The 115,343-nt window shown below is 38.8% G+C and carries 106 protein-coding genes, 2 rRNA genes and 1 pseudogene (1 of these 109 running past the window's edge); 75 read left to right on the top strand and 34 right to left on the bottom strand.

Annotated features, from left to right (window positions below; all coding sequences use genetic code 11):
* The 3 genes from I8T81_RS18680 to I8T81_RS18670 form a co-directional block, all read left to right on the top strand.
* Positions 1 to 2,221 (top strand): 23S ribosomal RNA (locus I8T81_RS18680); it begins 670 nt to the left of the window's first position.
* Positions 2,222 to 2,404: 183 nt separating this feature from the next.
* Positions 2,405 to 2,519: ribosomal RNA gene (gene rrf / locus I8T81_RS18675) — 5S ribosomal RNA — on the top strand.
* Positions 2,520 to 2,672: 153 nt separating this feature from the next.
* Entirely contained in the window at positions 2,673 to 2,984 is a 312-nt protein-coding gene (locus I8T81_RS18670; protein WP_198071842.1) for an ankyrin repeat domain-containing protein, read from the top strand.
* 42 nt (positions 2,985 to 3,026) lie between these two features.
* On the opposite strand, the gene I8T81_RS18665 is transcribed toward I8T81_RS18670, so the two are convergent.
* The 5 genes from I8T81_RS18665 to ribF form a co-directional block, all read right to left on the bottom strand.
* Positions 3,027 to 3,569 carry an NADPH-dependent FMN reductase gene (locus I8T81_RS18665; protein WP_198071841.1) on the bottom strand — a complete coding sequence of 181 codons (543 nt, stop codon included), beginning with the start codon at positions 3,567 to 3,569 and terminating at the stop codon, positions 3,027 to 3,029.
* Between the two features lie 132 nt (positions 3,570 to 3,701).
* Positions 3,702 to 4,184, bottom strand: coding sequence for an FKBP-type peptidyl-prolyl cis-trans isomerase (locus I8T81_RS18660; protein WP_004884037.1), 483 nt, complete (start codon positions 4,182 to 4,184; stop codon positions 3,702 to 3,704).
* A gap of 1 nt (position 4,185) precedes the next feature.
* Positions 4,186 to 4,716, bottom strand: coding sequence for a signal peptidase II (gene lspA / locus I8T81_RS18655; protein WP_001133879.1), 531 nt, complete (start codon positions 4,714 to 4,716; stop codon positions 4,186 to 4,188).
* Positions 4,709 to 7,546: an isoleucine--tRNA ligase gene (ileS, locus tag I8T81_RS18650; RefSeq protein ID WP_198071840.1), complete on the bottom strand. Its 2,838-nt coding sequence runs from the start codon at positions 7,544 to 7,546 to the stop codon at positions 4,709 to 4,711. The genes lspA and ileS overlap by 8 nt, the downstream gene beginning before the upstream one ends.
* Positions 7,547 to 7,607: 61 nt before the next feature.
* Complete coding sequence (ribF, locus tag I8T81_RS18645) at positions 7,608 to 8,609, bottom strand: bifunctional riboflavin kinase/FAD synthetase (RefSeq protein ID WP_004706131.1); 1,002 nt, start codon at positions 8,607 to 8,609, stop codon at positions 7,608 to 7,610.
* A gap of 208 nt (positions 8,610 to 8,817) precedes the next feature.
* On the opposite strand from ribF, the gene I8T81_RS18640 reads away from it, so the two are divergent.
* On the top strand, positions 8,818 to 9,951 hold the full coding sequence (locus I8T81_RS18640) for a TDT family transporter (RefSeq protein ID WP_198071839.1): 1,134 nt from the start codon (positions 8,818 to 8,820) through the stop codon (positions 9,949 to 9,951).
* Positions 9,952 to 10,032: 81 nt separating this feature from the next.
* On the top strand, positions 10,033 to 10,599 hold the full coding sequence (locus I8T81_RS18635) for a 5'-methylthioadenosine/S-adenosylhomocysteine nucleosidase family protein (RefSeq protein ID WP_198071838.1): 567 nt from the start codon (positions 10,033 to 10,035) through the stop codon (positions 10,597 to 10,599).
* Between the two features lie 36 nt (positions 10,600 to 10,635).
* Here the strand turns inward: I8T81_RS18635 and I8T81_RS18630 are convergent, their stop codons facing one another.
* From I8T81_RS18630 to ubiG, 12 genes are all read right to left on the bottom strand, one after another.
* A complete protein-coding gene (locus tag I8T81_RS18630; protein WP_004706123.1) occupies positions 10,636 to 11,256 on the bottom strand; it encodes a TetR/AcrR family transcriptional regulator in 621 nt (206 codons plus the stop codon).
* A gap of 261 nt (positions 11,257 to 11,517) precedes the next feature.
* Complete coding sequence (locus tag I8T81_RS18625) at positions 11,518 to 12,318, bottom strand: ABC transporter ATP-binding protein (protein ID WP_004706121.1); 801 nt, start codon at positions 12,316 to 12,318, stop codon at positions 11,518 to 11,520.
* A 13-nt stretch (positions 12,319 to 12,331) separates the two neighbouring features.
* Positions 12,332 to 13,129 (bottom strand): aliphatic sulfonate ABC transporter permease SsuC, encoded by a 798-nt coding sequence (ssuC, locus tag I8T81_RS18620; protein ID WP_004706119.1) that lies wholly within the window; start codon positions 13,127 to 13,129, stop codon positions 12,332 to 12,334.
* Positions 13,126 to 14,301 (bottom strand): FMNH2-dependent alkanesulfonate monooxygenase, encoded by a 1,176-nt coding sequence (gene ssuD / locus I8T81_RS18615; protein WP_198071837.1) that lies wholly within the window; start codon positions 14,299 to 14,301, stop codon positions 13,126 to 13,128. The genes ssuC and ssuD overlap by 4 nt, the downstream gene beginning before the upstream one ends.
* A 27-nt stretch (positions 14,302 to 14,328) precedes the next feature.
* Positions 14,329 to 15,312, bottom strand: coding sequence for a sulfonate ABC transporter substrate-binding protein (locus I8T81_RS18610; protein WP_151761052.1), 984 nt, complete (start codon positions 15,310 to 15,312; stop codon positions 14,329 to 14,331).
* 71 nt (positions 15,313 to 15,383) lie between these two features.
* Positions 15,384 to 16,352: a sulfonate ABC transporter substrate-binding protein gene (locus I8T81_RS18605; protein ID WP_039249239.1), complete on the bottom strand. Its 969-nt coding sequence runs from the start codon at positions 16,350 to 16,352 to the stop codon at positions 15,384 to 15,386.
* Positions 16,353 to 16,685: 333 nt separating this feature from the next.
* Positions 16,686 to 18,041, bottom strand: a complete 1,356-nt coding sequence (gene argA / locus I8T81_RS18600; protein ID WP_019457895.1) for an amino-acid N-acetyltransferase — start codon at positions 18,039 to 18,041, stop codon at positions 16,686 to 16,688.
* A gap of 120 nt (positions 18,042 to 18,161) precedes the next feature.
* A complete protein-coding gene (locus I8T81_RS18595) occupies positions 18,162 to 18,491 on the bottom strand; it encodes an RcnB family protein (protein ID WP_019457896.1) in 330 nt (109 codons plus the stop codon).
* A 224-nt stretch (positions 18,492 to 18,715) separates the two neighbouring features.
* Positions 18,716 to 19,126, bottom strand: a complete 411-nt coding sequence (locus I8T81_RS18590) for an RcnB family protein (protein WP_039249236.1) — start codon at positions 19,124 to 19,126, stop codon at positions 18,716 to 18,718.
* A 217-nt stretch (positions 19,127 to 19,343) separates the two neighbouring features.
* A complete protein-coding gene (locus tag I8T81_RS18585) occupies positions 19,344 to 20,090 on the bottom strand; it encodes a YciK family oxidoreductase (protein WP_019457898.1) in 747 nt (248 codons plus the stop codon).
* 65 nt (positions 20,091 to 20,155) lie between these two features.
* Positions 20,156 to 20,857, bottom strand: a complete 702-nt coding sequence (locus tag I8T81_RS18580; RefSeq protein WP_077169762.1) for an HAD family hydrolase — start codon at positions 20,855 to 20,857, stop codon at positions 20,156 to 20,158.
* Positions 20,854 to 21,567, bottom strand: coding sequence for a bifunctional 2-polyprenyl-6-hydroxyphenol methylase/3-demethylubiquinol 3-O-methyltransferase UbiG (ubiG, locus tag I8T81_RS18575; protein ID WP_019457900.1), 714 nt, complete (start codon positions 21,565 to 21,567; stop codon positions 20,854 to 20,856). Before ubiG ends, I8T81_RS18580 begins: the two co-directional genes overlap by 4 nt.
* A gap of 180 nt (positions 21,568 to 21,747) precedes the next feature.
* On the opposite strand from ubiG, the gene I8T81_RS18570 reads away from it, so the two are divergent.
* Complete coding sequence (locus I8T81_RS18570) at positions 21,748 to 22,365, top strand: thiol:disulfide interchange protein DsbA/DsbL (RefSeq protein ID WP_019457901.1); 618 nt, start codon at positions 21,748 to 21,750, stop codon at positions 22,363 to 22,365.
* Positions 22,366 to 22,446: 81 nt separating this feature from the next.
* Here the strand turns inward: I8T81_RS18570 and I8T81_RS18565 are convergent, their stop codons facing one another.
* Both I8T81_RS18565 and I8T81_RS18560 read right to left on the bottom strand, forming a co-directional pair.
* Complete coding sequence (locus tag I8T81_RS18565) at positions 22,447 to 23,094, bottom strand: TetR/AcrR family transcriptional regulator (RefSeq protein ID WP_019457902.1); 648 nt, start codon at positions 23,092 to 23,094, stop codon at positions 22,447 to 22,449.
* A 138-nt stretch (positions 23,095 to 23,232) separates the two neighbouring features.
* Positions 23,233 to 23,871 (bottom strand): TetR family transcriptional regulator, encoded by a 639-nt coding sequence (locus tag I8T81_RS18560; RefSeq protein WP_198071836.1) that lies wholly within the window; start codon positions 23,869 to 23,871, stop codon positions 23,233 to 23,235.
* 173 nt (positions 23,872 to 24,044) lie between these two features.
* On the opposite strand from I8T81_RS18560, the gene I8T81_RS18555 reads away from it, so the two are divergent.
* From I8T81_RS18555 to I8T81_RS18535, 6 genes are all read left to right on the top strand, one after another.
* Complete coding sequence (locus tag I8T81_RS18555; protein WP_198071835.1) at positions 24,045 to 25,070, top strand: ferredoxin reductase; 1,026 nt, start codon at positions 24,045 to 24,047, stop codon at positions 25,068 to 25,070.
* Between the two features lie 30 nt (positions 25,071 to 25,100).
* A complete protein-coding gene (locus tag I8T81_RS18550) occupies positions 25,101 to 26,243 on the top strand; it encodes a fatty acid desaturase family protein (protein WP_198072790.1) in 1,143 nt (380 codons plus the stop codon).
* Positions 26,244 to 26,400: 157 nt separating this feature from the next.
* Positions 26,401 to 27,117, top strand: coding sequence for a ribonuclease PH (rph, locus tag I8T81_RS18545; protein WP_004706096.1), 717 nt, complete (start codon positions 26,401 to 26,403; stop codon positions 27,115 to 27,117).
* A gap of 134 nt (positions 27,118 to 27,251) precedes the next feature.
* On the top strand, positions 27,252 to 27,386 hold the full coding sequence (locus I8T81_RS19040; RefSeq protein WP_265091520.1) for a hypothetical protein: 135 nt from the start codon (positions 27,252 to 27,254) through the stop codon (positions 27,384 to 27,386).
* Between the two features lie 20 nt (positions 27,387 to 27,406).
* Positions 27,407 to 29,575: a phosphocholine-specific phospholipase C gene (locus I8T81_RS18540; RefSeq protein ID WP_198071834.1), complete on the top strand. Its 2,169-nt coding sequence runs from the start codon at positions 27,407 to 27,409 to the stop codon at positions 29,573 to 29,575.
* A gap of 408 nt (positions 29,576 to 29,983) precedes the next feature.
* The gene (locus tag I8T81_RS18535; protein WP_004706093.1) at positions 29,984 to 30,151 is read left to right on the top strand and encodes an ABZJ_00068 family colistin stress protein; all 168 of its coding nucleotides are present in this window, start codon (positions 29,984 to 29,986) and stop codon (positions 30,149 to 30,151) included.
* Here I8T81_RS18535 and nadC read toward each other — a convergent pair.
* Positions 30,148 to 30,993, bottom strand: a complete 846-nt coding sequence (gene nadC / locus I8T81_RS18530) for a carboxylating nicotinate-nucleotide diphosphorylase (protein ID WP_019457906.1) — start codon at positions 30,991 to 30,993, stop codon at positions 30,148 to 30,150. The genes I8T81_RS18535 and nadC overlap by 4 nt on opposite strands.
* Positions 30,994 to 31,164: 171 nt before the next feature.
* Between nadC and ampD the strand changes: the two genes are divergently transcribed.
* Positions 31,165 to 31,734: a 1,6-anhydro-N-acetylmuramyl-L-alanine amidase AmpD gene (gene ampD, locus I8T81_RS18525; protein WP_198071833.1), complete on the top strand. Its 570-nt coding sequence runs from the start codon at positions 31,165 to 31,167 to the stop codon at positions 31,732 to 31,734.
* A 74-nt stretch (positions 31,735 to 31,808) separates the two neighbouring features.
* The gene (gene murJ, locus I8T81_RS18520; protein ID WP_171057788.1) at positions 31,809 to 33,359 is read left to right on the top strand and encodes a murein biosynthesis integral membrane protein MurJ; all 1,551 of its coding nucleotides are present in this window, start codon (positions 31,809 to 31,811) and stop codon (positions 33,357 to 33,359) included.
* A 49-nt stretch (positions 33,360 to 33,408) separates the two neighbouring features.
* Here murJ and I8T81_RS18515 read toward each other — a convergent pair whose 3' ends face one another.
* The 5 genes from I8T81_RS18515 to I8T81_RS18495 all read right to left on the bottom strand — a co-directional run bounded on the left by I8T81_RS18515 (position 33,409) and on the right by I8T81_RS18495 (position 38,857).
* The gene (locus I8T81_RS18515) at positions 33,409 to 34,104 is read right to left on the bottom strand and encodes an FKBP-type peptidyl-prolyl cis-trans isomerase (RefSeq protein ID WP_019457909.1); all 696 of its coding nucleotides are present in this window, start codon (positions 34,102 to 34,104) and stop codon (positions 33,409 to 33,411) included.
* A gap of 48 nt (positions 34,105 to 34,152) precedes the next feature.
* Positions 34,153 to 34,875 carry an FKBP-type peptidyl-prolyl cis-trans isomerase gene (locus I8T81_RS18510; protein WP_004706085.1) on the bottom strand — a complete coding sequence of 241 codons (723 nt, stop codon included), beginning with the start codon at positions 34,873 to 34,875 and terminating at the stop codon, positions 34,153 to 34,155.
* Between the two features lie 192 nt (positions 34,876 to 35,067).
* A complete protein-coding gene (locus tag I8T81_RS18505; RefSeq protein WP_198071832.1) occupies positions 35,068 to 37,263 on the bottom strand; it encodes a polysaccharide biosynthesis tyrosine autokinase in 2,196 nt (731 codons plus the stop codon).
* 21 nt (positions 37,264 to 37,284) lie between these two features.
* On the bottom strand, positions 37,285 to 37,713 hold the full coding sequence (locus I8T81_RS18500; protein ID WP_198071831.1) for a low molecular weight protein-tyrosine-phosphatase: 429 nt from the start codon (positions 37,711 to 37,713) through the stop codon (positions 37,285 to 37,287).
* Position 37,714: 1 nt separating this feature from the next.
* Positions 37,715 to 38,857, bottom strand: a complete 1,143-nt coding sequence (locus I8T81_RS18495) for a polysaccharide biosynthesis/export family protein (RefSeq protein WP_198071830.1) — start codon at positions 38,855 to 38,857, stop codon at positions 37,715 to 37,717.
* Positions 38,858 to 39,019: 162 nt separating this feature from the next.
* Here I8T81_RS18495 and tviB point away from each other — a divergent pair, with 162 nt between their 5' ends.
* The 19 genes from tviB (at position 39,020) to I8T81_RS18400 (ending at position 59,724) form a co-directional block, all read left to right on the top strand.
* A complete protein-coding gene (gene tviB / locus I8T81_RS18490; protein ID WP_068535285.1) occupies positions 39,020 to 40,297 on the top strand; it encodes a Vi polysaccharide biosynthesis UDP-N-acetylglucosamine C-6 dehydrogenase TviB in 1,278 nt (425 codons plus the stop codon).
* 22 nt (positions 40,298 to 40,319) lie between these two features.
* Complete coding sequence (gene rfbB / locus I8T81_RS18485; protein ID WP_068535282.1) at positions 40,320 to 41,396, top strand: dTDP-glucose 4,6-dehydratase; 1,077 nt, start codon at positions 40,320 to 40,322, stop codon at positions 41,394 to 41,396.
* Positions 41,397 to 41,412: 16 nt separating this feature from the next.
* A complete protein-coding gene (rfbD, locus tag I8T81_RS18480) occupies positions 41,413 to 42,318 on the top strand; it encodes a dTDP-4-dehydrorhamnose reductase (protein ID WP_198071829.1) in 906 nt (301 codons plus the stop codon).
* Complete coding sequence (rfbA, locus tag I8T81_RS18475; protein ID WP_198071828.1) at positions 42,318 to 43,211, top strand: glucose-1-phosphate thymidylyltransferase RfbA; 894 nt, start codon at positions 42,318 to 42,320, stop codon at positions 43,209 to 43,211. Before rfbD ends, rfbA begins: the two co-directional genes overlap by 1 nt.
* Positions 43,212 to 43,268: 57 nt before the next feature.
* Positions 43,269 to 43,835 (top strand): dTDP-4-dehydrorhamnose 3,5-epimerase, encoded by a 567-nt coding sequence (gene rfbC, locus I8T81_RS18470; protein ID WP_198071827.1) that lies wholly within the window; start codon positions 43,269 to 43,271, stop codon positions 43,833 to 43,835.
* Between the two features lie 47 nt (positions 43,836 to 43,882).
* Positions 43,883 to 45,145 carry a flippase gene (locus tag I8T81_RS18465; RefSeq protein ID WP_198071826.1) on the top strand — a complete coding sequence of 421 codons (1,263 nt, stop codon included), beginning with the start codon at positions 43,883 to 43,885 and terminating at the stop codon, positions 45,143 to 45,145.
* Positions 45,142 to 46,269 (top strand): non-hydrolyzing UDP-N-acetylglucosamine 2-epimerase, encoded by a 1,128-nt coding sequence (gene wecB / locus I8T81_RS18460; RefSeq protein WP_198071825.1) that lies wholly within the window; start codon positions 45,142 to 45,144, stop codon positions 46,267 to 46,269. The genes I8T81_RS18465 and wecB overlap by 4 nt, the downstream gene beginning before the upstream one ends.
* Positions 46,263 to 47,336, top strand: coding sequence for a glycosyltransferase family protein (locus I8T81_RS18455; protein ID WP_198071824.1), 1,074 nt, complete (start codon positions 46,263 to 46,265; stop codon positions 47,334 to 47,336). The genes wecB and I8T81_RS18455 overlap by 7 nt, the downstream gene beginning before the upstream one ends.
* A 22-nt stretch (positions 47,337 to 47,358) precedes the next feature.
* On the top strand, positions 47,359 to 48,339 hold the full coding sequence (locus tag I8T81_RS18450; RefSeq protein ID WP_198071823.1) for an EpsG family protein: 981 nt from the start codon (positions 47,359 to 47,361) through the stop codon (positions 48,337 to 48,339).
* Positions 48,336 to 49,217 carry a glycosyltransferase family 2 protein gene (locus tag I8T81_RS18445; protein WP_198071822.1) on the top strand — a complete coding sequence of 294 codons (882 nt, stop codon included), beginning with the start codon at positions 48,336 to 48,338 and terminating at the stop codon, positions 49,215 to 49,217. The genes I8T81_RS18450 and I8T81_RS18445 overlap by 4 nt, the downstream gene beginning before the upstream one ends.
* Positions 49,218 to 49,364: 147 nt before the next feature.
* A complete protein-coding gene (locus I8T81_RS18440) occupies positions 49,365 to 50,078 on the top strand; it encodes a glycosyltransferase family 2 protein (RefSeq protein WP_265091519.1) in 714 nt (237 codons plus the stop codon).
* 1 nt (position 50,079) lies between these two features.
* On the top strand, positions 50,080 to 50,685 hold the full coding sequence (locus I8T81_RS18435; protein ID WP_198071820.1) for an LbetaH domain-containing protein: 606 nt from the start codon (positions 50,080 to 50,082) through the stop codon (positions 50,683 to 50,685).
* Positions 50,675 to 51,814 (top strand): NAD-dependent epimerase/dehydratase family protein, encoded by a 1,140-nt coding sequence (locus I8T81_RS18430; protein ID WP_198071819.1) that lies wholly within the window; start codon positions 50,675 to 50,677, stop codon positions 51,812 to 51,814. The genes I8T81_RS18435 and I8T81_RS18430 overlap by 11 nt, the downstream gene beginning before the upstream one ends.
* Positions 51,815 to 52,855, top strand: a complete 1,041-nt coding sequence (locus I8T81_RS18425; RefSeq protein ID WP_198071818.1) for a CgeB family protein — start codon at positions 51,815 to 51,817, stop codon at positions 52,853 to 52,855.
* A 291-nt stretch (positions 52,856 to 53,146) separates the two neighbouring features.
* Positions 53,147 to 53,761: a sugar transferase gene (locus tag I8T81_RS18420; protein WP_198071817.1), complete on the top strand. Its 615-nt coding sequence runs from the start codon at positions 53,147 to 53,149 to the stop codon at positions 53,759 to 53,761.
* A 23-nt stretch (positions 53,762 to 53,784) separates the two neighbouring features.
* Entirely contained in the window at positions 53,785 to 54,660 is an 876-nt protein-coding gene (galU, locus tag I8T81_RS18415) for a UTP--glucose-1-phosphate uridylyltransferase GalU (RefSeq protein WP_198071816.1), read from the top strand.
* A gap of 115 nt (positions 54,661 to 54,775) precedes the next feature.
* Positions 54,776 to 56,038, top strand: coding sequence for a UDP-glucose/GDP-mannose dehydrogenase family protein (locus tag I8T81_RS18410; RefSeq protein ID WP_198071815.1), 1,263 nt, complete (start codon positions 54,776 to 54,778; stop codon positions 56,036 to 56,038).
* The gene (gene pgi / locus I8T81_RS18405; RefSeq protein WP_198071814.1) at positions 56,035 to 57,705 is read left to right on the top strand and encodes a glucose-6-phosphate isomerase; all 1,671 of its coding nucleotides are present in this window, start codon (positions 56,035 to 56,037) and stop codon (positions 57,703 to 57,705) included. The genes I8T81_RS18410 and pgi overlap by 4 nt, the downstream gene beginning before the upstream one ends.
* Positions 57,706 to 58,062: 357 nt before the next feature.
* A complete protein-coding gene (locus I8T81_RS18400; protein ID WP_198072789.1) occupies positions 58,063 to 59,724 on the top strand; it encodes an LTA synthase family protein in 1,662 nt (553 codons plus the stop codon).
* Positions 59,725 to 59,751: 27 nt separating this feature from the next.
* Here the strand turns inward: I8T81_RS18400 and I8T81_RS18395 are convergent, their stop codons facing one another.
* Entirely contained in the window at positions 59,752 to 61,122 is a 1,371-nt protein-coding gene (locus tag I8T81_RS18395; protein ID WP_198071813.1) for a phosphohexomutase domain-containing protein, read from the bottom strand.
* 375 nt (positions 61,123 to 61,497) lie between these two features.
* Here I8T81_RS18395 and lldP point away from each other — a divergent pair, with 375 nt between their 5' ends.
* The 4 genes from lldP to dld all read left to right on the top strand — a co-directional run bounded on the left by lldP (position 61,498) and on the right by dld (position 67,078).
* On the top strand, positions 61,498 to 63,165 hold the full coding sequence (lldP, locus tag I8T81_RS18390) for an L-lactate permease (RefSeq protein WP_198071812.1): 1,668 nt from the start codon (positions 61,498 to 61,500) through the stop codon (positions 63,163 to 63,165).
* 37 nt (positions 63,166 to 63,202) lie between these two features.
* On the top strand, positions 63,203 to 63,937 hold the full coding sequence (gene lldR, locus I8T81_RS18385; RefSeq protein ID WP_265091530.1) for a transcriptional regulator LldR: 735 nt from the start codon (positions 63,203 to 63,205) through the stop codon (positions 63,935 to 63,937).
* Positions 63,934 to 65,079, top strand: coding sequence for an FMN-dependent L-lactate dehydrogenase LldD (gene lldD, locus I8T81_RS18380; RefSeq protein ID WP_002050500.1), 1,146 nt, complete (start codon positions 63,934 to 63,936; stop codon positions 65,077 to 65,079). The genes lldR and lldD overlap by 4 nt, the downstream gene beginning before the upstream one ends.
* Positions 65,080 to 65,371: 292 nt before the next feature.
* The gene (gene dld, locus I8T81_RS18375) at positions 65,372 to 67,078 is read left to right on the top strand and encodes a D-lactate dehydrogenase (RefSeq protein WP_198071810.1); all 1,707 of its coding nucleotides are present in this window, start codon (positions 65,372 to 65,374) and stop codon (positions 67,076 to 67,078) included.
* A 48-nt stretch (positions 67,079 to 67,126) separates the two neighbouring features.
* Here the strand turns inward: dld and I8T81_RS18370 are convergent, their stop codons facing one another.
* Entirely contained in the window at positions 67,127 to 68,341 is a 1,215-nt protein-coding gene (locus I8T81_RS18370; RefSeq protein ID WP_004706039.1) for an amino acid aminotransferase, read from the bottom strand.
* 515 nt (positions 68,342 to 68,856) lie between these two features.
* Between I8T81_RS18370 and I8T81_RS18365 the strand changes: the two genes are divergently transcribed.
* The 9 genes from I8T81_RS18365 (at position 68,857) to I8T81_RS18325 (ending at position 77,865) form a co-directional block, all read left to right on the top strand.
* A complete protein-coding gene (locus tag I8T81_RS18365; RefSeq protein ID WP_001153627.1) occupies positions 68,857 to 69,567 on the top strand; it encodes a GntR family transcriptional regulator in 711 nt (236 codons plus the stop codon).
* Positions 69,560 to 70,444 carry a methylisocitrate lyase gene (gene prpB, locus I8T81_RS18360; RefSeq protein ID WP_004706036.1) on the top strand — a complete coding sequence of 295 codons (885 nt, stop codon included), beginning with the start codon at positions 69,560 to 69,562 and terminating at the stop codon, positions 70,442 to 70,444. Before I8T81_RS18365 ends, prpB begins: the two co-directional genes overlap by 8 nt.
* Positions 70,445 to 70,510: 66 nt before the next feature.
* Complete coding sequence (prpC, locus tag I8T81_RS18355) at positions 70,511 to 71,668, top strand: bifunctional 2-methylcitrate synthase/citrate synthase (RefSeq protein ID WP_077169730.1); 1,158 nt, start codon at positions 70,511 to 70,513, stop codon at positions 71,666 to 71,668.
* Positions 71,668 to 74,274: a Fe/S-dependent 2-methylisocitrate dehydratase AcnD gene (gene acnD / locus I8T81_RS18350; protein ID WP_198071809.1), complete on the top strand. Its 2,607-nt coding sequence runs from the start codon at positions 71,668 to 71,670 to the stop codon at positions 74,272 to 74,274. Before prpC ends, acnD begins: the two co-directional genes overlap by 1 nt.
* Positions 74,275 to 74,350: 76 nt before the next feature.
* Positions 74,351 to 74,569 carry a hypothetical protein gene (locus I8T81_RS18345; RefSeq protein ID WP_198071808.1) on the top strand — a complete coding sequence of 73 codons (219 nt, stop codon included), beginning with the start codon at positions 74,351 to 74,353 and terminating at the stop codon, positions 74,567 to 74,569.
* A 79-nt stretch (positions 74,570 to 74,648) separates the two neighbouring features.
* Positions 74,649 to 75,125 (top strand): hypothetical protein, encoded by a 477-nt coding sequence (locus I8T81_RS18340; RefSeq protein WP_198071807.1) that lies wholly within the window; start codon positions 74,649 to 74,651, stop codon positions 75,123 to 75,125.
* A 647-nt stretch (positions 75,126 to 75,772) separates the two neighbouring features.
* Positions 75,773 to 76,711 (top strand): PDDEXK family nuclease, encoded by a 939-nt coding sequence (locus I8T81_RS18335; protein WP_198071806.1) that lies wholly within the window; start codon positions 75,773 to 75,775, stop codon positions 76,709 to 76,711.
* Between the two features lie 321 nt (positions 76,712 to 77,032).
* Positions 77,033 to 77,167, top strand: coding sequence for a zinc ribbon-containing protein (locus tag I8T81_RS18330; protein ID WP_001983336.1), 135 nt, complete (start codon positions 77,033 to 77,035; stop codon positions 77,165 to 77,167).
* A gap of 122 nt (positions 77,168 to 77,289) precedes the next feature.
* Complete coding sequence (locus I8T81_RS18325) at positions 77,290 to 77,865, top strand: DUF4126 domain-containing protein (RefSeq protein ID WP_198071805.1); 576 nt, start codon at positions 77,290 to 77,292, stop codon at positions 77,863 to 77,865.
* 496 nt (positions 77,866 to 78,361) lie between these two features.
* Here the strand turns inward: I8T81_RS18325 and I8T81_RS18320 are convergent, their stop codons facing one another.
* Together I8T81_RS18320 and I8T81_RS19005 are read right to left on the bottom strand one after the other, a co-directional pair.
* On the bottom strand, positions 78,362 to 78,706 hold the full coding sequence (locus tag I8T81_RS18320) for a hypothetical protein (RefSeq protein ID WP_191016091.1): 345 nt from the start codon (positions 78,704 to 78,706) through the stop codon (positions 78,362 to 78,364).
* A 192-nt stretch (positions 78,707 to 78,898) separates the two neighbouring features.
* Entirely contained in the window at positions 78,899 to 79,183 is a 285-nt protein-coding gene (locus tag I8T81_RS19005; RefSeq protein ID WP_227602144.1) for a hypothetical protein, read from the bottom strand.
* Between the two features lie 677 nt (positions 79,184 to 79,860).
* On the opposite strand from I8T81_RS19005, the gene I8T81_RS18315 reads away from it, so the two are divergent.
* From I8T81_RS18315 to I8T81_RS18275, 9 genes and pseudogenes are all read left to right on the top strand, one after another.
* On the top strand, positions 79,861 to 81,090 hold the full coding sequence (locus tag I8T81_RS18315) for a beta-ketoacyl synthase N-terminal-like domain-containing protein (protein ID WP_198071804.1): 1,230 nt from the start codon (positions 79,861 to 79,863) through the stop codon (positions 81,088 to 81,090).
* 127 nt (positions 81,091 to 81,217) lie between these two features.
* On the top strand, positions 81,218 to 81,691 hold the full coding sequence (locus tag I8T81_RS18310; protein ID WP_198071803.1) for a DUF4844 domain-containing protein: 474 nt from the start codon (positions 81,218 to 81,220) through the stop codon (positions 81,689 to 81,691).
* Positions 81,692 to 82,066: 375 nt separating this feature from the next.
* Positions 82,067 to 84,841 carry a type VI secretion system Vgr family protein gene (locus tag I8T81_RS18305; RefSeq protein WP_198071802.1) on the top strand — a complete coding sequence of 925 codons (2,775 nt, stop codon included), beginning with the start codon at positions 82,067 to 82,069 and terminating at the stop codon, positions 84,839 to 84,841.
* Positions 84,831 to 85,724: a hypothetical protein gene (locus I8T81_RS19000; RefSeq protein ID WP_227602143.1), complete on the top strand. Its 894-nt coding sequence runs from the start codon at positions 84,831 to 84,833 to the stop codon at positions 85,722 to 85,724. The genes I8T81_RS18305 and I8T81_RS19000 overlap by 11 nt, the downstream gene beginning before the upstream one ends.
* Positions 85,721 to 86,164, top strand: a complete 444-nt coding sequence (locus I8T81_RS18295; protein WP_198071801.1) for a hypothetical protein — start codon at positions 85,721 to 85,723, stop codon at positions 86,162 to 86,164. Before I8T81_RS19000 ends, I8T81_RS18295 begins: the two co-directional genes overlap by 4 nt.
* A gap of 224 nt (positions 86,165 to 86,388) precedes the next feature.
* Complete coding sequence (locus tag I8T81_RS18290; RefSeq protein WP_198071800.1) at positions 86,389 to 86,883, top strand: hypothetical protein; 495 nt, start codon at positions 86,389 to 86,391, stop codon at positions 86,881 to 86,883.
* 8 nt (positions 86,884 to 86,891) lie between these two features.
* Entirely contained in the window at positions 86,892 to 87,302 is a 411-nt protein-coding gene (locus tag I8T81_RS18285) for a hypothetical protein (RefSeq protein ID WP_198071799.1), read from the top strand.
* A complete protein-coding gene (locus I8T81_RS18280; RefSeq protein ID WP_198071798.1) occupies positions 87,256 to 87,678 on the top strand; it encodes a hypothetical protein in 423 nt (140 codons plus the stop codon). Before I8T81_RS18285 ends, I8T81_RS18280 begins: the two co-directional genes overlap by 47 nt.
* Before the next feature lie 25 nt (positions 87,679 to 87,703).
* Positions 87,704 to 88,161, top strand: a pseudogene (locus I8T81_RS18275) (hypothetical protein).
* A gap of 85 nt (positions 88,162 to 88,246) precedes the next feature.
* On the opposite strand, the gene I8T81_RS18270 reads toward I8T81_RS18275, so the two are convergent.
* Positions 88,247 to 88,948 carry an SDR family NAD(P)-dependent oxidoreductase gene (locus tag I8T81_RS18270; RefSeq protein ID WP_019457949.1) on the bottom strand — a complete coding sequence of 234 codons (702 nt, stop codon included), beginning with the start codon at positions 88,946 to 88,948 and terminating at the stop codon, positions 88,247 to 88,249.
* 314 nt (positions 88,949 to 89,262) lie between these two features.
* Here I8T81_RS18270 and I8T81_RS18265 point away from each other — a divergent pair, with 314 nt between their 5' ends.
* The 7 genes from I8T81_RS18265 to I8T81_RS18235 all read left to right on the top strand — a co-directional run bounded on the left by I8T81_RS18265 (position 89,263) and on the right by I8T81_RS18235 (position 94,708).
* Positions 89,263 to 89,847: a TetR/AcrR family transcriptional regulator gene (locus I8T81_RS18265; RefSeq protein ID WP_198071797.1), complete on the top strand. Its 585-nt coding sequence runs from the start codon at positions 89,263 to 89,265 to the stop codon at positions 89,845 to 89,847.
* Between the two features lie 197 nt (positions 89,848 to 90,044).
* Positions 90,045 to 91,244, top strand: coding sequence for an MFS transporter (locus tag I8T81_RS18260; RefSeq protein WP_198071796.1), 1,200 nt, complete (start codon positions 90,045 to 90,047; stop codon positions 91,242 to 91,244).
* A gap of 488 nt (positions 91,245 to 91,732) precedes the next feature.
* A complete protein-coding gene (locus I8T81_RS18255; protein WP_198071795.1) occupies positions 91,733 to 92,236 on the top strand; it encodes a DUF2867 domain-containing protein in 504 nt (167 codons plus the stop codon).
* A gap of 80 nt (positions 92,237 to 92,316) precedes the next feature.
* Positions 92,317 to 93,018 carry a DUF1003 domain-containing protein gene (locus I8T81_RS18250; protein ID WP_004706012.1) on the top strand — a complete coding sequence of 234 codons (702 nt, stop codon included), beginning with the start codon at positions 92,317 to 92,319 and terminating at the stop codon, positions 93,016 to 93,018.
* A 110-nt stretch (positions 93,019 to 93,128) separates the two neighbouring features.
* Positions 93,129 to 93,794 carry an RluA family pseudouridine synthase gene (locus I8T81_RS18245; RefSeq protein ID WP_174735432.1) on the top strand — a complete coding sequence of 222 codons (666 nt, stop codon included), beginning with the start codon at positions 93,129 to 93,131 and terminating at the stop codon, positions 93,792 to 93,794.
* A 127-nt stretch (positions 93,795 to 93,921) separates the two neighbouring features.
* Entirely contained in the window at positions 93,922 to 94,302 is a 381-nt protein-coding gene (locus tag I8T81_RS18240) for a ribonuclease E inhibitor RraB (RefSeq protein ID WP_198071794.1), read from the top strand.
* A gap of 25 nt (positions 94,303 to 94,327) precedes the next feature.
* Positions 94,328 to 94,708 carry a nuclear transport factor 2 family protein gene (locus tag I8T81_RS18235; RefSeq protein ID WP_198071793.1) on the top strand — a complete coding sequence of 127 codons (381 nt, stop codon included), beginning with the start codon at positions 94,328 to 94,330 and terminating at the stop codon, positions 94,706 to 94,708.
* 45 nt (positions 94,709 to 94,753) lie between these two features.
* Here the strand turns inward: I8T81_RS18235 and I8T81_RS18230 are convergent, their stop codons facing one another.
* Entirely contained in the window at positions 94,754 to 96,844 is a 2,091-nt protein-coding gene (locus tag I8T81_RS18230; RefSeq protein WP_198071792.1) for a TonB-dependent receptor, read from the bottom strand.
* Between the two features lie 74 nt (positions 96,845 to 96,918).
* Between I8T81_RS18230 and I8T81_RS18225 the strand changes: the two genes are divergently transcribed.
* Entirely contained in the window at positions 96,919 to 98,064 is a 1,146-nt protein-coding gene (locus I8T81_RS18225; RefSeq protein WP_198071791.1) for a DUF1624 domain-containing protein, read from the top strand.
* A gap of 40 nt (positions 98,065 to 98,104) precedes the next feature.
* Here I8T81_RS18225 and I8T81_RS18220 read toward each other — a convergent pair whose 3' ends face one another.
* Positions 98,105 to 98,572 carry an Lrp/AsnC ligand binding domain-containing protein gene (locus I8T81_RS18220; protein WP_001247568.1) on the bottom strand — a complete coding sequence of 156 codons (468 nt, stop codon included), beginning with the start codon at positions 98,570 to 98,572 and terminating at the stop codon, positions 98,105 to 98,107.
* 136 nt (positions 98,573 to 98,708) lie between these two features.
* On the opposite strand from I8T81_RS18220, the gene I8T81_RS18215 reads away from it, so the two are divergent.
* The 5 genes from I8T81_RS18215 to I8T81_RS18195 all read left to right on the top strand — a co-directional run bounded on the left by I8T81_RS18215 (position 98,709) and on the right by I8T81_RS18195 (position 104,873).
* On the top strand, positions 98,709 to 99,974 hold the full coding sequence (locus I8T81_RS18215; RefSeq protein ID WP_198071790.1) for a D-amino acid dehydrogenase: 1,266 nt from the start codon (positions 98,709 to 98,711) through the stop codon (positions 99,972 to 99,974).
* 20 nt (positions 99,975 to 99,994) lie between these two features.
* Positions 99,995 to 101,098 (top strand): alanine racemase, encoded by a 1,104-nt coding sequence (gene alr / locus I8T81_RS18210; protein WP_198071789.1) that lies wholly within the window; start codon positions 99,995 to 99,997, stop codon positions 101,096 to 101,098.
* 10 nt (positions 101,099 to 101,108) lie between these two features.
* Positions 101,109 to 101,468, top strand: coding sequence for a RidA family protein (locus I8T81_RS18205; protein WP_000071348.1), 360 nt, complete (start codon positions 101,109 to 101,111; stop codon positions 101,466 to 101,468).
* Between the two features lie 162 nt (positions 101,469 to 101,630).
* The gene (locus I8T81_RS18200) at positions 101,631 to 103,070 is read left to right on the top strand and encodes an amino acid permease (RefSeq protein ID WP_004705996.1); all 1,440 of its coding nucleotides are present in this window, start codon (positions 101,631 to 101,633) and stop codon (positions 103,068 to 103,070) included.
* Between the two features lie 378 nt (positions 103,071 to 103,448).
* Positions 103,449 to 104,873, top strand: a complete 1,425-nt coding sequence (locus tag I8T81_RS18195) for an amino acid permease (RefSeq protein WP_081409944.1) — start codon at positions 103,449 to 103,451, stop codon at positions 104,871 to 104,873.
* A 62-nt stretch (positions 104,874 to 104,935) separates the two neighbouring features.
* Here I8T81_RS18195 and I8T81_RS18190 read toward each other — a convergent pair whose 3' ends face one another.
* Complete coding sequence (locus tag I8T81_RS18190; protein ID WP_198071788.1) at positions 104,936 to 105,817, bottom strand: LysR family transcriptional regulator; 882 nt, start codon at positions 105,815 to 105,817, stop codon at positions 104,936 to 104,938.
* Positions 105,818 to 105,982: 165 nt separating this feature from the next.
* On the opposite strand from I8T81_RS18190, the gene I8T81_RS18185 reads away from it, so the two are divergent.
* The 7 genes from I8T81_RS18185 (at position 105,983) to I8T81_RS18155 (ending at position 114,587) form a co-directional block, all read left to right on the top strand.
* On the top strand, positions 105,983 to 107,500 hold the full coding sequence (locus tag I8T81_RS18185; RefSeq protein WP_198071787.1) for a CoA-acylating methylmalonate-semialdehyde dehydrogenase: 1,518 nt from the start codon (positions 105,983 to 105,985) through the stop codon (positions 107,498 to 107,500).
* A gap of 11 nt (positions 107,501 to 107,511) precedes the next feature.
* Positions 107,512 to 108,402 (top strand): 3-hydroxyisobutyrate dehydrogenase, encoded by an 891-nt coding sequence (gene mmsB / locus I8T81_RS18180; RefSeq protein ID WP_049065474.1) that lies wholly within the window; start codon positions 107,512 to 107,514, stop codon positions 108,400 to 108,402.
* 81 nt (positions 108,403 to 108,483) lie between these two features.
* Positions 108,484 to 110,133, top strand: coding sequence for an AMP-binding protein (locus I8T81_RS18175; protein WP_198071786.1), 1,650 nt, complete (start codon positions 108,484 to 108,486; stop codon positions 110,131 to 110,133).
* A gap of 11 nt (positions 110,134 to 110,144) precedes the next feature.
* The gene (locus tag I8T81_RS18170) at positions 110,145 to 111,272 is read left to right on the top strand and encodes an acyl-CoA dehydrogenase family protein (RefSeq protein WP_104080451.1); all 1,128 of its coding nucleotides are present in this window, start codon (positions 110,145 to 110,147) and stop codon (positions 111,270 to 111,272) included.
* Between the two features lie 21 nt (positions 111,273 to 111,293).
* Complete coding sequence (locus tag I8T81_RS18165; RefSeq protein WP_005309095.1) at positions 111,294 to 112,067, top strand: enoyl-CoA hydratase; 774 nt, start codon at positions 111,294 to 111,296, stop codon at positions 112,065 to 112,067.
* Positions 112,068 to 112,079: 12 nt separating this feature from the next.
* Positions 112,080 to 113,105 (top strand): enoyl-CoA hydratase/isomerase family protein, encoded by a 1,026-nt coding sequence (locus I8T81_RS18160; RefSeq protein ID WP_198071785.1) that lies wholly within the window; start codon positions 112,080 to 112,082, stop codon positions 113,103 to 113,105.
* Positions 113,106 to 113,225: 120 nt separating this feature from the next.
* Positions 113,226 to 114,587 carry an MFS transporter gene (locus tag I8T81_RS18155; protein WP_198071784.1) on the top strand — a complete coding sequence of 454 codons (1,362 nt, stop codon included), beginning with the start codon at positions 113,226 to 113,228 and terminating at the stop codon, positions 114,585 to 114,587.
* 142 nt (positions 114,588 to 114,729) lie between these two features.
* Here I8T81_RS18155 and abaI read toward each other — a convergent pair whose 3' ends face one another.
* On the bottom strand, positions 114,730 to 115,296 hold the full coding sequence (abaI, locus tag I8T81_RS18150) for an acyl-homoserine-lactone synthase AbaI (RefSeq protein ID WP_081401429.1): 567 nt from the start codon (positions 115,294 to 115,296) through the stop codon (positions 114,730 to 114,732).
* Positions 115,297 to 115,343: the final 47 nt, after the last annotated feature.

Here is a 115,343-nt window from a genome sequence, read left to right as displayed (position 1 = left end):
AGGCGATCTATCCATGAGCAGGTTGAAGGTTGGGTAACACTAACTGGAGGACCGAACCCACTGTCGTTGAAAAGCCAGGGGATGACTTGTGGATAGGGGTGAAAGGCTAATCAAGCCTGGTGATAGCTGGTTCTCCCCGAAAGCTATTTAGGTAGCGCCTCGGACGAATACCATAGGGGGTAGAGCACTGTTTCGGCTAGGGGGTCATCCCGACTTACCAAACCGATGCAAACTCCGAATACCTATGAGTACTATCCGGGAGACAGACTGCGGGTGCTAACGTCCGTAGTCAAGAGGAAAACAATCCAGACCGCCAGCTAAGGCCCCAAAATCATAGTTAAGTGGGAAACGATGTGGGAAGGCATAGACAGCTAGGAGGTTGGCTTAGAAGCAGCCACCCTTTAAAGAAAGCGTAATAGCTCACTAGTCGAGTCGGCCTGCGCGGAAGATGTAACGGGGCTAAAACTATGTGCCGAAGCTGCGGATTTGACATTAGTCAAGTGGTAGGGGAGCGTTCTGTAAGCCGATGAAGGTGTATTGAGAAGTATGCTGGAGGTATCAGAAGTGCGAATGCTGACGTGAGTAACGACAAAACGGGTGAAAAACCCGTTCGCCGAAAGACCAAGGGTTCCAGTCCAACGTTAATCGGGGCTGGGTGAGTCGACCCCTAAGGCGAGGCCGAAAGGCGTAGTCGATGGGAAATTGGTTAATATTCCAATACTTCTGTGTAATGCGATGAGAGGACGGAGAAGGTTAAGTCAGCCTGGCGTTGGTTGTCCAGGTGGAAGGATGTAGGTATGTATCTTAGGCAAATCCGGGGTACTCTATACTGAGATCCGATAGCAAGCTGTACTTGTACAGTGAAGTGGCTGATACCATGCTTCCAGGAAAAGTCTCTAAGCTTCAGTTACACAGGAATCGTACCCGAAACCGACACAGGTGGTCAGGTCGAGTAGACCAAGGCGCTTGAGAGAACTCTGCTGAAGGAACTAGGCAAAATGGTACCGTAACTTCGGGAGAAGGTACGCTGTTGTTGGTGATGGAACTTGCTTCCTGAGCTGATGACAGCCGCAGAAACCAGGCCGCTGCAACTGTTTATTAAAAACATAGCACTCTGCAAACACGAAAGTGGACGTATAGGGTGTGATGCCTGCCCGGTGCTGGAAGGTTAATTGATGGGGTTAGCGTAAGCGAAGCTCTTGATCGAAGCCCCAGTAAACGGCGGCCGTAACTATAACGGTCCTAAGGTAGCGAAATTCCTTGTCGGGTAAGTTCCGACCTGCACGAATGGCATAATGATGGCGGCGCTGTCTCCAGCAGAGGCTCAGTGAAATCGAAATCGCTGTGAAGATGCAGTGTACCCGCGGCTAGACGGAAAGACCCCGTGAACCTTTACTGCAGCTTGACACTGAACTTTGACCTTACTTGTGTAGGATAGGTGGGAGGCTTTGAAGTTGGAACGCTAGTTCCAATGGAGCCGTCCTTGAAATACCACCCTGGTAATGTTGAGGTTCTAACTCTGTCCCGTTATCCGGGACGAGGACCGTGTCTGGTGGGTAGTTTGACTGGGGCGGTCTCCTCCTAAAGAGTAACGGAGGAGTACGAAGGTGCGCTCAGCGTGGTCGGAAATCACGCGTAGAGTATAAAGGCAAAAGCGCGCTTAACTGCGAGACCCACAAGTCGAGCAGGTACGAAAGTAGGTCTTAGTGATCCGGTGGTTCTGTATGGAAGGGCCATCGCTCAACGGATAAAAGGTACTCTGGGGATAACAGGCTGATACCGCCCAAGAGTTCATATCGACGGCGGTGTTTGGCACCTCGATGTCGGCTCATCTCATCCTGGGGCTGAAGCAGGTCCCAAGGGTATGGCTGTTCGCCATTTAAAGAGGTACGCGAGCTGGGTTTAGAACGTCGTGAGACAGTTCGGTCCCTATCTACCGTGGGCGCTGGAAATTTGAGAGGATCTGCTCCTAGTACGAGAGGACCAGAGTGGACGAACCTCTGGTGTACCGGTTGTGACGCCAGTCGCATCGCCGGGTAGCTATGTTCGGAAGGGATAACCGCTGAAAGCATCTAAGCGGGAAGCCTACCTCAAGATAAGATTTCCCTAGGAATTTATTCCTCTAAAGAGCCGTTCGAGACTAGGACGTTGATAGGTTGGATGTGGAAGCATAGTGATATGTGAAGCTGACCAATACTAATTGCTCGTGAGGCTTGACTATACAACACCCAAGCAGTTGTATATAAAGCATCAATCGATTCATAAATCGACAAACAAACTTGATTTAGTTATTCCTCTAGATAAAATGAACAACTAAAGTCAGATTCAATCAGCCCAATCTGTAAAGATTTGGAAAACGCTTCGGCAATCAATAAGACCAAAGCAAGTATCCATAAACAGTTGTGCTGGCGACCATAGCAAGAGTGAACCACCTGATCCCTTCCCGAACTCAGAAGTGAAACCTCTTAGCGCTGATGGTAGTGTGGGGTTACCCATGTGAGAGTAAGTCATCGCCAGCTCATTATTCCAAACACCCCGGTCTCGAAAGAAACCGGGGTGTTGCTTTATGGATAATAAAAAAATAAAGATAAAAAATACCTCTAAGAGAACATTTGTACAGGTGCTCTGTTTCAGAGATATAATGAAGAAGCTTTTAATTTTGGCATGATCTCGTGAAATTTAATTCTTTCTCTCAATTACCTGAAGATAATGAAGAACTTTCTCTTCCAGAGTTGATCTATTGGGCATCTTTAGGTGATCTAGAGCAAGTAAAACAATTATTAATAGATGGAGAAGACCCTAATCAGACTGATGGTGAAGGGTATAGTGCTTTACAAGCAGCAGCTGAGAATGATCATTTAGAGATAGTGAAGCTCTTGGTAGGAAAAGGTGCGCAAGTTGCTTATAAAAGCGAATACACAGCACTACAGTTAGCAGAAATGGCTGGTAATACAGACGTAGTGAATTATTTAAAAAGTTTATAAAATTAAAAAGCCCCTTTTATTGGGAGAGGCTTTTTATTCAATTTAAGACAAATAATATTTTTGTAGCTTTTCAACAATTGATTGAAGACCTTTTACTTCAAACTCATTGGCTTCAAACTTTTCATCTTTATTGCGTTTAAAGATATCTCGTATTTCTATTACAGCATTTGGGTCAATAATACTTAAACTTGAGGTGACTTGGCGTATTTGGCTAATAGAGCGAGAGCCATTTGTTGAGCCATAGCCAATAAATGAGGCTGGTTTACCGCTCCATTCCTTACCTACATAGTCGAGTGCATTTTTTAAAGCTGGGCTGTAACCGTGGTTGTATTCTGGGCTAATAAAGATAAAAGCATCTGCTTGAGCAATTTTGTTTGCCCATTCTTGTTGTTTAGGTTGATCATAAATTCCGGTAGCGGGTGGGTGAGAGCCTGAAAACAGAGGTAAATCCCATTCTTTTAAATCGACTACTTCGGTTTGGAAATCTTTTAGACCCAATGTTGGAATCGTTGATTCTACCCAATTGGCAATTTTAATTGCTGTACGTCCTTCACGAACACTTCCCACGACAATATAGACCAGCATATATTTTTCCTAAGGATTTTTATCTTTATAACTTAATTCATTACATAGGACGTGAGAATATAGAATTTGTAAGGATTCTTATGTTATGCATAAAGATTAAATAATAAAAAAGCCCTCAATCGAGGGCTCTTTTTACATCAACTTGATGCCTTGCTGGCCAGCTGGAGTTACTTTGAATATCTCTACTTCAAAAGTAATATTTTTGCCAGCTAAAGGATGGTTGAAATCAATTTCAGTAATATCATCATTCACTGACTTCACGACACCAAATAAAGTTGCTTTTGCTTTATCTTCAAATTCGATCATGTGACCAGGAATAGGTCGTTGTTCGAATTTAACCGTATCAAAAGTTTGTATATTTTCCGGATTCCAAGGACCAAAAGCATCTTCTGGTGGAAGATGTACTGTACGTCGGTCACCTGCACGTAAGCCGAATAAGGCTTTCTCAAAACCTGGTAACAAGTTACCGTCACCAATAGTCAAGCTAACAGGTTCTTCACGGCTACGTGTATTGTCAATTTCTACGCCATTTTCAAGAGCAACAGAAAAGTGTAGGTCAACTTTAGAACCGTCAGTAATACGAATTTCTTCATTAGGTTGAATAATTTCGGTCATATTATGCATCCGAATTTTTAGGTCTTTGCTTCTCAAGGAAGAATGTATCGATGAGTAGCAAAATGGTACCTAGAGTAATGGCACTGTCCGCAATATTAAAAGCTGGAAAGTGATGATTTTGGTAATAAACATGAATGAAATCGACCACATAACCTAAAGTAATACGGTCAATTAAATTACCAAGTGCTCCACCTAAAATTAAAGCGATAGCTACAGGTAGCACCACCATTTTTTTAGGCATGCGCAGCAACCAAAATACAAAAAGTATTGAAACTAAGCCTGCCAAAGATGTGAAGAAATAGCGTTGCCATCCCCCCGCATCAGATAAAAAGCTAAAAGCTGCACCATAGTTATGTAATAGTGTCCAGTTTAAAAATGGAAGCACAGGTACAGGATCTGCATAGTTCAGATGTGTACTTGCGATCCATTTTGTCCATTGATCCAACACAATGGCAAGGACAGAAAGTCCAAGCCAAATGAGGTTGTGCGGATAAAACTGGAATAAGCCTTTTTTAGCTTGTGAATTAGGCATATTTTCTCACTTCGCCACGACCAGTGACGTTCACAATACAACGACCACATAAACCAGGATGATCGGCGTGTGTATTTACATCAGGAAGGACGTGCCAGCAACGTGCACATTTTTCACCTTCAGCTGCAGATACTTGTACACGTAAGCCTTCCATTTCAGTTGCTTCACCTTGTTCAGCAAATGGATGTACTACTACTTGCGAAGTAATAAGAACAAAACGGAGCTCATCAGCCAGTTGGTTTAAAACTGTTTGTAATGATTCATTTGCCCAAAGTTCAACTTTGGCTGAAAGATTACTACCGACAAGTTTAGCGTTACGAGCTGCTTCAATCTGTTTATTTACTGCAGATTTTACGCTAATCAATGTTTGCCAGTCTGATTCAGAAAGTAAGTTTGCTTTTGATGAAACAGGTAGGTCATACCATTCAGCTGTAAATACATACTTTTCAGTTTGTTCTGGGATAAGTGGCCAAGCTTCTTGAGCTGTGAAGCTTAGAATTGGGCTCATCCAGCGAACAAATGCTTGTACGATATGGTAAAGCGCTGTTTGTGCAGAACGACGTGCTTGTGAGTCAGCTTTAGTAGTGTATTGACGGTCTTTGATGATGTCTAGATAGAAACCACCTAAGTCATTGATACAGAAGCTTGTTAATGCACTACACACGACATGGAAGTTCATTTCTTCATATGCAGTGATAATAGTTTGTTGTACTTCATTCGCACGTTGCAAGATGTATTGATCAAGAGCGATAAGATCATCTACTGCTAAAGCATCTGTACTTGGTTTGAAACCATTTAAGTTTGCAAGCAAGAAGCGTAGCGTATTACGAATACGACGGTAGCTATCACTTACACGGCTAAAGATTTCTTTTGATGCTGCGATTTCATAGCGATAGTCGCTAGACGCTACATATAAACGTAAACCGTCAGCACCAAGTTGTTTGATGATTTCTTCAAGCGGGATATAGTTGCCTAAAGATTTCGACAATTTTCGGCCATTTTCATCCACTGTAAAACCATGTGTTAACAAGGCTTTGTATGGCGCGCGGTTATGAATTGCCATAGACGTTAATAAAGAAGATTGGAACCAGCCACGGTGTTGGTCTGAACCTTCTAAATATAAGTCAGCAGGGCTTTCTAATTCTTCACGTTGCTCAAGTACCGCATAATGTGTTGTACCAGAGTCAAACCATACATCTAGCGTATCGCGAACCGCATTGTACTGTTCAGCATCTTCACCAATGAAGTCTTTTGCATCACGGTTAAACCATGCATCGATACCTTCTTGTTCGATAAGTTTTGCAACTTCTTCGATGAGTTCCGGCGTACGAGGGTGCAATTCATTCGTATCTTTATGAACGAAGAAAGGAATTGGCACACCCCAAGTACGTTGACGTGAGATACACCAGTCTGGACGACCTTCGATCATTGATTCAATACGGTTTTTACCCCAGTTCGGTACAAACTCGATATCGTTTTCAATGGCGTTAAGCGCACCTTCACGTAAACCTTTTTGATCCATGCTGATAAACCATTGTGGTGTAGCACGGAAAATAATAGGAGTTTTATGGCGCCAGCAGTGTGGGTAGCTGTGTTTAATCGGTTGATGAGCCCATAAGCGGCCTACAGCACCTAAAGCTTCGATAATCTTTGGATTAGCTTTATAGATGTGCTCACCAGCGAAGATTGGTGCGGTTGGTAAGTAAACCCCATTACCACCCACTGGGTTTTCAACTTTAAGGTTGTATTGAAGACCTACTTTATAGTCGTCTGCACCGTGGCCAGGAGCAGTGTGTACAGCACCTGTACCGCTTGTTGCGATAACGTGTTCACCTAAAATAACCGGAACTTGGCGATCGGTAAGTAAAGGGTGTTGTAAAGTAAGGTTTTCAAGAGCTGAACCAGTAAAGTCAGCTAAAATAACTGGGTTTTCAAGCTTGTAACGCTCAATTGCAGAAGCAACTAAGTCTTTAGCAAGAATAAAGTTTTGCTTACCACGCTCAGTCGTTACTTGTACTAATTGATATTCAATTTCGGCATGCAATGCAACTGCTTGGTTCGCTGGTAATGTCCAAGGTGTTGTGGTCCAGATCACGATGTCTGTTGGGTCTTGAACATCTACATTTACACGGGCGCTTAAATCTTTTAAATCTACAACGCCAAAACCAACGTCAATTGCGTCAGATTTTTTATCTTCGTATTCAACTTCAGCTTCAGCAAGTGCTGAGCCACAGTCCATACACCAGTTCACTGGCTTTAAGCCCGGCTGGATATGACCATTTTTTTGGATCAAACCTAGAGCACGAACGATATCGGCTTCTTGTTTGTAGTTCATGGTGAGGTAAGGATTATCCCAATCACCTAAAACACCAAGACGTTTAAAGTCAGCACGCTGTAAATCAATTTGTTTTAGCGCATATTCACGGCAGAGTTTACGGAAAGTCGCTGCATCAACTTTTTCGCCTACTTTACCTACTTTTTCTTCAACTTTTAGTTCGATTGGCAAGCCATGACAGTCCCAACCCGGAACATATGGCGCATCGAAACCAGCCAAAGTACGGCTTTTGACGATGACGTCTTTGAGTACTTTGTTAACAGCGTGACCCAAGTGAATTGTACCGTTCGCATATGGAGGGCCATCATGTAAAATATATTTTTTCTTACCAATACGCGATGCACGAATCTGCTGATAAATGTTGTCGGTATACCACTCTTCTAACCATTTCACTTCACGTACTGCCAAATTTGCTTTCATTGCAAATTCAGTATCCGGCAGGTTTAGCGTGGCTTTGTAGTCCACTGCATTTTCAGTAGTTTGCTTATCGCTCATGCAAGTTGTCTTCCAGTTTAATCAGCTTGGGAGCCGACATGTTTTACAATCAAAATTCGAATTAAAAAGGAAATTGTGTCGTGTCGTTACGATATTGTCGTAATTGTTGCACGTCATTATCAATTCCTGCCTTAAGTGCCTCAAGCGAAGGGTAGTTCAATTCACCATGAAGATAGTGAAGAAAAGTCACCCGCATAAATAAGCCATACAGATTAGCAGAAACATCAGGGAAATGTACTTCTAATCTCCACTCTGGATGTTGTTGCTGAATGGCTGGGCGAGTACCGACATGACCTGCACCATAAAGGCTATTTTCATGATATCCGGCAATTCCTGGCTTTTCAGGGTCATCCTGAAGCACTTTTTGAGTTAGCGAAGTTGTTTCGCAAATGACTTCAACGCCATAAATACCATTTAAACAAGGCTTATGGCGGTTGAGACGGACATTAATCGTTGGAAAATCTAAAGTTCGTCCAATTTGGTCGCCATATTGAACTCGTCCAGTAATACTGTACGGACGGCCTAATAATTTAGCTGCTAAAGCGAGATTACCCACTTGAAGCACTTGGCGAATACGAGTTGAACTGACGCGTTCACCTTCGAGTTCAATCGTATGTAAATTTGTGACTTGAAAGCCGTAATTTCTTAAAAATTCGCTGTTGCCTTGACGGTCTTTACCGAAATGAAAGTCATCTCCTAAAACCAAAGCCTGCGCATTTAATTTGTCTTTTAATAAATCTGCGAATTCTGATGCGCTCATGCTACGGAAATGCTGGTCAAATTTGGCAACCGCAATGTAATCCACCCCAAGTTCAGCGAGGTATTCAACTTTTTCTCGTAATGAATTAATACGAGGTGGGGCATCGTAGCCTTTAAAGAACTCAAGCGGTTGTGGCTCAAAAATCATGACCAATGTTTTTAAGCCTTGTGCTGCAGCAATTTTTTTGAGTTGAGCAATCATCGCTTGGTGACCTAAATGGACACCATCAAAATTACCAATAGTTACCGCTGTTTGCGGCAACTGGAAATTGGGCGATAACGCATTAAGACGAAGCAGTTTCATGAACTTAAAATATGGCTATTTTTGCAAGGGCTATATATTGCCATAATCTCACAGATTCGTCTTGTTGTTGTGTTTTTACTCAGGTATTTTTCAATATGAATATCTTTTATATCTAAAAAACTGATGAATTAAATAAAAATAAATCAATTTTTCTTATTATTAATTTATCCTACTATAGCTTCATCCACTCTTTGACTAGAGACTCAAGATGAAAAGACCCTTTTACCAATTAAATCAAAGTAAAGATGTTATACGGCATTTTACCCCAAATTGGTTTACAGCAACTATGGGTACTGGTGTGGTGAGTATGATTTTAATTCAGCTTCCATTTGCCAAATCATTTTTATTTATGCTGGCGACGCTGTTATGGCAATTTAATATTGTTCTATTTAGTGTTTTTTCAGGTCTTTATTTATTGCGGTGGTTTCTTTTCCCTCATGAAGCGAAGCAAGTATTTAATCATCCAAATATGAGCTTGTTTTTAGGCGCTATACCGATGGGGCTCGCAACCATATTAAATGGCTTTTTAAGCTTCGGTGTCGGGCTTTATGGTGAAGTAGCAATCCATATTGCTCAAGCTTTATGGTACGTCGATGTATTTTTAGCACTCGCAATTGCGTGGATCGTGCCGTTTTGCATGTTTAGCCGTCAGAACCATCAGCTACATACCATGACTGCAATCTGGCTTTTACCTGTCGTTGCTTGTGAAGTAGCAGCAAGCTCTGCGGGCATGTTGGTTGCACACTTACCAGCAGATTTGCATAGCTTTCATTTATTAATGGCGGGCTACGTACTTTGGGGAATTTCTGTTTTACCTGCATTCGCTATTTTGACCATTTTAATGCTGCGTATGGCTTTGCATCAGTTACCGGAAAAAGAAGTCGCAATTTCTAGCTGGTTATCTTTAGGTCCAATTGGAACAGGTGCGTTAGGTCTATTGTTGCTAGGTGAACAGGCAAAAAGAGTGACGCCAAATGTAGGATTTGACCAGTTTGCCAATGTATTTCAAGCATTAGGCGTGGTAGGCAGTTTGGTACTGTTAGGCTTTGGGTTATGGTGGCTAGGTCTTGCGATATTAACAACGCTTCGTCATGCAAAAACAGGTATTCCGTTTAACTTGGGATGGTGGGGCTTAACCTTTCCACTTGGTGTGTTTATTTTGGCTTTATTTAATTTAGGGCATCAGGTTGAAGTTGTATTTTTACAGTATGTTGCAGTGGCACTTAGTGTTTTATTATTAGTGATGTGGAGCGTTGTAATGAAGAAAACCTTAGCCGGAGCCTATAGTGGGCAACTGTTCTTCTCTCCATGTTTAATCACCTTACAACAAAAAATGCAGTAATAGTGAAAAGGTGCAAAAAAGCTTTTGCACCTGATTTATACTTATTTTCTAATTTATTTAATTTTGATTTGAGCTTTTTGAATGAACAAAGATATCGCTTTAATTATGGCACTTCCTAATGAATCTAAAGGTTTATTTGAGCAAGCAGGTATTCAAGTCCATTATAGCGGTATCGGTAAAATCAACGCTGCCTTTAAAGCATTTGAAGTTATTCAAAAAACAGGCTGTAAAACTCTAATTAACTTAGGTTCGGCAGGAAGTTCATCTTTTAATCGACATGATTTGGTCGAAGTAAAAACTTTTGTGCAACGTGATATGGATGTTTCACCATTAGGGTTTGAAGTCGGTGTAACGCCGTTAGATGAGCACTTACCTGCTGAAATTCATCTTCAATCACATTTTTCTGATTTACCAAAAGGCATTTGCGGGACAGGGGACTCATTTGAAACGGGTCAGCCGAAAGTCGCTTGTGATGTGGTGGATATGGAAGGGTATGCCTTAGCCAAAGTTTGCCATAAGCTAGGTGTACGCCTAATTTCAGTCAAGTATATTACTGATGGCGCAGATGATACCGCTCATTTAGATTGGGAAGAAAATTTATTATTGGGCGCGCAAAAACTCTTGGCTCTTTATCAAAATCATTTCTAAAAAAAAGATCGGCAAATTTGCCGATCTTTTTTTGTTTTAACGAGGGATTACGCCGTAGAGCATGAGATGTACTGTATGCTCAATCGAGCGTTGGAACATACTGCGGTTTCGCAACGTTTTTCCAGTCACCATTTCCATTTGCGTGGCAAAATCGGCATAGTTTTGTGTAAGACCCCAAATATTGAGTATTAACAGTTCAGGATCGATATCTGGGGAAATTTTACCTTCTTCCTGCCATGTCTGAATAACCTTAGCTTTGCGCTTAAATAGCTTTTTCAAAGGCCCTTTCAGTATAGGTAAGATGTGGGGTGCCCCTTGGATAATTTCCAAAGCAAATAGTCGCGAAGCTTTTGGTTGGCTACGCGAAAGTTCGATTTTTTGTATTAGGTAGTGAGACAAAGCTTCGGCTGGTTCTAACTCAGCTTCTAAGGTTTGTAAGGGAGCAAGCCATTTTTGTAAAACTGTGGTCAGCACTTCCACATATAAAGACTCTTTATTTTCATAGTAATAGAAAATATTCGACTTATGCATGTCAGCGAGTTGGGCAATTTCATCCAGACTTGCACCACTGAACCCATATAGTGAAAACACATCAAGGGCGGCAGCAAGAAGCTGATTGCGCTTTTGAGTACTCTTCTTTTGTTCCATTTGCTGCATAAATTAAAAAGATAGTGCTCCCATTGTAAGGTAAATCGTTTGATTTGTGCACAGGTGTCTCACTTTTTTAGTGAAAAAACGGATAGTTATTTGAGCAATAGATATACTATTGTGCAAAAAATAGAGAGATTCACTAGTTTATTGTTATTCTTAAAAATATTTTTTTATATTCGCCCCAAAAAAGAGCAATAAATCATCAGTTTTATTGCTCGTTAATTGGACATTTTGTAGTTGAAATGGTTCTCATTACTCATCTCAGCTTTAAGTTGCTAAAACAGCATCAAGTACTTGTTGTTCAAGCTGGGCAAAAGTTATGCTCTTTTTACGCGGACGTGGCAAATTCACTTGGAAACTTTGGGCAATTTGGCCCTTATCTAATAGGATAATACGGTCGGCCAGTTGTACTGCTTCACTTACATCGTGTGTGACCAAAATGGCAGTAAAACCTTGCTCTTTCCATAAACGTTCAATCAAGCTTTGCATCTCAAGACGGGTGAGCGCGTCTAATGCACCTAACGGCTCATCTAACAGTAAAATACGTGGAGTATGAGATAATGCGCGAGCTAGCGCTGTACGCTGGCGCTGGCCACCTGAGAGCTGTGAAGGCCACTGTCCCGATTTTTCTTTTAAACCCACCTTTTCCAGTAATTCTTCTGCCAAAGCATGTTGTGATTTTGGTAGTCCAAGTTGAACGTTTTGAAGAATATTTCGCCAAGGAAGTAAGCGTGGGTCTTGGAACATAACCCGAATGTCATCGTTAGTAATGCCTTCGCGTAAATGTCGCGCAGATTTAAATTTAATTTCTCCGAAACTTGCTTTTTCAAGTTGGGCAATTAAGCGTAGTAACGTACTTTTACCGCAGCCACTACGACCAACGATCGCTAAAAATTCGCCCGGTTGAATATGCAGATTAAGATCTTCAAGAACTTTCACCTCACCATAAAACTTGTAAAGCTGTTCAATCAGAATCTCTGCACCTACGACAGGTTCTTGTGACTCTGGATGATTTTCTGGAATGAGCTCTACGTCATTCTGATTAATATTTAAATTCAGATTTGTCATATTTTAAGCTCCCTTATTTTTGATAACCAGCGTGCCAACGTAGTAAATAGCGTTCCAAAATTTGTGCTAAAACATCGGCTAACTTGCCTAATAGGGCGTAAAGAAGAATACCGACCAGAACCACATCTGTTTGCAAAAACTCTCGTGCATTCATGGTCATATAACCAATACCTGCTTGCGCTGAGATCGTTTCAGCCACAATGAGTAATACCCAAACCAAACCTAAGGCAAAACGTAGACCCACTAAAATAGAAGGCATTGCACCTGGTAGAATAATTTCTTTGTAGAGCTGCCAGCGGGAAAGCCCATAGCTTTTACCCATCTCAATCAATTGTGGGTCGACTGAACGAATTCCATGATAGGTGTTGATATAAATTGGGAAGAAAACACCGACAGCAACTAAAAACAATTTTGCTGTTTCATCAATACCAAACCACAAAATCACCAGCGGAATAAGCGCAAGAGCTGGGATATTACGAATCATCTGTAAGGTTGTATCGAGTAGGGTGGAGGCGAAACGCGAAGACCCATTGAGCAGACCTAATAGCAAGCCTAAACCACCGCCTACTAAAAGCCCAAGCAATGCACGACCAGCACTTACTTTAACGTGATGCCATAGTTCGCCACTCACCAAAAGATGCCAAAAAGCTGAAATGACAGCACTTGGAGCAGGTAAAATACGGCTTTCTAAAAGACCCGAACTTGAGGCAATTTGCCAAACAACCAATAGAACAATTGGGAAAATCCAGGGCAGCAAACGCTGCCCGATTTGTTTTGTTCCACGTGAAACAATATTTACATCTTGGCTCATGCAGACTCCTTGACGGAACTATTTTGCTTCTTCTCGTCTGGAACATAGTTGTTGGCAATAATTTCACCGAATGGACCAGTTAAATTTGGCTGAGCAAGTTTAGCGCGAGTTTCAACTGGTAATAACGGGAATACTAACTCTGCAAAACGGATAGACTCTTCAAGGTGTGGATAGCCTGAGAAAATAAAGGTGTCAATACCAAGGTCTGCATACTCCTGAATACGAGCAGCAACTGTCTCTCGGTCACCTACAAGTGCCGTACCTGCACCACCACGGACTAAACCAATACCAGCCCAAAGGTTTGGAGAGACTTCTAGCTTGTCTCGGTTGCCGCCGTGTAGCGCTGCCATCCGTTGTTGGCCTACCGAGTCCATTTGTGCAAATTTTTTCTGTGCCGCGGCAATAGTTGCATCGTCGAGATATTGAATAAGTTCGTTCGCTGCGGCCCATGCTTGTTCGTTGGTTTCACGAACAATGACATGCAAGCGAATGCCATAAGTTAATTTACGGCCTTTAGCCTCTGCTTTTGCACGAACATGCTCGATCTTTTCTTTCACGGCCGCTGGCGGTTCACCCCAAGTGAGGTAAGTGTCTACTTGCTCCGCTGCAAGGTCGACAGCGACATCTGAAGAACCGCCGAACCAAAGTGGTGGGTAAGGCTTTTGGACAGGTGGGTAAAGTAGTTTTGCATCATCTACTTGTAGGCGTTCACCGTGGAATGTAAAAGCTTCACCCGTATGTGAACGCGTCAAAATTTCACGCCAGATTTTTACATATTCGTTGGCAGTTTGATAACGCGTTGAGTGATCTTCATATAAACCGTCACCACGCAGTTCGGCTTCATCGCCACCAGTCACTAAGTTAAGTAGCACACGACCATTCGATAAGCGGTCAAATGTTGCAGCCATACGCGCAGCTAAAGCTGGTGTGGTTACCCCCGGACGTAACGCAACTAAAAACTTAAGGTGCTGAGTTGCATCAATCAGGCTCGCCGCCGTAATCCACGGGTCTTCACATGAACGGCCAGTTGGAATAAGTACACCCTCATAGCCCAAATTATCTACTGCCACAGCAATTTGCTTCATATAGGCATGGTCAACCTGACGAGCGCCTTTACTTGTACCTAAATAGCGACTATCACCGTGGGTAGGAATAAACCAGAAAATTTTCATGTGCATTACCTATATGTCTATATGAAATTACTTCGCACCCCAAACAGCTTGTTTAATGCTGATTGGTTTTGGAATGATGCCTTGTTGAGTAAAGATGTCTGCAAGCTGCTGTTGTTCAGCAATCACTTTGCTGTTAAGAGGAGCTGCTGCTGATGGACGTGGACGACGTTTAATGAATAAATCACTAGTTGCAGGTTTTAAGCCTGTACTTTGGCCAATCGCACTTGCTGTTTCTGCTTGATGGCTTTGAACCCATTTGTCAGCTTGATTAATCTGTTTGATGAGTTCAGGAACAGCTTTTGGATATTGCTTAACAAAATTTGGAGCGGCTAAATAAAAGGTATAGTTCGGGCTTAGACCTTTACCAGATGCAAGAACACGAGCTTGGTCTTCTAATTGTGCTGAAGCGTAGTAAGGGTCCCAAATTGCCCATGCATCAACGGCACCTTTTTGAAATGCTGCGCGCGCATCGGCAGGTGTGAGCCAAATTGGTGTAATGTCGCTCCATTTTAAGCCCGCTTTACGCACAGCCTGTACGAGCAAGTAATGTGAACTGGAACCTTTTTGCAATGCAATGCGTTTGCCTTTAAGGTCTTTAAGCTGGGTGAGCTGTGAGTTTTTAGGAACTAAAATTGCTGACGCCAATGGCTTAGCTGCTTCATAAGCAATGTAATATAAAGGCTTGCCCGCTGCTTGAGCATAGACTGGCGGGGTGTCTCCAGTAACGCCAACATCGAGTGAGCCAACAGCCAAGGCTTCTAAAATTTGAGGGCCAGCCGGGAACTCGTTCCAAGTGATCTTGGCATTTGGAAATTCTTGTTCAAATAGTTTTTGTTGCTTGGCAATCGCGAAGTTAATCGAGCTTTTTTGAAAACCGATACGCAGTTCTTTTACGGTTGGGTCAATTGCCCAAGCAGGTGCAGCAATCGTTAAACCTAAGACAGCGACTGCGCTAAAGCGCTTAACTAACTGAGTCCACTGACTCTTATTAAATAATGACTGATGTTGCATATAGATATCCTTGTTCCCTTAAGGCAAGGCACAGCATTTATATCGTTATTTAAGCTGTGCCAAAGCTGGGTTTATTTCAGTTTTAAAATGGCATCTTGAATGGTGAGCTTGTTTGGAATGAGCTTTTGCGCATAAAAGGCATCGGCTACATACTGTTGTTCTTGAGCGACCTTGTCAGATATTGGCTGAACACCAAAACCCATTCGCGAAATAGAAGTTTTGAGTACATCAAACTCAAGTGCCGTAGGTTTTTCGAGTAGCTTGGCCGCTTCATCTTGATGCGTGCTGACCCATTCAGTAGTCTGATTTAGCGTTTGCACAACAGTGTTGAGTACTTTGGGATTACTTTCTGCAAATTTACGATCAGCTAAGTAAAACTGATGATTGCTCACCAAGTTTTCACCTGTTGCTAAAACACGAGCCTGAATTTGATGTTCAGCTGCTGCAAAGAACGGGTCCCAAATGACCCATGCATCGACAGCGCCTTTTTCAAAAGCAGCACGTGCGTCTGATGGCGGTAAATAAACTGGTTGAATATCACTTAAGCTTAAGTTGTTGGCTTCTAGAACTTTCAATAATAGGTAGTGAACATTCGAACCCTTATTCAGTGCGACACGTTTGCCTTTTAAATCTTGAATAGAGTGAATAGGAGAGTCTTTTTGTACCAATAATGCTTCTGCTTTTGGTGCAGCCGGTTGGTTTGCAACATAGACTAAGTTTGGATTGGCTGCTTGAGCAAAAATAGGTGGTGCTTCACCTGCCTCACCCAATGAAACGCTTCCGACATTTAGACCCTCAAGTAATTGAGGACCCGCAGGAAACTCGACCCATTTCACTTGTACACCTTGGTCTTTTAGTGCTTTTTCCAAGTCACCACGAGCTTTTAAAATAGGAAGGATGCCATATTTCTGGTATCCAATATTTAGAGTTGTGGTGGTCTGTTCCTCTTTTTTGGCACAACCACCTAGCATCATCACTCCCGCAAGGCCGGCAGCAATGACTAAATATTTTGCCCATGAAGTGGAATTAAAAAGTGCCATGTGGTTTCGTGCTCCCCGAAAGAGAAAAAGAAAAATAATTGGATGAGCAGATACCCTAAAGGGATTTTTATTTCATAAAAAATAAGTATTCGGTCTTTATTTATACAAAAAAAAGCTAAAAACTTTCGGCGATAAACTTATGCAAAAAAAAGATTTATTAAACAGAATAATATTTAGAAAATGGTGTTTAAGTTTTTGTAAATAAAATGAAAAATATGGAATGAAGAAAATTTAAAGATTTAAAAAAAGTACAACCATACATTAATGGTATGTATGGTTGTACTTTTGGGACTAAGCTTATCTGAAATAAGAATATCTTAAAAAATGCAAAGACTAGGGAAGCAGTTTTTTAAACACTAAAGAATTTCTTTGATAGTTATATAGTGCCTGACGGGCATTTGGTAATTCATCAACAGTGACTTGATGGAAACCATGTTCTAAAAACCAATGAGCAGTTCGTGTTGTTAAGACAAATAATTGACGAATGCCTTGTTGTTTGGCCTTTTCTTCAAGGAATTGCAGAATTTGGCTACCACGATTTGATTTGCGATAACTTGGGTGTACTGCTACACAAGCAATTTCTGCCGAACGAGTTTCATTAAATTCAGTTGGAATTGGATAAAGAGCAGCACAAGCCAAAATCATACCGTCTCGTTCAATAACCGCAAACTGGCTAATTTCCTGCTCTAAACGTTCACGCGAACGATAAACCAAAATGCCTTCTTCTTCTAACGGGCGCAATAAATTCATTAAGCCACCCACATCTTGAATATGGGCTGTGCGAACTTCTTCATAGTGCGCATCGGTAATCATGGTACCCACACCGTCACGGGTGAAGAGTTCTTCAATGAGCGCGCCATCATAAGCATATGAAATTAAATGAACACGGTGAACACCCGATAAAGATGCCTTTTTTGCTTCTTGTAAATGTAGAGTTAGGGTGGGGCTACTGGTCTGGTATTGCTGAATATAGTAATCAAGCTGATGCGGGCTCAATTCACGCAATAATTGTCCTTCTTCATTAAGCAAACCTTGTTGTTCACCTAAAAAGATTAATTTGTCTGCTTTTAAATAGGTCGCAGTTTTCGTTGCAACTTCTTCAGCTCTTAAATTAAATACTTCACCAGTGGTTGAATAACCAGTTGGGCCCAGTAAAACAATATTATCGTTATCGAGATGACGCTCAATCGCGTCGGTATCTATGGAACGAACTTCACCCGTAAGCTGAAAATCCATTCCATCACGAATACCATAAGGTTTAGCTGTTACGAAATTACCTGATACAACATCTATTCGAGCGCCGTACATTGGAGAATTAGCCAATCCCATAGATAACAGTGCTTCAATTTCTAACCGAATAGATCCCACAGCACTCATGACACAGCCTAATGATTCGCGTGTTGTAATACGACTGTTATCATAAAAAGGTGTTTCGATACCTTTATCTTTAAGGTTTTGATTAATTTGTGGACGTGCGCCATGGACTAAAATTAAGCGGATACCAAGTGAATGCAATAAAGCAATATCATGAATAATATGTTCGAAATTAGGATCGCGGACGGCTTCACCGCCAAACATTAATACAAAAGTTTTATCGCGATGGGCATTAATATAAGGTGCTGAGTGTCGGAACCAATGTACATAATGTTGGGTGTTATTATGTGATTTCTCTAAAGACTTAGTTGGCATACCGATCTCGAATCAACAGCAAAAAGATATAAAGATGATTCTAAACAAAAAAGCTTAAAGTCGCATGTTTTAGATATAAAAACACCCAAATTAGATTTGGGTGTCTGATATTTTGTTAAATTAACGAATCACTTTAATGATTTTATGGCTTTGTTCATTTACCAGTACATAGTTACCATTCACTTTATACCATTTTTGAAAACGCCCTGGCTTGGTCAGTTTCTGGTGTGAGCGGTAGTCAACTGCATAACGTGGGTGCTGATATTCACGGGGTACAACTTGACCTGCTCGCCAGTCATTACGATGGTCGTCTTTTTTAATCACTTTAACTGTTTTTACTTCATGGTTTGGGTAATTACCATGACGATCATGGTCATTTGGAGCAGCCATTGCTGTTGTTGCGATTAAACCACTCATTGAAAGAACAATTGCTGTTGTTAGTTTTTTCATCATGAACCTCGAATGATCAATTAAATTTCGATAATTGAAGATTAGTGAATAATTAAAGATAAATCGTGAAGACTAAGAACGATAAATGTGAAAACTTTCTATGAAATAAGAAGAAATTTAGAATATATGAATTTTTATTATCTAATTGATATATAAAATAAAAAAGGATGAAGCCGATGGGCTTTATCCTTTTTTACTAACTGATGAGTGAGGAGCTATCAGTTTTATAAACCACGAATGCTAACAATACTGTTAGAGTCTGTGTCGACTAAAATATAGTCATTGTTAATTTTATACCATTGCTGGTTACGGTCTGGTTTAGGCAAGTTACTGTCTCTATAGTCGACCTTATAGCCATTGCCGCGATAATGCTGTGGCATGACATAACCTGGCTGCCAGCGATGTTGTTTTAGACGCTCAAAACCACGTTCTTCACGCATACGGCGTTCATCGCGAAAACGATCTTCATCATCGTCACGGTCATATTTGTGTCCACGATCATTCCATTCACCACGAGGCCCACCTTTAGGCCCTTTCTGGCCATGTCCTCGGTCAAATGGAGGATCAGCAAAGCTTGCCATACTAGTAGTCAGTACGGTTATGCAAAGAGTTAAGGTAGTGAACAACTTTTTCATGATGCATCCTCGTTTACATCTGATGTCTCTCATGGTGAATACTCTACGCGTAAAATGCAGAGAAACTGTGAAGATCATTTAATGCTTCAATTAAAATTACGGATAGATCCAGAGTTTTTATCAATAATAAAAAAGGCTTGTATATATCTTTTCAGGTATAGCCAAGCCAGATGTGATGATCGGCCGTAATGTATTTTAGCTTTTCATCTATAGTTATTTAATCCTGAGCATCAATACTTTGTCCATTGAGCGCCAAACTATCTTCACCCATTAAATAAAGATAAGCCGGCATAATCGACTCAGGTGTCAATAATGTTTTTGGATCTTCTTCAGGATAGGCTTTTGCACGCATTGCAGTGCGTGTTGCACCAGGGTTAATGCAGTTAAAGCGGATATTTGGATAGGTATGCTCAGCTGCAAAAATTTTACTTACAGCTTCAATCGCAACTTTAGACACTGAATACGCGCCCCAGAGTGCACGTGCTTCGCGACCTACGCCAGAGCTGGTAAATACCACAGAAGCGTTATCTGATTTTTGTAAAAGCGGGAGTAGGGCTTGAGTAAGAGCAAAAGGCGCACGTAAATTTACTGACATTACATCATCCCATACTTCTGTTGGATAATGTGCCAGTTCTACTCGATCACCTAAAATGCCGGCATTGTGCAAAATACCGTCCAGACGTCCAAATTGCTTTTCGAGAGTATTTACTAAAAAGTCATAATCACGATCAGAAGCACTCGAAAGTTGTAACGGTAAAATTGCAGGCTGAGGAGCGCCTAAACCTTCAATTTCATCATAAATTACTTCAAGTTTATTTAAGGTTCTACCATGCAAAACCACAGTTGCGCCGTGTAAAGCATAACTGAGGGCTGCAGCTCGCCCAATTCCATCACCTGCACCAGTGATTAAAATAATTCGATCTTTGAGAAGATCTGGACGAGGTTGATATTCTGAATATTTCATTGGTAAACCTCCTTCTTTTTATATTGATATAAATAACTGTTAAAAAAGCCTGTAAAACTCTTGTGTTAACCTATCATACGCTGATTTTCCTGTAGAGCAGGAAGCTTTTGACGTAACATCTCGTGTAATTCTGTCACCGTATTTACAATCGAGTCGGCTTGCCAAGCAGCTAAATCATCACGATGTTCGATAGGTAAATAACCGTATGCTGCCAAGATCGTATACATATCGGCATTGCGACCAGCATCAATATCACGTGGATGATCACCCACATAAATAATTTCATTTGCTGGTATATTTAACTGCTTTGCAGCCAAATACATTGGTTCAGGGTCTGGCTTGGTTTTAGAAACGTCTTCTGGACACACTAGAACTGCACAGCGTTCAGTCAGATTTAATTTATCTAACAATGACTCACTTAAACCACGTGGTTTATTGGTCACAATACCCCACGGAATTTGCTGAGCTTCTAACTCTTCTAAAAGTGGATACATGCCTTCAAACAGGTCTGTATCAACGACAATATTATTGCCATAAATATCTAAAAAGTTTTGTCGATGCGCCAAGAAAATTGGATTGGCTACATCCAGTTCTGGATAAACCAATTTGACCATCGCTCGTGCGCCCTCAGAAACCTGAGTACGGATGAGGTCTGCATCAACTACAGGGCGTCTTGCATCACGACACATTTGTTGAATAATACGAATAAAATCGGCAGCCGTGTCGATGAGAGTGCCGTCTAAATCAAATAAAACAGCTTTCATCATGCACCTGTATTTACTGTATGAACCATATAGTTAACATCAACATTTGGCGCTAACCAGTAATGCTTGGTAAGCGGGTTGTAGTGCAAGCCTGTCATTTCTTTTAAAGTTAAGCCTGCATTACGAATGTCATGTGCCATTTCTGAAGGGCGAATGAACTTGTGATAATCATGCGTGCCCTTTGGAAGCATGCGTAATACGTATTCAGCACCAATAATCGCAAATAAATATGACTTTGGGTTACGGTTAATGGTCGAGAAAAACACATGACCACCTGGCTTCACTAAAGCCTGACATGCTTTAACAATAGATGCTGGATCAGGAACGTGTTCCATCATTTCCATGCAAGTGACCACATCGTATTGACCTGCTTGCTCTTGAGCCAATTCTTCAACTGGAATTTGGCGATATTCAATATTTTGAACATTGTCTTGCTGAGCATGCAAACGACCTACAGCTAAAGGTGCTTCACCCATATCAATACCGAGTACATCTGCACCACGGCGAGCCATGCTTTCAGCTAAAATACCGCCACCGCAGCCAACATCAAGTACTTTTTTGCCTGCAAGACCACCAACACGTTCATCAATCCAGTTTAAACGTAATGGGTTAATTTGATGAAGTGGGCGAAATTCAGAATGTTGATCCCACCATTTGGCAGCAAGTGCTTCAAACTTTGCGATTTCTTGTAAATCAACATTCAATTGCGACATGGTGCTACCTCTAAACTTGAGTTATCTTTTTGGATGTAGTTCGCCGTTAGTGTAGCGATTATTGGGAAAAAAGCGATAAACCCAATAAAAAACTTCACAGAAGCAAAACGAATTTAGCATATTTGTTTTATATTTAGAGCATAAGCTAATGCATAACAACTTAGAGGAAAAGCTGTAGCAATGAAAAAATTGGTTTTGGGTGGTTTGAGTGCAGCAATTATGGCCGTATCGGGTAGTGCAATGGCAGCAGATTTCGTTGCTGGTAAAGACTACACCGTGATTGCCAATCCAGGCAAAGTGGAAGTACCGGGGAAAATCGAAGTACGTGAGTTCTTTTGGTATGGTTGTCCGCACTGTTTTAAACTTGAACCACATATGCAAACGTGGTTAAAACAAATTCCTAATGATGTACGTTTTGTACGTACACCAGCTGCTATGAACAAAGTATGGGAACAAGGGGCACGTACTTATTATACATCTGAGGCATTAGGTGTTCGTAAGCGCACACATTTACCATTATTCCATGCCATTCAGGTGAATGGTCAGCAGATTTTTGATCAGGCTTCTGCGGCTAAATTCTTCACGCGCTATGGTGTACCTGAAGAGAAATTTAACAGTACTTATAACTCATTTGCCGTAACTGCAAAAGTTGCTGAGTCGAATAAACTTGCTCAACAGTACCAATTAACAGGTGTTCCTGCTGTGGTCGTAAATGGTAAATATGTTGTACAGGGTGAAGATGGTAAAGTGACCCAAGTACTTAACTACTTAATTGAGAAAGAACGTAAAGCAAAATAATTTTGATTGCGTTAGAAAAAGGGCTCCATTAGGAGCCCTTTTTTAATATTTAATTACTTTCACAATCACGAAATAATTCAATTAATTTTGATGATTTTCATCTTCGATTTGGAAATTTAGTGCATCAAAATTGGTGGTTTGTGTTGGTAACGACAATGCCTGATTAATATATAAATTAATGAGTTTTTGGCGAGAACCAATTGAACGCTGATAATACGTTGAGTTTAGAAGCAGTGATGCGCCATAAGTCAGTGACCAGATATATGATAAATAATCACGAATCGACATATCGTAGTTCAATGATTTTAAATAATTTTCAGTAATATCTTTAATCGCTAAAATACGTTGCTGACGAATTTCATAAAGCTCTTCAAAGAGGTGTTTCAACTTAGACTCTGTCATGGTCAGATTTTCTTCAAGTTGATGCAATAGAATCGTTTTGCCCGGTGTGAGCAAATGATGCAGCATGTAACGGGGTGCATACTCTTTAAAGTCGGTATTATATTTTTGAGAAATTTCTAAAATTTGTTTTTCATTTTGAATAATGAGTTCAAGTAGAAGTTCATTTTTACTTCTAAAGTGCTTATAAAGCGTACCTTTTGCAATATCTAGCTCGGCCACTAATTCATCTAGAGTAATTTCCTGATTGTTTTCTAGTAACAATTTTTCTGCAACGCTTAGAATCTTTTCTTTGCGCATTAAAAACTGTGTATGACGATCAAGATTCATAGGTATTCCCACACCAGTTTGGCCTAACGAATAGTTTACTTCCTGTAAAAAAGAAAAAGACTTTTCTCGAAATTTTGAGCCTTTTTCTTTCTCTGTTTACGTATTACCACATAACCTGTTTTTTGTCATTTGCCGCTTCTATCGTTCCCAGTTCGCAATCCCTCTAAACAGTAAGCGAACTTGTGTAGATGCGTTTTCAATAAAGGCAGTTTGTTGCTGCTTGAGCTGTTCACCTTGATATTGTTTGGTGAGGTTGAGCCACGTCATTGCCCATGTAAATGACATATTAGTCAAAATGGTAGATAAGACATTTAAATCTTGAGGGTTTTGAATATGTTTAAAATTTTCGAGCTTAGTCAGATCTGTTGTTAAGTCTTCAATCAGAAATTCGATTTCTCGAGCAATCGCTGCACGAACCGTTTCTGAACCGCCCCAACGTTCAGCAATCATAAATTGCCACTGTTTAGGGCTATGATTCACTGCCTGCACAAATAGCTCAATGCTGGTTTGGGTTTTAGCGGATTTATGTTGTAAATAACTTTGTCCAAGTTGATGTAAAACGCTTTTTAAATGTAGCGCGACTTGATCGACTAGTTCTTTACCGAGTTCATCCATGTCTTGAAAATGGCGATAAAACGCTGTTGGTACCAAACCAACTTCACGTGCAACTTCACGCAAACTGATACTACTGAACGAACGCCCAGACGTACTTAAATGCAAGGCTGCATCGAGAAGTGCCTGACGACTTTGCTGTTTTCGTTCATCCCGTATCGACATTAAAAGAACCTATTTAAACCGTGAGCCAAAGTCTAACAAAAAAGAGCAAACTTTCATAAAAAAAATAGTGAACAAGTGTTGACTGAGTGAACACTTACAAATATAGTGTACATATGTTCACTATATGAACATGTGTTCACTCAAATAAATAGCCAGAAACAAAAGAGGAACGTATGAACGCAACACTTAACTATCAACCACATTGGGTTCGAGAAGATTTCGTTGATTTTGTTTTGCAAAAAATTAATGTGTCTTGGGCTTGGAAAAGGGTACTTGCAGAAGTTACCGAAGTTCAGCCACTTCATACCGATATGGTGCTGATCAAGCTTAAACCGAATCGTAATTTTAATTTCGATCAGGTTTGTGCAGGTCAAAGTATTTTACTGACTTTACTTATCGATGGCGTTTACCAACAACGTAGTTATTCAATTATTGAAGTAACCACTCAAGGTGAAATTGCTTTAGGTATTAAAGTACAAGGCTTGGTATCTCGCGCAGCTCAACTTTTACATGTGGGTGAGTGTGTTGAAATTTCACAGCCACAAGGTGAGTTCACTTTGCATCAAGGCCAGCAGCCCGCGACTTTAATTGCATCAGGAAGCGGTATTACTGCAATTTATTCACTCTTGCAGCAAGCTTTGAAACAGCAGCTTGAACAAATTCATGTGATTTATTTTAATCGTGCGGAAATTTTTCATGCTGAACTAAAAGCTTTGGCAGAGCAGTACCCACAGTTTCAGTATCATTTTTTTAATACCACCGAGCAAAAGCAGCATTTAACCGAAAGCCTGCTACAAAAGCTGGTTCCTGACTTTGCGCAGACTGCGACCTATGTGTGTGGACACCACGGCATGATGCAGCAGGCGAATGAAATTTATGCACAAAAGGATGCTCAGTCACAGCTTCATCAAGAGTATTTTCAGCCACTTCAAGTGACGGGAACTCATACCGCACAGCCTGTTATTTTCCGCCGTGCCCAACACGAGTTTTTAGCTGAAACAAATTTACTGAGCAGTGCAGAGCAAGCAGGACTACGTCCGCAACATGGCTGCCGTATGGGTGTTTGCAATAAATGCAGTTGTACCAAAGTGAGCGGGGTCACTCAAAATCTGTTAACAGGTGAAATTGAAGACCAACCGAATCGTCCAATTAAACTATGCGTGAGCCAGGCATTAAGCCCAGTCACGATTGATCTATAAAAAGAATTAAAGAGGATTAACCCTATGAATATGGCATTAGAATTTTCTACCGTTTCTAAATCTGCTCATTTAACACCTGAACAGACTGAAGAGTTTGGTCGCCGTGTTGAACAGATTCGTCAAGAAGTGATGCACAGTCTTGGTGAACAAGACGCAAAATATATCTACAAAGTGCGTAATTTTGTTCGCTATACCGAAATCGCATCGCGTGGCATGTTGATGTTTGGTGGCTGGATTCCACCTGTCTGGTTATTGGGAACAGGCTTATTAGGCATTTCTAAAATTGTAGAAAATATGGAACTTGGTCATAACGTTATGCATGGTCAGTTTGATTGGTTAAATGAACCAAGCCTGAACGGTAATACTTATGATTGGGATACCATTGCATCGGGTGATGACTGGCGTGAAACACATAACTATGTGCACCATACCTATACCAATATTGTAGGTAAAGACCATGATGTGGGTTATGGCCTTTTACGAGTAAGTGACCAACAAAAGTGGGAACCTCGCCACCTGTTCAATATTCCACTCGGTCTACAGTTAATGTTTTTCTTTGAATGGTATGTAGGTGTACAAAACTTACATCTTGAAGATGCATTAGTTTATAAAACCAAGAGCTGGAAACAGGTTTGGAAAGATTCGGCTAAATTGCGTAAAAAAGCAACGCGCCAAGTTTTAAAAGACTATGTGTTTTTCCCTGTGATCTCTGGTCCTATGTTTTTACCAGTTTTTGCAGGAAATGTCGTTGCCAATATTATTCGTAACCTCTGGTCATCTGCTGTGATCTTTAATGGTCACTTTACTGAAGATGCAGAAACGTTTGAGCCGGACAATACCGACACTGAAACTAAGGCAGAGTGGTATTTGCGCCAGATTCGTGGTTCGAGTAATTTTAGTGGCACAGAGTGGATGCACTTTATGAGTGGTAACTTAAGTCATCAAATTGAGCACCATTTATTTCCGGACATGCCAGCTAACCGCTATAAAGAAGTGGCACCGAAAATTAAGGCACTTTGCGCAGAATACGGTATTCACTACAACGAAGCGAGCTTTATGCGCCAGTTCTGGAGTGTATGGGTACGTTTAGCAAAATGCTCATTACCAAACCAAACTACTGGAAAAGTGATGCAGACATTCGAAAAGTTAAAAGCAAAATTCAAATTTGCCTAATAGAAAGCCCAATAAATAGCTCCTAAAAGGGGCTATTTTTATTTTTAAGTCATGAAAAGTGCAGACTTACATTTCAACGTAGGGAATAAACTCAACCTGTCAAAATCCTTTGCTATACTATGCCCAAGTTTGTATTTAAGAGAATTTAGGAAGGATTATGCGTATTGACCAACGTGCATTAGACCAATTACGTGAAGTGAAAATTACACGAAACTACACCCGTTATGCTGAAGGTTCTGTGCTGGTCGAATTTGGTCACACCAAAGTCCTTTGTACTGCAAGCATTGATAATTCAGTGCCACGCTTTTTAAAAGGCCAAGGCCAAGGCTGGGTAACAGCAGAGTATGGCATGTTACCGCGTTCAACACATTCTCGTTGTGACCGTGAAGCTGCTCGTGGTAAACAAACTGGTCGTACTCAAGAAATCCAACGCCTGATTGGCCGTAGCTTACGTGCGATGGTTGATTTGAAAAAGTTGGGTGAAAATACCATTACCATCGACTGCGATGTAATTCAGGCAGATGGCGGTACACGTACAGCTTCAATCACTGGTGCTGCTGTAGCATTGGTTGATGCGATGAATGTTTTACTTGCACAGAAAAAAATTAAGCATGATCCACTTAAAGGTTTGGTTGCTGCAATTTCTGTAGGTATGTATCAAGATGAAGTGCTTCTTGATCTTTGCTATGAAGAAGATTCGAACTGTCAAACTGACTTAAACGTAGTAATGACACAAGCTGGCGAGTTTATTGAAATTCAAGGTACAGCGGAAGACAAACCGTTTACCCGTGCTCAAAGCAATGCCATGTTAGAAATGGCTGAAAAAGGAATTGCCGAGCTGATTAAAAAGCAACAAGAAGCTTTAGGCTGGTAATTTCAAGTTATCTAAAAAACGCATCTTCGGATGCGTTTTTTTTATGCCTTCATCAAATCGACATAAAAACATCACTTGTCTGTCACCTTTTCACTTTATTAGTAGTTCGCATTTAAACCGTTTGGAAAAAACCAATGCGAAAATTTTCACTTTTATTAATTACATCTTTAGCGCTTATGCTCAGTGCTTGTAACGATGACAACAACTCAGATAATTCATCGCCAACACCACCACCAACCAGCAATTGCAAAATGCACTGTGCACCATAATAAAAATTAAGGATGAAAAAATGAATCGTCGCGAATTTCTTTTAAATTCTACAAAAACTATGTTTGGGACCGCTGCTCTGGCAAGTTTCCCGCTAAGTATTCAAAAAGCGCTGGCTATCGATGCCAAAGTTGAAAGTGGAACTATTCAAGATGTTAAACATATCGTGATTTTGACTCAGGAAAACCGTTCTTTTGATAATTATTTTGGAACGTTAAAAGGTGTGCGTGGTTTTGGTGACCGCTTTACCATACCAATGACAGAAAGCCGCAAAGTTTGGGAGCAATACGATGCTAAGAAAAATAAAGTACTGCCTTACCATCTCGACAGCCGTTTAGGAAATGCTCAGCGCGTTTCAGGAACGCCTCACTCATGGTCAGATGGCCAAGCTGCTTGGGATAATGGTCGAATGAGTGATTGGGTTGCTTATAAAAAGCCGCAATCTATGGGCTACTATAAAAAGCAAGAAGTTGAATATCAATTTGCCTTAGCCAACGCTTTTACCATTTGTGATGCCTATCACTGCGCTATGCATGCAGGGACTAACCCGAACCGTAAGTTTATCTGGACTGGAACGAATGGCCCGACAGGTGCAGGTGTAGCCAGTGTGGTCAACGAATTTGATGGAATTGGTTCATCAACAGAAGGTTATGAATGGACGACGTATCCTGAGCGTTTACAGCAGGCTGGCGTGACATGGAAAGTTTATCAAAACATGCCAGATAACTTTACCGATAATCCTTTAGCTGGTTTCAAGCAATATCGCCGTGCTAACGAGCAATCTGGTCAACCTGTCAGTAATGACACCCCAACATGCCCAGCATACGATGAAAAAATCGATGCAACACAGCCACTTTATAAAGGTATTGCCAATACCATGCCGGATGGTGGTTTTTTAGGAACTTTTAAAGCTGATATTGCACAAGGTAAATTACCGCAAGTGAGTTGGTTAGTTGCTCCAGCAACTTACAGTGAACATCCAGGACCATCGAGTCCAGTACAAGGAGCTTGGTATATTCAGGAAGTATTAAATGCTTTAACTGAAAATGCTGAGTTGTGGAGTCAAACCGTTTTATTGGTAAACTTCGATGAAAATGACGGTTTCTTCGATCATGTTCCTTCACCGAGTGCACCGTCTAAAGATATAAATGGCGTTGTATATGGAAAAACAACTTTAAGCGATCAGCAAGTATCTTATGAATACTTTAATCATCCAGCAGTAGCGACTTCAAAATCTCAACCTAAGCCAGATGGTCGAGTGTATGGGCCGGGTGTGCGTGTTCCTATGTATGTGATTTCACCGTGGAGCCGTGGCGGCTGGGTAAACTCTCAAGTCTTTGACCATACTTCTATTTTACAGTTTTTAGAAAAACGCTTTGGTGTACAAGAACCTAACATTAGCCCATACCGCCGCGCCGTATGTGGTGATTTAACGACAGCATTTAATTTTAAAACACCGAACCTTTTGCCTGTTGCTGAACTAGATGGCAAGAAAACCAAAGCCGAAGCCGATGCGATTCGTGTTGCTCAAGCTTTGTTGCCACAAGTTCCTGTTCCGAGCCAGCAGCAATTTCCTCAGCAGGAAATGGGAATTAGACCATCGCGTGCTTTACCTTATATTTTGCACACCAGTGCCAAAGTTGATGTAGCACAAAAGACTGTAAAGCTGATGTTCTCAAATACAGGCAAACAAGCAGCCGTTTTCCATGTGTATAACCGATTGGACCTAACGTCAATTCCACGCCGTTATATGGTTGAAGCGGGTAAACAGCTTGATGATGTGTGGAATACTATAAATGGACAGTACGATTTATGGGTACTTGGTCCAAATGGTTTCCATCGCGCGTTTAAAGGTAATTTGAGCCAAATCAATCAAACTCAAGCATTACCAGAAATTAGAGTCTGTGTGGAAGAGTGTGATGCGAATTTGTATTTAAAGGTTCGTCACGACGGCAATAAGTCAGTCAAACTTAACGTTAAAGCAAATGCTTATCTACCAAATAAAACATGGAATATAGAAACGAATAGTTCTGAAAAAGAATTAGTTTGGGATATGTCTGAATTTGGTGGTTGGTATGACTTTACGGTGACATTAGCTGATGATGCAACGTTTAGTCGCCGTTTTGCAGGACGTATAGAAACTCAAGAAGATTCAATTTCTGACCCATATATGGGTTATTTAGAGTCTTGAGTTGCTGTAATGGATGAATGATTAAGCTGACGTTTTGAGTTAATAATTTATTTTAAATTAGCTAGCACGACGGAGTCTTATCGTTTATTCATCCAGTGGAAGTAGCTAATTCGTTACTTTGGTTTCGCCCAAAGTAACCAAATGCATTTGTCATCTACAAAACCTGTTCTCTTTCTGCATATATCTGATTTATTGCAAAAACAATATATTTATAGATTTTGGGCAGGTTGTAGATGACACCTAGCACAATCTAAAGTTAGGAAATATAAAGGAAGAGAGGGTAATATCTTGTTGTGTAGAGGAATAATAAAAATAAAGACTTACCTTTTGTAACAGAATCTCCCAAGCTTGGTCATATTTATCTTTTACCTTGGAACTCTAATTTTTTAAAAGTGATGGGGAAAATTTATGCTACAAGGTTTTATTGTATTATTAGCAGTAGTTACTTTTGTTTTAATGGCTGCCGACCCACGAGATAACGGGGCACAAGCGACTCAATCAGCATGGCAAAAAACACAAGCGGCAGACATAACTAAGTCGCAGAAACAAACCAATAACGATGTGGATTTTATTTAAGCATTAAAACGCATAGATAAATCAACAGCTCTGACGTCTTTAGTCAGGACACCCATAGAAATATAGTCGACACCAGTAGTTGCCACTTCACGCAAGTTTTCAATGGTGATATTGCCAGAAGCTTCGAGTTTACAACGTCCAGCTACATGCTTTACGGCATCAATCATTTGTTGCTGACTGAAGTTGTCTAGCATAACAATGTCCGCGCCAGCCTCAAGTGCTTGGTTGAGCTCATCCCAAGTTTCAACTTCGACTTCAACTGGTTTGCCTGGTGCAATTTGGTGTGCTTTTGCAATTGCTTGAGCAATACCACCAGCTGCCATAATATGGTTTTCTTTAATTAAGAACGCATCAAACAAACCAAGACGATGGTTTTGTCCGCCGCCAATAGCAACCGCATATTTTTGTGCAATACGTAAACCCGGTAAAGTTTTACGTGTATCGAGAAGTTTTGTATTTAAACCTTCAAGATGCTGAACATATTCAGCAGTTTTTGTAGCAACAGCAGATAAAGTTTGAATAAAGTTTAAAGCAGGGCGCTCTACCGTCAGTAAGCTACGTGCAGAACCAGCAAGCTTTAAAAAGGCTTCATTTGCAGCAACACGGTCACCTTCTTGTTTTAACCAAGTCACCTGCACAGTGTTGTCATAAGCTGAGATGAGCGCATTCACCCACGGCTGTCCAGCTAAAACCATATCTTCACGGCTAATAATGGTCGCGGTTGCCTGCTCATCTTCAGGCGTGAGCATAGCGGTAATGTCACCGTCCCCAATATCTTCTTGTAATGCTTGTTGAATATTGATTTGAATTGACTGTTCAAGCAAAGACTGAGGTATGCTCATACGGTTTCCATTTTGTCGATGACCCTAAAACTTGCGATATATTAGCACCGTCGACTTTAAAAATAAGCTGTTTTATTCGTTTAATCGCGATAAACAATCGTGCTGACTACTTTGAAAAGCACATAACTGTTTTAAACTAAAACAATTGGCAAGCAATTTATTGGCACCTCAATGAAGCAAATCACACCGTATGAAGTTATAGATGGACAATTAAAAGGGGCGAGACAAGTCCCTTCTCCAAATTTTAACCAGCGTCCGACTGGTACCGAAATTCAAATGATTGTGGTTCATAATATTAGCTTGCCGCCATCTCAATTTGGAGGTGGGTATATTGAGCAGTTTTTTCAAAACAAGTTAGATTGGTCAGTTCATCCTTATTTCCAGACCATTGAGGGAATGCAGGTTTCTACGCATTTGCTGATTTTACGTAGTGGGGAAGTCCTACAGTTTGTTAACTTTAATGATCGGGCATGGCATGCAGGGCGTTCGAGTTATTTAGCTAAAGTTGAGTGCAATGATTATTCAATTGGTATTGAACTTGAAGGAAGTGATGACTTGCCTTTTGAAGAAGTACAGTACAGTGTACTAACTGATGTGGTTGCCGCTATTCGTCAAGCTTATCCAGAAATTAAAAACCATATTGCAGGACATTCAGATATTGCACCGGGCCGAAAAACCGATCCGGGACCTTATTTTAAATGGCAGCACTTTAGACAACTGTTAGCACAGAAAAAAACTTGAGTTCATTCATCATTTCACAACGAAAAGATTTTCTAGTTTCATTACAATAGCGACTTTCGAATATATAGCTGTAGGTGAGTACGATGGCATTGTGGCGATCGACTTTTATTGTCAGTGCGATGACGATGTTGTCACGGGTATTGGGTTTAGTACGAGATGTTGTACTGCTCAACGTGTTTGGTGCGGGTAAAGATTTCGATACCTTTGTCGTTGCTTTTCGTATTCCCAACTTCTTTCGAAGGTTATTTGCAGAAGGAGCTTTCTCGCAAGCCTTTATTCCAGTACTAACCGAATATAAAACAGGTCGATTACATGCTGAAGTTCAAATCCTGATTAGTCGGGTATTTGGTTGTTTGCTTATGGTCATGACTTTACTCACTTTCGTGGCTATGGTCTTAGCACCAGCAATCATCTATATGTATGCGCCTGGTTTCCATAATGACCCTGAAAAATTCGATTTAGCGGTCAGCATGTTCCGTCTGACTATTCCATATTTAATGTTTATGTCACTGACTGCTTTTGCCAGCAGCATCTTAAACAGTTATGGTTCTTTTGCTTCCCCTGCTTTTTCACCTGTATTACTTAATGTCGCAATGATTGCAGGTGCATGGTGGCTTACCCCGTATATGGCTGAGCCTATTAAAGCATTAGGATGGTCGGTTGTCGCAGCAGGTATTTTACAGTTAGCCATACAAATTCCTGAGTTATGGCGTAAAAATCTACTAATTCCACCCAAAGTTGATTTTAAACACGAGGGTGTAGAGCGTATTTTAAAATTAATGCTTCCAGCATTATTTGGTGTGTCTGTGACTCAGATTAACCTATTGTTAAATACGATTTGGGCATCTTTCATGCAAGACGGTTCGGTATCTTGGCTCTACAGTGCAGAGCGTATGACTGAGCTACCTTTAGGTTTAATCGGTGTTGCCATTGGTACAGTGATTTTACCTTCGCTTTCAGCACGCCATGCTGAGCAAGATCAGGAAAAGTTCCGCGGCATGATCGACTGGGCAGCAAGAGTTATTGTGTTGGTTGGTTTGCCAGCAAGTATCGCCTTATTTATGCTTTCTACACCGATTATTCAGGCTTTATTCCAACGTGGCGAATTTGACCTACGTGATACTCAAATGACAGCACTTGCATTGCAATGTATGAGTGCTGGTGTAATTTCTTTTATGCTCATTAAGGTGTTTGCACCAGGCTTCTATGCGCAGCAAGATACTAAAACACCAGTACGTGTAGGTTTAATGTCAGTTGCCGCAAATGCCATTTTAAACGTTGTATTTATTGGATTCTTTAAACTGATCAATTGGCATGCTGAGCATATGGCGCTTGCATTGGCATCTTCTGGCTCAGCTTTGGTAAATGCTGGTTTGCTCTACTTCTATCTACATAAGCGTAATATTTTCCGATTTGGCTCACATTGGAAAAAACTAGCTCTTCAATATGGTTTAGCAAACCTTGCTATGATTGCAGTGCTTTGGTTTGGGTTAAATTGGTATAATGGTGAACTTTCTCAATGGATCCGTATTGCTGAGGTCGCAGGTCTATGCGTAGTAGGTGTAATCGCTTACTTAATGGGCTTACTGATTACAGGTTTTAGACCAAGAGATTTAAAACATTAAAATAAAAAAGCGATCTTAAATGATCGCTTTTTTTTGATCTTAAAAAAACTTATTTTGGCAAAACTTGTAGTAATTCAATATCAAAAATTAAAGTACTATTTGGACCAATACTATCACCAGCGCCTACTTCACCATAAGCAAGTTTAGCTGGAATAAAGAAACGGGTTTTACCGCCTTCTTTCATCGTTTGTAAGCCTTCTGTCCAGCCTGTAATCACCTGATTCAACTGGAAATCGACAGGGTGATTACGTGCAATTGAACTGTCAAAGACAGTTCCGTCGAGTAAACGGCCTTCATAGTTCACTTTTACACGAGAAGTAGCTTTAGGTGTTTTACCAGAACCTTCTTTTAAAACTTGATATTGCAAACCTGATTTTGTTGTAATCACACCAGATTTCTTAGCATTTTCCGCCAGAAAAGCAGCCCCAGCTTGGGCATTTTGTTGTCCTTGCTTTTGAAATTCAACGAGCTGTTTAGCTTCTAAAGTTTTTTTATACTCATTAATCGCTTTCGCCATTTCTTCATCAGTGAGGCGTGCTGACTTGTTCTGAGCACCTTCTTGAAGACCTTGATAAAAGATATCAAGATTTAAATCTGTTAATGCATCAGTATTATTACGTCCCATTAAATAGCCATAACTATAGCTAAACTGATCTTTTGCTGGGCTTTTATTTGTTATCGGCGTGGCAGCAAGAACAGATAAGCTCATTGTTGAAGCTGCAATAACCAAACTAATTTTTTTCATGCCATTTTCCAAAAAACAGGAGAGTATAATTACTCTCCTGGATTGTTATTATTTCACTGAAATGAGTTCTACATCAAAAATCAGTGTACTGTTTGCTGGGATCCCTGGAACTTCTTGTGGACCATATGCAAGGTTTGATGGAATAAAGAAAGTCGCTTTTCCGCCTTCTTTCATAAGTTGAAGACCTTCAGTCCATCCTGGAATCACCTGATTAAGAGGGAACTCGATAGGTTGACCACGTTTATAAGAACTATCAAAAACCTGACCGTTAATTAAACGACCTTCATAATGAACTTTAACAACAGACTGAGCTGTTGGTTGCTTACCAGTACCCTCTTTAGTAATGATATATTGCAAACCTGATGCAGTAGTTTTTACTCCAGCTTTTGTTTTGTTTTCAGCAAGGAATTGTGCATCGGCAGATTCAGCAGATGTGCCAGCTTGCTCTGGTTTGTCTTGGTGCTGCATTTTTTGTTGTAACTCTTTTTCATAAGCTGCAACAGCTGCTTTTAAATCTTCTTGAGTATAAGCACTTGGCTGTTTGCTACGCGCATCATGGATCCCTTGAACAAATGCCTTTGTATCCAGTTCTGGAGGAGTTTGTTGCGCAACTTCATACCCAAGCACATAACTGATTTTTTGAATTGGAGAAGCATTTTTGTCTGCTTTACGTCCAACTTCTGTGGTCGGATGTTGAGTTGCATAATATACAGGTACAAGTGCAGCACCGCCTAAAACTACAGCGACAGCAATGGGTAAGGCTTTACTCATAAAAGGTTCCAAAAATAATCATTTTAGTCTAAAAGGCTGCTTCGATCTTAGCATGCTTCGACTTAAGCATAGAATGTTTAACAAAAAAAACGAGTGGTTTTTTATATATTTTAGTTAGTTTTAATTTGGTGAAACTTAAAAAATTAAATAAAAAACCGGATAACTTGATCCGGTTTTATGAAAACTTGAAACTTAGTCTTCTTTTTGTGCTTTATAGGCATAGGCATAGTTATAACCATAACCACCGCCACTAGAACGTTGAATGTCGTTAAGGATAAAGCCATTCACCTTAACACCAGCTTGTTCAAAACGATTAACGGTTAATTCAAGCTCTTTCATATGAGACTTGATGTAACGGGCAACAATTAAGTTTACGCCAGTATATTGCGAAATAATAATACCGTCGGTTACTGCAAGCACTGGTGGAGTATCAATAATGATATGGTCATATTGGGTCTGGAACTTTTCTAGTAAGTCTTTGAACTGAGTAGAACTCAACATTTCTGATGGATTCGTTGGACTTTTACCACGAGTAATCACATCAAGATTCGCAACTTGAGTTTTATGTAAAACTTGTGTTAAATCAGCTTGGCCACTTAGCAATTCAGAAAGACCAGGCTTCACATCAATATCAAAATATTTATGCATATAACCACGGCGCATATCAGCATCGATTAGTAATACGCGTTTATTCCCTTGTGCAAAAATAGTTGCTAGGTTAGTTGAAATAAAAGATTTACCAACTTCTGGAGAAGGACCTGCAATCATAATAATATTATTTTTTGCTGAGGTTAAAGCGAAGTGGATCGCAGTACGAATACTACGCAAACTTTCAATCGCAATATCATCACTACTCTTAACTGCTAAAATAGGAATACTCTTTTTCTTCTTCAAAATACTCATACGAGTTTCTTGAATAGGAGAGCGAGGTACAGTTGCATAAACTGGTAGATCAAGCTCAGTTTCGATTTGTGTAGAATCTTTAACTCCGCTACGCATCATATTACGTAATAAAGCAATTAATACACCAATAAATCCACCAGCAAGTATAGATAGAGCTAAGATAATTAGTTTGTTTGGTTTAATGGGTTTAACTGGTTCTACAGCAGTATCAATAATGCGGACATTGCCAATTTCACCAGCATTAGCAATTTTGAGCTGTTGATAAGAGTTAAGTAAAGATGTATACAGCTCAGTATTGACTTTAACATCACGATAGAGTTGTAAATATAAACGCTGAGTTTCAGGGAGTTGAGTTAAACGATTATTGAGATCGGCAATCTTTTTATTAATCTCGGCAATTTGCGCATCAATTTGACGGATTAGTGGATGATCATTGGTATATTTAGCAGAAAGCTCAGCTTGCTTTTGTTGTAACTCAATTTTGAGTTTTTCTAAATCAATATTTTGTTTAAGTAATAGCTCTGATTCAGCATTCACATCCACTGTTTTATACTTTTCACGGAACTGATTAAACTTAATCTCAGAATCTTCTAACTGTTTTCTAAGATCTGGTAACTGTTTCTCAAGGAAAGCCAATGTCTGTTTAGATTCTAAAGACTTTCTCTCAATATTTTGTTGATGATAAACATTTAGAACGTTATTGAGCACTTGTGAAATATGCTCTGGATCTTGACCTAAATAGCTTAATCCAATAACACCAGTCATCTTTCCTTTTTCTGCAACACCATAGATATTATTAAAATTTTTAACAGCTGTTGGAAGAGCGGCTTTAGTTAAAGTGAAACTCTGTTTTTTCAAATCACCTTGAGCATTAAGTTGGATCTGCCATAAACCTTTTTCAGTATTTAGTACATTTTTTTGGTTTAACATCCCATTAAATATAACTTGGTCTTTGTAAGTTAAAGTAAATTGATTCTGATCTTTAAACTCTAATTTTAATGGTTTATCTAGATAATATTCAGGTACGATAAGTTTTTTAACTATCAAGCTATTGTTTTGATTAGTATAAATTACAGCATCATGGTGATACTCAAGTTTACTTTTATCTTGTGAAACAAGTTTACCAATCAAACCTAATCTATTATCTTTAATTTTAATATCAAGATTAAGATTATGAATCACTTGTCCTAAAACCATTCTAGAGCGAAGAATCTCTATTTCTGGATCGGCTGGTGATTTTTGCGTTAGGCCACCACTAACTTTGGAAAGATCTCCTAGTAAAGCAGCGGATGCAGCACCTTTACTATCTTCGACTTGTACCATAGCATCTACAGCGTAGATGTCTGGGGTTATACGCAAATATAACAAGGCGCAAATTAAACTTAAGACCACGCAGCATGCTATGATTTTCCACTGTGCAATCAATGAAAAGAATAATTCTTTTAAATCGATGCTATCTTCGCTAGTTTTAGAGTTTTGGTTCATAAATTTACAACTAATATACAATTATAATTGAGTGCGCCAATCTTGCACATAGCTTTGGATGTTGCGGCAAGTCTGATCAAAAAAAGCTTGGTCATGTTGGTAAGGATCAGGAACATTTTGTCCTTGCCAATGGCCAAGTCTAAAAATTTTACCCTTAGCAAATGGCCAAGTTTGTTCAATATGCTTTTGTTGATTATTGCTCATTACCAAAATTAAATCATTTTGTTTGATCAATTCAGCGTTGAGTTGACGAGCTACATGCTGTCTCATATCAATGTTGAGCTGATCCATACAGTGAATTGCTTTATCATCTGCAGTATGTCCTACTAAAGCTGAGATACCAGCAGATGAGATATTTAATGTAGGGTGATGATCTTTTAAAAAGTATTCTGCCATTGGACTGCGGCAAATATTACCCACACAGACTACTAAGATATTTTGTAACTGCATTCTAGTTTTTACCTAATTGATCAAAGGTATAAAGTGCACTTGAGAACGGTACAATTTGGTTCATAATACGTTGCCAGCGTGTTAAACCAGTCGCATCAATATAAACAATGTCATTTTTTTGCATTTGGAATTGATTAGATAGAGCAAGGTTACCAATACTACTCAAATTAAGCTGATAGATTGTTGATCTTTTTGTTTGTAAATCTGTACGCATGACATAAATACGCGCTGCACTTGCCGAGTATGGGTTAACACCTTCACTTTCGCCCAATACATCACTTAATGTCATTCCCTGATCTCGTAATGGAATTGCGGAGCTTTTATTAGACTCACCCATGACATAAAGCTTTTGATTTTGTTTAGTATTTACATAGATCGTATCATTAGGTTGAACTAATAATTTGTGTAGAGAATAGCCTTGTTTTTCAAGTGCAACGACATTTAAGTTATAAACTTCGCCATTACGAATGAGTTGAATATCGGTATTGTCACCAGACTCTTGATTTACACCACCTGCCATACTTAAGGCTGTATAAATACTAATTGGTTGATCATCTAAAGTGTATTGTCCACTTTTCATAACCTGACCATTAACAAAATAGCGTTTGGCTTGGTATGACAAGACTCGAACTACAACATCAGGTGTTTTTAAATACTTAGCAAATTGACTTCGTAAATATTTATTGGTTTCAGCCAGTGTTTTCCCTGCAATATGAACTTGTCCTACAAGTGGTAACTGTACATTTCCTGCAGAATCAATAGGATAGCCAAATGCTTTAATATCAGTAGAGGCTCCTTGAATAGGAGGAGTAATTTCAGGATAAGCCCAAAGTTGAATAGATAAAACATCCCCGGCGCTTAAGCGGTATTGATAAAAAGGAGTATTAAATAAGGCGCTTATGTTTCCTTGAGGACGTAAAACATCAGAACTAATTTTTGGAATATTGTTTTGGGTGAGTTGAACAACAGAGACTTCTGCTCCTTGTTCTGTTTTAAAAGCACCTTGTTCAGGTAAGTCGTAAGTTTGTAAGCCTGAGGTGACTGCACATCCTGTAAACGAAAGTGAAATGGCTAAAAATAATAATGTGCTTTGATGCTTCACATTCAAACCCTTTATTGTTTGTAATCCAATGATACTTTGCATGAAGACATTGGATTGTAGTCTATAATTAACTCAAATCATACTTTATTTGCCAAGCAGTGATTGTATATTTCGAGAAAATTTTGTTTAAAGTCTGCTATATTAACGTAGTAGGTCGTGTCCATGATGTTTCCCCATTTAAAATTAAATGGTTAGGTTTTATATATGTTTCAACTTGAGCAACTAAAAATAGCAATTATCGGCTTAGGGTATGTTGGATTACCTTTAGCAGTTGAATTTGGTAAACATAAACCTACAATCGGATTTGATATAAATGAAAATCGGATATTGGAGTTAAAAAACGGACATGATCATACATTAGAAGTAACCTCAGATGAGTTGAAATACGTACAGCATTTATCGTATACAGCAAATATTGAAGATTTACAGAATTCAAACTTCTTTATTGTCACGGTACCAACACCAATTGACGATTTTAAACAACCAGATTTGACCCCTCTTATAAAAGCATCTCAAAGTATTGCGAAGGTTTTAAAAAAAGGCGATATCGTTGTTTATGAGTCAACGGTTTATCCAGGTGCGACAGAAGAGGTATGCATACCTGAATTAGAAAAATATTCAGGTTTAAAGTTTAACCAAGATTTTTTTGTAGGTTATAGCCCTGAACGTATTAATCCTGGCGATAAACAACGACGTGTCACTAATATTTTAAAAATTACATCAGGTTCAACACCGTTGGTAGCTGATTATATTGATCAAGTTTATAACTTAATCATTGAAGCAGGAACACATAAAGCGCCAACTATTAAAGTTGCTGAAGCTGCAAAAGTCATCGAAAATACACAAAGAGATGTCAATATTGCATTGATCAATGAATTAGCTCTTATTTTTAATAAAATGGGTATTGATACAGAAGATGTGCTTAAAGCAGCGGGTACAAAGTGGAATTTTTTAAATTTTAGACCAGGTTTGGTGGGTGGGCATTGTATTGGTGTTGATCCTTACTACTTAACACATAAAGCCGAGTCGATTGGTTTGCATCCTGAAATCATTTTAGCAGCTCGTCGTTTAAATGATCGTATGGGAGAATATGTTGCAACTCAATTGATCAAAGAAATGGTAAAGAAACGTATCCAAGTTGTCGGGGCACGTATATTAATTTTAGGTTTGAGTTTTAAAGAAAACTGCCCTGATATCCGGAACACCAAAATTGTAGATATGGTGAAAGCACTAAAAGAATACGATTTAGATCTTGATATCTATGATCCTTGGGTAGATAGTGCTGAAGTTGAAGCAGAGTATGGCCTAGCTCCAATTATGGAATTAAAACAAGGTCGGTATGACGCCATCATAATAGCGGTTGCACATGACCAGTTTAAAGAAATGTCTGCACAGGAACTTGTTTCCTTAGGCAAAGAAAAACATGTTTTATATGATTTAAAATATGTTTTAAACAAAGAACAAAGTGATATTCGGCTGTAAAGATTACTAACATAGGAATTTTATGAAAATTTTAGTTACAGGTGGAGCAGGTTTTATTGGTTCTGCTGTTGTTCGTCACATTATCAAAAATACTAATAATGATGTTCTTAATGTTGATAAATTGACATATGCAGGAAATTTAGAATCACTTAAAGAAGTTGACCAAAATTCAAGATATCAATTTTCTCAAACTGATATCTGCGATCGTAAAGCATTAGATGTTTTATTTAAAGATTTTCAGCCAGACTTAGTTATGCATTTAGCTGCAGAATCACACGTTGATCGATCAATTACGGGGTCTGCTGCATTTATTGAAACCAATATTATCGGAACATATCAATTATTAGAAGCTGCACGTCATTATTGGAATAATTTAAGTGACGATAAAAAAACAGCATTCCGTTTTCATCATATTTCAACCGATGAAGTATATGGTGATCTTGAAGGAACTGATGATTTATTTCATGAAACGACATCTTATGCGCCAAGTTCTCCATATTCTGCAAGTAAGGCAAGCTCAGATCATTTAGTACGTGCTTGGAATCGTACTTATGGTTTACCAGTAGTAATTACAAATTGTTCTAATAACTATGGACCATATCACTTCCCAGAAAAATTAATTCCTTTAGTGATATTAAATGCATTAAAAGGGAAAGCTTTACCAATTTATGGTAAAGGTGACCAAGTTCGTGATTGGCTATATGTTGAAGATCATGCACGTGCACTTTATAAAGTTGTTACTGAAGCTACAGTGGGTGAAACTTATAATATTGGTGGCCATAATGAACAAAAAAATATTGATGTCGTAAAATCAATTTGCCAGTTACTTGAGGAACTTGCGCCAAGTAAACCAGAGGGCGTAGACCATTATGTTGATTTAATTACGTATGTCACAGATCGTCCTGGTCATGATCTACGTTATGCAATTGATGCAACGAAAATTAAAGAAGATTTAGGTTGGGTACCAGAAGAAAGTTTTGAAACAGGCCTTCGTAAAACTGTTGAATGGTACTTAAACAACCAAGAATGGGTTGAAAACGTACAAAGCGGTGAATACAAGAACTGGGTACAACAACAATATCAGGCAAAAAAAGCCTAAATTTTGAGTGATAACCATGAAAATATTATTGCTCGGAAAAAATGGACAAGTTGGTTGGGAGTTACAACGCGCTTTGCAACCACTTGGTGAGGTGATTGCGCTTGACCGTTCTACAAGTTTAGATGGTCTAAGTGGCGATTTGGCTAATTTTGATCAAATTAAACAGACTATTGAAAAAGTCCAGCCAAATATAATTGTAAATGCTGCAGCTTATACAGCGGTTGATAAAGCTGAATCAGATCAAGAAAATGCTGATTTAATTAATCATCTCGCTGTCAAAAATCTAGCTGAACTTTGTCAAACTCATCATATTTTACTCATTCACTATTCAACAGATTATGTTTTTAATGGTGAAGGAGCAAAAGCATGGTCTGAGAGTGACTTAACGGATCCAGTAAATTTGTATGGCAATACAAAGCGTCTTGGTGAAATTGCACTTGAGCAAAGTGGCTGTGCTTTTATTAACTTCAGAACATGCTGGGTTTATGGTTCGCATGGTAATAACTTTATAAAAACGATGTTGAAATTAGCTTCAAATCGTGAGGAGCTAAGTATTATTCATGACCAGATTGGTGCGCCTACAGGGGCTGCTCTTATTGCGGATGTAACAGCACAAGCATTAAAGTATTATTCATTAATGGATGCTCAGCAACAAAAAGATTTAATAGGGCATTATCATTTGGCTGCTACTGGTGAATGCTCGTGGTTCGACTATGCACAATTTGTATTTGAGTTAGCTAAACAAAAAGGACAATTTTTAGCAATTCAAAAAGTAAATGCAATTGAAACTACTGCATATCCTACTCCAGCTAAACGACCTTTAAATTCCCGTTTAAATACAAATAAACTACAAGCAAATTTTAAAATACATCTACCGAATTGGAAGTTAGGTGTAGCACAAGTTTTAGAGGAAATTATTTAATGAGCCAAGTAAAACGTAAAGGTATTATTCTTGCTGGTGGTTCAGGAACTCGGTTATACCCAATTACAATGGGTACATCAAAACAATTATTGCCAATTTACGATAAGCCAATGATTTATTATCCATTGTCTGTTTTGATGTTAGCCGGAATTAATGAGATTTTAATTATTTCTACTCCTGAAGACTTACCTAACTATGAAAAACTTTTAGGTACTGGTGAGGAAATTGGTCTAAAACTTTCTTATAAAATTCAGCCATCTCCTGATGGTTTAGCGCAGGCATTTATACTGGGTGAAGAGTTTATAGGTGAAGATAATGTTTGCTTAATTTTAGGTGATAACATTTTCTATGGCCAAAGTTTCGGAACTCAGCTAAAACGTGCAACTGAAAAAGCGACTGGTGCAACTGTATTTGGTTATTATGTAAATGATCCAGAACGTTTTGGAGTTGTTGATTTTGATGAAAATGGAAAAGCTTTAAGTATTGAAGAAAAACCTGAACATCCAAAATCACACTATGCTGTTACGGGTCTTTATTTTTATGACAATAAAGTAGTTGATATTGCGAAAAATATTAAGCCATCACATCGAGGTGAGCTAGAAATTACCGATGTCAATAATGTTTATCTTCAACAAGAAGAGTTGAATGTTGAGTTGTTAGGTCGTGGATTCGCATGGTTAGATACAGGTACGCATGATTCACTGCTTGAAGCAAGTCAGTTTGTACAAACAGTAGAGCATCGTCAAGGTCTAAAAATCGCTTGTTTAGAAGAGATTGCATTTAATAACAGCTGGATTGATGAAAAACAACTGCTTAAACGTGCAAACTTCTTTAAAAAAACAGGATATGGTCAATATTTACTTAAATTGCATGCTGAGCATCAAAAAAAGTGATGTTCCCATAGTAACTTATAGTTGGTTGTAAATATTTCAAAATATAGAGATAAAAGAATGAATGTAATTGAAACAAAGATTAAGGGGCTTTTAATTTTAGAGCCTAAAGTTTTTGGCGATGACCGTGGCTGGTTTATGGAAAGTTTTAACCAAAAAGCTTTTGAGCAAGCGTTACAAGAACGTGGATTGGATATTCCCCAATTCGTTCAAGACAATCATTCTTTATCTCAAAAAGGTGTGTTAAGAGGATTACATTATCAGCTTAATCCATATGCTCAAGGTAAGTTGGTTCGAGTTGTACAAGGTAAGGCTTGGGATGTTGCCGTTGATATTCGCAAAAGTTCTCCAACTTTTGGTCAATGGGTTGGTGTTGAACTAACTGGGGAAAATCATAAACAATTTTGGATTCCAGCTGGATTTGCACATGGTTTTGTTGCTTTAGAAGATAATACTCAATTTTTGTATAAAACTACGAACTATTATAATAAAGAAAGTGAAGGAGCAATTGTTTGGAATGATCCATCTATCGCAGTTGATTGGCCTATAAGTAATATTGGTCAAGTTTTAGTAAGTGATAAAGATAAAGTTGCATCAAACCTAAAAGATGCAAAGTTGTTTGATTAATTAAATAATCATTAAATTTATTTATATATTCTAAAAGAGCCTGTAAATTGTTTGCTAAGTTAAATAAATTGATAGCTAACCCAGAAAATAAAAGATTTCTAGGGAACTTTATTTCACTAGCAACATTACAGGGGCTTAATTATATTTTACCATTACTTACTTTACCTTATCTTGTACGTATATTGGGTGCAGAAAAGTTTGGTACATTAGCTTTTGCAACAGCCATAATTAGTTATTTTATTGTATTAACTGATTATGGTTTTAATTTTACAGCAACTAGAGAGGTGGCAGTACATAAAGAAAATAATGAGAAGTTAAATGAGATTTTTAGTAGTGTAATGATTATTAAATTTTTTCTTTTAGTTATATCATTTGTAATACTGATAGTATTGGTTTGTTTTTTTGATAAGTTTAGTTCAGATCCAGAACTCTATTTTTTAACTTTTGGAACAGTATTAGGTCAGGTTCTATTCCCTATATGGTTTTTTCAGGGCGTAGAAAAAATGAAATATATTACAATAATTAATATAGTAACTAAAACTCTATTCGCAATAGCAATTTTTATATTTGTAAAACAAGCTTCTGATTATTATTTGGTGCCTTTATTGACTTCTTTAGGTGCAATATTGGCAGGTGGTTACTCTTTATATTTAATCTATAAAAAATTTAATATTACATTCAAAGTCCAAAATATTCATGTTGTTATCTCTTATTTGAAAGGAGGGATACATTTATTTTCAACCTCTGCACTAAGTAATTTATTGACTTCCTCAGGTACAATTATCTTATCTTTTGTATCAAATAATACTATTGTTGGTTATTACTCAGCATCCGAAAAACTTTTCAGAGCTATTGTTGGATTATTTACTCCTGTAACTCAGGCTTTATACCCAATAAGTTGCACTAAAGTTAATCAAGAGAATCTAGCAAAGACATATATTAAAAAAATATTTACTATAGTGGGTGGAATTGCATTAATACTAAGTTTAATAGTTGCTTTATTATCTAAGCCTATAGTTAGTTTAATCTATGGGATAGAGTTTATTAATTATAGCTATGTGTTGGCCATAATGATGATTTGGTTATTTTTTGGTGTAATTAATAATATTATTGGTATTCAATATCTAACCGCAATGAGGAAAGATAAAGTCTACACATATTCATTTGTAGCTGCTGCTTCAGCTACAGTTATATTGAATATTGTTCTAATTCCTCACTTTATGATTGATGGTATATTATTTTCAATGATATTTGGTGAAATCCTTTTGACATTATCTATGTTAGTACTTATTTTTAGGTTGAAATTATGAAAAAAATATTAATTGTATTTGGAACACGTCCTGAAGCCATTAAAATGGCTCCTTTAGTGAAAGAATTCCAAAAAGATATTAATAGCTTTGAAACTAAAGTTTGTGTAACCGCTCAACATAGGCAAATGTTAGATCAAGTGTTAGAAATATTTGATATAAAGCCAGATTATGATTTAAACATCATGAAACCTGGGCAAGATTTATATGATATTACTTCAAATGTACTAATTGGCATGAAATCTGTATTAGATGATTTCAAACCAGATGTTGTTTTGGTACATGGTGATACAACTACTACCTTGTCTGCTAGCTTAGCAGCTTTTTATGCAAAGATTAAAGTGGGGCATGTAGAAGCAGGCTTAAGAACAAATAATATTTATTCGCCTTGGCCAGAAGAAGGCAATAGACAGTTAACAGGTATTTTAGCCAATTATCATTTTGCTCCAACTCAACAAAGCGAAGAAAATCTCTTAAAAGAGGGAAAAAAACAGCAAGATATCTATGTTACGGGTAATACAGTTATAGATGCTTTAATGTATGTTTTACAGCAAATTGAAAATCAACCTACGCTAAAAGAAAAAATCAAATCTAAAATTTCTCAACAATATCCACTCAATGAAAAAAGAAAAATTATTTTAGTCACTGGTCATAGACGTGAAAATTTTGGTCAAGGCTTTATCAATATTTGTGAAGGGCTAAAAGAGTTAGCAAAGAACAATCCAGATATTGATATTGTTTATCCAGTACATTTAAATCCAAATGTACAAAAACCAGTAAACGAGATTCTTTCTGATTTGACGAATGTATATTTGATTGATCCACTTCAGTACGAAGAATTTATTTATATGATGAATGAGTCATATTTTATTATTACTGATAGTGGTGGCATTCAAGAAGAGGCACCTTCTTTAGGTAAGCCAGTTTTAGTTATAAGAGATACAACGGAACGACCGGAAGCAGTCATGGCTGGAACAGTTAAGCTAGTGGGGACAGATAAAAATACATTATTTAAAGAAGCACAAACATTAATTGATAATAAAATCGAATATGAGAAAATGGCTCAGTCCCATAACCCTTATGGTGATGGTAGAGCTTGTGCAAGAATAGTAAAGAATTTATGTTGAGAGCTACTAAAGAGATTGGTCAAGTGATTCTATTTTTAAGTAAGTATCCTGAATTGGATGAGGAATATAGAGATGGGTTTTACCAACGGGTAGAAAACATTGATAACTTTTTTAGTGAAGATGAAAGAATATATTTAAATGTTAGTCTTTTTAAAAACTTAAATTTTAAATCAATTCAACATAATAATCGTTTACAGGTTTCTTGTAATCTATTTTTACATTTTTTTTATATCCTTAGGGCCTTTAAAAAATCTAACCTTGTTTATATACAGTCTATTTACAATGCTTTAAATTTAATACTTTTTATTTTATTTTTTAATAAAATATATATTTTGGATTTACATGGGGTGGTGCCCGAAGAGCTTGTAATGCAAGGAAAAATTTTTAAATCAAAAATATTTAACATTGTGGAAAGAATTTTATTCAAAAAAATAGATATTGCTATTGCAGTTACTAATGCTATGGCAAATCATTTTTCTAAAAAATATAAAAATGCAAAATGTCAGTATATTATCTATGCCATTTTACCTTCTCATTTAAAAAGTAGTAATATGGAGTTAGAGTTATCTAATACGATTGAAGTAATTTATAGCGGTAATACACAAGTTTGGCAAAATGTCGATTTAATGTTGGACGTAATAAAAAATCATTTTTATGATAATATTAACTATACTATTTTGACTGGTGATTTAGTTGGGTTCCATGAGAAATTAAGTAGTCATAATATCGATCTTGATAAGATAAATTTAAAATCAGTAAGCCCATATGAGTTAGAAGAGTATTATAAGCAGAGTCATTATGGTTTTATTTTACGAGATGATATTCTGGTTAATAATGTAGCCTGCCCAACAAAAATAATTGAATATCTGAATTATGGTATTATTCCTATAGTGTTGACTGAGAATATTGGCGACTTTAAAGAGTTGGGGTATGAATTTTTAAATGTAACTAATTTTAGTAGTAATATTGCTAAGCAAAAAAGTAAAAAAAATATTGAAGTTATTGAATATATTTATAATCAAAACAATATTAATCTGAAAGAAAAAATTCTTTCTTATATTGTTTAATTTTGTTTTGAAGAGAGAGTATATGTCAAATTTTAAAGTATCAAAAAATAGCATAATTACTTTTTTTACTATTATTGTTGTTTTTTTTATTGCTCTGATAGTTTCTAATCGCGGGCCGTATGTTGATAATGATTACCAAGCATACGAAGTTATGTTTGAGAATTATTCTACATCTAGTGTTGAGCCAGTATATAAAATTATTTCAATGTTTCTAAATAGTTGGGATTTAGGTTTTTCTTCATTATTATTTCTATTCTGTTTTTTTTCTATTTTGTTAAAAATATATTCTTTTATATTAGCAAAAAAAATAAAATTAATTGGTAATGAAGGTTTTACTTACTTTATATTTTTATATTTCTTTTGTTTTTTTGCATTGTGGGATCTTACTCAAATAAGAGCCTCTTTAGCTGTATCATTTTTAATGTTATCTTTTTTTTCGTTAAAAACTTATAAGAAAGCAATATTTAAAATACTCGCTTTATTAACACATTATTCAATATCTTTTGTTCTTCTATTTGAATTGATATATTCCCTTGTTAGAAGGAATATATATTTGCACTTGCTATTTTCATTAATATTATGTGTTTGCCTATTTTATTTAGTTGGGCTCACACCTTATGTTGTTTATGATGCTTCAAGCTATTCCGAAAAATTTAACCCTATATCTTTTAAAAATTTATTTATAATTCTAACCTTTTTTGTTGTAAGGCTTCTTTTTAATCGTAAAGATGACAATAGATATTATATTGAAAAATTAAGTGCTTTATCAATAAGCTTGCTAATTATGTATTATGTATTTGGATTTAAATACCCAAGTATAGCTATTCGTGTTGCTGACTATAGTTTGTTTTTTAGTGTTCTTAGTTTGGTTTTTGTGAGAAATAATGGTGTTTTAAATATTTATAAGTATGTCTCTTTAATTGTTATGGCAATATATTTTACATATATATTTTACTTGTCTGATACGTCAATAATCCATTTGGATGAGTGGGGGGTAAAATGATAATTTTTTCAGTAATTGTGACGTTTAATCCAAGTGAAAATATATTTTTATTGGTGAGGGAGTTGGTGGAACAAAATGTTTTACCAATTATTGTGGATAATGGTTCAAAAGATTTTAATTTCTCTGATTTAATAGATAATCCTAATATTTGTTTTATAGGTCTGGATAGTAACTTAGGTATAGCAAGTGCCCAAAATATAGGAATTAAAAAAGCTTTAGATTTGGGTGCTGAATATATATTATTTTTTGATCAAGATAGTGTTATTTATGATGGCTTTGTGCGTGATATAGTTGATGATTATCAATTAATTTTAAGAAGAAATTCTAAAATTGGTGCTGTAGGGCCTCGCTTTATAGATGGTAAAAATAATTTTTATTATAAGGCTATTAGTGTCTCTAAATATGGCTTAAGAGTAAAATATAATGTTTCAGAAATTACTAAGCCATTTAATTCAATTTTGCTTATTTCTTCTGGCTCTTTAATTAGTGTTAATACACTTATGAAAGTCGGATTGATGAAAGATAAGTATTTTATTGACTATGTTGATACAGAATGGTGTATGCGAGCGGAAGCTCTGGGCTATAAAAACTATATGTCTTCGAAAGCAATTATGCGGCACACTATTGGCGACAATATTAGGCAGACTAAATATTTTACAATGCCAATACATTCTTCATTTAGACGATATTATATTATTCGTAATAGTTTTTATATGTTAAAAGAGCCCCATATACCAAATATATTTGTTTTGCATCAATTGGTTATTAATGTAATTCATCAATTTTTAATAATATATATGGTTAAAGGACGGCGATTGGAATACATGAAATCTTTTATAAATGGTTTTAAAGATGGTTTAAAGAATTTTTTTAAGTGATATTTTTAATAGAAAATATATTTAATTTTATGCTTTTTGTTGGAAATTAAATATGCTTTTTATTCGAGTTTTTGATAGTATTTTAATATATTTCATTGTCGATATATTTAATTTTTTGTCAAGCTGATTGATATAAGTTGGTTTAATGTGAGTAATAATATGATATCTGTTTGTTTAGCTACCTATAATGGTGAAAAGTATATTGTTGAACAGTTAAACTCTATTTTACCGCAATTGTCATCAACTGACGAAGTTATTATATCTGACGATTATTCTACAGATGAGACTTTATTATTAATTAAATCATTAAATGATCCAAGAATTAAAATAATAACTAATGAATTAGGTAAGGGATACACTAAAAATTTTGAAAATGCTATTAATCATTCCTCTGGTGATTATATTTTTCTTTCTGATCAAGATGACGTGTGGGTGGAAAATAAAGTTGAACTAATGATGAAATATTTATTAGATTTTGATTTGGTTGTTTCCGATGCAATCATTTCAGATTCTCATCTTAAGCCAACTTTAGGTTCTCACTTTGAATTACACAATACTAAATCTGGTTTTCTAAATAATTGGTTGAAAACTAGGTATATTGGTGCATGCATGGCATTTAGAAGAGAAATTTTTTCTAAATTATTACCATTTCCTATCCAATCAAAGTGGTGCGCTCATGATTACTGGATAGCTAATGTTGGAGAGTTCTTTTTTAAAGTGAAACTTTTAGAAACTCCTCTTATTAAATATAGACGTCATGGGAATAACGCTTCAACTGGTGGGGAGAAAAGTACCAATACGTTACTTCATAAGTTGATTGTTCGAATGTATACATTATTACAGCTAATCAAGAGAATGTAATATGAAAATACTTTATCAATATGGTTGTTGGGGTCTAATTAAACTTGCAGTTAATGTAATAAAAACAAAGCTCTTTTTCTCAGAAGCCAGATTAGTTCGCTTTCCAATTGATATTAGGAACAAAAAAAATATTGATTTTGGGTTAAATCTAACTACTGGTGTTGGATGTAGAATTGAATGTTTTCCTCAAATTAATACTAATGCCAAGCTTTTAAAGTTTGGAAAGAACGTACAATTAAATGATTATGTACATATTACTGCTGCGCAAAGTGTAGAAATTGGCAACAATGTTCTTATGGCTAGTAAAATTTATATATCTGATTGTACACATGGCAGCTATATAGGTGATGAAAATGATTCCGACCCAATGTCTTTGCCAGTAGATAGGCCCTTATCTATAAAACCAGTTAAAATTCATGACAACGTGTGGCTTGGTGAGTTTGTATCTGTTTTACCAGGTGTAACTATTGGAGAGGGATCTATCGTGGGGGCAAACTCTGTAGTTTCAAAAAGTTTACCATCTTATGTTATTGCAGTTGGTTCGCCGGCTCGGCCAATAAAGTTTTATAATTTTGAAAGTCAAAAATGGGAAAAATATGTTGATTAAAAATGTACTAATTACTGGTGGTGCTGGTTTTATTGGATCAAACTTAGCATTAAAACTTGTTTCAAAAGGATATAACGTTACTGTTTTAGATAATTTATCACAACAGATTCATGGCGATAACCCTCAGGAAACATCACCACTATTCCTAAGTATTAAAGATAAAGTAAAGTTTATCTTAGGAACAGTAACTAATAAGTCTGATTGGGAATTAGCATTAAAAAATCAAGATGCTATTATCCATTTAGCTGCAGAAACTGGTACTGGGCAGTCTATGTACGAAGTACAAAAATATGTTGATGTAAATATTAACGGCACTGCTTTAATGTTGGATTTATTAGTAAATAACTCTTATCCAGTTAAAAAAGTAATCGTAGCGTCTTCTCGCTCAATATATGGTGAAGGAAAATATATTAGTAAAGAATTAGGTGTTGTTTATCCTACCCAAAGAACCGCTGACTATATGGATCAGAAAGATTTTGAAGTCAAATATCATGGTTCATCTGAATTAGAACTTGTTGCCACAGACGAAGAGTCTAAGATTCACCCATCTTCAGTATATGGAATCACCAAGCAAAATCAGGAGCAAATGGTATTAACTGTTTGTTCAAGTATGGGTATCGCTGGCGTGGCATTTCGTTATCAAAATGTATATGGGCCTGGTCAATCACTTAAGAACCCCTATACAGGTATTTTATCTATATTCTCTACACAAATTAAAAATGGAAATAAAATTAATATTTTTGAAGATGGTAAAGAAAGCCGAGACTTTGTTTATATTGATGATGTGGTCGAAGCAACAATTCTAGGATTAGAAAAAGAAGAGGCAAATAATCAAGTATTTAATGTTGGAACAGGCATTGCAACAAGTGTTATAACCGTTGCTGATCAACTTGTTAAAAATTACAATATAGATGTGCCTATCACAATTTCAGGAAATTATCGCTTAGGAGATATTCGTCATAATTATGCTGATCTGACAAAAATTAAGAAATATTTGGGCTTTGAACCCAAAGTTTCTTTTGAAGAGGGCATAAAAGAATTTACACAATGGGTGAATACTCAAGAAATTCAAGAAGACAGATATCAAGAATCTATCAATGAAATGAAAGAAAAAGGGTTATATAAGTAAATGAAAAAACTTGAGCACCTTGCAGGTAAAAAAGTATTATTCTTTTGTGTACAAACTTTTGATTTGGAAAAAGGGATTGTTCAGCAACTGGAAAAACATGGTGCTCAAGTAACCTATTTTGATGAAAGACCTAAAAACAATAATTTTATTAAGGGTTTAATTCGTTTAAAAAGAGACTTGTTACAGCGAAAAATTAATAAATACTATAATAATATTTTAAAAAAGATTAGAAATGAAAAATTTGATTATTTATTAGTTAATCGTGGTGAAGTTGTACCTTCTTTTTTTCTTGAAAAGTTTATAGAGCTTCAACCCCAATGTGTTCGTATATTCTATACTTGGGATAGTTTTCATAATCATAGTCACGGTCTTAAAATCTTAGATTATTTTCATAAGCGATTCACTTTTGATAAAAGGGATGCAGAGAAATATGACATCGGTTTCCGACCTTTATATTTTACCGACAAATATAGAGATATATACGATAATAAAAATCAAAAAGAAATTGATGTATTATTTTTAGGTACTGCTCATTCTGATCGTTATATAATAAGTAATAAAGTAAAAGATTGGTGTGAGGAAAATAGCTTAACTACATTTAATTATTATTATATGCAAGGTAGATTAGTATATTTTTATAAAAAGTTTTTTGATAAAACATTTTACGATTTCGATTTTAGTAAGTTAAGCTTTAGAGGTCTAGTATTAGATGAAATTATTGAACTTTATGCAAAATCAAATGTTATCTTAGATATTAGTCATCCTGGTCAGTCAGGTTTAACAATGCGCACATTTGAAGCAATCGGAGCAGGGAAAAAGTTAATTACAACTAATATAAATATAAAAGAATATCCTTTTTATAATTCTGATAATATTTTTATAATCTCACGTGATAAACTTCTTCTTGAAAAAGATTTTTTCACAAGTAAATATAGGCCATTGGCAACTGAATTATACGATAAATGTTCAATTGATGGTTGGATAGAAGATATATTTTTGGGTAGTGAAAATAATTATTGGATAGATCTTAAATTTTCATAAATATTTGAGTTAGATTTAAGATTTCATGTTTAGCTTTTATAATAAGCTAAGCATGAAATTTTTTTAACATCCTTAACTGTAAAACTATATTAACAATATGAATTTAAAATGTTTTTATGTGGTTCTTTTTAGCATTCAAGTTATTGTGCGATTGTAAAAAACCATAAGTTTTTTGTTGAGTTGTAAAGAACTATTTAGAAAACCTGTTAGAATGCATGCGTATCTACTTTCACTACATTTCGTGGATAACTCAAGCTTCCGTGTACTTTACAGTAGAAATAAGAGCAAACAATGAAACGACTAATAGATATCGTTATCTCTTTGATGGCTTTGATTATTTTATCGCCAATTTTTATTTTAATCGCTTATAAAGTGAGTAAGAATTTGGGTTCTCCAATTTTCTTCCTTCAAGAACGTCCTGGCAAAAATGGTAAAATTTTTAAAATGATTAAATTTCGCTCTATGAAGGACGGAGTAGATAAAGAGGGGAATATTTTACCAGATGAAGAACGAATTACCCCTTTTGGGCAGAAATTACGTTCTACTACTTTAGACGAAATGCCTCAGCTGATTAATGTACTAAAGGGTGATATGAGTATTGTGGGGCCTCGTCCACAACTTGCTGACTTTATGGAGCATTACACACCAAGACAAATGCGTCGACATGAGGTAAGACCAGGTATGACAGGTCTTGCGCAAGTGAGCGGTCGTAATAATTTAAGTTGGGAAGAAAAATTTGAATTGGATGTTGAATATGTAGAAAAGCATAATATCTGGCTAGACTTTAAGATTATGTTGAAAACAGTTTTAGTAATACTTAAAAAAGAAGGTATTAATGCACCAGATCAGTTAGTTGGAGCAAGCCGTTTTTCAGGTTCTTCAAAAAAAGATGAAGTACAATATTAATTGTTAGTTATAAAGTTAGTCGTATGATCAAAAAAGCAGTTTTACCAGTTGCTGGTTTAGGTACACGGTTTTTACCCGCAAGCAAGTCTATTCCTAAGGAAATGGTTACCGTAGTTGACCGTCCTGCTATTGAGTACGTAGTACGTGAAGCGGTGGAAGCTGGAATTGAACAAATTATTTTTGTAACTCATTCGGCCAAGGTTGCTATTGAAGATTATTTTGACCATGATTTTGAGTTGGAAACAATACTAAAACAAAAACAAAAATTTGATTTAATTAAAGAGATTACTAATATTTTACCTTCCAACGTAAGCATTGTAAGTGTACGTCAGCCCCAGCCGTTAGGACTAGGTCATGCGGTATTATGTGCTAAAAGTGTGATAGGAAATGATGATTTTGCTGTGTTATTACCAGATGTTTTGGTTAAAGATAATTCAGAAAAAAATGATCTGTCCCATATGGTCGCTCGTTATGCTGAGAGTAAAGCCGCTCAGATTATGGTAGAAGCAGTGGCTGATCATTTGGTAGATCAATATGGTATTGTTGATGTTTCAAAAATACCAGATATAGGCGAAAGTATAGCTATACAGGGAATTATTGAAAAGCCCGCGATTGGGGCTGCCCCTTCAAATCTCTCTGTTGTTGGGCGTTACATATTGCCTGCAAAAATTATGCAGATTTTAGAGAATATTCCTAAAGGTGCAAGTAGTGAGATTCAATTAACAGATGCGATTGCGATGTTACAGCAATTTGATAGGGTTGAAGCTTATCGTATGCAAGGGGAAACCTTTGATTGTGGTAGTAAGCTTGGTTATTTAAAAGCTGTACTTCACTATGGCATAGAGCATCCTAAGTTAGGTAATGATTTCAAGAAGTTAATTCAAGAACTTAAATTATAAGATTTTGTAGCTCTAGTTAAGCATTTGTAAGATTTAATAAATGTACGGGCTAAGCAATATATTCTCTTCCTTTGAAAGGAAGAGAATTCTATAAAATATTAAAAACAGGTGTGAAATGAAAATCGCAGTGTTTGGAACCACATTACATGCTGGTGTAATGGCAGCGTTGTTAGCTGAGTATGGTAATCAGATTTATTGGTGTACTAGTGTCACTTGTGAGGAAAATATATCTGTACTTTCATATCAAGATCAAGAAGTTAATAATTATTTAAATAAACAAAGGAATGCTGGTTTTTTAATAGAAAGTCCCTTTTCTCAAATTCCTTTAGATATTGAAGTATATTTATTCTGTTTTAGTCCAACACAAATAGAACTTGCTTTAAAAACAGTTGAAAAGCTAAGTGAACGTCCAATTGTTCATCCAAGACTAATGGTGAATGGCTCTACCTTTGGTTTACATGGCACATCTAAATTAAAGCATCATTTACCCAAAGATGAGTGGGTCTATTTTCCTGACGTGATTCAAGAGGGAAATGCGATTAATAGTGTACTCAATGTTAAACATGTCATTGTTGGAGTTGAATCGAGTTCTTCTCAAGATACAATGCAAGAATTATTACGTCCATTCTTTCGTTTTAGCTACCAATATTTATTCATGCCGATTTTAGATGCTGAATTTACCAAGCTTAGCATTTCGGGGATGTTGGCAACCAGAATTAGTTATATGAATGACCTTGCTTTAGTTGCTGAGAAGTTGAGTATTGATATTGCAAATGTAAAACATGGTATTGCTGCAGATACACGTATTGGTGCGGCCTACTTGTCGGCAGGTGTTGGTTTTGGCGGTGAAAATTTTTCACATGATATTCTCACACTCTCTAGTACTGTTTCTGAAACAGGTGTGAAAAGTCGACTTTTAGAACAAGTTTGGTTGATTAACGAACAACAAAAAGAAATTTTATTCCGTAAATTATGGAACTATTATCATTGTGATTTGAGTGGAAAAACTGTCGCAATTTGGGGTGCTTCATTTAAAGAGAATACTTCAAGTACGCACAATTCTCCTATTCACATTTTATTGGCTGCTTTATGGGCTCAAGGTGTGAAGGTTCGATTACACGATCCCCAAGCTCTTGAGGAAATTGCAAGTATATATGGCAGTCGTGAGGATTTAGTTTTATGCGCTGATCGATACGAAGCAGCAAAAGGAGCGCATGCGATGTGTCTGGTTACAGCATGGAAGCAATATTGGAGTCCTGACTTTAACCATTTACAACAGTTAATGCTACATCCTCTTATTTTGGATGGGCGTAATATTTATGATCCTGCATATGTGAAATCTAAAGGTTTTGCTTATGAAGGGGTAGGTCGATTATGAATAAATCTATCGAGAAGTTTCCACAAGAATTAGTTTCGCCTATCGCTCAGCTTCATTCTTTGGTTGATAAACATTCAAATGTACATATAAAAGAATTATTCGCTTCAGAGTCGGATCGATTTCAGAAATACTCTGTAAAATTTGATCAACTAGTTTTTGATTATAGTAAGCACCGTGTGACTAAGAATATTTTAGAGCATTTGGTTACTCTAGCAAAAACCAAACAATTGTCTCACTGGATTGAAAGATTATTTTCTCAAGATAAAGTTAATTGTACCGAACAGCGTGCTGCTATGCACTGGGCTTTACGTTTGCCAGAAGATTATTCTAAGTCTGCAGAATTGAGTAAACAGGTCCATGCGCAATTACAACGAATGTATGCGTTGGTCGAAAAAATCCATGCTGGACAATACCGTGGTGCTACAGGTGAAGTCATTCAAGATGTTGTTAATATTGGCGTAGGTGGGTCTGATTTAGGTCCTCAAATGGTGACCCATGCATTATCAGATTTTAAAGTAAAAACAGCTAAACCACTCAATGTCCATTTCGTATCGACCATGGATGGTAGCCAGTTATCGGAATTGCTTCATCAGCTTCGTCCTGAAACGACTTTATTTATTATTTCCTCGAAGTCATTTGGCACTATTGATACTTTATCCAATGCACAAACTGTTCGACAGTGGCTTGAAAAAGCGTTAGGAAAACATGAACGTGTTGTAAAAAGCCATTTTATCGGTGTTTCTACAAAAGCCGAAAAAATGTCAGAGTGGGGAATTGCTCCTGAAAATCAATTACTCCTTTGGGACTGGGTTGGTGGACGATATTCTCTATGGTCATGTATTGGTTTACCTATAGCATTATCAGTTGGGATTGATGGTTTTCAGCAGCTTTTAGCTGGTGCTCATGCTGTTGATGAGCATTTCCAAAATACAAGTTTTGAGCAAAATATTCCTGTACTCATGGCATTATTGGGGGTCTGGAATAATAATTTTTTAAATATTCAGACTCATGCTGTATTACCTTATGATGGCCGTTTAAAATATTTTGCGGCTTATTTACAACAGTTAGAAATGGAATCTAACGGTAAATCTATACAACGTGGTGGACAGAAAGTTGAATTAGATACTTGCCCAATTGTATGGGGTGAAGTTGGACCAAATGCCCAACATGCATTTTACCAACTGCTCCACCAAGGAACTCAAGCAGTAAGCTGTGATTTTATTGCGCCGATACAACGTTATAATGCAGATCATTTTACTTATGTAGAGAATGCTGAAGCGTTGATTGAACAACACCATCTAGCGCTTTCAAATTGTTTAGCGCAGTCACGGTTGTTAGCTTTTGGTAATGAAGCATTAGATTCAAAAGAACTAGAGAACTTGCCTATTCATAAGCAATACGAAGGAAACCAACCAAGTTCAACATTACTTTTAAAAGAACTAAATCCTTATAGTTTAGGAATGTTGATTGCTTTATATGAGCATAAAGTATTTGTCCAGTCTGTAATTTGGAATATTAATCCGTTTGATCAATGGGGCGTTGAGAAAGGTAAACAGATTGCTGATCAATTACTTCCTATTCTAAATGGTGCCCAAAATGATCTTTCAGCACTCGACGCATCAACACGTGGATTGATTAAAATTTTATTAGAAAAAGTTGATGGATAAAATCTTAGACAAAATTAAAGTGAGATATAAAAGTTGATTATTTAATTTTTCTAAATATCAGTTATATATCTTTCTTAAAGTCAGATAGTATTCTTTTCTAAAAAGAGGCTACAGTTGCTGTGACTACTTTCATGTTAGTATTCGCCATAATCCCCTGTTAGCCTCTTTTTTGTCGTCATGGTTTTTTTACGTCAACAGCTGTTATTTATCTTTATTGCCTTTTTATCCACCTGCGTAGGTGTATATGTTGCATGGGATATGAACTTGACATGGGATAAGTTTTATAGCTATTTGATTTCAGAAAAAGCTATTTTTTCAATTCTCTTTAACTATGCAGTAATTCAACTATTTTTTATTATAGTTGGCCGAAAGTATACAGCTCTTTTTTTAAGTCAATTATTCGTTATATTTTTAAATTTTATTAATAAAAAGAAGCAACAATATTTATTTAGTAATTTAAGTCCGGAAGATATTTTTTTACTTCCAGAGGCCATGAAGGCAACGCCTTGGCACTTACAACTTATCTTTTTTACTCTCATTATTTTCTTTCTTATTGTACTCCTGATTGCCATACGTAAAGAGAGTAAAGCTACTTTTCATACCTATGTTCCCAATATTGTTATTTTTGGATTGCTTGGGAGTGGTTTAGTTTACTTAAATTTTATTAAAAACCCTACGGGAGCGTGTTTTGCAGAAAACAAACCCATGATTTGTGCCAGCTTACAGGAATTTCCAAATACGAGAAATGACTGGATTGGAGACTATCGAAAAATTCAAGATTATGGTTTTGTGACTTTTTACGTATCTAAGGTATTGGATAATGTAACCAGTGTTTTATTACCTAACCGTAAAGTATCTGAGCAAGAGATACAGCAGATTTTGCAGCAACACCATTCTATTCAATCTTTAGAAGACAATGAGAAGGAATATCCGAACATTGTTATTGTGATGGAAGAATCTTTTTGGGATTCTCACCATTTAGATAGTGGTTTATCAAAAGACTTACTATCTTTTGTTCATCAAAATCAAGTGTCTAATTTATTGTCTCCTTCTTTTGGAGGAGGTACTGCGAATGTTGAGTTTGAAGTCCTTACAAGCCTTAATACAACTTTTTTCCCAAATGAGTTGTTATATGTTTCTAAACTGAAAAAGCCAATTTATGCTCTGCCTTATTATTTAAACTCAATTGGTTATAAAACAGTTGCAATGCATAATAACTATGGATATTACTATAATCGCAATAAGGTATATCCAGATTTAGGCTTCGATAAATTTATATCACTTGAAAATATGATTGCCCAAAAAGATCGGTCTACAGTTTTTAACTTGGGTGGGTGGGCTACAGATGATCTTATTTTTGATTCGATTAAGTCTACTTTAGAAGAGAGTGAGCAACAGCCAAAGTTTATTTATGCGATTACTGTTGAAAATCATCCGATGTATAACGATGATCGTTTTGGTAAGCAAAATTATAAATTTAACAAAGAGCTGTCTGAAAATGAAAAGCAAAAATTAAGTACTTATACTGCTGGAACTGCACGTGCTAACCAAAAGCTAAAAGAGCTCGCTGAATATTTAAAGACAGTAGATCGACCAACAATTTTAGTGGCTTTTGGCGATCATTTGCCGAATCTACAAGAAGTTTATGAGAGTTATGGATTTTTTAAAGATGATCCTGAGCGGACTAATCTCAAAAATTACCAGACACCGTTTGTAGTGTGGAGCAATTATAAATTAGATAAGAAGCCCTTGAATCAGCCTTATATTGCTGCAAGTTTCGTTGCTCCAAAACTATTAAAGCTAGCAGGGTTGCCTTTGTCTGATTACTATCAATTGGTTGATGATGTATCTAGTTGTTTTAGTGCCATTCACCAAAAATTTATTAATGAAAATCAAACGTGTAATTTTGATAAGAAAGCGCTGTTGAAAGGTTATGAAAATCTAAATAAGGATGTATTAGATGGACATAATCATACTTATAAAATTATGCAGAATAGCCAAAAAGAGATGGAACAATAATGTTCCATCTCTTTGAGATGAGCTCTATTAAGACTGAATTAATCCAGTCAATTCATCTACATAATGCTGCATTGGCTGAGCTTGACGGTCTGCACGGCTTTCAATGTTGAGACGCAGTAAAGGCTCAGTGTTTGAAGCACGTACATTAAAACGCCATGCACCAAAGTCGAGGCTTACACCATCGGTACGGTCAATTTCTGGGTTTTGCTCGGCATAGAAATCGAAAATCTTTTGAATAGTGATCTGTGTATCAACCACTTTAAAGTTGATTTCACCGCTACAAGGAAACTTGGTAATCATATTTTCAACGAGGGTTGAAAGTGATTGTCCTGTTTCAGAAAGTAGAGCAACGGTGAGTAACCAAGGAATCATACCGCTGTCGCAGTAAGCAAAGTCACGGAAATAGTGATGGGCACTCATTTCGCCGCCATATACAGCATTATTCTCACGCATAACGTCTTTAATGAATGCATGACCAGATTTTGACTGTACGGCAACACCTTTGTACTCATCTACGATATCAAATGTGTTCCACACTAAACGCGGATCATGCACAATTTTCTCGCCTGATTGTTTAATCAAGAAAGCTTGAGCCAATAGACCCACAATATAGTAGCCTTCAATGAACTGACCTTTTTCATCGAACAAGAAACAGCGGTCAAAGTCGCCGTCCCAAGCAATTCCCATATCCGCTTTATGCTCAAGAACAGCATTTCGGGTACTGTCACGGTTTTCAATTAAAATTGGGTTAGGAATTCCATTTGGGAAAGTACCATCTGCTTCATGATGAATTTTAATAAATTCAACTGGTACGTTAAGTGCCTTAAATTTTTCTTCAATGGCATCAATCACATGACCAGCTGCACCATTTCCCGCGTTTACCACTAACTTTAATGGACGAATTTTTGCTGGTTCGATATAGGTAATTAAGTGATCAACGAACTCAGGCAAGATGTTATAGCTTTGAGTTGTGCCTTTTTGGCTAACTTCTTCAAAATTATTGGTTTCTGCTAAAGCCTGAATTTCTTTTAAACCGGTATCTGCACTAATTGGACGAGCATTTTCTCGAACCAATTTCATGCCGTTATAGTCCATTGGGTTATGGCTCGCAGTAACTTCGATACCACCTTGCACATCTAAATGGAAAGCGGCGAAGTAAACTTCTTCAGTTCCCGTCATGCCCAAATCAAGCACATTCACACCCGCATCGTTTAAACCGCGGATGGTCGCCTGTTTTAAATCCTCACTGCTTAAGCGAATATCACAACCTACAACCACAGTCTTTGGTTTATAGATTTGTCCGTAAGCGCGGCCAATTTTATAGGCGATTTCTTCATTCAATTCGGTGCCGAGTTTGCCTCGGATATCATAAGCTTTAAAACACGTTAAAGTAGTCATTATTCAATTCAATACATGTGGTTTGAGTTGTGTGCACATTATACATAGATCATGAAACAGGTATGTTTATAGTTTTTATATTCAAATTTTTCACTTCATTTCGGTAGCTCATATCTAAATTTATAAGAAAGATTTTTACGACTTTAGTCTAATAAATAAATTTATAAATTAGAAATAGCTTTATTTTTCTTAGCTATATTGGTCATACCAATTATGATGTTAATTTAATGATTGATCTTGCCAATATCTGTGTTTATGATGCGATCTGTGGTTTAAGGAACAACATTTGCACTTAAATTTAAATTGGTAATACCAATTGTGCTAAATGTTTAAACTTTTAAGGTACAAAAAATTTCGCCTCGGCATTTCAAGGAGATGACAATGCTCAATATGTGGCAACAACTTTATGACCCTTTAAATAATATTTGGCTGTCCAGTGCGGTTGCATTAATCCCGATTATTTTCTTCTTTTTAGCATTAGCAGTTTTTCGTTTAAAAGGCAGTATCGCGGGTACAAGCACAGTCATTATTGCACTATTGATTGCGCTCTTTTTCTATCAAATGCCGGGTCAAATGGCCTTTGCGTCAATCATTTACGGTTTCTTCTATGGTCTATGGCCAATTTCATGGATCATTATTGGGGCAGTTTTTCTATACAAAATTTCAGTAAAAACAGGCCAGTTTGAGGTTATTCGTTCAAGCATTTTGTCAATTACCGAAGACCAACGTCTGCAAATGTTATTGGTTGGTTTTGCATTTGGTACTTTCCTTGAAGGAGCAGCGGGTTTTGGTGCTCCTGTAGCAATTACCGCTGCACTCCTTGTAGGTTTAGGTTTTAAGCCACTTTACGCTGCTGGTTTATGCTTGATTGTAAATACCGCACCAGTTGCGTTCGGTGCAATGGGTATTCCTATTATTGTGGCAGGGCAGGTTTCTGGCGTAGACACTATGGAAATTAGCCAGATGGTTGGGCGTCAGTTACCGTTTTTAACGCTGATTGTGCTGTTCTGGATTATGGCGATTATGGACGGGTGGCGTGGTGTTAAAGAAACTTGGCCTGCGGTAGTCGTTGGTGGTGGTTCGTTTGCGATTGCCCAATATCTTACATCTAACTTCATTGGTCCTGAATTACCGGATATTACAGCGGCAATTGCGTCATTGGTTAGCTTGACTGTGTTGTTCCGTTTCTGGAAACCAAAACATATTTTCCGTTTTGAACCTGAAGCTGGTCAAACTTTGACTCAGCAACCTACTACGGTTCAACGTTACAGTATTGGGAAAATTGCTAAGGCGTGGTCTCCATTTGCTATTTTAACAATCATGGTAACCATCTGGAGCGTTAAGCCATTTAAAGCATTATTTGCAAAAGATGGTGCTCTTGAACACTGGATTTTTAAACTTGAAGTGCCGTATTTGCATAAATTGGTCGAAAAAATGCCGCCAATTGTGGCAGAGATGAAGCCATATGAAGCGATTTATAAGTTTGACTGGTTCTCTGCAACAGGTACGGCAATTTTTATTGCTGCAATCATCACTGCTATTTTCTTGAAAATGAAAGCAAGTGAGGCAGTAACGACTTTTGGTGAAACAATCAATGAGTTAAAAACACCGATTTATTCAATTGGTATGGTGTTGGCATTTGCTTTTATTGCGAACTACTCAGGTTTATCTGCAACTTTAGCTTTGGCTCTATCACATACAGGTCATGCGTTTACTTTCTTCTCACCATTTTTGGGCTGGCTTGGTGTGTTCCTTACGGGTTCAGATACATCTTCAAATGCTTTGTTCTCGGCACTACAGGCGACTACGGCTCAGCAAATTGGTATTCCAGAAGTGTTATTGGTGGCTGCCAACACCAGTGGTGGTGTGACAGGTAAGATGATTTCTCCGCAGTCGATTGCGATTGCGTGTGCAGCAGTAGGCTTAGTTGGAAAAGAATCTGACTTGTTCCGTTTCACGGTAAAACATAGCATCATATTCACTGTCTTTGTTGGCATCATTATTACGGTTCAGGCTTATCTGGTTCCGTGGATGATTCCATAACTCCAGTGAAGGAAACGCGATGAGAATCTCCGATCAAGTGGTCATGAAATTGCAGGCATTAATTGAAGAACGTCACATGAAAAAAGGTGACCGCTTGCCTGCCGAACGCCAGCTTGCAACTAGCTTAGGAGTTTCTCGTCCGTCTTTGCGTGAAGCAATTCAACAGCTCAATAGTCAAGGGGTGCTCAGTAGCCGCCGTGGCGATGGGACTTATATTCAGCAGTTACCTGAACAGTGGCCACAGCAATTGATTGTGAACCCAATTAGCAACCTGATTGAAGAAGATCCGCTGTACCGGTTTGATGTGCAAGAGGCGCGGTTATTACTTGAAGGTGGCACTGCTTGGTATGCCGCTTTGCGCTCAACGCCTGAAGATCGATCCAAAATCCGTCATTATTTTAATGAAATTAGTCGCCACCAAAATGCGGGTGACTCAGCACAGGCTGCGGTGGCAGATGCTGAATTTCACTTAGCAATTGCTGAAGCATCTCACAATGTGGTGCTGATTCAGATGATGCGTAGCTTGTTTGATTTGCTGCAATACAACGTTTTGTTAGGGCGTAAAAAAGTTTATAACGACCCCGTAAATGGTGACTTGCTGAGCGAGCAGCATTTTCAGGTGATGGATGCTATTGATCGTAAAGATCCCGAGGCCGCACGCCAAGCTGTTTGCGGTCATATTGAATTTGTGATTAATCATGTGCGTTCTCTGGATGAAGACGAAGCTCGCCAGAAACGTGCAAATCGTTTAAGTAGAGTTGATTCAAAATGATTATTTCTTCTGGCAATGATTATCGTGCTGCGGCACAGCGTCGCTTACCTCCATTCTTATTTCATTACATTGATGGGGGAGCGTATTCGGAATATACCTTAAAGCGTAACGTACAAGATTTGTCAGAAATTGCATTGCGTCAACGTGTGCTCAATGACATGTCAGCGTTAAGTTTAGAGACAAAACTGTTTAATGAAACCTTGTCGATGCCAGTTGCTTTGGCACCTGTAGGTTTAACAGGTATGTATGCGCGCCGTGGTGAGGTGCAAGCCGCGATGGCAGCCGATAAAAAAGGTATTCCATTTACGCTTTCAACGGTTTCTGTTTGTCCGATTGAAGAAGTTGCACCTGCAATTAACCGCCCGATGTGGTTCCAGCTTTATGTATTACGCGACCGTGGTTTTATGCGTAATGCTTTAGAACGTGCAAAAGCGGCAGGCTGCTCAACACTGGTATTTACTGTAGATATGCCTGTACCGGGTGCGCGTTACCGTGATGCACATTCGGGTATGAGTGGACCAAATGCTGCGATGCGTCGTTATATGCAGTCTATGTTCCATCCACATTGGTCATGGAATGTTGGCTTAATGGGCCGTCCGCACGACTTGGGCAACATCTCTAAATATTTAGGTAAACCGACTGGCCTTGAAGACTATATTGGCTGGTTAGGCTCGAACTTCGACCCATCTATTTCATGGAAAGACCTTGAGTGGATTCGTGAGTTTTGGGATGGCCCAATGGTGATTAAGGGTATTTTAGACCCTGAAGATGCCAAAGATGCTGTGCGTTTTGGTGCAGATGGCATTGTGGTATCGAATCACGGCGGTCGTCAGTTGGATGGCGTGATGTCATCTGCTCGTGCGTTGCCTGCAATTGCTGATGCGGTGAAAGGTGATTTAGCAATTTTGGCTGACTCTGGTATTCGTAATGGTTTAGACGTGGTGCGTATGTTGGCGCTCGGTGCCGATACAGTGTTACTTGGCCGTGCCTTTGTGTATGCCTTGGCAGCAGCAGGTGGGCAAGGGGTGTCGAACTTACTTGATTTGATTGATAAAGAAATGCGTGTTGCGATGACGCTCACTGGTGCTAAGTCGATTTCGGATATTAATGCGGATTGTTTAGTACAGGCGATGAAGCTCTAATATTTTCGTATTAACTTTGATGATATTGGCACGACGGAGTCTTATCCGAAAAGGTTCAATGTAAGTAGCTAATTGACGTTACTTTTTTAAAAAAGTAACCAAAAACTTTAGTTTCGATAACGGTACGTCCTTGCTACCGCATCGAAACGGCGGCATCCCTGCCGCCAACCACGATAGTAAATATAGGGCTGATTCACATTAGAGAATGAGCTAATTAAATTATAAATTACAAACGGTAAGATGCCGTCGTGTTGGTCTAATTTGATAAATGGATGACCAAAAGGAAACCATCATGCAAACATTTTCTCCTCAAGCAGTGATCGAACGCTTACAAAATATTGTAGGGCGTTCGCATGTTTTGACCGATGATCAAAGCACGCGTCAGTATCGTCAAGGTCGTCGTTTTGGTGAGGGGAAAGTGCTTGCTGTGGTGGTGCCGGGCACATTGCTAGAGCAATGGCAGGTGCTTCAAGCTGCTATTGAGGCAGACTGTATTGTGATTATGCAGGCGGCCAATACAGGACTTACTGGTGGTTCGACCCCATATGGCGATGATTATGACCGTCCTGTTTTAGTCATGAGTACGCGCCGTTTAAAGGGCATACAAGTCATTCATGATGGTAAGCAAGTGATTTGTTTACCAGGTGCAACCTTAGATAATTTAGAGCAAATTTTAAAAGGTTATGACCGTGAGCCACATTCGGTAATTGGTTCATCTTGTATAGGTGCATCGGTACTTGGCGGTGTGTGTAATAACTCGGGCGGTGCATTGGTGCGCCGTGGCCCTGCGTATACTGAACTGGCGTTATATGCTCAGGTGAATGCTGCTGGTCAATTAGAACTGGTGAACCATTTAGGGGTGAATTTAGGCTCGACTCCTGAAGAAATTTTGACACGTTTAGAGAAGCAGAAATATCAAGCCGCAGATATTTTAGATGATGGTGAAAAGCAGGCATCGGACCATCGCTATGCGCACGATGTAACCCAAGTTGATGAAGATACGCCTGCCCGTTTTAATGCGGATCCGTCACGTTTGTTTGAGGCATCGGGTTCAGCTGGTAAAGTCTGTGTGTTTGCGGTACGTCTTGATACTTATGAAAAAGTAGAGAGCAATGTCTTTTATATTGGGACTAATGATGCCGATGATTTAACAGCGATTCGTCGTTACTTACTAACCTCACTGCCAAGCCTACCGATTGCAGGCGAATATATTCATCGAGATGCTTACTTAATTGGTGAAAAGTACGGAAAAGACACGTTCTTGTTTATTGAAAAATTTGGCACAGCCAATGTTCCAAAAGCTTTTGCGATGAAAGATAAAGTTGATGGGTTCTTAGAACGATTTAAAATTAAGGGCTTAACGGATCATATTTTACAGGCGATTACCTTCTTTTTACCGAGTCATTTACCGAAGCGTATGACTGAATATCGAGACCGTTATGAGCACCATTTAGTTTTACGTGTCGAAAATAATTCAAAAGCACAGACAGAGCAATTTTTAAAAGAATATTTTGCTGTGCACCAGTCAGGTAGCTATTTCGTATGTAGTGAAGAGGAAGGACGAAAGGCATTCTTACACCGTTTTGCGATTGCAGGGGCGGCAATTCGTTATCGTGATACACACCGTAGTGAAGTTGAAGATATTGTCGCGCTTGATATTGCGTTACGTCGTAATGACCGCGAATGGGTAGAGCAACTGCCTGCCGAAATGGAAAATAAAATCATCCATAAACTCTATTATGGGCATTTCTTTTGTCATGTGTTCCATCAGGACTATATTCTTAAAAAGGGCCATGACCCATTAGAAATGGAACATCAAATGTGGAAGTTGTTAGACTCGCGCCGTGCTGAATATCCAGCAGAGCATAATGTCGGGCATCTTTACATTGCCAAACCTGCATTGGCCAATTTCTATCAAAAACTCGACCCAACCAATAGCTTTAATGTTGGGATTGGGCATACCTCAAAACTGAAATATTGGGGCAAAGCTAAATCGTAATATAGAGACATAAAAAAAGGCGCCGAAGCGCCTTTTTTAGTAGATGTCTTATGCAGCTTCTACAGATTTAGCAAGTACTTCAGCCATCGCTTTTGCAACAGTGTAAACATTGTTCATGTTTAAGCCTGCTACACAAATACGGCCACTACGTACTAAGTAGATTGCATATTCTTCACGCAAGATATCAACTTGTTCAGCAGTTAAACCTGTGTAGCTGAACATACCTTTTTGGTTTACAAGGTAGCTAAAGTCACGGTCTGGTAATGCTTTAGTCAGTTCATCTTTCAAGATGCTACGCATTTTAATAATACGCTCACGCATCTCTTTTACTTCGCCTTGCCATTGTTGGTTAAGTTCAGCGTCATTTAACACTTCATCAACTAACCAAGCACCTGTTGTAGGAGGGCTAGAGTAAATACGGCGTACAGTCGCTTTTAACTGACCAAATGTGCACTGAGCAGCTTCTGCATCGTCACATACGAAAGTTAAGCCGCCAACGCGTTCGCCATATAAAGAGAAGATTTTAGAGAACGAGTTGCTCACAATGAAGTTTAGACCCGCTTGGTCTAAAGCACGGATTGCATACGCATCTTCTTCCATACCGTCACCGAAACCTTGGTAAGCGATGTCTAGGAATGGAATAAGGTTACGGTCTTTTAATACTGCAATCACTTGATCCCACTGTGCTGGGTTTAAGTCAGCACCCGTTGGGTTGTGGCAGCATGGGTGCAACAACACAATGCTTTGCTCAGGCAAAGTTTTAAGTGTAGACAACATACCGTCAAAATCTACACCACGTGTTTCGTTATCGAAATATGGGTAGAAATGAGTCTTGATGCCAGCGCCATTGAAAATCGCAACGTGGTTATCCCAAGTTGGTTGGCTTACCCAAACGTCTGAATTTGGGAAATAAGTTTTTAAGAAATCCGCACCAACTTTCAATGCACCTGAACCACCAAGCGTTTGGATGGTTACAGCACGGCCAGCTTTAACTGCTGGGCTGTTTGCACCAAATAAAAGTGCTTGAATTGCTTCACGGTAAGGTTTGAAGCCTTCCATTGGCAAATAAAGTTTGGTTTTACCGTTTTTAGGCTCAATACGCTTTTGCGCCTCGATAATGGTCTCTAACTGAGGAACAATACTGTCTTCGTTATAATAAAGACCAATACTCAAGTTTACTTTTTCAGAACGAGTATCAGCATTGAACTGTTCCATTAAAGAGAGAATTGGATCGCCTGCGTATGGGGGGATATGTTGAAACATCAAAAAAGTCCTTTCATTCAACAATATGCATAGTGCTGGGTTTTTTCTGTCTCGAAAAATACGCCACAACTATGTCGATGTTCAATAATGTATCAATAAAGCTATCGTGAAGCACCTGATAATTTCACTAATATCGATATTTTCTGGCTGAAAATAATAAAAAGTTTTAAAAGAAATTACGGTAAATAGAAACTAATTTATAACTCATGATTTCATTCAAGCAGATTGTCTACAATCTTGCTGTAATACATTGGTTGTAGACTAAAGTTTGAAACAAAAGTTTATTGACTAAAAAGCAAGCCACAAATAGTCATAAAAATATGGATAAATCAACCCTAAGAAATTGTTTTATAAATATTAAATAGCAAGTGGTGTAATGCTTTAAATATAAGGTGAAATGTCAGTCCTAACGATAAAAATTGACCTGATGCGTTCTGTAAAGTGTCAACAATCACCTTGATTTTTTTCATTCATACCGCTATAAAAGCCATAATTGATTAAAAATTGTCGACAATATGCAAGATTTGACCTTCGCACCAGAGCCACTACAAAGTCAGGGAAGAACACTGACCGAGAATGTATTTAAACAAATACAGACGGCGATTGTTTTGGGTCAAATTCCTGCAGGTAGCAAAATTTCCGAGCCTGAACTGGCACGGACTTATGGCATTAGCCGTGGGCCTTTGCGTGAAGCGATTCATCGCCTTGAAGGGCAACGTTTGGTTGAGCGTACTGCACATGTGGGCGCGCGCGTGGTTTCGCTCTCACTGCAACAATTCAAAGAGCTTTACCAGATTCGTGCGTCTTTAGAAGGTTTGGCTTGCAAACTTGCTGCACAGCATATTGATAAAAAGCAAATTTTGGCGCTGCGTGATGTTTTGCGTATGCATGCTGAAGATGAAAACTTTAAAGCAGGTAAGGGATATTACTTGCAAGAAGGGCAGGACGATTTTCACTACTGCATTATCAAAAGTAGTGGCAATAAAACCCTAGAAAAAATGCTATGCGATGAGCTTTATCACCTCATTCGTATGTACCGAATTCAGTTTTCAAACACACCTGATCGACCAAGCAAAGCTTGGGACGAACATATCCGTATTTTAGATGCAATTGCAGAAGGCGATGGTGAACTTGCCGAGCTGCTCATGCATCGACATATCAATGCTTCTTACAAAATTATTGAGCAAACACTGCTACAAGCACAAGGAGAACATAACAATGGCTAAACAATCCGCAGGTCAGCTATTTCGCGATGCAGTAGCCCAAGAAAAGCCATTACAAGTGGTTGGAACCATTAACGCCAATCATGCACTTTTGGCAAAACGTGCAGGTTATAAAGCGATTTACTTATCAGGTGGTGGTGTAGCCGCTGGTTCTTTAGGCTTACCTGATTTAGGAATCAGTAACCTTGATGATGTGTTGACAGACGTACGCCGTATTACCGATGTATGTGATCTTCCATTATTGGTCGATGCTGACACAGGTTTTGGTGCTTCTGCATTTAACATTGCTCGTACTACAAAAGCACTGATCAAGTTTGGTGCTGCGGCAATGCACATTGAAGACCAAGTGGGCGCAAAACGTTGTGGTCACCGTCCGAACAAAGCCATTGTGACTCAAGAAGAAATGGTTGACCGTATTAAAGCAGCAGTCGATGCACGTGGTGATGACAGCTTCGTGATTATGGCGCGTACCGATGCATTGGCTGTAGATGGCTTACAAGCTGCAATTGACCGTGCGGGTGCCTACATTGAAGCGGGTGCAGACATGTTGTTCCCTGAAGCAATTACCGAGCTTGATATGTACAAGCAATTTGCTCAGAAGACTGGCGCACCAATTTTGGCAAACATCACAGAGTTCGGTTCTACACCACTGTTTACCACTGAAGAGTTGGCATCTGCCGATGTAAGCCTTGCACTTTATCCGCTTTCTGCTTTCCGTGCCATGAACAAAGCAGCCGAAACTGTGTATGAAACCTTGCGTAAAGAAGGTACGCAAAAGAACGTGGTTGATATTATGCAAACGCGTAAAGAGTTATATGAACGCATTAACTACTATGCGTTTGAAGACTACTTAGACAACGCATTTGCTAAAAAGAAATAAGAAGTAAAACACGGTACATATGCCGTGTTTCCCAAATAATTTAAATAGATAGGAAAGGACAATCTTATGAGCTCAAATGAAACAACAACAGGCTTCAAACCAAAAAAATCAGTTGCACTTAGTGGACAAGTTGCAGGCAACACAGCACTTTGTACCGTAGGACGTAGCGGTAACGACTTGCACTACCGTGGCTATGACATTCTTGACCTTGCAGCGGGTAGCCAGTTTGAAGAAGTTGCTCACTTGCTCGTACATGGCAAATTACCAAACAAAGCTGAACTCAAAGCATATAAAGCAAAATTAAAAGCGCTTCGTGGTTTACCGGCAGCACTGAAAACTGCTCTTGAACAACTTCCTCCGTCTGCACACCCAATGGACGTGATGCGTACAGGTGTTTCAGTGCTAGGTTGTTTAACACCAGAACACGAAGACCACAACGAAGCTGGCGCAAAAGACATTGCTGATAAATTAATGGCAAGCTTAGGCTCAATGCTGCTTTATTGGTACCACTTCAGCAACAACGGTCGCCGTATTGAAACTGAAACAGATGACGACTCAATTGCAGCGCATTTCTTACATTTACTTCATGGCGAAAAACCATCTGAAGAATGGATTCAAGCAATGCATACATCACTTATTTTGTATGCTGAGCACGAGTTCAACGCATCAACATTTACGTCACGTGTGGTTGCAGGTACAGGCTCTGACATGTACTCGGCAATTACTGGAGGTATTGGTGCGCTTCGCGGACCTAAACATGGCGGTGCAAACGAAGTTGCATTCGTGATTCAACAACGTTACGACAACGCAGATGAAGCAGAAGCAGACATCCGTAAGCGTGTTGAAAATAAAGAAGTCGTGATTGGTTTTGGTCACCCTGTATATACAGTTTCTGACCCACGTAACGAAGTGATCAAGAAAGTGGCGCACGACTTGGCTGAAGCGCAAGAGAACACCAAAATGTACCTTATCGCTGAGCGTTTAGAAGCAGTGATGAAAGAAGTGAAAAACATGTTCCCGAACCTCGACTGGTTCAGTGCAGTGAGCTATCACTTAATGGGTGTTCCAACTGCTATGTTCACACCATTGTTCGTGATTGCACGTACAGCAGGCTGGTCAGCGCACGTGATTGAACAACGCCAAGACGGCAAAATTATTCGTCCAAGCGCGAACTACACAGGTCCTGAAAACCTCAAATTCAAACCATTGGCGGAGCGTGGTTAATGAACACAAAATACCGTAAACCGCTGGCAGGTACCCAGCTTGAATATTACGACGTGCGTCAAGCCGTTGAAGATATTCAGCCAGGCGCATACGAAAAACTGCCTTACACGTCTAAAGTACTCGCAGAGCAATTGGTACGCCGTGCCGATGCCGAGAACTTAACTGCTTATTTAACGCAGTTGATTGAACGCCGTCAGGACTTGGACTTTCCTTGGTATCCTGCGCGCGTGGTGTGTCATGACATCCTAGGTCAAACAGCTTTGGTTGACCTTGCAGGCTTACGTGATGCGATTGCTGACAAAGGCGGCGACCCATCTAAAGTCAATCCAGTTGTGCCGACTCAGCTTATTGTCGACCACTCTTTAGCGGTGGAATATGGCGGTGCTGACCCAGACGCTTTTGCAAAAAACCGTGCTGTTGAAGACCGCCGTAACGAAGACCGTTTTCACTTTATTGAGTGGACTAAAACAGCATTTAAAAATGTCGATGTGATCCCTGCGGGGAACGGCATTATGCACCAGATTAACCTAGAGAAAATGTCTCCGGTGATTCAGGCGCGTGATGGCGTGGCATTCCCAGACACATGTGTCGGTACAGACTCACACACACCACATACAGACGCTTTGGGCGTAATTTCTGTGGGTGTCGGTGGCTTAGAAGCTGAAAACGTAATGTTAGGCCGTGCATCTTGGATGCGTCTACCAGACATTATTGGTGTTGAGTTTGTAGGTCAGCGTCAAGCAGGCATTACTGCAACAGATATCGTACTTGCCTTAACAGAGTTCTTGCGTAAAGAGCGCGTAGTAGGTGCTTACCTTGAGTTCTTTGGTGAAGGTGCTGACAGCATGTCTGTGGGCGACCGTGCAACCATTTCGAACATGACACCAGAATATGGCGCTACGGCTGCAATGTTCTACATCGACCAAAACACGATTGACTACTTACGCCTAACAGGCCGTGAAGATGCTCAAGTGGCATTGGTTGAACAGTACGCAAAAGAAATCGGCCTTTGGGCTTCTGATATGACCAAAGCAGAGTATCCACGTGTACTACGTTTTGACCTATCAAAAGTAACACGTAACATTGCTGGTCCATCAAACCCACATGCACGTGTTTCAACAAGCGACCTAAAAGAAAAAGGTATTGCAGGTGTTGTTGAAAACCGTTCTGATGGCTTAATGCCAGATGGCGCAATCATTATTGCTGCAATTACTTCATGTACCAATACTTCTAACCCACGTAACACCGTGGCGGCAGGCTTGTTGGCACGTAAAGCAAATGAACTTGGCCTAACACGTAAACCGTGGGTGAAAACCTCATTTGCACCGGGTTCAAAAGCGGCTGCACTTTACCTTGAAGAAGCAGGTGTCCTAAAAGACTTAGAACAACTTGGTTTTGGTATTGTGGCTTACGCTTGTACGACCTGTAATGGTATGTCTGGTGCATTAGATCCAGCTATTCAGCAAGAAATTATTGACCGTGACTTGTACGCAACAGCAGTACTCTCTGGTAACCGTAACTTCGATGGCCGTATTCATCCATACGCAAAACAAGCGTTCTTAGCATCTCCACCGCTTGTTGTAGCATATGCAATTGCGGGTACGATTCGTTTTGACATCGAAAAAGATGCGTTAGGTCATGACAAAGAAGGTAACCCGATTTACCTCAAAGACATTTGGCCATCTGACGCTGAAATTGATGCCTTAGTTAAAGAAGCCGTGAAGCCTGAACAGTTCCGTAAAGTCTACATTCCAATGTTTGACTTGGGCGAAGTTGAACAAGCGAAGAGCCCTCTTTACGACTGGCGTCCGCAAAGTACTTACATCCGCCGTCCACCATATTGGGAAGGGGCATTGGCTGCACCACGTACTTTGGCAAACATGCGTCCGCTTGCAATTTTGGGTGACAACATCACCACCGACCACTTATCGCCTTCAAACGCGATTTTGATGGACTCGGCTGCGGGTGAATATCTTCACAAAATGGGCGTACCAGAAGAAGACTTCAACTCATACGCAACGCACCGTGGTGACCATTTGACTGCACAACGTGCAACATTTGCCAACCCGAAACTCTATAACGAAATGGTGGTCCGTTCAGACGGTACCATTAAGCAAGGTTCAAAAGCGCGCGTAGAGCCAGAAGGCGAAGTGATGCGTATGTGGGAAGCGATTGAAACCTACATGAACCGTAAGCAACCGTTAATCATTATCGCGGGTGCTGACTATGGTCAGGGTTCAAGCCGTGACTGGGCTGCAAAAGGTGTGCGCCTTGCAGGTGTTGAAGCGATTGTGGCAGAAGGTTTTGAGCGTATTCACCGTACTAACTTGGTGGGTATGGGCGTGTTACCGCTTGAGTTTAAACCGGGTGTAAACCGCAAGACTTTAAAGCTAGATGGTACAGAGCTTTATAGCGTGATTGGTAATATTGCGCCGCGTTCGACTTTAACTTTAGTGATTGAACGTGCCACAGCGGATGGTAAAGAAGAGATTCTTGAAGTGCCTGTGACTTGCCGTTTAGATACAGAAGAAGAAGTTTCTGTATATGAAGCGGGTGGTGTATTACAGCGTTTTGCACAAGACTTTTTAGAAGGCCAAGTGGCTTAATACTTTAGTTAAGGATAATTGATATTGTTCAAAAAAAGCCCTATCTTAATGATGGGGTTTTTTATTGAGCGTAATAGTGGAAAGATATTTAGATTTAGACGGTGATTCTGGAATTCACGCATATGAAATTGGTGATACATATATAAGAGTGCAGTTTGATAGGACCTTTAAAATTTATACTTATAGTTATAGAAGTGCAGGCGCGGGCCGAGTTGAAGATATGAAACAACTAGCTAGAAATGGAGAGGGTCTAAATTCTTATATTATGAGATATGCTAAAACTTTATATGAATAATTTAATTATTAGAATTCGATAAAAATATTCAGGATAAGAGTTTTTAATATTAAGTTTAATTTTTTGGTTAAGTATAAATATGTCTGTTGAAAACATTTTTGAAAAAATTGATTTATTAAATAAGGCTGTAAGAGATTATTTTGTAAAGTTAAATGAACATAGTATATGGTTGTTTCTTTCAATAATGGGTTGGATAGGTATACCTAATGAGCAAAAATCTATAAAGATATTAGCATTAATAGGAATAGTTCTTTTCTTTTTTTACTATCTTGCAACTTCTAAGCTATGGAAAGAGGCAGCCGAATTATCAGAAGAGGGGGGAGGAAAAACGTTTAAGGATTTATTTTCATATTATAAAAATGAAGTTGAGCGAACTGATTTGTCAGCAGATGATAAAAATAATGCCTTGAATAAGTTAGTGGAAATTGAAAATAGGTATTTCAATTTCAGAAAAAATGGATTTAAGATTATCTGTAATAATTATTGTTTCTTTTTTACGATGATTTTTTTTATTCTAGTGCTTTTTAATCAATATAGTGGACTTAAAGTATGGTAAAACTATTAATATAATAAGTATTTATGAAAAATAAAAAAAGCCCGACATCCTGTCGGGCTTTTTCGTATTTGGTTAGTAGATATGACTCCTGTCGTATCTCACGTCCTGATGCATGAACCTATTATTGTTGTTTTATGTTCCGGAACATCCTGTTCCTGTATGACTTCATATTAGGAAAAAAGTTGTAAGTCGCCAATCCGCAAAACCCCTAAAAGTTTGTAGGTTAAAGCGTACAAAATGAAGTTATGGAAGATTTTTTAGAAGACCAAATGGCTTGATTAATTAGTAAAAAAATAGATTGCTTTTTGTACAATAAAGCCATAATTTAAATATGGCTTTATTTTTTTATGGGGTAACTAATGTTTTTTATTTTAAATAGTAATCGACAAGCTAATGGTGATTATGAGGTACATAATAAATCGCAGGGGTGTCATTATATGCCATTAGCAACTAATCAGATTCTACTTGGAGAATTTCCATCCTGTCGAGAAGCTGTTGCTTATGCAAAGTTAAAATACAATAACGCTAGAATTAATGGATGCGCTTATTGTTGTGCCCCTTGCCATACTTCCTAAATTAAAGTTATTGATTCTGTTTAAAAAAGAGCCTACTTTAAAGTAGGTTTCTTTGTTTTGTCAGAGGCTTTTATGAGGTTTAAAGATAGAAATTTAAGAGGTATTGCAGAGTGTATTGTGGGTGACCAGCAATATTTCCCTTATAGAAGTAGCTTTTATATTTCAGAGTTTTTTGATGAGTGTGATTTACCATATGTACATGATGGTAGTACTAGATGGTGGTGGACAGCAGAAAGATTAAAGGAATTATTGGAAGAACCTTGTGCAAAAGATTATTTACCTCAGAAATTTATTAATCTGCTTAGGGTATTAATGTATAAGTCTGATGCAACAGAAGATGATCCTGAAAGAATAAATGCATTAATTGAATTGAATAAACCATTAAGTCGAGAAGGATTCGAAGCTTTTTATGGAAACGATAATATTTTATATGTCAGAAATATAAGAACCAATAATTTAATAAAACCAAGTGAAAATCCACATAGACCATTCACAGAAGATGAGCTAAAGAAAAGAGAGTTACTTATAAGCTTTTTAGAGCGATGCTCAGAAGATGAGTTAATTGAAAAAATTTTATTACCTTTATTTAGAATATTAGGTTTTCAAAGAATTACCGTAGCTGGGCATAAAGATAAAGCTCTTGAGTATGGTAAAGACATTTGGATGAAGTTAATGCTGCCAACACAGCATATTATTTATTTTGGAATACAGGTTAAGAAAGGAAAATTAGATTCTTCTGGAATGACTAAAACGGGAAATCATAATATTGCTGAAATCTATAACCAAACGACAATGATGTTAGGGCATGAAATTTTTGATCCTGAAACAAATAAAAGAGTTTTAGTTGATCATGCTTATATCATTGCAGGTGGAGAAATTACTAAAGCAGCAAGAAATTGGTTGGGAAATAAACTTGATGCTAATAAGAGAAGTCAAATAATCTTTATGGACAGAGAAGATATTCTAAATTTATTTACTGTTAACTTAATCGAAGTTCCGCAATTATCTTAGATCAATAAAAAAAGCCCGACATCCTGTCGGGCTTTTTCGTATTTGGTTGCTAGATATGACTCCTGTCGTATCTCACGTCCTAGTGCATGAACCTATTATTGTTGTTTTGTGTTCCGGAACATCCTGTTCCTGTATGAGTTCATATTAGAAAAAAAGCAGGGGACAGCCAATCCGCTAAATCCCTAAATCTATGTAAGATAAATCGTACAAATAACATTTTTTGCATTTATGCCATCATCATCGGGCGAAATGGACAATTGACATTCACTTTAAGTGGTTTATATTCCTGTTTAATATATATACGATTATAGGAATGTAATCATGGTAACAGCTGGCGAAAAACCCGGAACAGGCTTCTATTTCTGTGCTCAGTGCGGACACAGAGTGTTTTTAGAAATTAACACAGACCCTTTACCACCTTGCACTAAATGCTACTGCACGCAATTTAAACGTTAAGAATGAAATAATATTTGCGTTCGCATTTAACAAAAAGCCCTGTCACCCGATGGGGCTTTTTGTTAGTTTAAAAATAAGACTTACATAACAAGACCCGTGATGGGCATGAAAAGGAAACCGTTATGGAAACAATATTGGGTTTATGTATTGGCGTGGGTTTGAGCGCTGCCTGCGGTTTTCGGGTGTTTGTGCCGCTACTGGTCATGAGCATTGCCACCATGATGGGATGGTTTGAGCCATCGAAAGGTTTTGAGTGGTTAGCTCTGCCATCGGTGTGTTTGGCTTTAAGCGTGGCAACGGTATGTGAAATTGCAGCCTACTATATTCCGTGGGTCGATAACGCCTTAGACACAGTCGCAACTCCTGCGGCGATGATCGCGGGTACGCTCACCACTATGGCTGTGAGTAGTGGAGAAATGTCTCAATTTGCCAGTTGGGCAGCAGCGATTATTGTCGGTGGTGGTACGGCAGGTGTAGTGCAAATGAGTACCGTCGCTGCACGTGGTGTTTCAACTGCAACCACAGGTGGCTTAGGGAATTTTGTAGTCGCAACAGGTGAGTGGATTGGAGCAATCTTACTTTCGGTATCAGCAATGTTAGTGCCTGCGCTTGTGGCAATAGTGGTGCTGATCGCAGTTATTTGGGTGGTACGTTGGATCCGTCAGAAAAAGCAAGAACAGGCGCATACCCCGCTATAGGTATATGCAAATATCAGTTTTAAATAAGCATAAAAAAAGCCCGACATCCTGTCGGGCTTTCTTGTATTTGGTGATTAGATATGACTCCTGTCGTATCTCACGCTCCTGGTGCTTGAACGTATTATTGTTGTTTTGTGTTCCGGAACATCCTGTTCCTGTATGACTTCATATTAGGAAAAAAGAGGGGTGTCGCCAATCCGCAAAATCCTTAAAAGCTTGTAAGAGAAATCTTACATTGAAGAATGATTCAATCCGTTTAGTCCCTAAAACTTCTCAATATTCAGATATAAAAAAAGCCCAACATCCTGTTGGGCTTTTTCGTATTTGGGTACTATATATGACTCCTGTCGTATCTCACGTCCTGATGCTTGAACCTATTATTGTTGTTTTATGTTCCGGAACATCCTGTTCCTGTATGAGTTCATAATAGAAAAAAAGAGGGGTGTCGCCAATCCGCAAAAACCTTAAAAGTTTGTAGGATAAAACGTACAAGCTACTATTCGTCTTGAGGTAAAGGCCAAAGAATATCTTTGTTTTGCTTGAGTTTTTTGTACCAATATTGGCTTATAAGCGCTTTGTCATCTCTATCGAAATGATAAACGAATATATCTAAAGCTTCATTTAAGTCGAGGTCATAGCGAAACGTGGCAGTAGCTAAATGATCTTGTATTTCATATAACTGATTAAATATAGGCAAAGAATCTTCATAAGTTAATAATTGAATTTGTTGAAGAAGTTCTTTTATTTGAAGCTCATAAGCATCTAAAACTCTTGCCAGATCAATCCTGACATCTCTATAGGTGATAAGTCTTTGCTCAAATTCATCCCATGTGTAGTTCATTCTAATAAATGTTCAAAAGTTGAATGTGAGCACAGCATAACTTGATTAGTTATAAAGTTGATGTGATTTTTAAAAATGCTAATTCGGCAAATCAAACAACTTAGGCCTCTGCGCCACAACAGACTTTAATTTTTTGCGCTGATTTAAAGTACAACACCATTGCGACACAGAAATAAAGAGCTAAGCCAACGCTTAGCCCAGACTACTTTTGTCACACCGCTGCATGGTGCTTAAAAAAGTAGGGGCAAAGTCCTGTGGGAGAACAGGACTTTGCAAACTGACATGTTCTAGACCTTGCATCAGCTTGGGCGAGTAGACTTGCTTAAGTCGCTGGTAAATACAGTCACAGCTCGACTCGCTATGCCCACCTGACAAGCAAATTTTTTCAAACTCCTGATGAGTCTTTGGGTCGTAAATCGAAACACCGTAGCTGCCTAGAATGAAACTTAAAGCCAAAAGCGGTTTATAAATTTTCATATTATTCTCATGATTATTTATGTGTATAACTAAAATAAAAATATAATGACTTTGAGATTTAAAATAATTTTTTAAATAACAATTAATCCTCCTAAAAGTACAGGAAAATAAAATAATTAAAATTTTAAAATAAAATTAGTTTATAAATTTAAAAAATAAGGCGTAAAAAACCAAATTTTAAATCAATAAAATAGTTAAAAAACAGAGAAAATAAGATTAAAAAATGTCATGGTCAACTCCTTAAAATTATGGAGTTCTACCACCGAATTACCGCGAATTAATTAGGGTGGTAGAACGGAAAGGGGTTGACAGACTGGGATCCATAGAACCAGCACGCACGGGGCGTCCCCCAACCGTCCTACCGCAAAGAAGGGGGACGCAAGGGTCCAGCGAATTATAGCAGAACTACAATCCGTGGTGGATCAACGGTCTGTCAAAACCGGCTGGCAATGTAGGCCAGCAAAGAGATAATAATCGGTGATTTTAAATACGTCAATTTAATATTTAAAATATTTTTGATTTAATAATAAAACTAAATAGATTTTAAAATAAAAATATTATTATTAACTTTTTATTTATATTCGATGAGAAAAAATAATAAATATAGAAATGTTTTGCCAGTTCCAAAAAAGAACTTGGTTGTTAAGATCTATTTTTGTCGTTTTATAGAGATAAGAATGGAACGTGTTGTCATCACAGGTATGGGAATTAATTCTTGTATTGGAAATACATTAGAGACAGTAACTGAGTCCTTAAAAGCAGGCCGCTCTGGCATTCGCTATAACGATGTCTATGCAAAACTAAACTTTCGAAGTCATGTGAGCGCCACTGCCGAAATGAATTTTGAAAATATTGATCCAGAATTAAAAAAACACATGGGCGTTTGTGCCATGTATGCCTACAACTCGGCACTCGATGCACTACAAAACGCCAAGCTTGAGGTAAATGACATTGCCAACAACTCAAAATATGGCGTGATTGGAGGAACAGGTGGCAGTTCGACAGCTTCCATCATCGACATGCTGCATAGCTTAAAAGAAAAAGGCGCAAGCGAAGTATCGCCCGATTTAGCGCCACGCTACCTCACCAGTACTATTAGCTCTAACCTATCGCGTGCTTTCAACCTAAAAGGCGTATCCCAATCGGTTGCGAGTGCCTGCGCGACTTCAGCCGATGCAATTGGCTATGCATATCACCTTATTGCCGCTGGTAAACAAAACCTCATGCTGGCAGGCGGCGGCGAAGAAGACCATTGGTCCCAAACAGCAATATTCGATGCGATGGGCGCCTTATGCTCTAAATATAACGATGCACCAGAAACGGCTTCACGCCCATATTCAAAAGATAACGATGGCTTTGTTATTGCTGGCGGCGGTGGCATGGTGATTTTAGAGTCTTTAAGCCATGCCCAAAAACGTGGAGCAAAAATTTTGGCAGAAGTGGTTGGCTATGCTGCCAATAGTGATGGTGTCGATATGGTGGCTCCAAGTGGTGAAGGCGCGACACGTTGCATCAAATTGGCACTCGCAGAAGCCAAGCAAAACGGCTCTGAAACCATTGACTATATCAACACGCATGGCACTTCAACGCCGGCAGGCGACATTCCTGAACTATTAGCCATAGAAAGAGCTTTTGGCAGTGAAAAAGTACCGCCACTCAGTTCGACCAAGTCGATGACTGGGCATAGTTTGGGGGCAGCAGGCGTACACGAAGCTATTTATTCTATTTTAATGCTGCAAAATAACTTTATTGCGCCGAGTATTAATATTACCGAACTGCGCGAAGAAGCTAAAAAGTTCGATATTGTTCAAACAAGCCGAGAAACCGAGCTAAAAACCGTCATGAGTAATAGCTTTGGTTTTGGTGGGGTAAATACTTGTCTTGTTTTTAGAAAATGGGAAGGATAATTTAAATACGAAATATATGGGCGTGAGAAAAAGAATAAAAGGTGGCCCATACAGTTTTATAAGTAATCGAAATTTATGGTTAAATTAGTTTATATTTACTGTCTTTAAATTAAAAATTAATAGAAAGATGAAAAAAATTTTAGTATTAGTCATGGTCATCTTAAGTTCACAAGTTTCTTGTGCTCAAAAAAGTGAGAATAAAACCGAAATGAGTATTAAAAATTCTAATTCTATTGTGATTCAACAATTAGAACAGTTTAAAACACAAGATCATTTTGCTGGAGATGGACAGCTATATACGGGTGTTCAAGAGCCTGCATTAGCTATAAGTTTAAATAGTAAAGTGGCTGATACTGCCCAAGCTTTTATTACTCTCTATCAACAAAAAAATGAGCCAACCAAAGCAGAACTTTTACGTGTCCTTGCTCATGGAATCAGCCAAATCGATCCTGATACGCTTGATACAGAAGATCGAGAACAAGTGGCAACCACATTTGAAAGTTTTCTCGATATTGTAGGCCTAGAAAGTTCAGATGGAATTTTAAATAAATGGTTATACGGTGAAGAAATTGGTGAGTTATTAGAGAAGGATAAACATTAAGTTTTAGTACTTCATTCTAAACTTTTAAGCATTTCTTTAGTATCTGAATCACCTGCATTGGTAGTTTTTTTGCACTATTTCTTTGCAGTTGTAGGTCTTTCAGAATACTTTCTCTATTTAAATATATTTATGAATTTCATTAATTTGAAAATTGGTTTTATTTTGTTGATTTTTAATAATAAATTCAAATTATATTTCGGTGTTTTATAGCAATTAAAATAGTTTGGATTTACTGTTTAAATACTCATTTAATAAGTAGGTAACGTAAAAATAGCATATTGAGGCTAGTTACATTTTGAAAATGAGTATATATAGACAGATTAGTCTTTTTTTAATTAAAATAGGGCTTAAATATAAGTTTGATTGATAATAAAAATGCAGATGAGTGTGTCGAGTATATTGGAACGTCTAGGCCTTGTTTCACAAAATCGTGCTGTTCATATCCAGTTCTCAAATCAGTCTTTAAATCAGCAAGTCTTCTTACAACGTATTGAAGGCGAACATACCCTTAATCAGGGCAGCGTAGCTGAGTTACTGTGCCTGTCGACCAACGCGCATATTGCATTAAAACAATTCATTGGCTGTCAGGTTGCCATTGATCAGGTCACTGACATGGGCCAATTTTTTAGAACGACAGGTATTATTACCGAAGCAAGCCAAGGGCAAAGCGACGGCTCACTCACCATTTATAATCTCACCTTAAAAGACCCAACTGCACTTTGGCATAAACGCCGTAATAGCCGCGTGTTTATGAATAAAAGCGTGCGGGATATTAGCGAAATTCTATTTAAGGAATGGCAAGGCAAAAGTCCGCTGTTTGCCTCAAGCTTAACCCTTGATACATCTGGCTTAACCAAAGACTACGATGTGCGTCCCTTTGTGATGCAGTCTAACGAAAGCGATTATGACTTTTTAACTCGACTTTGGCGTAGCGAAGGCATCAACTGGCTGGTCGATGAATCACAGCTTTTAGTTGCTGACCTGAATGCTTCCATTCAGCCACAAGTGCTACGTTTAATTGATGAAAATCAAAATTATCAAGCTCTCGAACGTCGTAGCCTTCGCTACCAACGCAGCAGTGCGACAGAACAGTTCGATACCATTACCCAAGTTAAAGCTGAGCGAAGCTTACAGCCGACTTCGGTACATATTCAACGCTGGCAAGCCGATGCCTTACAACAAGAAGAAGGTAGTGGCAGCGTACAAGGCACCCAAAAGCACAGTGAACACTATGACAATGCTAGTCTAAACCTTGAAGATGCATGGCACGTTAGCCCTGCGTGGATGCAAGACTTAAAAGGCGAAGACCAAGCCACTGCTTCAGGCAATAGCCAGATTGAACAGGTCAATCAGAACATCAATGCTTACCATCATCTGACTTCTAAACAATTTACCGTTTCAGGTAATGTCCGCGATGCACAGGTGGGTTACTGGTTTGAACTCAATGACCATCCGGAACTCGACCAGCATGACAGTGCCGATAAAGAGTTCTTGATCTTAAGCAAGCGCTACTACAACCAGAATAATTTACCGAAAGAATTACAACAGCAAATCGAACGCCTATTACCACAAAACAAACTCAAGGCAGCCGAGCTAGATACACAAAACCCTGAGCAACGCCACTTTGCTGAGCTGAATGTCGTTCGACGCAATGTTAAAGCTGTACCTGAATATAACCCGCTAGAACACCGACCAGCAGCTTACCCGCAGCGCGCTAAAGTGGTGGGACTAGAAGGCGAAAGCATTCATGTTGACCAGTGGGGACGTATTAAAGTCCGCTTCCTGTTTACTCGAGCTGATGACCATAGCCATGATGGTGGAGCCGGTAGTAATGACAATGACACCGACTCTGCTTGGGTCGATGTGCTGACCCCGTGGGCGGGCGCAGGGTATGGTGCACGCTTCTTACCACGTGTCGGCGAGATCGTGGTGATTGACTTCTTTGATGGCAACATTGATCGCCCATTTGTGGTGGGACGCATTCACGAAGCTGAACGCCATCCAACCCAGTTCGACCAGAAAGGCCAATTACCTGATACCAAAAAGCTCAGCGGCATCCGCTCAGAAGAAGTCGATGGCAAAGGCTTTAACCAACTCCGTTTTGATGACACAACAGGGCAAATCAGTGCCCAGCTACAAAGTAGCCATGCAGCCAGTCAGCTCAACTTGGGTAACTTAAGCCATCCAAAAGACAAGGCGGAAAGCGACGGTCGTGGAGAAGGTTTTGAACTTAGAACTGACCAGTGGGGCGCGGTACGAGCTGGCAGTGGTTTACTTATTAGTACCCATAAACAAGACCAAGCTCAAGGCGTGCACCTAGAGGCAAGCGAGGCCAAGCAACAAATTGAAGGCGGTCTTAGCAATGCCAAGGCACTCAGTGAAGTTGCTAAAAATCAGCAAACTGACCCGTTAGAACATTTAGAAAACCTAAAATCGTTTATTGAAAAGCTTGAGCAGCAAGACAACGCAAAAGCCAAAACTTTCAAAGATGCGATCATGCTACTGGCAAGCCCAAATAGTATTGCGGTCGCGAGTAATGAAGACATTCACTTAAGTGCAGATGGGCAGCTCAACCAAACTGCGGGTGATAGCATCAACCTATCTACCCAAAAGAACCTGATCGCACACGCCCAAAATAAAATTAGCCTTTTTGCAGCGCAAGAAGGGGCAAGACTCTATGCAGGCAAAGGTAAAGTCGAGATACAGGCACAAGGCGATGGCGCCGATTTAATTGCCCGTAAAGCTGTTCAGGTGATTTCGACCGAAGACAAAATCGAAGCGACCGCATCCAAGGAAATTGTGCTCACAGCAGGCGGCTCTCAAGTCAGAATTACTGGTTCGGGTATTTTTATGACCACAGGCGGTAAGTTTGAGGTGAAGGCTGGGCAACATTTGTTTATGGGGGGCGGGAGTGTAAATAGTTCATTACCGTATTTACCTGAACAAGGAAAACAAAAATATGGTGTATGGTTCGATGTAATGGATAAACAAGGAAATAAACTGAAACCAGGCACGGGATATATTATTTTTGATGAAAATGATAAAGAAATTGAACGCGGTAAGTTAGATAGAACAGGCTTGGTTAAGTTGGAAACTGAAGAGCCGAATAAGCAATATAAAATACATGTGGTGATAAACGATGGGCACTGAAGCACAAGCTTATGCTAATTTGGTTAAGACAACAATGGGAACGGTTAATCCTGTGCCAGCGATTGTACCAGTTAAACTTACAGTTTATACTCAAAGTTTTACAGCATTTATTGGTGGGGCTGCTGATAAATACCCTTTTATATATGGAGATGTAAAACTACCAGGTGTGGGAGATGCTTTAGGGCCTACAGAAATTGTTGGTAATTATGCAAAAAATTTTAATACGGGAAATACAAAAAATTTAAAACAATATTATGGCTATGAGGAGGCTTATAATAATAGAAAAGTAACCATTCCTGTAGCTTCCGGTAAAAGAAATGCTTTTAAAGATATTCTTGAGGTTTATACGAAAAATCCACAAACTCAAATTAATATTATAGGTCATAGTTTGGGTGGCTGGAATTCATCTGGTTTAGTTACAGAACTGAACAAAGCAGGGGTACCAGTCAATTTATTAATTACTATTGACCCTGTTGGAGTTTTATTATCAAAAACCACTCCTCCAAATATATTAACTACTCCAGCAGTAAGAGCCCAAATTTATTTACTAGCACCAGAACCTGTTGCAAATAATTGGATAAATGTTTTTTGTAAACCAAATAATAATGTTGTCAACGATATAAAGAATACGGTGGGATGGGAAGGCTATAAACCAAAATGGAAAGGGTATCATCCTAGCCCTACGAGTTATACAACAGATGATGCAATTGCTGATGCTGGAGGGCAATGGGATAGTTATCCAAAAGAACACAGCAATACATTTCATGAAACTAAATTTAGTCACGCTTGGTTTAGCAAAATGATGCGTGAAACAATACCTAGTATATCTAAATCACCAGAGCAAATATTGCAAGCCGAATTAAAAAAGGTTCAAGTAAAATGAAATTTTTATCATGTATATGGATATTTTTATTATTTGGTTGTACTTCTAAAAATATAGATTATCAATCTACCGATATTAATTTTGGAAAATTTAAATATTTCCAATCTATGTATAGTGGAGAAAAAACATACCAAGGTTTTGTTACAAGCTCCTCTTCTTTAAAAGAAATTTCTGAAAAAAATGCATTTCCTATTTCTAAGCTAAATTGTTTGGAAAATCAGTTTATGGTAAGAGGTGGAGTAGACTTAGATTCAGAAGAAATTAATAATCAATTATATAAATATATCGCACATGTCGAAATATGTAAAAATGATGATTGTTCAGTCGATATTAAAAAAGCAAAAATTGATACTGAATGCAGAATTGAATTAAGAAAAAATTACTCAAATGATGCTTATCAATCAAATAAAGCAAAGTTGACGAATGCTAATTTTGAATAAAATCGAGTGTTGGTGCTAAAGTTGATCTGTAATTTATTAAGTTGAGAACTAGAAATGTAATAAACCCACCAAAGCGGGTTTATTTACATGTTCGGGTAGTTTGGATCACTGCCGCCCAAATATTTCAACAGAATTTTATTGTAGTGGTGATGGTAAATTTAAAAAGGAATATACTTGCAAATTTGATTCTAAATAAAAATGTTTTACAGATTGATAAATAGTTTATGAGAAATGTTGTAATAATTATATCAACTCTATCATTGTTAGGTTGTAATCCTTTAGCCAAAAATGAGAAAGAAAATTTTAAGGATATAACCCTTAAGAATTTAACTTACTCACGTCTGGATGGTATGAGTGGTGATATTTTTAAATTTAATTTAGAAACAAATGATGATTTAAATAAGATTTATCAAGAGAATAATTATAAATATTCACATTTTAAGTGCGATAATATTAAAAATTACTTTGTGACAGGAGCTATCTCTATCTCAGTCGAGGGAGAGAAGTTAAAAAATGGAAAATATACTTCATCTGGGTACTTCAAAGTCTGCGAAGATGAATCCATGAATGTATGTATTGATAAGAATCAATTGGAAAAATTGTTAACTAGCAATATTTCTTGTAGAGTAGTTTTTGGGGGCTTATTACAAAGTACTAAAGTTGTAGCAGATAATATTTTAATATCAAAAGAAGCTATAAGAAAATCCAATTTCCAATAGAGTTTTTAATGAAAAAATTTCTTTACCTATTGGGGCTAATTTTTTTAAGTGGATGTAGTGAAAAAATTTCAAATTTCACAATAGATCATATTGTGAAAAGTAATGAAAAATTAAATTTTGCTATGAAAATTGAAGATAAGGAAGTTTTAAATAAAATAAAAAAATCATCATCAAAAAAGTTCATTTGTGAAAATATGATTGATCCTCAGCAAATATTAGATGTGGATATCGATAGATTTGAGAATAATCAAATTGAGGTATCTGTAGAGTTCTGCTCAAATAATGATGATAAAAGCTGTGAACCTATAGATATCAGTTCAGTTAAAAAAATCAATTTAGAATGCCAAGCAATTTTCTCTGCAATGATTGGTAATGTCTCTAAATCAGGAAAATTTCCAATTGTATGGGAGGGAAAATAATTTGTTTAAAAATCTGAAACTTAAATTGATAACTTTAGGTATTCCCTTATTACTTATGGCAGGATGTGGTCACGAATATACAATTGAGCCTGAAAGACTTCCAGTAGCCTATGTGGGAAAGGCATATAATCAGCAATTGAACATATCCGGTGGTAGAGTGATACCATATTCTTTTGAAGTTAAAACTAATTTCCCAAGTGATATGAATATCTCTATTGAGCCAATAGATCAAAATGAAGCAGATGCTTATAACAATTTAAAAATTTCTGGAGTTCCAAAATATAAGGGAACTTTTACGATTCATATATATGCAGGTTTTTATGCTAGTGGTGATGGGAATTTAGATAAGACCTATGAATTTGTAGTTAAAGAATAAAAGATATTTTTAATAAGAAGGGGATATGAAAAAGAATTTATTAATTACCTTATTAATTTTACTTTTCATCATACCGTCTTTATTAAATTATTACTTCTGGAGTCGTATAAAAGCACCCGAAATTCATGTTTTAGAGAAACCCTTACGAATAGCATCAAATTTCGATAACTATTCATCATATACAATCCTTCCAGCAGGCACAGTTCTATATGATGATAGTGATTCTTTAAATCGAAGAGTAATAGTCTATTTTAACTTACAAGGTGTAGATTTTAAGTTTGAAAAACAAGATCCAGATATTTTGAAGCAACCTAGTGAAGTCAGTGCTATAAGGTCAGTAGACTTGCCAGATTTACTAAAAGAAGTTCCTCTGACTAAAAAGATATTTATTTAATTATTAAACATGATGAAGGTATCAATGATTCTGTGCGTTCAATTTTATTTAAAAAATACAAAATTGATCCTTCAGACTATGAGAAATAATTAAAGAATTCTGATGCATACACACATCAATTTAAAAACGAGAAGAAGCCTAATTAATTACGCTTCTTCTCTCATAAGACATAGTTTAAGCAGCTTGAATGGCTTCACCACACAGAGAAACAGTTTCTTGTTTATGCTGGTGTAAGTACCAGAACTGATCCGCAACTGTTTCTGGATGTACCGCGTAGGTTTTATCCTTCGCTTCAGGGGTTCCATCTACAAAACCATTTACAATCACTTGGCTCACGTAAACATTTGAGTCAGCAAGACTATGAGCAAGCAAATTGGTGGCTTTATATTGAGCGGCAGCAGTAGTTGCTAATGATGAGTACTCTTTGGCAACCAAGTCGATACCAACAGCATCGAAAGCAAAAATTCCATTTGTCGATAAAATGCTACCGTGGTTCTTTTCTAAATCACGTAAGCAAGCTTGTACTGTCGCAATATAGCTTGAAACACGAATATGAAAGCTTTTAGTAAGCTCTAGTGGAGGGGTTTTTAAGATATTGCCTTCAATATCATGGAAAGCATTCCAATGAATATTTTTAATCTCTCCTAATTGATCTTTAATGCGTTTAATTAGGTTTGGTATATCTTCAAGAACCGCTAAATCACATGTAAAAGCGTAAGCTTCAATACCTTGTGTTTTAAGTTCTAAAATGGCTTTTTCGAGTTTTTCAGCATTGCGCGCCACTAAACCGATTTTATAGCCTTCTTTACCAAACTTATGTGCCACGGCTTTGGAAATACCTGTTCCATAACCAAAAATTATAATATTGTTGTTCATTATAAAGTTCCAAAAAACCAATTATTTGGTTAGAAATAGTTTATAATATGTTTTTATAATGTATTCAAGCGAAAAAATTAAATCTAAAAATAATGCAGAAAGAACAAGACAAAATATGAAAAACACTCATCAATCAGTTTGGTTTGAATGGTCCAGATGGCGTAGCTTTTATTAAATATTTTTAATTTTATAAAAATATAGAGTCATCATTTTCAAATTGCAGAAATGTTTACCCATGAAATAATTTTTTAGTTTGACTTCTTTATTAGTCTATCTTAAATTAATTGGAACGATCGTTCCTGTTAAGTGTGTTTATGCGAACCAAAGAATTTGAAACTGATGAAATTGCTGATGCTGCAATGCAGGTTTTTTGGCGTCGTGGTTATGCTGCAACTTCAGTTCAAGACTTGGTTGACGGTACGGGACTATCCAGAAGTAGCCTTTACAGCACCTTTCAAAACAAACAGGGTCTTTATCAAAAAGCGTTACAGCGTTATGAGATTTTAACCACGCTTAACAATGTGAAGCTGTTGTCTGGTTCAGGTTCACCAAAAGCACTGATTCGGCAATTACTGATAAATGTGGTTGAAGATGAGCTGAATGATTCAGAACACAAAGGCTGTCTCGTTGCAAATGCTTGTTTGGAACTGGCTGGGCATGATGAAGATGTCTCACAATTCGTTGCAAGTAACCTACAGAAACTTCAACATGCTTTAGAGAGTTTATTAATTAAAGCTCAACAATCTGGTGAAATTGCTTCTACCCAAAACCCGCGTGCGTTAGCAAGTTTCTTTCTAAATACTATGCAAGGTTTACGTGTTTTAGGGAAAGGCAGTCCATTTGAACAAAGAAAGCAATGTTTAATGGATGTAGTCGAGGTTGCTTTAAACGTTTTATAAAACTCATTTAAACCTTAACTATGCTTGAGTTGAATAGTTAAGGTTTTTATTTAACTTAAATTGGAATGATCATTCCAAAATAATGATTTTAGTTCACATGGAGAACAAATGTCTTCCCATCCTAACCTGATAAAACAAGCTTATAGCGATACAGAGCAGAGTAAGTACGCTTTAAAAGAATTTGAGAGTAAATCTTTATGAATACTAAGAGTAATGAAACATCTCATCAGTTAACTGATGAATTCTCTACTCAATTACCAATTTGGAAACTGTTGGCTTTTACAGTTGCAGGCTTTCTGACCATTATGACAGAAACCATGCCAGCAGGGCTTTTGCCTCAAATCAGTCAAGGCTTACATATTTCAGAAGCTTATGCAGGGCAGCTTATAGCAGTGTATGCCTTAGGTTCTGTTTTAGCGGCAATACCGCTGATTAGCCTTACACGTAGTTGGAATCGGAGACCCTTATTACTCAGTGCTATTGCAGGGTTACTTGTATTTAACGCGATTACTGCCTTATCAAATGACTATACTCTGACTTTGATTGCTCGTTTTATTGCAGGGATGGCAGCGGGTGTTATTTGGGGGCTTTTAGCGGGTTATGTAAGACGCATGGTCTCTACATCGTATCAAGGACGAGCTTTAGCAATTGCTGGGGTTGGGCAACCTATTGCTTTATCAATAGGGGTGCCTTTGGGTGCATGGTTGGGAACATTGTTTGAATGGCGTGGCGTGTTTTGGATCATGTCTTTACTAGCATTGATTTTATTTATCTGGATTCGTTTTAGTATTCCTGATTTTGCAGGGCAGTCAGCGCAAAAAAGGTTACCCATTTTAAAAGTTCTTTTAATGCCAGGCATCAGAGCTGTTTTAGCAGTCGTCTTTCTTTGGATATTGGCGCATAGCATTCTCTATACGTATATTTCACCTTTTTTGGCCTCGACAGGGCTGACATACAAAGTTGAGACTATCCTGTTTATATTCGGCATTTCTTCAATTGTTGGCATTCTCATTACAGGCATGTTCATCGACCGTTCATTAAGAAAAATAACGCTTTTAAGCTTATTTATCTTTGCAATCGCGACCGCGCTCTTGGGTGTTTATAGTTCTTCAAGTTTTGTCGTGCTGGTGGGTGTTGTGTTATGGGGAGTTACTTTTGGTGGGGCTCCGACATTATTACAAACAGCTTTGGCAAATACCGCGGGTCACCAAGCAGATGTAGCGCAGTCTATGTTGGTCACGGTATTTAACCTTGCTATTGCATTCGGTGGAATGATTGGCGGAGGACTGCTTGAAAGTTTTGGGGCAGCTTCTTTTCCGTGGTTTATGCTGGCTTTTGCCCTGATCGGGTTATTTACTGTTTACCATGCTCGGAAACATGGTTTTATTTCTTCATAAAAGACTTTTGCCCTTCATGACTAAAAAATGAAGGGTAATTTACTTTTTATAGTTTGATGCACTTTTGTCAAAAACAGTTAATGCTTTGGTAAAATAAACCGAAAAAAACAAATAAAGTGGAATTTAAATATAACTAATTATGGCTAAATGGGAATAAATTCTTTTAAATTTGTCTAATGACGTAAAAATTCCCAAAAATATTAAAAATTAGCTTTTCTTAGAAAAACAATCCCGCAGGGTGCTGGCTAAACTATATCTCAAGGGTGTGATAGGGATCGAAAAGAGTAGCATGCACCAAAACGTATAACGTTAGTGTGTACTCACCCAAAAGGTCTCGATTCGGCTTAGGACGCTATAGATCAAAAGTTTATAGGCATAAGGTTCTAACTTACAAAGTTATAATTGTTGAAGTAAACCATAGATGTTTTCCCTTGACACCCTAAAAAATTCTCTATAATAAAAACGATACTTTACAAGAATATAATTTAATGAATAAGCCTTATCTTTCCGCGCTACCTACCGACAGTCAAATCTCATCTCAATTGAACAATGCTTACTTCCACGACTCGTGGAGTATTGTGCTTGGTCAGCCCGACCTAAATGTATTTCAGCAGCTTATTAAGCTATTTCAACACACTCCAGCGTGGATAGAGTGGAGCATGAATATACGTAATAAAATTACTTCAAAGATTGGGCTTAAAGACTTAGGAAGTTTTAAGCAAATAGATACGAATAAAAAAGAAAATGAGTATGTCGCAGGCGACCGAATTGGAATTTTTACCTTACGGCAGCGTACCGAAAATGAGTTAGTGATTGGAGACGATGACAAGCATTTAAATGTGACTTTATCTGTTTATAAGAATGAAAAGACTCAAGTACTGACCATAACCACAGTAGTACATATTAAAAATTGGCTTGGAAGACTCTACATGGTTCCTGTGATTCCTGCACATCGAAAAATAGTGCCAGCAACTTTACAAATACTGGGTTAAAGCATTCTTTTTATTTACGATGTTGTCGCCTGAAATCGCCTATATAATATCCTTATGATCATAATTGCGAGCTGTATAAAATGGAGAATAAAAACCAGTGTCGCCAATGCGCCGTATGCGGAAAGAATTTCCCGTTAAAAGATCTGGTTTCAGGCGAAGTTATTCGGAATGTGATTAGTGAGGAAATTATTCAAGATCATCCGGATTGGTCTTTCTCAAGCTTTATTTGCCGAGCAGATCTGGCAGATTATCGAATTAAATACGTTCAATCACTATTACGCTCCGAAAAAGGCGAGTTAACTAATTTAGAAAACGAAGTGATTGGCAGCATGCAACGCCATGAGCTGATTAGCCGAGATACCGAATCCGACTTTGATCAAAAATGGACGTTTGGGGAAAAACTGGCAGATAAGATTGCGACATTTGGTGGTAGTTGGGCTTTCCTGATTTGCTTTGCCATCTTTTTAATAGGCTGGATTATTCTAAATACGGTCGTGATGGTGGTACGTCCTGTCGACCCTTATCCATTTATTTTGCTTAATCTGGTTTTGTCATGCTTAGCGGCAATTCAGGCGCCTATTATTATGATGAGTCAAAACCGTCAAGAAGCCAAAGACCGTTTGCGTTCTCAACATGACTATCAAATTAATTTAAAAGCCGAGCTTGAGATTCGTCATTTGCATGAAAAAATGGACCATCTTTTATCGCATCAGTGGGAAAGGCTTGCACATATTCAAGAAATTCAGCTTGATCTTTTAGCTGAAATGAATAAAAAGCGATAAAGATTTTTCGAGTTTCACGTGGAACATGATGAAAGCTTATAGATTGTTTTGCGGTAGGTCTCAAATTTCTTTATGATTTGCCGCCATGCTCCATTGCTGTTTCTACGACCATGCCTTTGAACGACAACTTTGTTTACGCTCCACCACAAGATCCGCTTTCAATTTTATTTGAAGATGACGATTTAATTGTGGTTGATAAACCTGCGGGATTGTTGTCGGTGATGGGTCGCTTACCTGAGCATCATGACAGCGCTTATTTAAGGGTGCTAGAAAAGTTCCCCTTGGCTAAAGTGACGCATCGTTTAGATATGGCAACGTCGGGCTTACTTATGTTTGCCAAGCACCGTGATGCAGAAGTCGCGGTAAGTAAAATGTTTCAGGCCAGAACAGTCAAAAAACATTATATTGCGTTGGTGCAAGGCCAAGTCACAGAAGAGGGCAGTGTTGAAGTTCCGCTCATTACTGACTGGGAAAATCGCCCAAGACAAATTGTACATTTTGAACTAGGCAAACATGCTAAAACCTTGTTTCAGCCTCTCACCTATGACGAGAAAACAGATCAAACGCGAGTATTACTTGAACCAGTCACAGGCCGTTCGCACCAGCTCCGTGTGCACATGATGCACATTGGACACCCGATTATGGGTGACAAGTTGTATCACCCTGAACCAAAACGTTTTCATTTAAACCGTATGGCGTTACATGCTGCCTATCTGGCTTTTCAGCATCCATTGAAAGGCACAGATGTAGTCATTCAATCCCAAGTGCCTTTTTAAAATTTACATACAATTAAAAATTCAATTTGATGCAATTGGGAACGGAATATATACCCAAACTGCAATAAAAGTCGGGTATTCTAAGTCCGAATAATATTAATACTGCGACAACAACAAGGATCACTTTATGACTCGTGACTACGAACAATTTCCAGATGACGATAACGGCAATGTACTTTGGCAAATGGCTGAAGATGGGGATGATTTAACCGAGCAGCATGAAATTGAATTTTCAATTGCATTTCAAGATCAAAAAAATGCTGAGCAATGTGCACTTTACTTACTTTACCAAGAACAAAAAGTTTCACTTTTCCAAGATGACTCTGTTGAGCCGAATGAGTGGGTAATTACCATCTTCGTCAACATGGAACCTGAGTATTCAGACATTGTTGACTTAGAGGAATGGTTTGCTAGCATCGCTGAAAAATTTCAGGGCGAATATGACGGATGGGGCTGTATGGCCTATGTCTTTGAGGAAGAAAGTGAAGAAGACGACCTCTTACAATAAGGTCTAAAAAGAGTAGGAGATACTCATGAACTTATCTCAAAAACAAATTGCGGTACGGTTTTTAGAACTTGCCGCAGCAGGCGAAGTTGATGAAGCCTACAGCAATTACACTGCGCCTAACTTCAAGCATCACAACCCTTATTATGCGGGTGATGCAACTTCGTTGAAGGAAGGTATGCGTGAAAGCGCGGCTGCAAATCCCAATAAAGTCTTTGATGTCCAACATGTCATTGAAGATGGGACTTTGGTTGCCGTACATTCGAAACTTGAAATGCAAATGAATGACAAACCTACCATTGTGGCTGTGGTTCATATTTGCCGTTTTGAAAATGGAAAAATTGCTGAGCTTTGGGATATCGGGCAAGTACAGCCTGAACCGCTTGTAAATGAAAATGGCATGTTCTAATAAAAAAGCCCGAAATAATTCGGGCTTTTTTATTTTATAGATGAATTAAAACTTCCACTGTGCCGAAATTGAAGCATTTAGTGGCTCACCCGGTTGAATCCATAAATCGCTGTAGCTTGAAACATAGTAAGTTTTATCAAACAGATTGTTTATATTCAGCTGATAACGTAAGCGGTCCGATGGGGCATAGTAAGCATTTAAGTTCACGAGGGTATAGCTTGGTAAATTAAAGCCATTATCAAGGTTATGTCCGCTACGTTCGCCCACATAAGTAAGGTTGGCACCTACACCTGCTTTTGTTGAGCCTTCTTGTAGAAACTCATAATTGGTGCTTATTGCACCTTGGTGTTTTGGCACATTGCTCAGACGAGCACCTTTTGGCAAGTCTTGGTCTTTTTCAATTTGAGCATCGGTATAACTATAGTTGGCATTGACGAACCAGCGGTCAGTGATTTGGCTATTTAAGTCAAACTCAATTCCTTTACTACTCACTTCGCCTGCTGCGGTTTGAAAGTTACTGTCGATCGGGTCGGTTGTAAGTACATTTCGTTTTTTCATTTTAAACAAAGCGAGACTCAGCACACTTTGGTCATTCACTTTATATTTGGTGCCGATCTCGTAGCTTTCGCCTTTTTCAGGGGCAAAAGTCTGACCGTTTCGGTTCATACCACTATTCATGGCAAATGAGCGGCCATAGTTTGTATAAAACGCCCATTGCTCAGAGGCTTTGAAATTTACTCCGAAACGCGGACTATTTTGATGAAGTGTCTGGTTGTTTTCAGTCTGCGTCAGATGATTTTTAAAGTCTTGCTCGACCTGATCAAAACGGTTACCAAATAGCACACTCCACTGATCATTAAAAAAGATCTGGTCTTGTACATTAAGCGCAAAGTAACGCTGATGTTCTTTGGTATCGGTAAACGGTGCTAGGTTTGGTAAATATTTGCCATATTCAGGTTGGTAAATATCAATTGTGTTTGGCATGCCAGCACTGTGATTACGACGAAGCTGGTTTTGTTTATAGTCGAGTTGACCAAGCTCGGTTGAAAGTAAAATTTCATGGCGAGCCCACGAAGTATCAACCTTGCCAAGTAACTCTGTCTGAGCCAGCACGTCTTCACTTGTATAATCACGATAGCGGCGTTGACGCTCTAAAGTACGGCCATCGGCTTGCATACGACGAGGTTCGGTTGCAAAGCCGACCATTTTAGCATCTTTATAACTGACAGCACTATTTAGCTTCCAGTCAGGGTTAAATTCGTGACTCAGACGTAATTGGTAAAAGTAATCTTTTATTTTCAAATCGCCGTCGTCAGGTTCACCTGTAAAGGTTTTCGGGTCCATCACAAACTGGTGATTGACGGTGCTGACACCACGGTCAAAGGTTCCTTTGTGCTCTGTAAATTCACTGTCAAAGTCGAGTTGTGTTTGGTCTGAAATTTTCCATGTGAGCTGCGGTGAAAAGAACCAGCGTTCACTACTGACATGATCACGGAAGCTTTGATTATCTTCATGAGCCACGGCTACACGATAGGCCAGTTCATCGTTAATAGGCGCCGTGTGTTCTAGACTAATTCGATATTGTTCTTGGGTATTGGCACGTAGGTTAACTTCACTTTCGCTTTCCCACTGCGGTTTTTTACTGTTGAGGTTAAGCAAGCCTCCAGTTTCGCCGCGACCATATAGAGCAGCCATTGGCCCTTTTAAAAACTCTAAAGATTCAATATTTACGACATCTTTTGGAGCACTAATCCCTCGGTTGACACTCAAGCCGTTACGAATCATAGAAGCACCTAAATTGGGATCGGTACTAAAACCACGGAAAGAGTAGTTATCCCAAAAGCCGCCACCAAAACTGTTTTGATGAAAAACCCCACTCACCAAGCTTAATGCGTCATCAATCCGTTGAACGTCTTGTTGTTCCATCATTTGTTTCGAAACATAAGCACGGTTAAAAGGGACATCTAAAACATCGTGAGAAAATTTAGTCGCCGAGCTATTTTGGCTCACACCTTCTTGGGTACTTTCAGCCTGAACGCGTATGGTCTCAAGTACTGTTGAGGTTTCGTCTCCCCAAGAGAATGTTGATATAAAAGATAACCCTAACGAAGACAACAATCCTAATTTGTGTTGCATAAATAATCAGCCATGAAAGACAAAAGAACTATAATGTAATAGTATAACGTTACATTATTTTATTGATTACCGCTATGTCTTTAGAAAAGAATATTGAACGTTTACAGTCGATTGATGCATTGCGTGGTTTGGTGATCATCATTATGTTGCTCGACCATGTAAGAGAAACTTTCTATTTACATAAACAGGTTACCGATCCAATGGACGTAACAGTAACAGAACCAGCATTATTTGGCAGTCGATTATTGGCACATATTTGCGCTCCGGTTTTTGTACTTTTAACCGGTATTTCTGCATTTTTATTTCAATCAAAAAAACAGGACTTACAACAAACGCGTACATTTCTATTAAAACGCGGCTTATTTTTAATTGTGTTAGAGCTTACCCTTGTGAATTTTGCATGGACAGCAACTTTTCCACCTGAAGTCATTTATTTACAGGTGATTTGGGCGATAGGTATTAGCATGGTGGTGCTAGCGTGCTGTGTAAGTTTGCCTTTGCCAGTTCTTGCTGGTGTAGCTTTGGTCATTATTTTTGGGCATAACCTGCTAGATTCTGTGCACTTCTCACAAGGCATCCTACAGAATATATGGTTCGTTTTACATGAACGTGGCTGGCTTGAGTTTGCAGGTATCAAGCTTCGTACAAGTTATCCGGTTTTACCTTGGATTGGTGTGATTTTATTGGGCTACGTATTAGGCCAGTTGTTTAGTTCAAAATATACAGCAAAGCAAAGAAGCCGCGCTTTAATCAGCCTTGGTTTAGCAAGTATCGGGCTATTTGTTTTATTGCGTTTTATCAACGTCTATGGTGACCAGCCGTGGCAGTATTTTGAGTCATTACAACTGAGCCTTATGAGCTTTTTTAACCTCACCAAGTATCCACCGTCTTTGTTATTTATTTTGCTAAATGTTGGAATTGGCTTGATTATGCTCGTTGCTTTTGAACGTATGCAGCAATACTCATTTTTAAAACCATTGGTCGTGTTTGGTTCGGTGCCGATGTTCTTTTATTTATTACACTTATATGTGCTGAAACTCATGTATGTGTTTGCACTCAGTGTGTGGGGAACCAACTACGGAAGTTATTTGTCGGTCAACCATGTGTGGATGCTGTGGTTAATCACAATTGTGCTGTCTTTTGCACTCTACCCAGCAGTTAAATGGTTCTCTAAGTTCAAACATCAAAACAAACATATTTCGATTTTAAAATATTTCTAATTTTCAAACCTGAGTAAAGCGAGTTTAGAGAGAACTCGCTTTACTTACTCACATCTAGATATAGAGTTTCTTTCACTTCTTCCATGACCACATAACTGTGTGACGATGCCGAAGCGGGAAGTTTCTTTAATAGATCTCCCAATAAGCGACGGTATGCGCTCATTTCCTTTAAGCGCGCTTTTACAAGGTAGTCAAACTCACCTGAAATAAGATGACATTCGAGTACTTCAGGAATCTCAACGAGGTCTCTGGCCACTTGGTCAAATACATCGCCTGATTTGGCAGATAACTTAATTTCTAAAAAGACGAGAAGGTTACGGTCTACGTAAGCTGGGTTTAGACGGGCGTAATAACCCATGATAATGCCATCGCGTTCAAGGCGTTTTACACGCTCTGAACAGGGGGTGGTCGATAGGTTGACTCTCGATGCCAATTCACTAATCGCAATTCGTCCTTCGCGCTGCAAAATGTCCAGAATCATGCGATCTATACGATCTAGGGGGCGCATAGATATTTCCTCTTTTTTTAAAATTCTCGTGAGAAAAACATAAATTTACCTAGATTATAGCCTGAAAAACAGTGAAATAAACTATTGAAGCAGAAATATACTAGTGAAATAAACTGGTGTGCGTGAGGGAATGGAAATGCGCGTAATTGTTTTAGGTAGCGGCGTTATTGGAGTGGCAAGTGCCTATTATCTAGCTCAACAAGGAGCTGAGGTCACTGTTCTTGATCGCCAGTCAGGTCCTGCTGAAGAAACAAGTTTTGGTAATGCAGGTCAAATTTCGCCTGGGTATTCGACTCCTTGGGCAGCACCAGGAATTCCTTTTAAAGCTGTGAAATGGATGTTCCAACACCATGCACCGCTTGCGATTAATTTAGATGGCAGCATGTGGCAGTTACAGTGGATGGCGCAAATGCTAAAAAACTGTAATCCACAAAGCTATGCTGTAAACAAAGAACGTATGATGCGCGTGGCTGAATACAGTCGCGACTGCTTACGTGAACTTAGAAAAGATACGGGTATTAACTACGAAAACCGTGCAAAAGGCACGTTGCAGTTATTCCGTAAAGAAGCACAAATGGAAGCGGTTCAACGCGATATTAGCGTGCTACAAGAGTGCGGCGTAAGCTACGAATTATTAAATGGCAACGAACTTGGTCGTGTAGAACCAGCGTTGGCAAATGCACAAGATAAACTCGTTGGTGGTTTACATTTACCAAATGACGAAACAGGCGATTGTTATTTATTTACCAATGCTTTAGCTCAAATTGCTAAAGAGTTGGGTGTTAACTTCCAGTTTAATCAGAACGTAGAAAAATTGATTGTTGAAGGCGATCAAATTAAGGGCGTTCAGGTCAATGGTAAGATCTTAACCGCAGATCGTTATGTACTAGCGTTTGGTAGTTATTCACGTGATTTCTTGAAACCACTTGATCTACAGTTACCTGTATATCCTGTCAAAGGTTACTCGTTGACGATTCCTATTGTTGACCCAGCTTTTGCTCCGCAATCTACAGTGCTTGATGAAACCTACAAAATTGCGATTACTCGTTTTGACCAACGTATTCGCGTAGGTGGAATGGCAGAGTTAAGCGGTTTCAATTTAGGTCTAAACGAAGATCGCCGTGCAACCTTGCAAATGGTGACTCAGGACTTGTTCCCGGGTGGTGATATGGCACAGGCGTCTTTCTGGACGGGTCTACGTCCAATGACTCCAGACAGCACTCCAATTATTGGTGCGACTCGCTTCAAAAATCTGTTCTTGAATACAGGTCACGGTACTTTAGGCTGGACCATGGCGTGTGGTTCAGGAAAATTAATCAGTGACATCGTATTGAATCATAAGACTGATATCAGTACCGATGGTCTTTCAATTCAGCGTTATTCACACGCACATGCGGCTTAACAGACGTTAGGAAATTAATCATGCCTCGTCCTATTACCGCAGTCATCCACCGTCAAGCCTTACAAAATAACTTGGCGGTGGTACGCAAGGCTATGCCAAACAGTAAGGTCTTTGCCGTTGTAAAAGCCAATGCTTATGGACATGGCATTGAACGTGTTTATGAAGCATTTAAAGCAGCAGATGGCTTTGCCTTACTTGATCTTGATGAAGCAAAACGAATTCGTGCTCTAGGTTGGACAGGTCCAATTTTGTTGCTCGAAGGAGTTTTTTCTCCTCAAGACTTATTCGATTGTGTGCAGTATCAACTCAGTTTCACCATTCATAGTGAAGCGCAAATCGAGTGGGTAGAAAAGCATCCTTATCCAGCTCAATTTGATGTTTGCCTAAAAATGAACAGTGGTATGAACCGTCTTGGTTTTAAACCACAGCACTATGTTCAGGCTTGGGAACGTTTAAACAACTTGGTGAACGTATCCAAGATTACGCACATGATGCATTTTTCAGATGCAGATGGCGAGCGTTTCGGCCAGCAAGGTATTGATTATCAAATTACTGTCTTTGAAGAAATTGTAAAAGATTTACCGGGTGAAAGATCGGTAAGTAATAGTGCAGCAATTTTGCGCTATCAAGATCAGCTCAAATCAGATTATGCCCGTAGCGGCATCATGCTCTATGGCAGCTCGCCAGATTACCCGACCCATAGTATTGCGGATTGGGGCTTACAACCGACCATGAGCTTACGCAGTGAAATTATTTCCGTTCAGCATTTAGAACCGAATGAAAGCGTCGGTTATGGCTCAAACTTTGTCGCAGAGCAACCCATGACGATTGGGATTGTGGCTTGCGGCTATGCCGATGGTTATCAACGTATTTCACCAACAGGCACACCTGTTTTAGTGGACTCTGTCCGCACTCGTACAATTGGCCGTGTCAGCATGGATATGTTGGCAGTCGATTTAACGGGCATTGAGAGTGCCAAAGTCGGCAGTGAAGTTGTACTTTGGGGCCAATCAAGTACAGGCGTCGTTTTACCTATTGATGATGTCGCAGTTTCATCCGGTACGGTGGGCTATGAACTGATGTGTGCTGTCACCGCCCGTGTTCAATTTATTAATCAGGTATAAGGAAATCCGAATGTCTAATTCAGATATACAAAAGATTAACACTAACGAAGTCATGAGCGCCGTGACTGTTTTTAACAAAGTGGTTTATCTGTCAGGTCAGGTACCTAAAAATACCGAGCAAGACGTGGCAGGCCAAACTCGTGAAATTCTTGCAACGATTGATGAACTTTTGGCATTAGCCAATACCGACAAATCTCGCTTGCTCTCTGCACAGCTCTATTTGAAAAATCTTTCTGACTTTTCAACCGTAAATGCAATTTGGGTTGACTGGTTAAAAGGGTGTGTTGCGCCATCGCGTGCCACAATTCAGGCCGATTTGGTCAATCCAAATTGGTTAATTGAAATTGCCGTGACGGCAGCACAAAAGTAATTCGTTTTTACTCCAAAAATGATGATGTATCTAACAGAAGGAAGATAGATACGGTTTATCCAGTCATTTTTTGGTGAACAGATTCAGTGACCTATGGCATACGGTTCGATTTTCGCCATAGGTTGCTGATCTTAACAAAGGAATTCAAAAAGGAATTTTAATATGACAACGGCTCGTCATTCAGATGCAGAAAATTCTCCTGATCATCTGCAACGAAAACTGTCTAACCGTCATTTACAACTGATTGCTATTGGCGGTGCAATTGGAACCGGCCTATTTATGGGCTCGGGTAAAACAATCTCCCTCGCAGGTCCTTCAATCCTTTTGATCTATATGATTATTGGAGGCATGTTCTTTTTCTTAATGCGTGCAATGGGTGAGTTACTCCTTGCAAATCTGCATTACAAATCTTTTGTTGATATGGCTCATGACCTGATTGGTCCTTGGGCCGGTTACTATTTGGGCTGGACTTATTGGTTAGGTTGGGTGCTGGTGGGTATTGCGGACCTTTCAGCAGTCATTAACTATTTGAGCTTCTGGCTACCCGATGGAGCAAGCTTCTCTCCAACACAACAAGCCATGATTAGTGCAGGCTGTGTATTGTTTGTGATGGGCCTTAACCTCCTAACAGTACGTCTATTTGGTGAAATTGAATTCTGGTTTGCACTCATTAAGATCTTGGCGATTATTGGTCTGATCGGAGTGGGTGGCTACATGATTTTCAGCCATTTCCAAGCTCCACAAGGCGCTGTTGCAAGCATCAGTAATGTCTGGTCACACGGCGGTTTATTCCCGAAAGGTACAGAAGGCTTCTTGGCAGGATTCCAGATTGCTGTATTTGCTTTTGTCGGGGTGGAACTGGTAGGTACAACGGCTGCTGAAACCAAAGATCCGCAGAAAAACTTGCCTAAAGCAATTAATGCGATTCCGGTACGTATTATTCTGTTCTATGTGTTGGCGCTATTTATTGTGATGTCAGTAACCCCGTGGGATCACATTCGTGCAGATAAAAGCCCGTTTGTTGAGTTATTCTTAAATGCCGGTATTCCTGTTTCAGCCATCATCATGAACTTGGTGGTACTGTCTTCGGTGATGTCTTCAATGAACAGCGGTGTGTTTTCAACTAGCCGTATGCTTTTTGGTCTATCAAAAGACGGTCAGGCTCCGGGTGCATTTGGTCGTTTATCAAAACGTGCAGTACCTTCAAATGGTTTGATTTTCTCGTGTATTTTTATTATGGGCGGGGCAGTGCTTCAGTACTTTGTTCCAAACACGATGGAAGCATTTACTTTGGCAAGTTCACTGTGTGTGATTCTATTCATTAGTGTGTGGAGTCTCATTATGGTGTGCTATTTACGCTATCGTAAATTACGTCCTGAATTACATGAAAAATCTACTTTCAAAATGCCGGGTGGCGTTTGGATGAGTTATGTGGTTTTGGCATTCATGCTTTTTACTTTGGTTATCTTGGCGCTAGAGCCAGATACTTTAAAAGCTTTGTATGTCAGTCCAGTATGGCTAGTCATTTTAGGCGTTACCTATCATATGTTGTACAAACCACGTATGAAAAAGCTAGGACGTGAACTCGTTAACGATCATTAAGTTTTATTAAAAAGCCAATCAATCATGATTGGCTTTTTTTATTTTCATCAGTTTTTTTATCGGAATAATGTTGTTTATTTTTGAATCAATAGCACAGTTTAGAGGGGGGTAGAAAAGCGACATCTTGTATTACCGCATGCTACACTCCGGCTAATCTGGAGAATCCAGATATGTTAATTAAAATTGCCGTGAAGGCAGTACATAAATAATGTGACTTAAAAAAACAGGACAAACGATTTATCAATTAAGGAAAAAATATACTTGAACATCTTGTCCTGAGGTATAGACTCAGCAACCCACGATATACGGTTCGTTTTTCTCCCTATAGGTTGCTGATTTTAAGTTAAGCAAAATATAAAAAGGACTTCTAATATGACAATGGTTCATCATCCCGATGAGGCAAGCTCCCCTGATCATTTACAACGGAAATTAAATAATCGCCACTTACAAATGATTGCAATTGGCGGTGCAATTGGAACCGGCCTATTCATGGGCTCGGGCAAAACCATCTCCCTCGCAGGTCCTTCAATCCTCGTGATTTACATGATAATTGGTGGCATGTTCTTTTTTCTGATGCGTGCATTGGGTGAACTACTGCTTGCCAATTTACATTACAAATCATTTGTCGATATGGCATATGATTTGATTGGACCATGGGCTGGCTATTATATAGGCTGGACTTATTGGTTAGGCTGGGTACTGGTCGGTATTGCTGATTTGTCTGCGGTCATTAACTATTTAAGTTTCTGGCTGCCTGAAGGCGCCAGTTTCTCACCCATGCAACAAGCCATGATTAGTACAGGCTGTGTACTATTCATTTTAGGGCTTAACCTTCTTACGGTGAAGTTGTTTGGTGAAGTTGAATTTTGGTTCGCACTCATTAAGATTTTGGCCATTATTGGCCTGATTGGAGTCGGTGGCTACATGCTCCTTACTCATTTTCAAGCTCCGCATGGTGAGGTTGTGAGTGTAAGTAATGTGTGGTCGCATGGCGGCATATTTCCAAAAGGCGTAAGCGGATTTTTGGCAGGCTTCCAGATCGCCGTATTTGCCTTTATTGGTGTTGAGCTAATTGGTACAACAGCTGCTGAAACCAAAGATCCAGAGAAAAATCTACCGAAGGCAATTAACGCGATTCCTGTACGTATTATTCTATTCTATGTGTTGGCACTCTTTGTGGTGATGTCAGTAACACCTTGGGATCACATTCGTGCAGATAAAAGTCCATTTGTTGAGTTGTTCTTAAATGCGGGTATTCCTGTTTCAGCCATCATCATGAACTTGGTCGTACTGTCTTCAGTGATGTCTTCAATGAACAGTGGTGTGTTTTCAACCAGTCGTATGCTGTTCGGTTTATCGAAAGATGGTCAGGCGCCAAGTGCATTGGGACGTTTATCAAAACGTGCTGTACCTTCAAATGGTTTAATCTTCTCATGTATTTTCATTATGGGTGGAGCAGTGCTTCAGTACTTTGTTCCAAACACCATGGAAGCATTTACTTTGGCAAGTTCACTCTGTGTGATTCTCTTTATTAGTGTATGGCTTCTGATCATGGCATGCTATTTACGTTACCGTAAGTTGAGTCCTGAGCTTCACGCAGCATCAACCTTTAAAATGCCGGGTGGGGTGTTGATGGCGTATGTTGTTATTGCATTTTTCTTGTTTACTTTAGTGATTTTGGCACTAGAGCCAGATACATTGAAAGCACTCTACGTTAGCCCAGTATGGTTAGTAGTTTTAAGCGTAACCTACTATGCGTTCTATAAGCCGCGTATGAAAAAACTAGGCCGAGAAGTCTTTTAATTATCCTTTCTCGATTTACCAAAAAAGCCAATCATGATTGATTGGCTTTTTTATTGAGATGTCTAATCAACCAGTAAGTGTTGATATTTATCGGCTTGTTTACGCAAATAATCCCAGACGAGTTTAATGCGTGGTTCGTGCTGTAAATCAACAAAGGTCAGCATCCAGAAAGTATGCGTGAAACGAACTTGTTGCTCTAATACCTCTTCGAGTTCAGGTTTATCGTCTGCTAGAAACTTGGGCAAAATCGCAAGTCCTGCGCCTGCACTCACTGCAATTTGCTGGGCCAAAATACTACTGCTACGGAAGTTAGCATTCAGCTTTAAAGGTAACCGTTCTAAACAGTACAGCTCAGGGCTATATACCAGATCATCAATATAATTTACAAAGCGGTGTTGGGTTAAATCTTCTAAACCACGAATGGGTGGGTTTTGCGCTAGATAGTTTTGGCTGCCGTAAATTTTTAAACAGTAGTCTGACAAGCGGGTAATGATATAGGGCCCAGACGTTGGACGATCAATTGACACCACAATGTCTGCTTCACGGTGTGAGAGCTTAATCATTTTTGGCACTGGAATTAGGTCGATGGTGAGTAGCGGATACTGAATAGAGAACTCAGCCAGTAAACGAGCTAAAAACGCAGTTCCAAAACCTTCAGGTGTGCCAATTCGCACACGACCTTGCAATGGTTGATGTGGTTTTTCAATTTGTAAGAAGGCTTGTTCCATTTGCTCAACTCGAGGAACAAGTGCCATGCCTTCGAGTGTCAGCTCATAGCCTGTTGCTTCACGTTTAAACAACGTTGTACCCAAAGCAAGTTCTAGAGCCTGAATCCGTCTAGCTACCGTACTATGCTCGACACCAATAATACGTGCAGCATTGGTTAAGGTTTTAGTGCGAGCTAAAACCAGAAAAAACTGTAGATGATCCCAATCCACTTTCATTTTTGTTATTGTCCCTGTGCATATTTGCACAACAATCGTGCATGATTTTGCGTTGGTGGTCAAAGCTTTCTTTGTTAGTCTCAAATGAAACCTGAATAAAGAAAATACATAGATCAGTATTTTCTAATAACTGAACACAATAAAAATATGGCCTACGGAGAGGTTATGAACACAATCCAAAAAATCGAATTGGAAACCGCTAAATTACTTATTAACGGGCAGTTTATCGAATCTAAAACACAGGAATGGCAAGACATTGTTAACCCTGCAACTCAGGAAGTGATTGGTCGCGTACCATTTGCTACAGTTCAAGAAGTTGACGCTGCTATTCAAGCTGCACAAGATGCTTTTGCTTCTTGGCGTCAAACTCCAATTCAGGCACGTATGCGCATCATGCTTAAGTTGCAAGACTTAATCCGTGCCAACATGAAGGAAATTGCACAGGTATTAACTGCGGAACAAGGTAAAACCTTGGCCGATGCTGAAGGCGATATTCAACGTGGTCTAGAAGTAGTGGAACATGCGTGTTCGATCGGCACTTTGCAAATGGGTGAATATGTCGAAGGCGTAGCGCGTGGGGTAGATACGTATACCTTGCAGCAACCTTTGGGTGTCTGTGCTGGTATTACGCCGTTTAATTTCCCTGCCATGATTCCACTTTGGATGTTCCCAATGGCAATTGTGTGCGGCAACACCTTTGTTTTAAAACCATCAGAACAAGATCCGTTATCAACCATGATGCTGGTTGAACTTGCGATTCAAGCAGGTATTCCAGCAGGTGTGCTGAACGTTGTGCATGGCGGCAAAGAAGTGGTTGACCGCTTGTGTACCCATAAAGACATTAAAGCGATTTCATTTGTGGGTTCAACTGCGGTTGGCACACATGTTTATAACCTTGCAGGGCAACATGGCAAACGCGTGCAGTCGATGATGGGCGCAAAAAACCATGTGGTTGTCATGCCAGATGCCAATAAAGAACAAACCTTAAATGCCTTAGTCGGTGCAGCATTTGGTGCTGCTGGGCAACGCTGTATGGCATTGTCTGTCGCAGTCATGGTTGGCGACAGCAAACAATGGATTCAAGAGTTAGTAGAAAAAGCGAAAACCTTAAAAGTAAACGCAGGCCATGAGCCAAATACGGATATTGGCCCAGTCATTTCAAAACGTGCTAAAGCGCGTGTGCTTGATTTAATTAATAGCGGTGTTGAGCAAGGGGCAGAACTTCTGCTTGATGGTCGCAATGTTCAAGTTCAAGGCTATGAATCGGGTAATTTTGTTGGTGCGACGATTTTTAGTGGCGTAAAGACCGACATGCGTATTTATAAAGAAGAAATCTTTGGTCCTGTACTTTCGATTATTTGTGTAGATACACTCGATGAAGCGATTGCTTTTATCAATGCCAACCCATTTGGAAACGGTGTAGGTCTATTTACCCAAAGTGGTGCCATTGCACGTACTTTCCAAAACTTAATTGATATTGGTCAAGTCGGTATCAACATTCCAATTCCTGTACCTGTGCCGTTCTTTAGTTTTACAGGTTCAAGAGGCTCAAAACTGGGTGATTTGGGACCATACGGCAAACAGGCTGTCCAGTTCTATACCCAGACCAAAACCATTACTAGCCGTTGGTTTGAAGATAGCCATGAAGTTGGCGGTGTAAACACAACCATTAGTTTACGTTAAGGGGATCACGGATGAATATCGCCTTTATCGGTCTAGGAAATATGGGTGGCAAAATGGCCCATAACCTACTAAAAGCCGGAATCAAAGTTTATGGTTATGACCTCAGTGAAGTTGCTATTCAGCACTTCGCCGAGGCAGGTGGCATAGTCTGCGACAGCCCTCAGGCAGCAGCTAAACAAGCTGATGTAGTCATTACCATGTTGCCTGCAGCAAAGCATGTTAAAGACGTTTACTTGGGTGAAAATGGTGTTTTGGAAGTGCTAAAAGCAGGTAGCTTATGCATTGATAGCAGTACCATTGACCCGCAAACCATCAAAGATATTTCGGCTGTTGCGCATAGCAAAAATATTAAAATCTGTGATGCGCCAGTTTCAGGTGGAACCATTGGTGCTCAAGCGGGAACCTTAACCTTTATGGTAGGTGCCGATGATCAAACCTTTAACGAAGTAAAACCTGTACTTAGCCACATGGGTAAAAATATTGTTCATTGTGGTGATGTGGGTGCAGGACAAATTGCCAAAATTTGCAATAACCTGATTTTAGGTATTTCAATGGCTGCGGTGGCCGAAGGCATGGCATTGGGGGTGAAACTCGGCATTGACCCACAAGCATTGGCAGGCGTCATTAACACCTCAAGTGGCCGTTGCTGGAGTTCGGATGTATGTAACCCATGGCCGCATATTAATGAAAATGCGCCAGCATCTCGCGGCTATCAAGACGGTTTTGCCACTCAGTTGATGCTAAAAGATTTAGGACTTGCTGTAGAGGCCGCGGGTCAAGTCAAACAGCCAGTTGTATTAGGTGGCATGGTGCAGCAGCTCTATCAGCAAATGTGTATGCGCGGTAATGCCAATCTCGATTTTTCGAGCATTATTCAGCAATACCTGCCACAAGAGGCATAACGGTAAAGCCAAAGGATGGCTTTAAACCAATAAATCAAACCCTGTCGTGAATAACAACAAATCCGGACTGAGGGAAAAGATATGATGGATTATCAAAATGCTGTACAGGCTTTCGATTTGGAAAGCACTGCTAAACAGATGTTGTCAGGTTCACTCGATGCACTGAACGCTTGTTATGAATGCTGTGATCGACATGCAGATGGCGACAAAATCGCGCTGTACTGGCAAGGAAAAGATGGGCGTAAAGAGCAATATACCTTCCGTGAACTAAAAGAATGGTCGAGTCAGTTTGCTAACTTTTTAAAAGCACAAGGTGTGAAAACTGGTGACCGTATTTCAGGTCTATTACCAAGAACACCTGAACTGATTGTGACTATTTTGGCAGCTTGGCGAATTGGTGCAGTCTATCAACCGTTATTTACTGCATTTGGCCCAAAAGCGATTGAGCACCGTATTCAACTTGCACAAAGTAAGCTAGTGGTGACCGATATGGGCAACCGTAGCAAGCTTGATGAAATTGAAAATTGTCCTGCAATTGTGACTGTCGCCGATGCACAAGGTACTCCGCTTAAAGCAGGTGATTTTAACTTTTGGAATGAAGTGAAACAGCAGTCTGATCAATGTGATCTGGTCATGCGTAGCATCCAAGATCCTTTCTTGCTCATGTTTACTTCAGGTACTACAGGGCCTGCAAAACCATTGGAAGTGCCTTTAAAAGCACTGATTGCCTTTGGGCGATATATGCAAGATGCCATTGGTTTAACAGAAGAAGACTCGTTTTGGAATATTGCCGATCCGGGTTGGGCGTATGGTTTGTACTATGCGATTACTGGGCCGTTATTCTTGGGCCATGCTACTTTGTTCTATGAAGGTGGGTTCAGCACAGATAGCCTATGCCAAATTGTGAAAGATTATAAAGTTAACAACTTGGCAGGTGCACCTACGGCTTACCGTATGATGATGGCAGCAGATCCAGCGCAAATGGCGCCGTTAAAAGGACAGTTCCGTGTGGTGAGCAGTGCAGGTGAACCGCTGAATCCAGAAGTCATTCGCTGGTTTAAACAAGTGCTTGATGCTCCAATTTATGACCACTATGGGCAAACCGAAGTCGGTATGGTGGTGTGTAATCATCATGGTTTAAAACATGAAATTCATGCTGGTTCAGCAGGTTTTCCAAGTCCGGGCTATCGTGTTGCGATTGTTAATGAACTAGGTGAAGAGCTTCCGCCAGACACACCAGGAATTTTGGCAGTCGATATTAGCCAGTCTCCAATGATGTGGTTTGGTGGCTATAAAGAAAGCCGTAAATCGCCTTTTGTTGGTCATTACTACTTAACGGGCGACACTGCCGAGTTACATGCCGATGGCAGTATGAGCTTTGTAGGACGCAGCGATGATGTAATCACCACATCGGGTTATCGGATTGGTCCATTCGATGTAGAAAGTGCTTTGCTTGAACATGATGCTGTGATTGAAGCAGCAGTGATTGGTGTGCCTGACCCAGACCGTACCGAAGTGGTTAAGGCTTTCGTGATTTTATCCGCGACTACTCAACCATCAGAAACACTTGCTGAAGAACTCAGTCAATTTGTTAAAAGACGACTTTCTGCTCATGCTTACCCACGTTTAGTTGAATTTGTGAGTGAATTACCTAAAACTCCAAGTGGCAAAATTCAGCGCTTTTTATTGCGTAATCAAGAAATTGCTAAACAACAAGCTAAAGCAGGGTAAAGGAAATAATAATGCAATTTACCGAAGAACAATTACTTATCCGTGACATGGCGAAAAGTTTCGCCCAAGAACAAATTAAGCCTAATGCCAGCGATTGGGACCGAGACGGAACTTTCCCAAAAGACACTCTGGCTCAAATGGGCCAACTCGGTTTTATGGGTATGCTTGTTTCAGAGCAATGGGGCGGTTCAGACACCGGTAACTTAGCCTATGTACTGGCACTCGAAGAAGTTGCGGCGGCAGATGGTGCAACCTCGACCATCATGAGCGTACATAACTCGGTTGGTTGTGTGCCTATTTTAAAGTTTGGTACCGACGAGCAAAAAGAACGCTTTTTAAAACCTCTGGCACAAGGTGAAATGATCGGCGCTTTTGCCTTAACCGAACCACATACAGGTTCAGATGCGGGAGCCATTAAAACCCGAGCTGTCAAAGATGGCGACGATTACATCTTAAATGGTGCCAAGCAGTTTATTACCTCGGGTAATAATGCCGGTGTCATTATTGTGTTTGCCGTGACCGATCCGAGCGCGGGCAAAAAAGGTATTAGTGCCTTTTTAGTCCCACGTGAAACGCCGGGTTATGAAGTAATTCGTGTTGAAGAAAAACTCGGTCTGCATGCATCAGATACCTGCCAGATTGCCCTGACAGATGTGCGCATCCATAAAAGCCTTATGCTGGGTAAAGAAGGTGAGGGCTTGAAAATCGCTCTCGCCAATTTAGAAGGTGGACGTATTGGTATTGCTGCACAAGCAGTCGGTTTAGCACGTGCGGCGCTCGAAGAGGCGACCCGTTATGCCAAAGAGCGTATTACTTTTGGAAAACCAATTTTTGAGCATCAAACCATCGCATTTCGCCTTGCCAGTATGGCAACTGAAATTGAAGCAGCGAGACAACTGGTTCACTACGCTGCACGTTTAAAAGAAGCAGGTCAACCGTGTCTCAATGAGGCTTCAATGGCCAAGTTATTTGCTTCAGAAATGACTGAGCGTGTGTGCTCGAGCGCACTACAAGTGTTTGGTGGCTATGGTTACCTCAGAGATTTCCCTATTGAACGTATTTATCGTGATGCGCGTATTTGTCAAATTTACGAAGGCACAAGTGATATCCAACGTTTAGTGATTGCACGTAGTCTATAAAATCAGAACAAGGAATAAATAATGCAGTGGCAAAGTATTTTATTAGAAAAGCGTAATGGGGTTGGACTGATTACATTAAATCGCCCTCAAGCGCTCAATGCTTTAAACAGTGAATTAATTAGTGAAATTAATCAGGCATTAGATCAGCTCGAAAAAGACCGTGAAATTGGTTGCATCGTATTGGCAGGTTCTGAAAAAGCTTTTGCCGCAGGTGCAGACATTAAAGAAATGGCTGATTTAGCATTTCCAGATATTTATTTTGATGACTTTTTCCATCTTGCAGACCGTATTGCACAGCGCCGTAAACCTCTAATTGCAGCAGTCAGCGGCTATGCGTTAGGTGGTGGCTGTGAACTGGCGCTCATGTGTGACTTTATTTATTGTGCTGACAATGCCAAGTTTGGCTTACCTGAAGTCACCTTAGGTGTAATTCCGGGTATTGGTGGTACACAACGCTTAACTCATGCTATTGGTAAAGCCAAAGCAATGGAAATGTGTTTTACCGCTCGTCAAATGGGTGCTGTAGAAGCAGAGCAAAGTGGTTTAGTCGCACGTGTGTTTAGCAAAGAAGAATTACTTGAACAAACCTTGCAAGCAGCTGAAAAAATTGCGGCACGATCTTTAACTGCAAATATGATGCTCAAAGAAACCATTAACCGAGCTTTTGAAGTGAATCTGACTGAAGGCTTGCGTTTTGAAAGACGCATGTTCCATTCAATATTTGCAACATTTGACCAAAAAGAAGGAATGCAGGCGTTCGTTGAAAAACGAAAACCAAATTTTAAAAATCAATAAGAGATCAATAAAATGAATACAGAAAATCACTTAATGATTGAGCAACAAGGTAAGTTGGGCATTATTACCTTAGACCGTGTGACTCATCTCAATGCATTGTCGCTAGACATGATTAAAAGTATTGGTGCCCAATTGGAACTGTGGCGAAATGATGCTGCTGTTCAGGCAGTATTAATTAAGTCAAATAGCCCAAAAGCCTTCTGTGCAGGTGGCGATATTCGCTATCTCTACGACAGTTATAAAAATGGCACGGCTGATTACAAAGGCTACTTTAGTGCCGAATATAAAATGCTAGATATACTGCGTGAATATGCAAAACCAGTCATCGTCTTGCTTGATGGCTATGTTTTAGGTGGCGGATTTGGCTTGGCTCAAGCTTGTCACATTGTTGTGAGCAGTGAAAAGTCCAGATTTGCTATGCCTGAAACAGCGATTGGCTTTTTCCCAGACGTTGGCGCAACGCATTTCCTGTCTCGCCTTGATGATATTGGCGTTTATATGGCAATTACGGGCGAGCAGATCAGCAGTAGCGATGCGCTTTATCTTGATTTAATTGACTACCATGTGCCAAGCGAGCAGTTACAAGCTTTGCAAGATGCTCTGGTTGAGGCACCAAGTTTAAGTAAAGAGGGAATTGAACGCATCATTACCCGATTTATTACTCGCCCTGCTGACAGTGAACTCAAACAATTGGCTGAAGGTATTCGTAAACACTTCGGATATCAGCATTTAGATGAAATTGAGCAAAGTCTTGAAAATGAACAAGATGAAAGCTTAAAGACTTGGGCAAGTAAGATGCTCAGTATTTTGCAGCAGCGCTCATTTATTGCCAAACAAACCAGTTTGAAACTGCAACATTTAGGCCGTGGGCTTTCTTTACCGCAGTGTATGCAGCTTGAACGTGATTTACAGGACATTTGGTTTGAGCATGGTGACTTTATTGAAGGTGTCCGTGCTCTCATTGTCGATAAAGACAAACAACCACAGTGGCAAGAACGTAATTCGAAATTTGAGCCAATTTTAGAAAAATTGAGCTAAGCCTTATTACGCAACTCTAAAAAGCTTAAGGAGATAAAGCGAGACCTGAAAATGCTTATGGTCAGGGCTGGTCATAAGCATAAAAAAGATAAAACAAGAAAATCTAAAAAGGATATTATGATGCAATCAATACATGGAAACGGTTCACATCCTAAAAAGTCGTCACATCGATTAGCAGGCATCTCTAGCATGGTCGGCACTACTATTGAGTGGTATGACTTTTTTATCTATGGTGCGGCGGCAGCGCTGATTTTTAACAAGCTATTTTTTCCTAAATTAGACCCACTTACAGGTGTACTTGCGGCATTCGCTACCTATGCCGTTGGTTTTATTGGCCGTCCACTTGGTGGTTTAGTCTTTGGTCATTTTGGTGACAAGATTGGCCGTAAATCGATGTTACTACTGACTCTGATGCTCATGGGAATTCCAACGGTACTCATTGGCTTATTACCGACTTACGAATCAATTGGATACTGGGCTGCAATTGGTTTGGTTGTCTTACGATTCATTCAAGGTATGGCCATGGGTGGTGAATGGGGCGGTGCTGTGCTTATGGCTGTTGAACATGCACCCGAAGGTGGTAAAGGGTTTTGGGGAAGTTTGCCTCAAGCCAGTACAGGTGGCGGTTTAATGCTAGCCTCAATTGCATTAGGACTGGTGTCGTTATTACCTGAGCAAGCATTGTTTAGCTGGGGCTGGCGTTTACCATTTCTTGCCAGCATTATTTTACTGGCAGTGGGTTGGTACATTCGGGTAAAAGTACCAGAGTCACCAGATTTTGAAAAAGTAAAACAGCAGTCCGAAGAAGTCAAAGTTCCTGCCTTACAAGTTTTTAAAAACCATCCAAAGCAACTCATCACCATTATTTTAGCGCGTGCTGCCGAGAACGCATGGTTTTATATTGCTTCAACTTTTACATTGGCTTATACCACTGCGCAACTTGGAATCGCACGCCAAGACATTTTGTTTGCCACCATTTGCGGTGCAATAGTCATTCTATTTATGACGCCGTTGTGTGGACATTTGTCTGATAAGGTTGGCCAACGCAATATGTTTATGTTTGGTTTATGCATACTGGCGCTTTACAGCTATCCATTTTTTACCATGCTCAACACCAAAGATCCGGTATTAGTCTGGACAGCCATTGTTTTAGCAATTGGTGTTGTATTCCCAATTATGTATGCGCCGCAAGCTCAGCTTTTTGCACGTCAATTTCCAGCAGAAATTCGTTATAGCGGAATTTCAATTTCGGTACAGTTGGCTGGGGTGCTTGGTGGTGGTTTAGCGCCGTTAATTGCGACCAAACTTTTAAGTATCGGGCAGGGTAATCCTTACTTAATTATGATTTATATTGGATCTATGGCTATCGTTGCGATTATATCGACTTCATTTATGCCACGTGATTGGCAAACTAAAACTGATGAGGCTTACCATAAAAAATCAGAATTAAATTTGAAAACCAAAATTACTGAGCAGTCTTAATATTAAGTTTGAGTCTTTCAAATTTCAAAAGCCCTAATCTTTTTGACTAGGGCTTTTGAAATTTGGCGAGTGAAACGAGATTGCCGTTTAAGACCTTCATCTTTGCAATGTCGCCAATATTCTTAGACTTTGATTTAACGAACTACACTTCAATCAAGCATGCAAACATAGCATATCCATCAATCGTCATTGGTGGGCCTGCACGATGGGCACGAAACCCAGCAGCACGTAGTAACCGCTCTACCCCAAGAGGTGAGGTGGTAATAAGTTGTTTGGCACCTTGTTCTCTTGCAAAGTTAATTGCTTCTTGCAGAATGGCAATCGAAACAGGTGATGATACTGCTTGAGTCGCTGTGGTAGGTGGATTCGAGAAATCTACGGCAGAAAACCTTGAGAGTTCCCAAATTTCTGGTGAGCAGGGAATAGGCATTCCATTCATTAATTGAGGAAATATTTCACCCAGTAAATACGGTTGAGTTGTAGGTAGTAATCTGGCACAACCAATAATATTGGACTCTCTGTCTTGAGCGACGACGTAAGCTGTATCGACTTTATCAAATTGATCTAATTCTTCATTATGTGGACAGTTTAACTCCCATCCCAAATGTTCAACAAACACCTTGTAGCGGTAACTTTTAAATTTGGTATATAAGCCTTCTGAAAAATTGTTTTGAAATCCAGCAATAATATTCATTACAAGTGCTTCCACTTATTTTTGATGTGACTTTACTGAACAGCTAAGAAGGCGGTAACTGT

It is taken from the genome of Acinetobacter seifertii, assembly GCF_016064815.1.
Lineage (GTDB): Bacteria > Pseudomonadota > Gammaproteobacteria > Pseudomonadales > Moraxellaceae > Acinetobacter > Acinetobacter seifertii.
This window is presented reverse-complemented; position numbering and strand designations above follow the sequence as displayed.

Excerpts from the sequence above, each read along its gene's own strand:
- I8T81_RS18665 (WP_198071841.1), bottom strand. The coding sequence starts at position 3,569 with ATGCTGGTCTATATTGTCGTGGGAAGTGTTCGTGAAGGACGTACAGCA.
- I8T81_RS18660 (WP_004884037.1), bottom strand. The coding sequence starts at position 4,184 with ATGACCGAAATTATTCAACCTAATGAAGAAATTCGTATTACTGACGGT.
- lspA (WP_001133879.1), bottom strand. The coding sequence starts at position 4,716 with ATGCCTAATTCACAAGCTAAAAAAGGCTTATTCCAGTTTTATCCGCAC.
- ileS (WP_198071840.1), bottom strand. The coding sequence starts at position 7,546 with ATGAGCGATAAGCAAACTACTGAAAATGCAGTGGACTACAAAGCCACG.
- ribF (WP_004706131.1), bottom strand. The coding sequence starts at position 8,609 with ATGAAACTGCTTCGTCTTAATGCGTTATCGCCCAATTTCCAGTTGCCG.
- I8T81_RS18640 (WP_198071839.1), top strand. The coding sequence starts at position 8,818 with ATGAAAAGACCCTTTTACCAATTAAATCAAAGTAAAGATGTTATACGG.
- I8T81_RS18635 (WP_198071838.1), top strand. The coding sequence starts at position 10,033 with ATGAACAAAGATATCGCTTTAATTATGGCACTTCCTAATGAATCTAAA.
- I8T81_RS18630 (WP_004706123.1), bottom strand. The coding sequence starts at position 11,256 with ATGCAGCAAATGGAACAAAAGAAGAGTACTCAAAAGCGCAATCAGCTT.
- I8T81_RS18625 (WP_004706121.1), bottom strand. The coding sequence starts at position 12,318 with ATGACAAATCTGAATTTAAATATTAATCAGAATGACGTAGAGCTCATT.
- ssuC (WP_004706119.1), bottom strand. The coding sequence starts at position 13,129 with ATGAGCCAAGATGTAAATATTGTTTCACGTGGAACAAAACAAATCGGG.
- ssuD (WP_198071837.1), bottom strand. The coding sequence starts at position 14,301 with ATGAAAATTTTCTGGTTTATTCCTACCCACGGTGATAGTCGCTATTTA.
- I8T81_RS18610 (WP_151761052.1), bottom strand. The coding sequence starts at position 15,312 with ATGCAACATCAGTCATTATTTAATAAGAGTCAGTGGACTCAGTTAGTT.
- I8T81_RS18605 (WP_039249239.1), bottom strand. The coding sequence starts at position 16,352 with ATGGCACTTTTTAATTCCACTTCATGGGCAAAATATTTAGTCATTGCT.
- argA (WP_019457895.1), bottom strand. The coding sequence starts at position 18,041 with ATGCCAACTAAGTCTTTAGAGAAATCACATAATAACACCCAACATTAT.
- I8T81_RS18595 (WP_019457896.1), bottom strand. The coding sequence starts at position 18,491 with ATGAAAAAACTAACAACAGCAATTGTTCTTTCAATGAGTGGTTTAATC.
- I8T81_RS18590 (WP_039249236.1), bottom strand. The coding sequence starts at position 19,126 with ATGAAAAAGTTGTTCACTACCTTAACTCTTTGCATAACCGTACTGACT.
- I8T81_RS18585 (WP_019457898.1), bottom strand. The coding sequence starts at position 20,090 with ATGAAATATTCAGAATATCAACCTCGTCCAGATCTTCTCAAAGATCGA.
- I8T81_RS18580 (WP_077169762.1), bottom strand. The coding sequence starts at position 20,857 with ATGATGAAAGCTGTTTTATTTGATTTAGACGGCACTCTCATCGACACG.
- ubiG (WP_019457900.1), bottom strand. The coding sequence starts at position 21,567 with ATGTCGCAATTGAATGTTGATTTACAAGAAATCGCAAAGTTTGAAGCA.
- I8T81_RS18570 (WP_019457901.1), top strand. The coding sequence starts at position 21,748 with ATGAAAAAATTGGTTTTGGGTGGTTTGAGTGCAGCAATTATGGCCGTA.
- I8T81_RS18565 (WP_019457902.1), bottom strand. The coding sequence starts at position 23,094 with ATGAATCTTGATCGTCATACACAGTTTTTAATGCGCAAAGAAAAGATT.
- I8T81_RS18560 (WP_198071836.1), bottom strand. The coding sequence starts at position 23,871 with ATGTCGATACGGGATGAACGAAAACAGCAAAGTCGTCAGGCACTTCTC.
- I8T81_RS18555 (WP_198071835.1), top strand. The coding sequence starts at position 24,045 with ATGAACGCAACACTTAACTATCAACCACATTGGGTTCGAGAAGATTTC.
- I8T81_RS18550 (WP_198072790.1), top strand. The coding sequence starts at position 25,101 with ATGGCATTAGAATTTTCTACCGTTTCTAAATCTGCTCATTTAACACCT.
- rph (WP_004706096.1), top strand. The coding sequence starts at position 26,401 with ATGCGTATTGACCAACGTGCATTAGACCAATTACGTGAAGTGAAAATT.
- I8T81_RS19040 (WP_265091520.1), top strand. The coding sequence starts at position 27,252 with ATGCGAAAATTTTCACTTTTATTAATTACATCTTTAGCGCTTATGCTC.
- I8T81_RS18540 (WP_198071834.1), top strand. The coding sequence starts at position 27,407 with ATGAATCGTCGCGAATTTCTTTTAAATTCTACAAAAACTATGTTTGGG.
- I8T81_RS18535 (WP_004706093.1), top strand. The coding sequence starts at position 29,984 with ATGCTACAAGGTTTTATTGTATTATTAGCAGTAGTTACTTTTGTTTTA.
- nadC (WP_019457906.1), bottom strand. The coding sequence starts at position 30,993 with ATGAGCATACCTCAGTCTTTGCTTGAACAGTCAATTCAAATCAATATT.
- ampD (WP_198071833.1), top strand. The coding sequence starts at position 31,165 with ATGAAGCAAATCACACCGTATGAAGTTATAGATGGACAATTAAAAGGG.
- I8T81_RS18515 (WP_019457909.1), bottom strand. The coding sequence starts at position 34,104 with ATGAAAAAAATTAGTTTGGTTATTGCAGCTTCAACAATGAGCTTATCT.
- I8T81_RS18510 (WP_004706085.1), bottom strand. The coding sequence starts at position 34,875 with ATGAGTAAAGCCTTACCCATTGCTGTCGCTGTAGTTTTAGGCGGTGCT.
- I8T81_RS18505 (WP_198071832.1), bottom strand. The coding sequence starts at position 37,263 with ATGAACCAAAACTCTAAAACTAGCGAAGATAGCATCGATTTAAAAGAA.
- I8T81_RS18500 (WP_198071831.1), bottom strand. The coding sequence starts at position 37,713 with ATGCAGTTACAAAATATCTTAGTAGTCTGTGTGGGTAATATTTGCCGC.
- I8T81_RS18495 (WP_198071830.1), bottom strand. The coding sequence starts at position 38,857 with ATGCAAAGTATCATTGGATTACAAACAATAAAGGGTTTGAATGTGAAG.
- tviB (WP_068535285.1), top strand. The coding sequence starts at position 39,020 with ATGTTTCAACTTGAGCAACTAAAAATAGCAATTATCGGCTTAGGGTAT.
- rfbB (WP_068535282.1), top strand. The coding sequence starts at position 40,320 with ATGAAAATTTTAGTTACAGGTGGAGCAGGTTTTATTGGTTCTGCTGTT.
- rfbD (WP_198071829.1), top strand. The coding sequence starts at position 41,413 with ATGAAAATATTATTGCTCGGAAAAAATGGACAAGTTGGTTGGGAGTTA.
- rfbA (WP_198071828.1), top strand. The coding sequence starts at position 42,318 with ATGAGCCAAGTAAAACGTAAAGGTATTATTCTTGCTGGTGGTTCAGGA.
- rfbC (WP_198071827.1), top strand. The coding sequence starts at position 43,269 with ATGAATGTAATTGAAACAAAGATTAAGGGGCTTTTAATTTTAGAGCCT.
- wecB (WP_198071825.1), top strand. The coding sequence starts at position 45,142 with ATGAAAAAAATATTAATTGTATTTGGAACACGTCCTGAAGCCATTAAA.
- I8T81_RS18455 (WP_198071824.1), top strand. The coding sequence starts at position 46,263 with ATGTTGAGAGCTACTAAAGAGATTGGTCAAGTGATTCTATTTTTAAGT.
- I8T81_RS18450 (WP_198071823.1), top strand. The coding sequence starts at position 47,359 with ATGTCAAATTTTAAAGTATCAAAAAATAGCATAATTACTTTTTTTACT.
- I8T81_RS18445 (WP_198071822.1), top strand. The coding sequence starts at position 48,336 with ATGATAATTTTTTCAGTAATTGTGACGTTTAATCCAAGTGAAAATATA.
- I8T81_RS18435 (WP_198071820.1), top strand. The coding sequence starts at position 50,080 with ATGAAAATACTTTATCAATATGGTTGTTGGGGTCTAATTAAACTTGCA.
- I8T81_RS18430 (WP_198071819.1), top strand. The coding sequence starts at position 50,675 with ATGTTGATTAAAAATGTACTAATTACTGGTGGTGCTGGTTTTATTGGA.
- I8T81_RS18425 (WP_198071818.1), top strand. The coding sequence starts at position 51,815 with ATGAAAAAACTTGAGCACCTTGCAGGTAAAAAAGTATTATTCTTTTGT.
- I8T81_RS18420 (WP_198071817.1), top strand. The coding sequence starts at position 53,147 with ATGAAACGACTAATAGATATCGTTATCTCTTTGATGGCTTTGATTATT.
- galU (WP_198071816.1), top strand. The coding sequence starts at position 53,785 with ATGATCAAAAAAGCAGTTTTACCAGTTGCTGGTTTAGGTACACGGTTT.
- I8T81_RS18410 (WP_198071815.1), top strand. The coding sequence starts at position 54,776 with ATGAAAATCGCAGTGTTTGGAACCACATTACATGCTGGTGTAATGGCA.
- pgi (WP_198071814.1), top strand. The coding sequence starts at position 56,035 with ATGAATAAATCTATCGAGAAGTTTCCACAAGAATTAGTTTCGCCTATC.
- I8T81_RS18395 (WP_198071813.1), bottom strand. The coding sequence starts at position 61,122 with ATGACTACTTTAACGTGTTTTAAAGCTTATGATATCCGAGGCAAACTC.
- lldP (WP_198071812.1), top strand. The coding sequence starts at position 61,498 with ATGACAATGCTCAATATGTGGCAACAACTTTATGACCCTTTAAATAAT.
- lldD (WP_002050500.1), top strand. The coding sequence starts at position 63,934 with ATGATTATTTCTTCTGGCAATGATTATCGTGCTGCGGCACAGCGTCGC.
- dld (WP_198071810.1), top strand. The coding sequence starts at position 65,372 with ATGCAAACATTTTCTCCTCAAGCAGTGATCGAACGCTTACAAAATATT.
- I8T81_RS18370 (WP_004706039.1), bottom strand. The coding sequence starts at position 68,341 with ATGTTTCAACATATCCCCCCATACGCAGGCGATCCAATTCTCTCTTTA.
- I8T81_RS18365 (WP_001153627.1), top strand. The coding sequence starts at position 68,857 with ATGCAAGATTTGACCTTCGCACCAGAGCCACTACAAAGTCAGGGAAGA.
- prpB (WP_004706036.1), top strand. The coding sequence starts at position 69,560 with ATGGCTAAACAATCCGCAGGTCAGCTATTTCGCGATGCAGTAGCCCAA.
- prpC (WP_077169730.1), top strand. The coding sequence starts at position 70,511 with ATGAGCTCAAATGAAACAACAACAGGCTTCAAACCAAAAAAATCAGTT.
- acnD (WP_198071809.1), top strand. The coding sequence starts at position 71,668 with ATGAACACAAAATACCGTAAACCGCTGGCAGGTACCCAGCTTGAATAT.
- I8T81_RS18340 (WP_198071807.1), top strand. The coding sequence starts at position 74,649 with ATGTCTGTTGAAAACATTTTTGAAAAAATTGATTTATTAAATAAGGCT.
- I8T81_RS18335 (WP_198071806.1), top strand. The coding sequence starts at position 75,773 with ATGAGGTTTAAAGATAGAAATTTAAGAGGTATTGCAGAGTGTATTGTG.
- I8T81_RS18330 (WP_001983336.1), top strand. The coding sequence starts at position 77,033 with ATGGTAACAGCTGGCGAAAAACCCGGAACAGGCTTCTATTTCTGTGCT.
- I8T81_RS18325 (WP_198071805.1), top strand. The coding sequence starts at position 77,290 with ATGGAAACAATATTGGGTTTATGTATTGGCGTGGGTTTGAGCGCTGCC.
- I8T81_RS18320 (WP_191016091.1), bottom strand. The coding sequence starts at position 78,706 with ATGAACTACACATGGGATGAATTTGAGCAAAGACTTATCACCTATAGA.
- I8T81_RS19005 (WP_227602144.1), bottom strand. The coding sequence starts at position 79,183 with ATGAAAATTTATAAACCGCTTTTGGCTTTAAGTTTCATTCTAGGCAGC.
- I8T81_RS18315 (WP_198071804.1), top strand. The coding sequence starts at position 79,861 with ATGGAACGTGTTGTCATCACAGGTATGGGAATTAATTCTTGTATTGGA.
- I8T81_RS18310 (WP_198071803.1), top strand. The coding sequence starts at position 81,218 with ATGAAAAAAATTTTAGTATTAGTCATGGTCATCTTAAGTTCACAAGTT.
- I8T81_RS18305 (WP_198071802.1), top strand. The coding sequence starts at position 82,067 with ATGCAGATGAGTGTGTCGAGTATATTGGAACGTCTAGGCCTTGTTTCA.
- I8T81_RS19000 (WP_227602143.1), top strand. The coding sequence starts at position 84,831 with ATGGGCACTGAAGCACAAGCTTATGCTAATTTGGTTAAGACAACAATG.
- I8T81_RS18295 (WP_198071801.1), top strand. The coding sequence starts at position 85,721 with ATGAAATTTTTATCATGTATATGGATATTTTTATTATTTGGTTGTACT.
- I8T81_RS18290 (WP_198071800.1), top strand. The coding sequence starts at position 86,389 with ATGAGAAATGTTGTAATAATTATATCAACTCTATCATTGTTAGGTTGT.
- I8T81_RS18285 (WP_198071799.1), top strand. The coding sequence starts at position 86,892 with ATGAAAAAATTTCTTTACCTATTGGGGCTAATTTTTTTAAGTGGATGT.
- I8T81_RS18280 (WP_198071798.1), top strand. The coding sequence starts at position 87,256 with ATGTCTCTAAATCAGGAAAATTTCCAATTGTATGGGAGGGAAAATAAT.
- I8T81_RS18270 (WP_019457949.1), bottom strand. The coding sequence starts at position 88,948 with ATGAACAACAATATTATAATTTTTGGTTATGGAACAGGTATTTCCAAA.
- I8T81_RS18265 (WP_198071797.1), top strand. The coding sequence starts at position 89,263 with ATGCGAACCAAAGAATTTGAAACTGATGAAATTGCTGATGCTGCAATG.
- I8T81_RS18260 (WP_198071796.1), top strand. The coding sequence starts at position 90,045 with ATGAATACTAAGAGTAATGAAACATCTCATCAGTTAACTGATGAATTC.
- I8T81_RS18255 (WP_198071795.1), top strand. The coding sequence starts at position 91,733 with ATGAATAAGCCTTATCTTTCCGCGCTACCTACCGACAGTCAAATCTCA.
- I8T81_RS18250 (WP_004706012.1), top strand. The coding sequence starts at position 92,317 with ATGGAGAATAAAAACCAGTGTCGCCAATGCGCCGTATGCGGAAAGAAT.
- I8T81_RS18245 (WP_174735432.1), top strand. The coding sequence starts at position 93,129 with ATGCCTTTGAACGACAACTTTGTTTACGCTCCACCACAAGATCCGCTT.
- I8T81_RS18240 (WP_198071794.1), top strand. The coding sequence starts at position 93,922 with ATGACTCGTGACTACGAACAATTTCCAGATGACGATAACGGCAATGTA.
- I8T81_RS18235 (WP_198071793.1), top strand. The coding sequence starts at position 94,328 with ATGAACTTATCTCAAAAACAAATTGCGGTACGGTTTTTAGAACTTGCC.
- I8T81_RS18230 (WP_198071792.1), bottom strand. The coding sequence starts at position 96,844 with ATGCAACACAAATTAGGATTGTTGTCTTCGTTAGGGTTATCTTTTATA.
- I8T81_RS18225 (WP_198071791.1), top strand. The coding sequence starts at position 96,919 with ATGTCTTTAGAAAAGAATATTGAACGTTTACAGTCGATTGATGCATTG.
- I8T81_RS18220 (WP_001247568.1), bottom strand. The coding sequence starts at position 98,572 with ATGCGCCCCCTAGATCGTATAGATCGCATGATTCTGGACATTTTGCAG.
- I8T81_RS18215 (WP_198071790.1), top strand. The coding sequence starts at position 98,709 with ATGCGCGTAATTGTTTTAGGTAGCGGCGTTATTGGAGTGGCAAGTGCC.
- alr (WP_198071789.1), top strand. The coding sequence starts at position 99,995 with ATGCCTCGTCCTATTACCGCAGTCATCCACCGTCAAGCCTTACAAAAT.
- I8T81_RS18205 (WP_000071348.1), top strand. The coding sequence starts at position 101,109 with ATGTCTAATTCAGATATACAAAAGATTAACACTAACGAAGTCATGAGC.
- I8T81_RS18200 (WP_004705996.1), top strand. The coding sequence starts at position 101,631 with ATGACAACGGCTCGTCATTCAGATGCAGAAAATTCTCCTGATCATCTG.
- I8T81_RS18195 (WP_081409944.1), top strand. The coding sequence starts at position 103,449 with ATGGTTCATCATCCCGATGAGGCAAGCTCCCCTGATCATTTACAACGG.
- I8T81_RS18190 (WP_198071788.1), bottom strand. The coding sequence starts at position 105,817 with ATGAAAGTGGATTGGGATCATCTACAGTTTTTTCTGGTTTTAGCTCGC.
- I8T81_RS18185 (WP_198071787.1), top strand. The coding sequence starts at position 105,983 with ATGAACACAATCCAAAAAATCGAATTGGAAACCGCTAAATTACTTATT.
- mmsB (WP_049065474.1), top strand. The coding sequence starts at position 107,512 with ATGAATATCGCCTTTATCGGTCTAGGAAATATGGGTGGCAAAATGGCC.
- I8T81_RS18175 (WP_198071786.1), top strand. The coding sequence starts at position 108,484 with ATGATGGATTATCAAAATGCTGTACAGGCTTTCGATTTGGAAAGCACT.
- I8T81_RS18170 (WP_104080451.1), top strand. The coding sequence starts at position 110,145 with ATGCAATTTACCGAAGAACAATTACTTATCCGTGACATGGCGAAAAGT.
- I8T81_RS18165 (WP_005309095.1), top strand. The coding sequence starts at position 111,294 with ATGCAGTGGCAAAGTATTTTATTAGAAAAGCGTAATGGGGTTGGACTG.
- I8T81_RS18160 (WP_198071785.1), top strand. The coding sequence starts at position 112,080 with ATGAATACAGAAAATCACTTAATGATTGAGCAACAAGGTAAGTTGGGC.
- I8T81_RS18155 (WP_198071784.1), top strand. The coding sequence starts at position 113,226 with ATGCAATCAATACATGGAAACGGTTCACATCCTAAAAAGTCGTCACAT.